This window comes from Serratia silvae, assembly GCF_023282985.1.
GTDB lineage: Bacteria > Pseudomonadota > Gammaproteobacteria > Enterobacterales > Enterobacteriaceae > Chania > Chania silvae.
Map to the genome: position 1 here is coordinate 1 of NZ_JAGQDC010000016.1, position 112,913 is coordinate 112,913.

Sequence of the window (112,913 nt, forward strand, 5' to 3'; positions counted from 1 at the left end):
CCCTACGGGTTCGAGCTTAGTACGCCCCTCCGGGGCGCCAAAGCAATGCCGCCTTCTATGAAGGCGGATTTTTACTACCCTCTTCGTGTGGGGGCTGATTGCTGCGTCCGTTTTTATCATCGTCAGCGGCTACCGATGCGTCAGTGCTGAATTTGATGATATTTTTGCAGACCGTATCTATTAAGCGTGTAAACTGATAGTTCATCAGCTGTCGCTCAAGACGTTGACCAGGCACCAGTGGCCGGTGGCAACGGATGCTTAAGAGATGGCAACGCTTTCTGATAAGCTTTTGCGTAATTCTCAACATCATATGGGGAACAAGATGCGGATTAAAGCCTTACTGGGTCTATCGGCAGCGCTGCTGCTGGCAGGGTGTAGCAGCACCAATGAACTGACCGCCGCAGGTCAACAGGTCAAATTTACCGACACCAAGCCTGCCGCAGAATGCCAGTTGGTAGGCGAAGTTACCGGCACTCAGAGCAACTGGCTGTCGGGGAGTGGTGGTGAAGGTAGCTCTATGCGCGGTGCGGCCAACGATCTGCGCAACAAAGCAGCGGCAATGGGCGGCAACGTGATTTACGGTGCTACTAGCCCAAGCCAGAACCTGCTTTCAAGTTTTGCACCGCTGGACAGCAAAATGATCGGTCAGGTGTATAAGTGCCCATAACGCTGGCATAAGCACCCGTATAGAACAAAAGAGGAATGCCCAGGCATTCCTCTTTTTGCATTCATGCGGCTACTCAGCTTTGCATCAGGCGCAGATCCAACGGCGTTTTGCTGGGTTCGCCGCCGACTTCACGGGTCAGGCGTGGTACCAGATAGCCGGAAACCTTGCTCAGCAAACTTTTCATGATCGCACGAGCCTCGTCGTCGCTGACCATAAAGTGGGCAGCGCCCTGCACCTTATCCAACACGTGGAGGTAGTAGGGCAGGATCCCAGCATCAAACAGAGCGTTACTCAGCGCAGCCAGCGTATCAGCGTTATCATTGATCCCCCTGAGCAGCACGCTCTGGTTCAACAGCGTCACTCCGGCGCTACGCAATTGTGCCATACTGGCGCGCAGTGGTGGGTCAATCTCGTTGGCATGATTGATATGGGTGACCATCAGCACCTGCAGGCGCGATGCCGAGAAGCGTTGGCACAGCGTGGTGGTGATACGGGCAGGGATCACCACTGGCAAGCGGGTATGAATACGCAGGCGTTTGAGGTGTGGGATGGCCTCCAGTTCCCCGATCAGCCAATCGAGTTCATGGTCTTTAGCCATCAGCGGATCGCCACCGGAGAAAATAATTTCATCCAGTTCCGGGTGTTGACGGATATACTCCAACGCTTGAAGCCAGTTTGCCTTGTTGCCCTGGTTCTCCTGATAGGGGAAATGACGGCGGAAACAGTAGCGGCAGTTAACCGCACAGCCGCCTTTTACCAATAGCAGGGCGCGGTTGCGATACTTGTGCAGCAACCCCGGCACCACGCTGCGTTGTTCATCCAGCGGATCGGTCGTGAAGCCTGGGGCATCGATGAATTCTGCGCTGGCGGTGAGTACCTGGCGCAGCAGCGGGTCATTGGCATCGCCGGGTTGCATACGCGCGGCAAAGGCTCGCGGCACGCGTAGCGCAAACAGGCGGCGTGCATCGCGCCCCTGTGGCAGTTCCGGGTGCGTATTTAGTGACAGAAGTTGCAGTAATTCATCGGGGTCGGTAATAACATCGGCGAGTTGATGCAACCAATCTTCTCTATGCGCCGTGTTTTGGGTTATAATGTGTGCCATTTTTTTGGCTAAGCTACCAGTTTAAATTTTCAGAGGGCCATCATGGCGACTTATTCTAGCAACGATTTCCGTCCGGGTCTTAAAATCATGTTCGAAGGCGAACCTTACGCTGTCGAATCCAGCGAGTTCGTCAAACCAGGTAAAGGCCAGGCTTTTGCGCGTGTAAAAATGCGTCGCCTGCTGACCGGCACCCGCGTTGAAAAAACCTTTAAGTCTACCGACTCTTGCGAAGGCGCGGATGTAGTAGATACCAACATGAACTACCTGTACAACGACGGCGAGTTCTACCATTTCATGCACCCTGAGACTTTTGAACAGCATCAGGTTGATGAGAAAACCGTTTCTGACGTGGCTAAATGGCTGCAGGACAACGCGGAGTGTATCGTCACCCTGTGGGATGGCCGTCCTATCGCTGTGTTGCCACCGAACTTCATCGAAGCAGAAATCACTGATACCGATCCAGGCCTGAAAGGCGACACCGCAGGTACCGGCGGCAAGCCAGCTACCCTGAGCACTGGCGCAGTGGTTAAAGTGCCATTGTTCGTGCAGATTGGCGAAGTGATCAAGGTTGACACCCGCTCTGGCGAATACGTCTCCCGCGTTAAATAAGTTTCAACAAAGGGGAACTCCAGTGGTTCCTCTTTGTTATCCCTTCCCGTCACACGTTGGCAGATCCGCATGATGAAAAAAACGCTGTTGGCCGTGGTCTCTCTGTTGTTGTTGGTGTCTCTTAGCGGCTGCAATACCTTCCGTGGTTTTGGTGAAGACGTTCAACACCTAGGCGGCGCGATTTCCCGTAGCACTGGCTGAAATCAATTAGCACCATTAATCGGATGATACAGAAAAGTCCGTTTATTCCTGCAACTCCCCTGATTTTTACTACGCTTAGAGAGCCACTAATAAAAAATAAGGGTAATCTTATGCTGAAGAAAAGTATTATCGCCATTTTCTCCTTGTTGATCCTGTCATCGCTGGTGGGTTGCAATACCACCGCTGGCGTGGGCAAAGATGTTGAGGCTGGCGGCAAGGCAATCCAGCGTAGCGCAGAGTAATTTCCTTTGGGTTCAACGGTATTCCACGGCAACGCTTAATTTTCCCTTCCGTGGAATGCCCATTTAGTCGTCTTGTTTATTGCCACTGTCGTTGGCTATAATCAATGCGTTCAATCAGCCAAGTGGGACGACCCGCCTGCGCTTCTGTTGTCTGGGGACGACCCCACCCGTTCTGGAGCCAGTTTCATGGCATGGATCATTTTACTTTTCGCCGGCCTGTTAGAGGTCGTCTGGGCTATTGGCCTGAAATATACCCACGGTTTTACCCGTTTGACCCCTAGTTTGATTACCGTCGCTGCGATGGTGGTGAGCATGGTGTTGCTGGCGCATGCCATGAAAACGCTGCCTGCTGGCACGGCTTACGCCGTGTGGACCGGGATTGGGGCGGTGGGCGCTGCGGTAATGGGCATGGTGCTGCTCGGTGAGTCGACCAACATCATGCGCATTCTCAGCCTGTGTCTGATTGTAGCCGGGATACTGGGGCTAAAATTCAGCAGTCAATGAGTGGGCTGTTGATTGACCCAGATGAGCGCTGCGGTATCAAAGCCGTAGCCCTTGGCAATTTGCACTAGTCTGTCGCGCGTGGCGGTTTCCAACGTCGGCGTGCGCGACAATATCCACAGATAGTCGCGGTTTGGGCCACAAACCAGCGCATAACGGTACTCAGGATCGAGTTCGATGACGTTATAGCCGCCATAGAAAGGGCCGAAGAATGAGACTTTCAGCGATGCCGTTTGCGGCGAACCGATAAAGTACGCCTTGCCTTCGCTCTCCTGCCACTGCTGTTTTTTACTATCGAAACCCCGGTTAATCACCTTCAGACCGCCGTCTGTGCGCGGGCTGTAATTAGCCGTAACCTGCTCCAAGCCTCGTTCAAAGCGGTGATCCAGACGCGCTATTTCGTACCAGGTGCCCAGATAGCGTTTGCTATCGAAGTTATCTATGACCTTGACGTCCTTCGGTGGTGTCACGCTGCAGGCAACGGAAACGAGGGCGGAAAATATGACACAAAGCTTTGACCAAAAACGCATGGATGACTCCTGTTCTTCAGTTACAGATAAACAGTGTAGTCGACAGAGTGGGCATAGCGGAATAGGCGGCCAACGGGAGTTGGCCGCCAGAGGTCTTACAGCGTCACGACCCCGATCAGGGTAACGACGCTCAGGATGGCAGCCAGGCCGTAGAATACCCATTTGCCTGCAGGCACGTGGATTTTCAGATCGTGCATGGCATGGTGGATACGGTGTAGCCCGCACCACAATGGCAAAATGATCATCAGCAGCAGGAACAGGCGGCCGATCCAGCTTTGGCAAAACGCCAGGACGCGTTCATAACCTAAAGCTTCGCCGGGAAACAGGCCGAGTGGCAGCAGGATGCCGATCAGCAGCACGATAGCCGGGGCAACGATCGCTCCCCACATACCGCCAGCGCCAAATAATCCCCAGAAAACCGGCTCGTCAGAGCGCTTAGGTGATTGATTTATCATGTTTCCTCCGGATTACAGTAACGCTACGGCGAGAATGATCACGGTGACGACGGTCGTCACTGCCCACAGCGCCTTAACGATCGGCTCCGGCCCCATTTTCTCGCTGTTGACGACGATATTGGCGGCTTTAGGTGCCAGATCGAACCAGGTTTTGGTATGCAGCGCGGCGGCCAGCAGGGCGATGATGTTAATCAACAGCACCAGCGGGTTTTGCAGGAAGCCGACAAACCCGGCCCAGCTCTCAGGGCCGCCCTTCAGGGCAAACACGCCGTAGATCAGCACGATGCTGAACCACACCGCCAGCACCGAAGTGCCTTCACGCAGCATGTAGAAACGGTAGAAACCTAGCTTTTGCCACCAGGTTGGCGTCATGGTACGCACATAGGGCTTGCGTTGTGTTGTCATTGCTGTCTCCCCTCCCTTATTGCGGTTTCAGCATTGCGATCATGAAGTCTTTGGCACTCTCTACCTTGCCCTGCTGGATCGCAGCGGCCGGATCGACGTGTTTTGGACAGACTTCAGAGCAGTAGCCAACAAACGTACAGGACCAGACACCGTTCTGGCCGTTAAGCAGCGGCATACGTTGTTTCTTGCCGTGGTCACGGTTATCCAGGTTATAACGGTGCGCCAGCGTAATCGCCGCCGGGCCGATGAACTCCTGATTCAGGCCGAACTGTGGGCAAGCGGCATAGCACAGGCCACAGTTGATGCAGCCGGAGAACTGGTGGTATTTCGCCATTTGCGCCGGGGTCTGCACGTTCGGGCCATCTTCCGGTTTGCGGTCGTTGCCGATGATGTAAGGCTTAATCGCTTCCAGGCTCTCGATAAAGTGGGTCATATCCACCACCAGATCGCGCTCGATCGGGAAGTTACCCAGCGCCTCGACCTTCATGCCGTCGGTATATTCACGCAGGAAGGTTTTACAGGCTAATTTAGGTACGCGGTTGACCATCATGCCGCAAGAGCCACAGATCGCCATACGGCACGACCAACGGTAGGACAGGTCTGGCGCCAGGTTATCTTTGATATAGCCCAGTGCGTCCAGCAGCGAAGTCTGCTCATCGTAAGGCACGCTAAAGGTCTCGAAATGCGGCTCGGCGTCGCGTTCCGGGTTATAGCGCATGACCTCGATTTTCAGGGTTTTCAGCTCAGCCATTCGCCTGCTCCTTATCCTTTCTCTCTTTGTCCTGCGCTTCGGCTGCTGCGCCATAAACACGCTTGGCCGGTGGCAGTTTGGTAATTTTCACGTCGCTGTACTCCAGGCGTGGTGCACCGTTCGGGTTATGGAACGCCAGCGTATGTTTCAGGAAGTTCACGTCGTCACGCTCGGTACAACCTTCATCCAGACGCTGGTGTGCGCCACGAGACTCTTTACGGTTGAAGGCCGAGTGCGCCATACATTCGGCAACGTCCAGGCCATAGCCCAGCTCGATGGTGTACAGCAGATCGGTGTTGAACACGCTGGAGTTGTCGGTGATTTTGACGCGCTTGAAGCGCTCTTTCAGCTCCGCCAGCTTATCGATGGTTTTTTGCATCAGCTCCGGCGTACGGTAGATACCACAGCCTTCTTCCATCGACAGACCCATTTCATCGCGGATCTTCGACCAGTTCTCGCTGCCTTCTTGCTTCATCAGGTTGCTGAGGCGGGTTTCCACGTCGCGGCCCTGCGCTTCAAGCGCGCTGCCGTTAGCGGGGCCGCTTTCCAGTGCGCGGCGGGCGGCGTGCTCACCTGCCACACGCCCAAACACCACCAGCTCAGCCAGTGAGTTGGAGCCCAGGCGGTTCGCGCCGTGCAGACCAACCGAGGAACATTCGCCGACGGCGAACAGACCTTTGATGCGGGTTTCACAGTTCTGATCGGTTTCGATACCGCCCATGGTGTAGTGCGCGGTTGGGCGTACCGGGATCGGATCCTTGACCGGATCGACACCCACGTAGGCTTTCGCCAGTTCACAGATGAACGGCAGACGCTCCAGCAGTTTCTTCTCGCCCAGGTGGCGCAGATCCAGATAGACCACGTCGCCGCGTGGAGTGGCGATGGTGCGGCCAGCACGCCATTCGTGCCAGAAAGCCTGCGACACTTTGTCACGCGGGCCCAGCTCCATATATTTGTTCTTCGGCTCGCCCAACGGGGTTTCCGGGCCCATCCCGTAGTCTTGCAGGTAGCGGTAGCCGTCTTTGTTAACCAGAATACCGCCTTCACCGCGGCAGCCTTCGGTCATCAGGATACCTGAGCCTGGCAGGCCGGTTGGGTGATACTGTACAAACTCCATGTCGCGCAGTGGTACGCCGTGGTGGAACGCCATCCCCATACCGTCGCCGGTGACGATGCCGCCGTTGGTGTTATAACGATAAACACGGCCAGCACCGCCGGTGGCCATGATGATCGCGTTGGCACGGATCTGCACGCGGGTGCCTTCCATCATGTTCATGGCCACCACGCCGCGCGCCTGGCCATCATCTACCAGCACGTCCAGCACGAAGTGCTCATCAAAACGTTGGATTTGCGGATACTTCAGCGAGGTCTGGAAGAGGGTATGCAGCATGTGGAAGCCGGTTTTATCGGCGGCAAACCAGGTACGCTCGATCTTCATGCCACCAAAGCGGCGCACGTTGATCGAACCGTCTGGCTTACGGCTCCACGGGCAGCCCCATTGCTCCAACTGCGCCATTTCGCGTGGGCAGCTGTGAACAAAGTGATCGACCACGTCTTGCTCACACAGCCAGTCGCCACCGGCTACGGTGTCCTGGAAGTGATAGTCGTAGCTGTCGTGATCCTGAGTGACTGCGGCGGAGCCCCCTTCGGCGGCTACCGTGTGGCTGCGCATCGGATAAACTTTAGATATCAGCGCGATTTTCAGTTGGGGATTGGCTTCTGCGGCGGCTATGGCTGCCCGTAAACCAGCTCCCCCAGCACCAATGATGGCTAGGTCGGCGTTAAAGGTTTGCACTGCACTCCTCCAATATTCTTGTTAAAACGACAAATTAATAATCTATGCTTAATATTTATAAAATTGCTTCGGGTGCTAAGTTTGTTCAGCGACTTTTTAGACTAAAAATTAAGGATAGATAACTGTTACCGAATATAGGGTTATCACTATACCTAAAGTTAAGTAGTAGAAATTTGATGTGATCGATTGTTTTGCCTTTTAACCGTTACGCAAGAGGCATTCCTGCAAAAATAAGGTGTTGCCTCGCCTTTGTCTTTGATTAACGCGATTGTTGGTGGTTTATATGGCTTATATGTTTTTTATGATTTTAATGTAGACCAGCGGGCACAATAGCCAAGAATTTGTTTGCATGAGAGGATGCGAGTAGACTGCATCCCCTGTTTGATTTCGGAGTAATTACCATGAGCGAAACGGCAAGCTGGCAGCCAAGTGCACCCATCGCCAATTTGTTGAAGCGCGCAGCGATACTGGCTGAGATCCGGCGTTTCTTTGCCGATCGTGGCGTATTGGAGGTTGAGACCCCGGCGATGAGCCAGGCGACAGTCACTGACATCCATCTGGTTCCGTTCCAGACGCGTTTCGTCGGCCCGGGCGCGGCAGATGGCCTGACGCTGTACATGATGACCAGCCCGGAATATCACATGAAGCGCCTGCTGGCGGCAGGTAGCGGCCCGATTTATCAGCTGGGGCGTAGCTTCCGTAATGAAGAAGCGGGGCGGCATCACAACCCTGAATTCACTATGCTGGAATGGTATCGTCCGCACTATGATATGTACCGCCTGATGAACGAGGTGGACGATCTGCTGCAACAGGTGCTGGATTGCGATAGTGCCGAAACCCTGTCCTATCAGCAGGCGTTCCTGCGCCATCTGGATCTCGATCCGCTGTCGGCGGAGAAGGCACAACTGCGTGAGGCTGCGGCCAAGCTCGATCTGAGCAATATTGCTGATACGGAAGAAGACCGCGATACCTTGCTGCAACTGCTGTTTACCGTGGGCGTTGAGCCTCATATCGGCCGTGATAAACCGGCATTCGTTTACCACTTCCCTGCCTCTCAGGCCTCTCTGGCAGAGATCAGTACCGAAGATCACCGTGTCGCAGAGCGGTTTGAGGTTTATTTTAAAGGCCTTGAGCTGGCGAATGGTTTCCGCGAGTTGACCGACGGCGATGAGCAACGCCAGCGCTTTACGCAGGACAATCGTAAACGCGTGGCACGTGGTTTGCCGGAGCACCCGATTGATAACAACCTACTGGATGCCTTGAAGCATGGTATGCCGGAGTGTGCTGGTGTAGCGCTGGGGGTTGATCGTTTAGTGATGTTGGCGCTGGGAGCCGAAAGCCTGAGCGAAGTGATTGCGTTTCCCGTTAGCCGAGCATAACGTTTTCGCATCAATGAAAAAGGGTTCGGCATGCCGAACCCTTTGCATTTATAGCCCGCCCGACTCGCGGCGCGTGGTGTGACGCGCTGGAGTTGAAGGCGGCGTACGGCCATTACTGGTCATGCGCGATAGTGTCTCGGTACGAACCTGGAACGGTGGGTATGGCAGCGTAATGCCGTGTTCACGGTAACCGGCCAGGATCAACTGGTGGATCTCGTGACGCAACGGCATACGGTGGCCCATTTCGGCGGCGTAGATACGCAGCTCGAAGATCTGAATACCCTGTTGCAGATCGACCAGATAGGCTTCCGGTGTTGGGTTATCCAGCACCAGTGAGCAACGTTCGGCCGAGTTGATCAGGATCTTGGTCACCTCTTCCGTATTCGCCTCTGCCGGCGCCGGTACGGTCAGCACCACACGGGTCAGCGTATCCGACAGCGACCAGTTGATAAACTGCTCGGTGATAAAGGCCTTGTTAGGCACGATAATCTCTTTGCGGTCCCAGTCTGAAATGGTGGTAGCGCGGGTATTGATCTTGGTAACCGTGCCCGTCAGGTTACGGATAGTCACCGTATCGCCGATGCGGATCGGTTTTTCAAACAGAATGATCAGGCCAGAAATAAAGTTGGAGAAGATCTCCTGCATACCAAAGCCCAAGCCCACGCTGAGCGCGGTGACCACCCATTGCAGCTTCGACCACTCGATACCGATCCAGGAAAAGCTGAGGATCGCCCCGAACAGCAGTAACAGGTATTTGGTGATGGTGGTAATGGCGTAGCCGGTGCCAGGTGTCAGATCCAGATGCTGCAACACCGCCAACTCCAGCAATGCTGGCAGGTTACGCACCAGCTGCATGGTGACGATTAACACCAGGATGGCGATCAGCACCGCTCCCATGGTGATCGGCTGAGCGATATCGATGCCATTCACCGTGGAGGTGACATCCCAGAGCTTGATATTTTCCAGGAAGCCGAAGGCTGAATGGATCTCGGACCACAGGAAGATCACCGAGACCAGGGCCACCATTGTTAGGATCGAACGCACCAGCCGCAACGATTGGGCGCTGATGGCATCCAGATCGATTTCCGTCTCATCCACCTCGATTGCACCTTCAATGCTGTTAGGGGTATGAGAAGACTCTTCTTCGCCTTTGGCACGCTGCGCCAGAATATCGGCACGGCGCTGTTTGGCACGGTCAAAGGCGATGCGGCGGCGTTGGATCAGCATCCAGCGGCGGATAATGTGGTAAATCACCAACAGCAGGAACCAGATGGCGACCGAGGTCTCCAGGCGCGCCAGCAGCTTCTGTGCGGTAGTCAGATAACCGACGGTGGAAGCCAGTGCGGCAATCAGCGGCGCGGAAAGCAACAACCCCCACAGCGCGGTGTTGATCAGGTTTTCGCCGGAACCTTTCTTATCCAGATACAGCGGAATACCGGCCCGCTTCAAGCTATTGGTGACCAGCGCCAGCGCCAGACAGAGCAGAATGAAGCACAGGCGGCCAAGGGTATTGGAGAATTCGCGATCGTTGAGATTGTCGAAGGTGATCAGCGCCATAATCAACGGCACGATCAGCCAGATCGACATCTGGTAATAACGCATGGCACGGGAAACCTGCTTCACTGGCCAGCGGAAATGCACGATGAACAACCCTTGCGGATGGGCGAAGGCGGCACTGATCATACAGATCCACAGCACGGGCAGCGTGGCAGTGACGCCCTCACCGATCGCGACGGCTACCGGATACGGCCAGGCATTCTGCAAGCCAAAACCCAGCGCTGCCCACAATACAGGTAGCGGCAAGGCCACCAGGATCGACCAGAATACGGTACGCAGCGTCAGCAGGAATTCATCTTGCGTGACCTTGCCTACTCTACTGCTGGCCCGCGCCAAAAACGCATGATAATGCTTGCGCGAACTGATGCTGAAGATCACCAACAGCACGGCACCAAACAGCGGGACCAAGGTTTCCCGGCTGGTGACCATCATCACGAAGGCGCCGCTGAACTGCGTCAGGGTATCCAGTGACAGCACACGGGTCAGATCCTGCGCGACATTCAGCGGATACGACAGGGTCATGGGGCTGACGTCTGGCACCCAGAACAGATAACGGTGCGCCGCATCCTGAATTTCGTTCAGCGCCTCGACCAACTGAGTGTTGGCCACCTTCAATTTGGTCAGTTCAAGGATCTGGGTATCGCAGCCGGAAAGCAGCGAATTCAACAGGTCACGCTGGGTGCGCAACTGGGCATCTACGATACGCTGCTGGGCACTGGTCAGGGGGGTACCGTCGTCTTGTTTAAACTCTTTGGCCCGCTGTGGCAGGCTTTCCAGTTGGCTTTCAAAGCGCAGGCGCTGTACCCGCAGGTCTGCCATGGCGCTGTCCAACTGCTGGGGCTTTGGCATCTCTGGCAGCGTAGCAACTTGGGCACGCAGGGTCTCCCCCAGCGCGGTAGAGGCGCTCAGCCATTGGGACTGCTCAATAATGGTGCTCAGTGCCTGACGAACCTGCAACGTTTGTGCGGCGGCCTGGCGCTGTTGGGAAGAGATCAGATCCATCTGCTGCGCCTGATCGTTCAGCGCGGTAGAAAGTTCACGGTTGATTTGTAGCTGCTTGCGCAGGCTGGCGGGCAAATCGCCATTCTGTTCGGCCAATTGCTCGGTTTTTTCCAGCGCCCGTTCCGCTTCACGTTGGCGTTGGCTGTTGAGGTTGTTACGCAGCGCCTGTAACTGGACATCAATTTTTTCATGGCGCGTCTTGTAGACTTCGGCCCGCATCCGCGCCAGTTCCTGGCGGTTATTGGCCGAGAGTTGTGCTAACTCCAGCTCATCTACTTTCGCTTTACGTGCCGCCTCCTCTGCCTGTAACAGGGCAAGCTGCGCCAAGGCCAATGGTGTGGTTTGGCTGTTACCCTGAGCTTGCAGGCGGCGCTGCACTTCCGTTAACGCGCGGCGGGCTTCGGTTTGTTGCTGTGGCAGTTGGCTGAGAGAGTCGCTGATCTCGCGTGTCCGGTCTTGCTCCTGTTGCAACAGGCGGGCCTGTTCCAGCAGTTGGCTGCTGGTTTGCAGAATTAACTGTTCCAGATCGCTGGCGGGCAGGTTTTCCCCGTTGGGCAGGATTTTAGCTTCTTCAATCGTGAGCTGGCGGCGCAGTTCCTGCGTCATCTTCGGGAAATCGTCGATCACCCTCTGATACTGCTGGGAATTGTTCTGCGACTCTTGGCGTTCGGTGAGCCAGTTGATGGCGCTTTGCAGCGCCTCAACCGTTTCCGCCTGATTAGGCGCGTTTTTATTGCCCTCGGCCAGCTTCAGTTCTTGCCGTAACTGGGACTCATTGGGGATCGGAGCGGCGAGAACCGACTGGATCAGTAGCAGGCTGAGCAATAAAGCGATAATCAGGCGCACAGCATCAATTTCCTTCGAAGGTTGCGTCTGGAGCGGCAGCGGTTTCTGCAAAAGCCTGGCCCATCCGGGTCACGGTACCGTTGTTCAGGTGGGGAGCGAACTGCACGCTGCCGGGTGTGAACAGGTTGATGACCGTGGAGCCGAGTTTAAAGCGACCCATCTCTTCACCCTTGACCAGTTGGATAGCGCCTTCCATGCCTTCGGCTGGGTAGGTCCAGCGGCGGATGATGCCTTCGCGGGGTGGCGTAACGGTACCGGCCCAGACGGTTTCGATGCTGCCCACAATAGTTGCACCGACCAGGATCTGCACCATAGGCCCAAAGGCGGTATCAAATACGCAGATCACACGCTCATTGCGTGCAAACAGGTTCGGCACGTTGGCGGCAGTCAGCGGGTTGACCGAGAACAGATCGCCTGGCACGTAGATCATTTCGCGCAGTACGCCGTCACAAGGCATATGGACGCGGTGATAGTCGCTTGGGGCCAGATAGGTGGTGGCGAACAGGCCGTTACGGAAAGGCTCCGCCAACAGATAGTTGCCGGCCAACAGGGCTTCCAGCGTGTAATTATGGCCTTTGGCCTGGAAAATCTGATCGTCGCGGATCGCACCGAGCTGGCTAATGGCACCATCTGCTGGCAGTGCCAGCACGTGAGGCTCCGCTACGATCGGGCGTGCGCCATCACGTAATGGACGAACGAAGAATTCATTGAACGTGGCATAGGAGGCTAAATCCGGGTTCTGTGCTTCCTGCATCTGAACGCGGTAATAGCGGGCGAACGCTTTTACCACCAGCTTCGTCAGCCAGCCGGCTTTTTTATCTGCGCCCCAGCCCGCCAGGCGGGTTAACGCCAGTTTTGGCAGCCAATACTGTAATTTAATTTTGATGCTATCCAGCACGTTAACCTCTTGAAAGGGGGATATAAGGGCGGGGGGCGATTAGCGCTACCCCGCACTATGGATCAGTTATCTGCGTCCGGGAAGTTTTTGCGGGTTTTAACCTGCGCCATGCTTTCCAGGATGCGGTGATAGTTGTCGAAACGCTCTTTGGCTATCGCGCCACTTTCCATCGCAGCGCGAATGGCGCAGCCCGGATCGGTGTCGTGGCGGCAGTCGCGGAATTTACAACCACCCAAATAGTCGCGGAATTCGACATAGGCCTGGGTGACCTGCTCTGGCTCCAGATGCCACAGACCAAATTCACGCACGCCAGGGGAGTCGATAACATCACCGCCATGTTGGAAGTGATACAAACGTGCCGCCGTGGTGGTATGTTGCCCCAGGCCGGAGACGTCGGAAACCTGATTTACCAGAATTTGCTTTTCTGTCTGCGGCAGCAGGGCATTCAACAAGCTGGATTTGCCCACGCCGGACTGCCCGGCAAAGATGCTGATGCGGTCGACCAGCGCCTGTTCAAAGGCTTCCATCCCTTCGCGGGTCTGGCTGGACACTTCCAGTACGCGGTAGCCGATATGGCGATAGATGTCCATCATCCCGTCGACCCCCTTACGCGCTTCGGCGTCCAGCAGGTCGATCTTGTTGAGTACGATCAGCGGCTCGACTTCCAGCGTTTCGCAGGCGACCAGGTAGCGATCGATCATGTTGAGTGAAAGTTCAGGCAAAATGGCCGAAACGATGACGATCTGATCGATATTGGCGGCGATCGGTTTAACGCCGTCGTAGAAATCAGGGCGGTTCAGCACCGAGGTTCGTTCATGCACCGCTTCTACGATGCCTTTGACCCCCGCATGAGTGCCTACGCCAGGGCGCCAGACCACGCGATCGCCGGTAACCAGCGAACGTAGGGTGCGGCGAATGTTGCAGCGATGCTGGACGCCGTCTGCGGCTTCCACGTCGGCATGCATGCCAAAGCGGCTGATGACGATCCCGTCTTGTGGTTCGCCCAATTGGGAATCATCCAGCTCCGGCTTGTTGTCAGTGCGCTTCAGGCGACGCTGATGGTTGGCCTGTACGCGGCGTTCTTGACCTTTCGACAGTTTGTTCTTACTCACTGAGCCTCACTTGAATCGGCATTTATCGCTCGGGGCGAGCAAAGAGGCTATGATACACGCTATTTTGTATTAAATAACCGTTGTATACCCGTCGTCTTTCAAGTCGCAGCGTTGTTACCTGCACTTGGTTACTAGGTCCATCCGTGGACCTAGCCCTGTTAGGGCCGCTGCAAGCAGCGTTCAAATCTGTTCCTGACAGATTTGTCACCCCAGTCACTTACAAAAGTAAGCTCCTGGGGATGAGTAAGTTTGTCGCCTGGCTGCGACTTGAAATCCATAGGGTATAGCCGCTATATACGCTGGCATTAGCCGCGGGTTTGCCCGTGGTTTGTTTATCTTTCGGCTTTTACGCAGGAAAAATCATGACAGGAAACGAAAACAACCTGATTTGGATCGATCTGGAGATGACCGGGTTGGACCCTGAACGCGATCGAATTATCGAGATCGCGACGTTGGTGACCGATGCCAATTTGAATATCCTTGCCGAAGGACCGGTGATCGCGGTGCATCAATCAGATGAGCAACTGGCGCTGATGGATGACTGGAATGTGCGCACGCACACCGGCAGCGGTCTGGTGGAGCGGGTTAAAGCCAGCCCGCATGACGATCGTGCTGCGGAGCTGGCGACGATTGCTTTCCTGAAAGCATGGGTACCTGCGGGTAAATCTCCTATCTGTGGCAACAGTGTTGGTCAGGATCGGCGCTTCCTGTTCCGCTATATGCCGCTGCTGGAAGCCTACTTCCATTATCGTTATCTGGATGTCAGCACCTTGAAAGAGTTGGCGCGCCGCTGGAAACCGGAGATCCTGCCAGGCTTTAAGAAGCAGGGCACCCACCAGGCGCTGGATGATATCCGCGAATCCGTTGCGGAACTGGCGTATTACCGCGAGCATTTTATTCAGCTTTAACGCACGTAGCGCCCCTGAACGTCTTACTGACGCTTAATTCACCACTTCGGTGCTTAAAGCAGCAATCAAACAAAATTCGCGTTTTTTTGCTTTCAGGGGCTTGCGGCAAAAAGGATTTCTCGTATAATGCGCACCCCGTACCGATGAAGAATTTCATAACATTCGCCATCGTTACGCCGGGCGGGAATAGCTCAGTTGGTAGAGCACGACCTTGCCAAGGTCGGGGTCGCGAGTTCGAGTCTCGTTTCCCGCTCCAAATTCAACAATGCTGCTGATGTAGCATGATGAAGAGAAAGTAGTTAAAGTAGTACCCATGCGACGCGGGAATAGCTCAGTTGGTAGAGCACGACCTTGCCAAGGTCGGGGTCGCGAGTTCGAGTCTCGTTTCCCGCTCCAAAAACTTCAAAGGCCATGTTGTTAATTGTTGGCCGGATGCACCAAGCATCTCAATGCGGGAATAGCTCAGTTGGTAGAGCACGACCTTGCCAAGGTCGGGGTCGCGAGTTCGAGTCTCGTTTCCCGCTCCAAAAACTTCAAAGGCCATGTTGTTAATTGTTGGCCGGATGCACCAAGCATCTCAATGCGGGAATAGCTCAGTTGGTAGAGCACGACCTTGCCAAGGTCGGGGTCGCGAGTTCGAGTCTCGTTTCCCGCTCCAATTTTATCTCCAGTTTAGATTCAATCCTACACCGTTTCCGGTGTGACTTTCGTTCAGTTATACAGACTCAGAAAATATGTTGTGAACAGAGTTATCCACAACTCCTGTACATAATACCTTCTGTGCAAAATTGCAACGCCGCACAAGTGAAATTTGTATATTATTGATAATAATCAATATTTATTTCTTATAAAACGTTATCTCGATCACTTGCTCTTTTTGTGACACTTGAAAGACAACACATTTTTATTTTTATGCACAAATCCACAGGGTGGTTGTGGTGGCTTTTTAAGCATCCCTCGGCAATCCTTTCTCGACCGCTCGAATTAAACGTTTTTTCTGCATAGTCTGCACCTCAACTGCCAAGGCTTCACGGCGTGCAAATTGTTGAGCCAACGCCCAACTGATGTGCTCGTCCAGCATCGGATCCTGACCTTGCCGAGTCTGCAAGCTGATGACGATCTGATCGAGATAAGGGGCATTGCCGAGTGCTACTGCGATATTGCGTAACCAGCGCAAATGGCCGATACGCCGGATGGCAGACCCTTCGGTAATACGTAGAAACTTCTCCTCGTTCCAACCAAACAGCTCGATCAGTTGCGGGGCATGTAGTGCTGCGCGGGGGCTGAAGTCGTCTTCATCCGTCAACTGCGAGAAGCGGTTCCACGGGCAAATGAGCTGGCAATCGTCGCAGCCGTAGATTCTATTGCCCATCAGAGGGCGGAATTCTTCTGGGATAGCGCCTTCTAACTCGATAGTCAGGTAGGAGATGCAGCGCCGGGCGTCGACGGTATAAGGCGCGACTATCGCACCGGTGGGGCAAGTGGTGATGCAGGCGACACAGCGGCCACACTGTTCTTCCTGCGGCTTATCCACCGGCAGGGGCAAATCGATTAACAACTCACCCAGGAAGAACCAGGAGCCAGCGTCGCGGTTGAGGATCAGTGAGTGTTTACCAACCCAGCCGATGCCGGCTTTCGAGGCCAAAGCTCGCTCCATAATGGGGGCCGAGTCCACAAAGGGCCGGAAATTCAGCTCACCGCAGTAAGCCTGGATTTGATCGCCGAGCTTTTTTAGCCGCTGGCGTAGCAGCTTGTGATAATCACGCCCTAGCGCATAACGGCTAACGTAGCCAAGCTCCGGGTTTTTTAACGTACTGGCGAACGCGGCTTTCGCGGGCAGATAGTTCATACGCACGCTGATCACCCGCAGTGTACCGGGCAATAATTCATGTGGTCTTGCGCGCATCATGCCGTGGCGTGCCATCCACTCCATCTCGCCGTGGTATTGCTTATCCAGCCACGCCTGCAATCTGGGCTCTTCCGCGCTGAGATCGGTATCGCAGATCCCCACCTGCTGGAATCCTAGCGATTGCCCCCATTGCTTGATATGTTGGGCGAGTTGATCGAAATCGAGGGGGTGTGTCATGACGGGCCATAGTGAGAAACAATACTGTTCCAGTTTACCACACTCTGTTTGGTCTGCAGACTGGATCCGCCAGGCAGAACCTACTGCTGCCGCAACGCTGGGCCTCTCTTTGTATTCGTTAATGCAGCGTGCCGGTGCGGCGGCTTATGAACTGGCGTGCGACCGCTATCCGGCCAGCAGGCATTGGCTGGTGCTGTGTGGGCATGGCAATAACGGTGGCGATGGTTATGTGGTTGCTCGTCTGGCCCGTACGGCGGGCATCAAGGTGACGCTCATTGCCTGCGAAGGTGTTCGTCCATTGCCGCCAGAGGTCGCCACCGCCCAGCAAGCCTGGTTGAAAAGCGGCGGAGAAGTCCTGCCCGCGACCAGCCGTTGGCCAGAGGATGTCGATCTCATCATTGATGGATTGTTAGGCACCGGGTTGGGGGCGGCCCCCAGAGCGCCCTATGATGCCCTGATCGAAGCGGCCAACCGGGCCGATGCGCCAGTGGTTGCTCTGGATATCCCTTCTGGCCTGCTGGCTGAAAGCGGATCCGTGCCGGGAGTCTCGATCCGTGCGGCCCATACGCTGACTTTTATTGCACTCAAACCAGGCTTGCTGACCGGGCAGGCTCGTGATTGGGTGGGGCAACTTCATTACAGTACGCTAGGATTGGTGGATTGGCTGGCAACACAGTCCCCGCAGATCGAGCGTCTTACGGCTGGCGATTTGGCCAGGTGGTTGAAGCCTCGCCGCCCTTGTTCTCATAAAGGGGAGCATGGTCGTTTACTGTTGGTGGGGGGCGATCACGGCTTTGGCGGGGCAATCCGCATGGCCGCGGAAGCGGCACTGCGTACCGGCGCTGGGCTAGTGCGAGTGCTTACTCACAGTGAGAACATTGGGCCGCTGCTGACCGCCCGGCCTGAGTTGATGGTGCAGCGCCTGAGTGATGATATCCTGCAACAGGCGCTGGACTGGGCCGATGTATTGGTGATTGGCCCAGGGCTTGGCCAGGGCGATTGGGGCCGCAATGCATTGCAACAGCTGCAAGCCAGTGATAAACCAACATTATGGGACGCGGATGCGCTTAACTTACTGGCATTACACCCCGAGAAGCGTCAGAATCGTATTATTACCCCGCATCCTGGTGAAGCCGCGCGATTATTGAGCTGCCGTACCGCTGATATTGAGAGTGATCGCTTACTTGCAACCCGCAGGTTGGTCGTGCAATACGGCGGCATTGTGGTGCTGAAAGGCGCAGGCACCTTGATCGCCGATGAGCATGGACAGATGGCGATCGCCGATGTTGGCAATGCTGGCATGGCATCCGGTGGCATGGGAGATGTGCTGTCGGGTATCATTGGCGGTTTGCTGACGCAAAAGCTACCGCTGTATGATGCTGCCTGCGCGGGCTGCGTAGTGCACGGTGCAGCGGCGGATCATGTTGCTGCAAAACAAGGAACAAGGGGATTACTGGCCACCGATCTGCTGCCGGTGATCCCTCATTACGTTAACCCTGAGTTGGCAAAGTAGACATTATCGAATGAAAGAACTCGTTTTACCGCTGCCGGATGAGGCAGCCACAGTCGCACTGGGGGCCGTCTTGGCCCAGGCGTGCGATCGTGCCAGCGTGATTTATCTTTATGGGGATTTGGGTGCCGGTAAAACCACCTTCAGCCGCGGCTTTCTGCAGGCGTTAGGCCATCAGGGCAATGTGAAAAGCCCAACCTATACGCTGGTGGAACCTTATGCGCTGCAACCGCTGGCGGTCTATCACTTTGATCTTTATCGCTTGGCCGACCCGGAAGAACTCGAATTTATGGGTATCCGCGACTATTTTGCCCAGGACTCGATTTGCCTGGTGGAGTGGCCGCAGCAGGGTACCGGCGTGCTGCCCGATCCCGATCTGGAACTGCATCTCAGTTACCAAGACGAAGGGCGTCAGGCGAAGCTCCAGGCCGTTTCCGCCTATGGCGAACAATTATTAGAAAGTATCCAGGAGCAATAAGGATGACGCAGCAATGATGTATGGGTTAAGAAGATTTGCTGTGATTGCCTTGCTTGCGTTGCTGGGGCCGTTCGGTGCCTGGGCGGCATCGTCCCTCTCCGACGTCAAAGTGACCAATGCTCAGCGTGAAGCCACGGTATCGGTGAGCTTTACCGGCCCTCCCTCGTATAGCTTCTCAACCATACATGGGCCAGAACGGGTGGTTCTGGACGTGAACCAAACGGGCAAAGTGGGCGGCCTGCCGTTGAACTTCAGCGGCCAAAACCTGGTAAAAAGCATTCGTTCCAGTAAGCCGAAAGATGCGCAAAGCGTTCGCTTGGTGTTTGATTTAACCCAACGTGCCAAAACCCGAGTGGCTACGCGTCAAGAGGGCAACAGTTATATCGTCGTCTTCACCATCACCTCAGACGTCAGAACGACGACAGCCAACACCGTCCGTAAGGCGCCGGTGCCTGTACCGGTTGTCAGTGAGCCAGTGCGTAAAACGCCGGTTACGTCGAGTAACGCCAATCCATTTACTCCGAAGTCGGCTGCGGTATCAGGCGCGGCAACCAGCATTACCCCACGTAGCAGCCGGGTGTCGGCCGGTTCTGGCGATCGGGTAGTGGTGGCGATCGACGCAGGCCATGGTGGACAAGATCCTGGTGCTATCGGGCCAAACGGCCTGAAAGAGAAAAACGTCACCATTGCTATCGCGCATCGTCTGCGTGCATTGTTGGATGCCGATCCGATGTTCAAAGCGGTGATGACGCGTAACGGGGATTACTTTATTTCGGTGATGGGCCGTTCTGACGTGGCGCGCAAGCAGGGGGCCAACGTGTTGGTGTCCATCCACGCGGATGCCGCGCCGAATCGCAGCGCCAAAGGGGCTTCGGTTTGGGTATTGTCCAATCGCCGCGCTAACAGTGAGATGGCCGGTTGGTTGGAACAGCACGAGAAACAGTCCGAACTGCTGGGCGGTGCGGGCGATCTGTTGGCCAACAGCCAGGCCGACCCTTATCTGAGTCAGGCGGTGCTGGATCTGCAGTTCGGTCATTCGCAGCGCGTCGGTTATGACGTGGCTGTTAAGGTCTTGCAACAGTTACAGGTCGTAGGTTCATTGCACAAACGCCGTCCGGAACACGCCAGCCTGGGAGTGCTGCGTTCACCGGATATTCCATCGCTGCTGGTGGAAACCGGGTTTATCAGTAATAGCACGGAGGAGCGACTGCTGGGCAGTAGCGCATATCAGGATAAAATTGCACGGGCGATCCACAACGGCCTGCGCAGTTATTTCCTGGCGCATCCGCTACAAGCCGACCCAAAGGTGGAAAACCGCCCGCTGGACGTCGCAGCGGCGGTTAACTCCACAACAGACGATCTCAGACAGCCTGAGCCGGTGACCAGCCCGGCAAGAAGTCGCGCCAGCGTAGGAAAAACGCAGATCCATGTGGTGAAGCGGGCGGAAACGCTTTCCGGCATTGCCGATAGCTATGGCACCAGCATGGCGGCGCTACGTGAGCTGAACAAGCTGAAAAAAGATGGCGTCTGGGTTGGCCAGCGTCTGAAGGTCCCCGCCGGGAAAACGGCGGCAGCACCTGTTCAGGCCAAGGCCAAGGCAAAAAGCGCTAAACCGAGCAAACATAAGGTGGCTCGCGGTGATACGCTGTCATCCATCGCCGCGCGATATGGCGTCAGCGTCAGCGATCTTAAACGGATTAACAAATTAAAGTCGGATGTTGCGCCGCTGGATCGGACGCTGATCATTCCGTAGGTTTGATGCCAACAACAGAGGGAGCCGCATGTCTATCCAGGTGTTACCACCACAGCTAGCCAACCAGATTGCCGCCGGAGAAGTGGTCGAGCGGCCTGCGTCGGTAGTCAAAGAGCTGGTAGAAAACAGCCTGGATGCCGGGGCAACGCGGATTGATATTGATATCGAACGCGGCGGGGCCAAACTGATCCGCATCCGTGATAACGGTTGTGGCATTGGCAAAGCCGATCTGGCCTTGGCTCTGGCGCGCCATGCTACCAGTAAAATCAGTACGCTTGACGATCTGGAGGCAATAGTCAGCCTGGGCTTCCGCGGTGAAGCGTTGGCCAGTATCAGCTCGGTGTCCCGTCTGATGTTGACCTCACGCACGGCGGAACAGAATGAAGCCTGGCAAGCCTACGCGGAAGGGCGCGATCAGGCGGTCACCGTCAAACCGGCCGCTCACCCGGTGGGTAGCACGCTCGAAGTGCTCGATCTGTTCTACAACACCCCCGCACGGCGCAAATTCATGCGCACCGAAAAAACCGAATTTGGCCATATCGACGAAGTGGTGCGGCGCATTGCGCTGGCGCGTTTCGATGTGGCGATCAACCTCAGCCATAACGGCAAGCTGATGCGCCAGTATCGTGCGGCAAAAGAAGAAAGCCAGCATGAGCGGCGTCTGGCCAGTATTTGTGGCCCCGCCTTCTTGCAGCATGCGTTGGCGATTTCCTGGCAGCATGGCGATCTCAGTATCCGCGGCTGGGTGGCCGATCCGCAAGGGGGGCGCCAGCTTGGCGAAATGCAGTATTGCTACGTCAACAGCCGGATGATGCGCGATCGGCTGATTAATCATGCCATTCGTCAGGCGTATCAGGATCAGCTGAAAGACGATCAACAGCCTGCCTATGTGCTGTATCTGGAAGTGGATCCGCATCAGGTGGATGTCAACGTCCATCCGGCCAAGCATGAGGTGCGTTTTCATCAGGCTCGGCTGGTACATGATTTTATCTACCAGGCGGTTACCACGGTGTTGCAGCAGGCGGGTAATGCCGCGCTGCCATTGGCTGAAGAATCCACTGCGCAGGAGGCTTCTGTCTGGCAGCCGGAGAACCGCGTTGCCGCCGGTGGCAATCACTTCTCCCAGCCAGCGCCACAACGTGAACGCCAGTCTGCTGAACCTGCCGCGGCCCGTGAACGCGCCCCACAGCCAGCCTATCAGACCGGTGCGGGTTACCAAAAGCGTGAAGGTGAGCTGTATGGCAAGCTGTTGCAGGCTACGCCGTCAGCAGATACGGTAAAGCAGCCGTTGTTCCCGCCGGTTAACGCCGTTCAGGAAACTCCGCTCGCCGGTAGTCAGCACAGTTTTGGCCGCGTCCTGATGATCTGCCCGCCAAGCTATGCGCTGGTGGAACAGCGCCAGCAGTTGGCGTTACTGAATCTGACTATGGCCGAACGTTGGCTGCGTCAGGCGCAGCTTTGCCCGCCGGAAGAGGGGTTACGGCCTCAGCCGCTGCTGATCCCGATTAAGCTGACGTTGAATAAAAATGAAGCGGCTGCCTGCGTGCAACATCAGGCGCTGCTGGCCAAAATGGGGTTGGAGCTGCAATCCGATCACGGGCGTGTGACCTTGCGCGCAGTGCCTTTACCATTACGCCAACAAAATTTACAAAAGTTGATACCCGAGCTGTTAGGCTATCTGGCCGAACATCAGGAGATGTCGCCAACGGTGCTATCCATCTGGATCGCCAGCCAATTAGGCAGCGAACACGAAGTGTGGAACAGCTCGCAAGCGATACAATTGTTGACAGAAGTTGAACGACTTTGCCCGCAGTTGGTCAAATCCCCTCCTGCCGCTCTTTTACAACCCGTTGATTTGCAGGCTGCATTGGCAGCGCTTAAGCATGACTGAAATTGAAATGACCCCTCGTCCCCCAGCCATTTTTATCATGGGGCCAACGGCCTCAGGCAAAACCGCCCTGGCGATGGCGCTGCGTGAGCGCTTGCCCGTCGAACTGATCAGTGTCGATTCCGCCCTGATTTATCGCGGTATGGATATCGGCACCGCCAAACCTTCGGCGGAAGAGTTGGCCCTGGCACCACACCGCTTGATTGATATCCGCGATCCTGCGCAAGCGTACTCGGCGGCCGATTTTCGTGCCGATGCGTTGCGGGAAATGGCTGATATTACTGCCGCCGGGCGTATTCCGCTGTTGGTGGGGGGCACAATGCTTTACTTTAAGGCGTTACTGGAAGGTTTGTCGCCGTTACCCTCTGCCGATCCCGCAGTGCGCGAGCAGATTGAGCAGCAAGCGGCGGAGCACGGTTGGGAGGCTTTGCACCGCCAATTGCAGGCGATAGACCCGGTTGCCGCGTTACGTATTCATCCGAATGATCCACAGAGACTGTCCAGAGCACTGGAAGTTTTTTTGATTTCGGGTAAAACTTTAACTGAACTGACTAAAATTTCAGGTGAATCGTTGCCGTATCATGTTCACCAATTTGCGATAGCGCCAGTCAGCCGGGAGTTGTTGCATCAACGTATCGAGCTGCGGTTCAATCAGATGTTGGCGGCGGGTTTTGAGGCGGAAGCGCGTGCACTTTTTGCACGGGGTGATTTGCATACGGATTTGCCTTCCATTCGCTGTGTCGGTTATCGCCAGATGTGGTCATATTTTTCTGGTGAGATTAGTTACGATGAGATGGTTTTTCGAGGTATTTGCGCAACACGTCAGTTGGCCAAACGCCAGATGACCTGGTTACGGGGTTGGGAGTCGGTTCGGTGGTTGGACAGTGAAAAGCCGGGAGAGGCTTTAGACTCGGTAACACAGGTTGTTAGTGCATAGGTTGAGTGATTGTGTACAATTGATGAGTATTCAGCGCGCAAATTTTTTAGGTCGTTTATTTTGAGCCGACAGGTTCTTGGTTAAAAACAACAAACAAATAAGGAAAAGATAGAATGGCTAAGGGGCAATCTTTGCAAGATCCGTTCCTGAACGCATTGCGTCGTGAACGTGTTCCGGTTTCTATTTATTTGGTGAATGGTATTAAGCTGCAAGGCCAGATTGAGTCTTTTGACCAGTTTGTCATCCTGTTGAAGAACACGGTGAGCCAGATGGTTTATAAGCACGCTATCTCTACCGTTGTTCCATCGCGCCCGGTATCGCACCACAGCAACACCCCGAGCAGCGGCGGCACCAGCAATTATCACCATGGTAACAACCCGTCTGCGCCGCAACAGCCGCAGCAGGAAAGCGATGACGCTGAATAAAGCGCGTTGCGAGTCAACCATGACGGGGAGCATAAGCAGCGCAGTGCTGTTTATGCCCCCCAAACTCGCGGTTTTGTTCCGTTTGAGAGGTTGCACGCTTGTTTGACCGTTATGAAGCCGGTGAGCAGGCCGTCCTGGTTCATATCTATTTCTCGCAAGACAAAGATACAGAAGATCTCAGTGAGTTCGAATCGCTGGTGTCCTCTGCGGGCGTTGAGGCTTTGCAAGTGGTTACTGGTAGCCGCAAAGCACCTCACCCAAAATACTTTGTCGGTGAAGGAAAGGCCGAAGAAATTGCAGATGCGGTGAAAGCCAGTGGCGCGTCTGTTGTCCTGTTTGATCACGCCCTTTCCGCAGCGCAGGAGAGAAATCTCGAACGCCTGTGTGAATGCCGCGTGATCGATCGCACCGGGTTGATTCTTGACATCTTTGCCCAGCGTGCCCGTACCCATGAAGGTAAGCTGCAGGTAGAGTTGGCGCAGTTGCGTCATATTGCCACTCGTCTGGTTCGTGGTTGGACTCACCTTGAACGTCAGAAAGGGGGGATTGGCCTGCGCGGGCCGGGGGAGACCCAGTTAGAGACTGACCGTCGTCTGCTACGCGATCGCATCAGCCTGATCCTGCGCCGCCTTGAGCGGGTAGAGAAGCAGCGCGATCAAGGGCGACGAGCGCGTACCCGTGCCGATGTGCCAACCGTATCGCTGGTGGGTTACACCAACGCCGGCAAATCAACCCTGTTTAACCGAATTACGTCTGCCGGAGTGTATGTGGCAGACCAGCTATTTGCCACCCTGGATCCTACCCTGCGGCGTATTGACGTGGCGGACGTAGGCGATACTGTGTTGGCGGATACCGTAGGCTTTATCCGGCACTTGCCGCACGATCTTGTTGCCGCGTTCAAAGCGACATTGCAAGAGACGCGCCAGGCCTCTCTGTTGTTACATGTGATCGACGCCGCGGATACCCGGGTGGATGAAAACATCGAAGCGGTGAACTCCGTGTTGGCAGAGATTGAGTCGGATGAGATCCCTACACTGTTAGTGATGAACAAAATAGATATGCTGGATGATTTTGTCCCGCGTATCGATCGCAACGAGGAAAATTTACCGATCCGAGTGTGGCTGTCCGCCGCCAGCGGCGAAGGTATCCCGTTGCTATTTCAGGCGTTGACGGAGCGCTTATCGGGGGAAATCGCGCATTATGAGCTGCGCTTACCGCCACAGGCAGGCCGTCTTCGTAGCCGTTTCTACCAGCTTCAAGCGATCGAAAAAGAGTGGAATGAAGAGGACGGCAGTATCGGTGTGGTGGTGCGTATGCCGATCGTGGAGTGGCGTCGCCTCTGCAAGCAGGAACAGGAACTGATTAACTTTATCGTATGATCATATCCTGTTACATTTGTGTGCTCACTCAACAGAGAGTGGGCTAAGCATTAGCCTGAAGTACCCAATCACAGAATAATGGAGCTAAAACATGGCGTGGAATCAGCCCGGTAATAACGGACAGGACCGCGACCCGTGGGGGAGCAGCAATAATAATGGCGGCAACTCTGGCGGTAACAATAAAGGCGGTCGCGATCAAGGGCCACCGGATTTAGACGATATCTTCCGCAAGCTGAGCAAGAAATTGAGCAGCCTGGGCGGCGGTGGCAAAGGCTCCAACGGCAATAACAGCGGTGGCACGGGTTCAATCAGGCCGGGCTTCAGTGGCAAAATTGTCGGCATCGCTGCGGTTGCGGTGGTGGTGATCTGGGCCGCTAGCGGTTTCTATACCATCAAAGAAGCCGAGCGCGGTGTGGTCACTCGCTTTGGTAAATTCAGCCATCTGGTGCAGCCAGGCCTGAACTGGAAACCGACGTTTATCGATCAGGTTCGCCCGGTTAACGTGGAGTCGGTCCGTGACCTGTCCGCATCCGGTGTGATGCTGACTTCCGATGAGAACGTGGTACGCGTCGAGATGAACGTGCAGTATCGCGTTTCCGATCCGGCAGCCTATCTGTTCAGCGTAACCGATGCCAACGACAGCCTGAGACAGGCGACAGACAGCGCATTGCGCGGTGTTATCGGTAAATACACCATGGACAAGATCCTGACCGAAGGCCGTACCATCGTACGTAGCGATACTCAGCGTGTACTGGAAGAGACCATTCGTCCGTACAAAATGGGTATCACTCTGCTGGACGTCAACTTCCAGGCTGCACGTCCGCCGGAAGAGGTGAAGGCCGCGTTTGATGATGCAATCGCCGCACGTGAGAACGAGCAGCAATCTATTCGTGAAGCAGAAGCTTACGCCAACGAGGTTCAGCCGCGTGCCAATGGTGATGCACAGCGTCTGCTGGAAAATGCGCGCGCCTACCAGGCCCAGACAGTTCTGGAAGCCCAGGGTGAGGTCGCTCGTTTCGCCAAGCTGTTGCCGGAGTACAAAGCCGCACCGGAAATTACCCGTGAGCGTCTGTACATCGAAACCATGGAAAGAGTGCTGAGCCACACCCGTAAGGTGTTGGTGGCAGACAATAAAGGCAATAACAATCTGATGGTGCTGCCACTGGATCAGATGCTGCGCGGTGCCGGTAAGTCGGCAATCGAAGGCAGCAAAGATGCCGGACAGAACCTTCTCGCCCCTGCGCCAGCTTCGACTTCTTCATCGGAGGCGAGCACCAGCAGTTCCAGCAGTGGTTCCATCATGGACCAACGCCGGGCTAATGCGCAGCGTAGCGACAACACACGCGTAGGGAGAGAATAATCAATGCGTAAGTCTTTCATAGTTATCCTCGCGGTGGTGTTGGTAGCCCTTTACGCTTCAATGTTTGTTGTTCAGGAAGGCGAGCGCGGCATCGTGCTGCGTTTCAGTAAAGTACTGCGCGACAGCGAAAACAAACCGCTGGTTTATGCACCGGGTCTGCACTTCAAGATCCCGTTTATTGAAACCGTGAAAATGCTGGATGCCCGTATCCAGACCATGGACAACCAGGCCGATCGCTTTGTTACCAGCGAGAAGAAAGACCTGATCGTCGATTCTTACTTGAAATGGCGTATCAGTGATTTCAGCCGCTACTACCTGGCTACCGGTGGTGGTGACGTTTCTCAGGCGGAACTGCTACTGAAACGCAAGTTCAACGACCGTCTGCGTTCCGAGATTGGCCGTTTGGACGTGCGTGACATCGTGACCGACTCCCGTGGCCGTCTGATGGCAGACGTGCGTGATGCACTGAACACCGGTACCGTGGGTGACGAAGAAGAAGTCGCTACCACCGAAGCCGATGACGCAATCGCTTCTGCCGCAGCCCGCGTTGAGCGTGAAACCACTGGCAAACAGCCAGCGGTTAACCCGAACAGCATGGCGGCACTGGGTATTGAAGTGGTAGACGTCCGTATCAAGCAGATCAACCTGCCTGCGGAAGTCTCCGATGCGATCTTCCAACGTATGCGTGCAGAACGTGAAGCGGTAGCCCGTCGTCACCGTTCACAAGGTAAGGAAGAGGCCGAGAAGCTCAAGGCGACCGCCGACTACGAAGTGACCCGTACCATCGCGGAAGCCGAGCGTCAGGCACGTATCACCCGCGGTGCGGGCGATGCGGAAGCAGCTAAACTGTTTGCCGATGCCTTCAGCCAGGATCCGGATTTCTACGCTTTCATCCGTAGCCTGCGTGCTTATGAAACCAGCTTCGGCCCTGGCAACCAAGACGTGTTGGTGCTGAGCCCGGACAGCGATTTCTTCCGCTACATGAAGTCACCGGTTGCTACGCGTAAGTAAGCGCCACTGCTGATCACCAAGGCCCGTTTAAACGCGGGCCTTTCTTTTTTTGGGGGAAGGGATGAATTCTACAATCTGGTTGGCGCTTGGGCTGGTTTTGGTGCTGGAAGGGTTGGGGCCGATGTTGTTTCCACAGGCTTGGCGTAAAATGGTCCAGACAATGTCGCAACTACCCGATGCTACGCTGCGGCGTTTTGGTGGGGGATTAGTGGTTGCAGGCTGTGTGATCTACTACATGTTGCGTGCACGCACGGGGGTTTAAAGTTTAGCCGAAAAAGTAGGCAATCGTATGCTAAAAGTGCTGAAACTGAAGAATTACGGTGGTAGAATCCATTTTTAAGCAACCTGGTGATTTTAAAATGGGTAAGAACGTCGTCGTACTGGGCACCCAATGGGGTGACGAAGGTAAGGGTAAGGTCGTAGACCTGCTGACTGAACGGGCTCAATATGTTGTGCGCTACCAAGGTGGCCATAACGCTGGCCACACTCTGGTTATCAACGGTGAAAAAACCGTTCTTCATTTAATTCCTTCAGGTATCCTGCGTGAAAACGTGACCAGCGTCATCGGCAACGGTGTGGTTCTGGCTCCAGACGCGTTGATGAAGGAAATGGGTGAACTCGAAGCGCGCGGCATCCCGGTACGCGAACGTCTGTTACTGTCTGAAGCTTGCCCGCTGATCCTGCCTTATCACGTCGCCTTGGATAGTGCGCGTGAGAAAGCGCGTGGCGCCAAAGCCATCGGCACTACCGGCCGTGGTATTGGCCCGGCTTACGAAGATAAAGTTGCCCGTCGTGGTCTGCGCGTTGGCGATCTGTTCGATAAAGCCACCTTCGCCACCAAGCTGAAAGACATCATCGATTACCACAACTTCCAGTTGGTTAACTACTACAAAGTAGAAGCCGTCGATTACCAGACCACCCTTGACTATGTGCTGTCGATTGCCGATATCCTGACCGGGATGGTAGTAGACGTTTCAGAACTGCTGGACGGTGCACGTAAGCGTGGCGATCTGATCATGTTCGAAGGCGCACAGGGTACATTGCTGGATATCGATCACGGTACCTATCCGTACGTGACCTCTTCCAACACCACCGCTGGTGGCGTGGCAACCGGTTCTGGTATTGGCCCACGTTACGTGGACTACGTGCTGGGCATCGTGAAAGCCTACTCTACCCGTGTAGGTGCAGGCCCGTTCCCAACCGAACTGTTCGACGAAACCGGCGAATACCTGTGCAAGCAGGGTAATGAGTTTGGCGCTACCACTGGCCGTCGCCGTCGTACCGGCTGGTTGGACGCTGTTGCTGTTCGCCGTGCCGTGCAGATCAACTCCCTGTCTGGCTTCTGCCTGACCAAGCTGGACGTGCTGGACGGCCTGAAAGAAGTGAAGATCTGTGTGGGTTATCGCATGCCGGACGGCCGCGAAATGACCACCACGCCGCTGGCAGCAGAAGGTTGGGAAGGTATCGAGCCTATCTACGAAAGCATGCCGGGCTGGAGCGAAACGACTTTTGGTGTGAAAGACTACAGCAAACTGCCACAGGCAGCGCTGAACTACATCAAACGTATCGAAGAGCTGACTGACGTACCTGTAGATATCATCTCTACTGGCCCAGACCGTAGCGAAACCATGATCCTGCGCGATCCGTTCGACGCATAATCTGTTTACCTACTGTCACCAAACAAACCGGGCCAAGTCCCGGTTTGTTTGCCTCATGTATCTTCCCCATGGCGTTTTCACCTCACAAAATCCCTTCGTTGCTCCGGTTGAGAGTCACCTATGCGCTAAATAATTAGCTGCGAACTCTCTGGCTGGTTTATCATCCAATAAGATAGTAAAGAAAATCGCCGAAAATTGGCAGATATCCAGAGGTAAACGTGCAGTTAACGAGTTTTACTGATTATGGCCTGCGGGCATTGATCTACATGGCGTCACTGCCGGCGGACAAAATGACCAGCATCTCTGAGGTTACGGAGGTGTACGGCGTTTCCCGTAACCATATGGTAAAAATTATCAATCAGCTAAGCCGAGAAGGCTTTGTGACCGCCGTGCGGGGTAAAAACGGTGGTATACGGTTGGGTAAACCGGCTGAGATCATCCGTATTGGTGACGTGGTGCGGGCACTGGAGCCGCTTTCGTTGGTTAACTGCAGCAGCGATTTTTGCCATATCACCCCAGCCTGCCGTTTGAAGCAAGTGCTCCAGCAGGCGGTAAAGAATTTCCTTGAGGAGCTGGATAGTCACACATTGGCCGACATGGTCGAAGACAATTCACCGCTCTACAAGCTTTTGCTTGTCGAATAAAGCGTTACTGAGAAGACAAGGCTCAGCGACACCCTGCTGATGACAACGGAGGAACCTCAATGTCACAAGATCCATTCCTGGAACGAGAAGCAGAAAAATATGAATCCCCAATTCCTAGCCGCGAATTTATCCTGGCCCATTTGGCGAAACGTGAAACGCCAGCCAGCCGCGAAGAGTTGGGCAATGAACTGAACTTATCTGGCGAAGAAGCGCTGGAAGCCCTGCGCCGTCGCCTGCGTGCGATGGAGCGTGATGGCCAATTGGTCTTTACTCGCCGCCAGTGCTATGCCCTGCCGGAGCGTCTGGACCTGCTGCGTGGCACGGTGATTGGCCACCGCGATGGCTTCGGCTTCCTGCGGGTTGAAGGGCGTAAGGACGACCTTTATCTCTCCGCCGAACAAATGAAAATGGCCATTCACGGCGATGTGGTGTTGGCTCAACCGCTGGGCGAAGACCGCAAGGGCCGCCGCGAAGCGCGTATCGTGCGCGTGTTGGTCCCTAAAACCAGCCAGATTGTTGGCCGTTACTTCACCGATGCCGGTACTGGCTTCGTGGTGCCGGATGACGGCCGCCTGAGCTTCGATATTCTGATCCCTGCTGACTCAGTCAGCGGAGCGCGGATGGGCTTTATGGTGGTGGTTGAGCTGACCCAGCGCCCAACGCGCCGCACTAAAGCCGTGGGCAAGATCGTCGAGATCCTGGGCGATAAAATGGGCACCAGCATGGCGGTAGATATCGCATTGCGTACCCACGAAATCCCGCATACCTGGCCACCTCAGGTGGAGAAACAGCTAGCCGATCTCAGCGAGCAGGTGCCGGAAGCCGCCAAGAAAGGGCGCGTGGATCTGCGTCACTTGCCGTTGGTCACCATTGATGGCGAAGATGCCCGCGATTTCGATGATGCCGTGTACTGCGAGAAAAAACGCGGCGGTGGTTGGCGTCTGTGGGTCGCGATTGCCGATGTCAGCTATTATGTGCGCCCGCGCACCGCGCTGGATGACGAAGCCCGTAGTCGCGGTACCTCGGTCTACTTCCCATCGGAAGTGGTGCCAATGTTGCCGGAAGTGCTTTCCAACGGCCTTTGTTCGCTCAACCCGCAGGTCGATCGCCTTTGTATGGTGTGTGAGATGACCATCTCCGCAGCGGGCCGTCTGTCTTCGTTTAAATTCTACGAAGCGGTAATGAGCTCCCATGCGCGCTTAACCTACACTAAGGTCTGGCATATTCTGCAGGGCGATCAGGAGCTGCGCGAGCAGTATCATCCGTTGGTCAAACACCTGCAGGAGCTGCATGCGCTGTATAAGGTGTTGGATCAGGCTCGTGCCGAGCGCGGTGGTATCGCCTTCGAAACCGAAGAAGCCAAGTTTATCTTCAATGCCGAGCGCCGCATCGAGCGCGTAGAGCCAACGGTACGTAATGACGCGCACAAACTGATCGAAGAGTGCATGATCATGGCGAACGTTGCGGCGGCACGCTTTGTTGAGAAGCATAACGAACCTGCGCTGTTCCGTGTACACGATCGCCCAAGCGACGATCACATCTCCGCTCTGCGCAGCGTGTTGAGCGAGCTGGGCCTGACTCTGGGCGGTGGCCTGAAGCCGCAGCCGAAAGATTACGCCACTTTGATGGACGAAGTGTCAGAACGTCCGGACCGTGAAATGCTGCAAACCATGCTGCTGCGTTCGATGAAACAGGCGATCTACGATCCGGAAAACCGTGGCCACTTCGGCCTGGCGTTAGCCTCTTATGGCCACTTTACTTCGCCTATCCGTCGTTACCCGGACCTGTCACTGCACCGCGCCATCAAGTACGTGTTGGCGAAGGAGCAAGGTGAACAGAAAGAGCGCTGGACGCCAACCGGAGGCTGGCACAGCGATCTGGAAGAGATGCTGCAACTGGGTATGCACTGCTCAATGACCGAGCGCCGTGCCGATGAAGCTACACGTAACGTGGCGGACTGGTTGAAGTGCGACTTTATGCAGGATCACGTTGGCGAAGTATTTAGCGGCGTCATTGCCAGCGTCACTGGCTTTGGTTTCTTCGTTCGCCTGAGCGATCTGTTTATCGATGGTCTGGTACACGTGTCCACGTTGGATAACGATTACTATCGCTACGATAATATCGGCCAGCGTTTGATCGGCGAATCCTCCGGCATGGTCTATCGCCTGGGGGATACGGTGGAGATCCGCGTTGAGGCCGTGCATATGGACGAACGCAAGATCGACTTCGCCCTGGTTTCCAGCACCCGCAAACCGCGTGGTGAAGGCAAAACCGAGCGCGAACGTGCCAAGAATGGCGGCCACCGCACGCTGCGCGACGGTGCCGGAGCGGGCCGTAGTCAGGCTCAACGCAAACGCCGAGGCGGCAAGACGCCTGCCAACTTTGAGCCAGACAGCGCCTTCCGTAAAAAAGAGGGGGCCAAGGCCAAACCCGCAGACAAGGTGAAGGCAGACCTGAAGGCGAAAGCTAAAACAGATCCAAAGGCGAAAGCCAAAAAAGCGTCTGATAAGACCAAAAAGATAGCGGCAGCGACCAAAGCCAAGCGTGCCAGCAAGAAGAAAGGTGCCGAGCAGGGTTAACCTGCCGCACGTTATTATCCCCGGCCGGGTCACCCCGGCCGCACAGTTAAAAGAGCATCATGAGCGAAATTATCTACGGTATTCACGCTGTCAAAGCCCTGCTAGACAACGATCCACAACGTTTCCTGGAAGTGTTTATTCTCAAGGGGCGTGATGATCGCCGTTTGCAGCCTTTGATTGCCGAGCTGGAAGCGACCGGTATTGTGATCCAGGTGGCCAACCGCCAATGGCTGGATGAGAAGGTCGAAGGGGCCGTCCACCAGGGCATTATTGCGCGAGTGCGTGAAGGGCGGAAGTATCAGGAGAACGATCTGCCAGGGCTGTTGGAAAGCGTCGAGACCCCCTTCCTGCTGGTGCTGGACGGCGTTACCGATCCCCATAACCTGGGGGCTTGCCTGCGTAGTGCCGATGCTGCCGGTGTCCATGCGGTGATCGTTCCACGCGATCGCTCTGCCCAACTGAACGCGACGGCGAAGAAAGTGGCCTGCGGTGCGGCCGAGAACGTCCCGTTGATCACCGTCACCAACCTGGCTCGAACCCTGCGTTTGCTGCAAGAGATGAACGTCTGGATCGTGGGCACGGCGGGTGAAGCCGACCACACGCTGTATCAAAGCAAAATGACCGGCCCGATGGCGCTGGTGATGGGGGCGGAAGGCGAAGGTATGCGTCGTTTAACCCGTGAACATTGCGATGAACTGATCAGCATTCCAATGGCCGGTACGGTTTCCTCGCTGAATGTCTCAGTAGCGACCGGTGTCTGTCTGTTTGAAGCGGTGCGTCAGCGCAGCTGATGTATGAATAGGGGTGAAAACTTTCGCCCCTACCCCTAATCCCCCATCCCGCCTGCGGCAGAAATCCAGCTAATGACCATAATTACCTCTGAAGCGTTAATCAGGGAGCAAGCTCATGGTCTGGACTACGCATACCGTATTTAACCAACCCAATCCTTTGGGGAACGGCAACCTTTTCCTGTCCGATATGCCGCCGCGCGGGCAGAATCGGTTGTTCGATCTAACCCAACAGTTATTCGATCTGTGCGATACGCTGCTTCAGCGAGCTATGGGGGTCTAAAACAGGAACTCATTGCTTATAGCCTGGAAGAAAATGCCACCAGATAATATGCTGATGGAACTGGCCGTTTAAACTCCTGTCTTATTTTAGTGTTAATTATAGAAGTATTTAGAATGGTATTAATTTCATGTGAACACCTGGGGTTTATTACATGCAATGATTGGGACAATTCTTGTTAATTGGGTGAATGCCCCCTATTTTTAGTTTTGATTAAATAATTGGCTGAGTGCCATGGCGGGTTATATGTTACATTTTTAATGTAATAGGAATTAAGCACGGTTCCTGAGTGCCACCTATGTTAATTATTTATTAAGGAAAGATTTTTTCTATCGCGGCTTGTTCTGGTCGACCCACTGGCTTTCCTATTTGTGTAAAAGGAATTAACAGCATGTCATGTAATAATCACTCGTCCACCACCGATTTATCGACACGTAAAGAAAAGAACTATTCATCTCTGCGGGTGAATATTTCACCACTCTACTTTGCCGGGCTGTTGGTTTTTGGCTGTGTCTCCGTGGCTAATGCGGCTATCGTTGCTGATGCCGGGCAGGCCTCTCGCCCTGCGGTTAATGCTGGGGCGAATGGTTCGACCGTGGTGAATATCAACGCTGCGGGCAAAGGGGGTGTTTCACACAATATCTTTAACCAGTTCAACGTTGATAAAAACGGTGTTGTGCTGAATAACAGCGTCGACGGGGCGAATAGTCAACTGGCGGGGAGTCTCGCGGGTAATGCGAATTTAAGCGGCGGGGCGGCCTCAGTGATCCTTAATGAGGTCAACTCCAATCAGGCTAGCGTGTTAAATGGCATGGTGGAAGTTGCAGGCCAGCAGGCTCAGGTAATTATTGCCAACCCGGCGGGCATTACCTGTAGCGGCTGTGGCTTTATTAATACCGGCAGAGCCACGCTGACCACCGGCACTGCCCAGTTTGCCGATGGCGCTATACAGGGATATAAAACGGAAAATGGTACCATTGTTATTAATGGAGATGGCCTGAAAAGCGGCGACAGTAATTATACCGATCTGATTGCACGCTCGGTGGTGATTAATGCCGGTGTCTGGGCCAAGGATTTGAAAGTGACCACTGGCCGTAATAGCGTCAATGCGGATAACACCCAGGCGACTGCGCTGGCATCGGCGTCGGGCAGACCTCGCGTTGGGATTGACGTTGCTGCTTTAGGGGGGATGTATGCTGACAAGATCACCTTGGTGGGAACAGAAAGCGGAGTGGGTGTTCGTAATGCCGGTACTATCGCGGCTTCCACCTCAGACCTGGTGATGGACGTGAATGGCGTGCTGGATAACCGTTCAGGGAGCATCACCGCCGCACGTGCCAACAAATTGAACACCGCAGGCGCAATTGATAATACCAGTGGGCTAATCAGAGGAGGGAGCGGTGGTGTCACCATCAATACCAACAAAAACCGCCTTACCAATATCAACGGCAACATTGCGGCCAGTGGTTCGGTGAACATCAATAGTGGACAACTGAACAATACCAATGGCCTGGTGCAAACCAGTTCACAGGTCACTATCGATACCAATGGCCAATTGCTGACCAACACTGGTCGCCATAGCGGCGCTGGCATTTACAGCTCATTGGGTATGACCCTGAAAACGGGGCAGTTGAACAACAATGGGGGGGTACTCACAACGGCGGGTAAGTCATCTATCACCAGTGGTACCCTGGATAACCGTGATGGTCAGATTTACGCCTTCGGCCTGCCGTTTGCCGATCTGGACATGAGCGTGGCTGGCAATTTCGATAATCGTAACGGGGAGATTGCCGCGCAACGTAAGATTAACCTGGCAACGACCGGTACGGTAAACAACACCCGTAACGGGAAAATGAGTGCGGGCAACACCTTCACGTTAACGACTAACCGCAGCGCACTAAATAACAGCAATGGTCTGATTGAGTCGGCCGGGTCGCTGAATATCAACAGTGGGGCGCTGACCAATAGCAACGGCACACTACAGGCTGCCAAGACGCTGAGCGTAGACACCAATGGTCGTAACCTGCTCAACGAGAGTGGGGCAATCTCTTCAAAAGGGGATATCAACCTCACCAATATCGACGCCATGAATAACCAAGATGGCCGTATTGGGGGTAATGGCAAGCTGTCGCTGCAATCTAACAGCTTGGACAACCGTATGGGTGGTTTCACTATGGTCAGGGGCAATGAGATCCGCGTCAGTAATACCCTGAATAACAACCATGGGGTGATCGGTAGCTCAATGGGGAGCACCGCGGTTTACGCTAGCACGATTAACAACGATGCGGGTGTGCTGGGTGGGCTGAATGTCTATGCGGAAACTACCACATTGCGTAACGATGCGGGCTTGATTTATGCGCAGAGAAGCGTAGATGTGCAGGCGGCGACTATCTATAACCGCGACAGTAAAGATTTTGGCAGAGAGATGGGGGTACACGTCGATCTGCCGGAAGACAGCGAGGGGGGGATTGTCAGCAAGGGCGATCTGAACATCAGCGGCGATCGGCTGTACAACAGGCGGGGCCTGATTGTTTCCACCAACGGCAATGTCAACATGAAGCATCGCAACGTGGATAACAGCCGTGGCACTGTCTCAGGCGTTGCTTCGCTGTCGCTGGTGGCTAACAACCTGGATAATGGTAATGGCACGATCTCTTCAAAAGGTATCAGTAGGGTAGAGGTTACCTCAGCTTTTACCAACAGTGGTTCAATCCGCGGTAACGAAGGGTTGGATGTTAACGTCCATGGGGCGTTAACTAACCGTGGTCAATTACTGTCCGATAAGGTCACGACGATTAACAGCCAGGGTTTCACAAACCGACGTGGCGCGGTGACTACTGGCCAGGAGGGCGTGAAGCTGAATCTGGCGGGCGGGAGATACACTAATAGCGGCACGGTAAATGGGCCAGTGACCAAAGAGTAATCGCGGGAAACCACTCTTCACGGGTGCCTGTTCGGGCACCCGTTTTACCTATTATTCAGAGTAAGCGCCAGCGCTACCGATAAAGTATCGCCTGCGAATACCACTGGCCCGGTACGATGGTTTCGCTGTTCATGATAATCATGTAATAGCGTGCGCCGCTGGCATTAGCTTTGCGCTGGATCTCGGCTTCCACGTTCATCGGACTGCCGCGTACCACAGCGCTGATCGTTGCCATTTTCTCCAACCCGAAGGTTTGTGCGCGGGTGATCTCCTGTGCCTGATCGGTAGGCGGTGGTGGGGGTTTGGGCGTGGTTTTAAATACGCTGCATCCAGACAGCAAGCTAAACAGTAATAGGGTGATCACCGTACGGGAAAGATTCATGTTGGCCTCATCACTCTTTTGCATAGAGTAGAATAGGTTGGACTAAGGTTTCGGGCCGATTTTTGCCATCATAGAGAACATTAGCCACAGGGGGAATACATGATCGAGATCCATGATGAGCGGGTGGGTGACGTTGCGGTGATCCATGCGGTGCCAGCTGGGCGCTATGAGCAGTCGTTGCCTACCATCTTCTTCTATCACGGTTATACCTCATCGAAAGAGGTGTACGCCTATTTTGCCTATTCGCTGGCCAAAGCGGGTTTCCGGGTGGTGCTGCCCGATTGTGCAATGCACGGTGAGCGTTTTGATGGTGATGAAGCGCGAAGGTTGGCGCATTTCTGGGAAATTCTCAAAAGTAACGTTGATGAGTTACCCGCGCTCAAAACATACTTTGAGCAGAGTGGGTTGATTGCCGGGGATCGCATTGGCGTGGCAGGTGCTTCGATGGGGGGAATGACCACCTTAGGAGCCTTTACCCGTTATCCTTGGGTGAAAGCGGCCGCCAGCCTGATGGGGTCGGGCTACTTCACTTCACTGGCGCAGACGCTATATCCGCCATTGGATGCACAGGGGAAACCGCTAGAGCAGCCCGCGTTCAAGGCACGTCTTGCTCTCTTGGCCGCCTATGAGGTTGAACATCATTGGGAGAGTTTTGCCGGGCGGCCACTGCTGCTATGGCATGGTGAAACCGATGATGTGGTGCCTGCGGTGGAGAGTGAGCGTTTGGCTGACGAGCTACGTCGGCGCGGCCTGGATCGGTGGCTGACCTACCTCACGGAAGCGGAAGTGCGTCATCGCATTACTCCTGGAGCGTTGAACGCTACCACCGCCTTTTTCCAGGATTCACTGTAAAAAGCCCCCGTGGGAGGGGGCAAGGCATTGTGGTTACTGATCGACCGCCTCTTGGTTCGGCTGGGTTCCCAGGTGCTGCATTTTGGGTTAGCGGTACAGCTCGGCGCTGACGTGGATAGACGCGGTGCTGCCTGGCTCATGCAAAGCGATAATCCGATAGGCGGAAGCGCCGCGTTGATCGGCAATCTGGCTGACTTGGGAACTGGCGTCATCCGGGGAAACCACATTCTGATCCAGGGTGATAAACCCGATGCTCTGGCGTTGATCGGCTTGGTGGGAAGTGATTTCAGTGGCGGCCATGGCGTTGGCGGAAAGTAGTAACGCCATGGCGATAGCGATACGCTTCATAGGTGCCTCTCTTAACTACGACTAATTAGCTTAAGTTATTTATCAATATTGAATGACTGCAACCCTTTATCGCTGCGTTTTCTGCGGCGGATAATTAAACTTTAGTCCGATAGTCAGGATTAAAAAGAGGGAGATTTTGATGGCCTTGTTCAAAAAAAATGATAATGATTTCCAGTGGGCTGATGATTTTGTTGAAGGATTTTTAAAACCTATGGATCGGTATACATCGCTTTTTCTGCCAGCAAATTGTGCTATTTCTCGTGGTCTTACGCATAAACCTCAATAAAACCCACTCAGTCCTTGAGTTCCCCCCCTTGCGCCGGTATGATTACGCGTCATTTTTCAGCCGCACACACATACACGTTCCTTGCTTCCATGGGCCGCGGTTGACCCTGACAGGAGGCTGAATAATCCGTAAGGAGCAATTCGATGCGTCATTACGAAATCGTTTTTATGGTCCATCCTGACCAAAGCGAACAGGTTCCGGGCATGATCGAGCGTTACAGTGCTACCATCACTAACGCGCAAGGTCAGATTCACCGTCTGGAAGACTGGGGCCGCCGTCAACTGGCTTACCCGATCAATAAACTGCACAAAGCCCACTACGTTCTGCTGAACGTTGAAGCTCCGCAGGAAGCGATCGATGAGCTGGAAACCAACTTCCGCTTCAACGACGCCGTTATCCGTAGCATGGTTATGCGCGTTAAGCACGCGGTAACTGAAGCATCTCCGATGGTTAAAGCGAAAGACGAACGTCGTGGCGATCGCCGCGAAGACTTCGCTAACGAAACCGCAGATGATGCAGATGCTGGGGATTCTGAAGAGTAATTGCTGTCGTGACGGCTAATCGTCTGGTGTTGTCTGGCACAGTGTGCAAGACGCCGGTGCGAAAAGTGAGTCCTTCCGGGATACCCCACTGCCAATTTGTGCTTGAGCACCGATCGTCGCAGATGGAAGCCGGATTCAGCAGGCAAGCATGGTGCCGAATGCCCGTGGTTGTCAGCGGACAACAGTCACAAGCTTTAACTCAAAGATTAACGGTCGGCAGTCAGGTTACCGTTCAAGGCTTCGTTAGCTGCCATCAAGGGCGCAACGGGCTGAACAAATTGGTCCTGCATGCCGAGCAGATTGAATTGATAGATTCTGGAGACTAGCCAAATGGCACGTTATTTCCGTCGTCGCAAGTTCTGCCGTTTCACCGCGGAAGGCGTTCAAGAGATTGACTATAAAGACATCGCTACGCTGAAAAACTACATCACTGAAAGTGGTAAAATTGTCCCGAGCCGTATCACCGGTACTCGTGCAAAATATCAGCGCCAGCTGGCCCGTGCTATCAAGCGCGCGCGCTACCTGTCTTTGTTGCCGTACACTGATCGTCATCAGTAATCGGCCACTGTCCATTAACGACTTTGAGAGGATAAGGTAATGCAAGTTATTCTGCTTGATAAAGTAGCAAACCTGGGCAGCCTGGGTGATCAAGTTAACGTTAAAGCGGGTTATGCCCGTAACTTCCTGGTACCACAGGGCAAAGCTGTTCCTGCTACCAAGAAAAACGTAGAGTTCTTCGAAGCACGCCGTGCTGAACTGGAAGCCAAACTGGCTGACGTTCTGGCTGCTGCTGAAGCTCGCGCAACCAAGATCAACGAACTGGCAACAGTGACCATCGCGTCTAAATCAGGCGACGAAGGTAAACTGTTCGGCTCTATCGGCACCCGCGACATCGCTGACGCAGTTACTGCGGCAGGCGTTGAAGTTGCCAAGAGCGAAGTTCGTCTGCCGAACGGCGTTCTGCGTACCACTGGTGAGCACGAAGTGCACTTCCAGGTACACAGCGACGTGTTCGCACAGCTGAATGTAGTTGTGGTTGCTGAAGCTTAATCGGCTTTAGTACACCAAGTTAAAACGCCAGCCTAGTGCTGGCGTTTTGCTTTTCAGCGCCGGGTAAAACACGTTACTCTGAGGCTATCTGTTGGCAAGGAGAGGCGAAAATGGCAGAAATCATCTTACAGCGAGTCTACGATTTCAGCGGCCCGGCACCGGAGCACTGCTATCTGACCGATCGGCTATGGCCGCGCGGTGTGAGTAAGGAAAGGTTACAGGGCGTCATCTGGCTTAAGCAGGTGGCACCGGATACGGCACTACGCCAGTGGTTTCATCAGCATACCGACCAGTGGGATGAGTTTGTTGCGCTTTATCGCCAACAGTTGGTCGCCAATGAGGCCTGGCAGCCGCTGGTGGCGTTATTAAAGCAAGGTGAGCCGTTGACCCTGCTGTATGGCAGCAAGGACACACAGCACAACCAGGGGGTTGTACTGCGTGATTTTTTGCTGGACCAGCTTAAAGATTAGCGAACGCGCAGGTAGCTGCCATCGCTCTGGCGGCGGAACAGCGCTTCGCTGTTATCCGCGCTGGTGACTGAGAGCGCGGTGATCACGCCGTTAGCATTACGTTCGACACGCACTTCTTGCCCGGCCTTCAGATTGCTGAGCGGCTTATCGTTCCCTTCAACCCGCGCCATGGCAAACACCTCGTTCACCGGCAGGTTGTTGTCACGGAACAACTGCGCCAAGGTTTGGCCAGCCTGGATCTGATAACGCTGCCAGTTATCGCTTTCACCTGCCGTTTGCTGGCCATTGTTTTGCAACTGAGCCTGCAAGGGTATCTGGTTTTCCTGGCTGGTGACCGGGAATGGACGCGCGTTATCGTCGGAATACGGCCAAAGCAGCGACAGGAGCAGGATAGCACCAAATATAATCACCCAACGGCGGTGAAAATAGGGCAGAGGTTCCATCCAGTGGAGGCTGTCCGGCAAGTGCCATATTTTCAGCAACAACGCTTTGAGCCTTTGCCCCTTGCCGCTCTGTTGTGGCGGTAGTGAGTCCGGCTCATCGGTGGTTGCTGACGTTTCCGGTGCTGGGCCAGGCTTCAGGCGTTGGCTCATGTTCAGCCAGGTGCGCAGCAGTGGCTGATAGACACGGATGGTTTTCCTTCTCCTGGGCGCGATTCTGCCCATGGTGACCTCTCTTCAACTGCGTAAAATTGTCACTTTACAAAAAGTGTACCGCTGACCCCAGTATACCCTATGGATTTCAAGCCGCAGTGCACTTGTGCACCATGAGGGGCGAATAGTCTCTGTACCGCGCGATTACGGTGCTGGCCTTGAGCCGTACCGGGTTTATATCGCTAACCGTTGGAAGTGATGGGGAGCAGAGAGAATCATGACACCAAAGGTTAACAGTTGGTTATTGTTTCTTTTTCTACGACAAAAGTCATCATTCTCCACACAAGATTTTACCCGGCTTTGCGGCGCTGTTATGCTGCGCTTTCGACTTTTTACAGACTAAAGGAAAACCCCATGACAACCCCTTCTTTTGATAGCGTTGAAGCGCAAGCAAGTTACGGGATTGGTTTACAGGTCGGTCAGCAATTGCAAGAGTCCGGCCTGCAAGGTTTACAACCAGAAGCTCTGCTGGCTGGCCTGCGTGACGCGCTGGAAGGGAATGCCCCGGCGGTTCCGGTAGATGTGGTCCATCGTGCGCTGCGCGAAATCCACGAACGTGCGGATGCTGTACGCCTTGAGCGCCAGCAGGCGATGGCCGTTGAAGGCCAGAAGTTCCTGGAAGATAACGCCAAGCGTGAAGAAGTGACGCTGACCGAGTCTGGCCTGCAGTTCTCCGTGCTGGAGCAGGGCAATGGCCCAATCCCATCACGTCAGGATCGCGTGCGTGTGCATTACACCGGCCGCCTGATCAACGGTGATGTGTTCGACAGCTCCGTTGAACGTGGTCAACCTGCCGAGTTCCCGGTCAGCGGCGTGATCCCTGGCTGGATCGAAGCTCTGACGCTGATGCCGGTTGGCTCCAAGTGGCAGCTGTATATCCCTCACAACCTGGCCTATGGCGAGCGTGGTGCAGGCGCATCCATCCCGCCATTCAGCGCGCTGGTGTTTGACGTTGAGTTGCTCGAAATTCTGTAATCGGCTCTCGTGTTACAGTAAGGGCGCCTCACGGCGCCCTGGTTTTATCTGCCACTCAGCGCGCGTGGGAACAGCAGGTTGTTCTCCAGATGGATATGCTCCATCAGATCGCTGATAAACGTATTGATACCGTTGTACAGCGCCTGCCAGGTATTGCAGGCCCCTTCCGGTGGCGTGACGGTGTTGGTGAGGAATTTCACCACTTCCAACTGTTCGCCAGCCTCATCATGTTCATGCTCCATCACCGAAATCGGCCCTGCCGCCTGTTGCCCCATGCCTTGTTTAATCAGCGGGAACAGGATCTGTTCTTCCTTCATCATGTGATTTTCCAGATCGAGCCGGATCAGGTTTAGCTGCTTGGCCAGCCCGCGTGGGCAGGTGGGCTTGTCGCCGTGAACGCGTTCAACCTTTTCCGCCATCAACACCAGTTCTGACAACTGTTCACGATGGCGTTGGTGGAAGCGTGGCAGGATGTAATCGATGATCTCAGCCAGCGGAGCCAGACGCCAATCGCGGGTGTCCACGGGTTCTGCCGCCAGCGCGGCCAGCTCACTTTCCAACTTATCCAGATCCAGTTCTTTGCGGCTGGCAGCACGCTCCAGGGTTTGTTTACCCCCGCAGCAGAAGTCCAAGTCATAGTCGCGGAACAGCTTGCTGGCACGTGGGATAGCAATGGCGAGTGCGCCTAGGGATTGGTTACGGTAATCCATGATGATGCCCCTTTAAAGGAAGAAACTTATAACATGCATTTTAAATGCAATTTAAAAGGTGCGCCATTGATAAAAAGGGGTAGAGGTGAAAAGGCGCGCCGTAACGCGCCCAACGGTCAATTATTTAGCTTGTAGGTCGATCTGATAGAGCTCAAAGCCGATGCTGTCGTTACCCACGGACTTCATCGGGTACTGTGCGTTAGCTTTAATAAACGCGGTAGCCTTCTCGCTAGGGGCGGTCTCAAAGCGGATATCCAGCGGCTGTGGGCTGTTGAAGCTGGCCAAACGCCAGTTGTTGTCCGCCTGCGGATGCACCGCGCCGTGCTTCTGGGTTTCTTCGCTGATGTAGGTCGCCAATACCGCGCGGTTTTCATCCGGTGAAGCAAAGGCGATATGCTTATCGCCCGTTCCGGCAAACTTGCCGCCGTAGGCACGATAGTTGTTGGTCGCAACCAGGAACTGGGCGTTAGGATCGATCGGCTTGCCCTTGAAGGTCAGCTGCTTGATACGCTCCGCCTGATCATTGATCAGTGTACACTCTCCGTCGTAACGTGCCGGTTGGCTGACGTCGATCTGATAATTGACGCCGTCGATCACGTCGAAATTATAGGTGCGGAAACCGTCCCAATTGATCAGCCCCTGCGGTTTTCTGCTGTTAACGTCAATTTGGTTGAACTGCCCGGCGGAGCACTCCAGCCACTCTTTCACTTCCTTACCGCTGGCTTTAACCACCACCAAGGTATTGGGGTAGAGATAGAGATCGGCGGCATTGCGGAAGGTAAGCTGGCCTTTTTCCACCTCGACAAAGCTGGCGGGATCGTTCTTGCGGCCACCCACTTTGAACGGTGCAGCAGCGGCCAATACCGGCAGATCGGCCAGATCCGGATCGCCTTGAATATAGTGCTCAACGTAGGCTCTTTGCGCATTGTTGACGATCTGCACGGTAGGATCGTCCTGGATCAGGGCCAGATAGCTGTACATATTGCCGTCGGACTTGCCGATAGGTTCGCTGACGAACTCACGCGTTCCCTTATGATCTTCCTCTAACACCTTGACCAGAGCTGGATCTTCCACTGCCAACGAACGCTTGTTCTCTTTGTCATAAACCGGTCTGGCTTGCGCTTTCGCCGCGGTAACCTTCCATTTTCCCCCATCGTTATTCAATTGCAGATCCACGATGCCGAGATGATCGCCCCATTGGCCCGGCATCACCGCAGGTACGCCGTTCAGCAAGCCTTTATCGATATCTGCGCCTTTGATATTGGCGAAATCCTTGCTGGGGAACACCGCATGCGCATGGCCGAACATGATGGCATCGATGCCTGGAACCTGGCTAAGGTAGTACACCGAGTTTTCCGCCATGGCCTTATAGGGATCACTGGAAAGGCCTGAATGGGGGATCGCGACGATCAGATCGGCCCCTTGTTTGCGCATTTCCGGTACATAGTGTTTAGCCGTTTCGGTGATGTCGTTTACGGTTACTTTTCCCTGCAGGTTTGCTTTGTCCCACACCAGGATCTGCGGCGGCACAAAACCGATATAGCCGATACGTAGAGTATGAGCTTTGCCATCACGGTCTTTTACCGGGGTATCGACAATAATGTAGGGAGTGAACAGCGGTTTTTGCGTGGTGGCATCAATGACGTTGGCGTTGATGTAGGGGAATTTGGCACCGGCCAGGGCATTCTTCAGGTAGTCTAGCCCGTAGTTGAACTCGTGATTACCGATATTGCCTACCACATAATCCAGGGTATTCATTGCCTTGTAGACCGGGTGGATATCACCGTGTTTCAATCCCTTGGCGGCCATATAGTCAGCCATTGGGCTACCCTGGATGATGTCACCATTATCGACCAGTACGCTGTTGGTTACCTGCTGGCGAGCGTGTTGGATCAGGCTGGCGGTTCGCACCAGGCCGAATTTATCGGTGGGCTTATCCTTGTAATAGTCGAAGTCCATCATATTGCCGTGCAAATCGCTGGTTTCCAGCACGCGCAGGTCAACCGTGGCTGCCTGTGTTGAGGCGCAAACCAGTAGGGCCAGTGCGGATAGTCCCAGAGGGCGCTTGATCATGGTTATCTCCATAGGGTTATTCTTAGAGGGGTATCGCAGAGGGGTATGTAAGTACCACTCCTTCTCTCAGCAAACTGTGAAGTCTGGCATAAACTGGCCGAATGTAACGTACAGATAAGCAAAGTTGTGACGGAGAAGACTTGAATAAATACCGCGGCTTAGTGAGTTGAGATGGATATTCCGCCCAAATAAAACTAGGCTGCAAGCTATAGCAAGGGGAAACGTCCCACGGAACTGAATGTCTGAGGTGTACTATGTTGGAGCAGATTTGCCAGCTGTCCCGCGAGGCGGGTACAGCGATCATGGCGGTATATCATGGTGAACAACCGCTTGATGTGGCACAGAAAAAAGATGATTCACCGGTGACCGCCGCGGATTTGGCCGCGCACCATATTATTAAACGCGGTCTGGCGGCACTGACTCCGGAGATCCCACTGCTGTCGGAGGAAGATCCTCCCGCCTGGGAAGTTCGCCGCAACTGGACGCGTTACTGGCTGGTCGATCCGCTGGACGGTACCAAAGAGTTTTTAAACCGTAACGGTGAATTCACGGTCAATATCGCGTTGATCGAAGAGGGTGAGGCGGTAATGGGCGTCGTCTACGCCCCGGCGATGGGTGTGCTGTATCTGGCTGAGCGCGGCAAGGCTTGGAAGGAAGAAGGGGGCCGACGCCGCGAGATTAGCGTCAGTAATGCCGAGCTGCCGTTGGTGGTTGTCAGCCGCTCCCATAGTGATGAGGAATTACAGGATTACCTGCAACAGTTGGGCGAACACCAAACCATCTCGGTAGGCTCATCGCTGAAGTTCTGCCTGGTGGCGGAAGGGAGGGCGCAGCTTTACCCAAGGTTTGGGCCAACCAATATCTGGGATACGGCGGCAGGGCACGCGGTAGCGGTAGCTGCCGGAGCACAAATCCACGATTGGCAAGGCAAGCCGCTGTTATACACCCCGCGTGAGTCTTTCCTGAACCCTGGCTTTAGGGTTTCGCTGTTTTAGGCTGTGTCCCGCCAATCACCGCGCGGGACGCCGTTTAAACGCTATTTCAGCAACTGGTGCAGCATCTCCATCACCTGCTGCACCTCTTGCGGCGTCAGTGCGCCATCTTTGGCAAACTGGATCTTGCCTTCTTTATCAAGCACTACAATTGCCGAGCCTTTTGGTTGCAGATCCCAGGCCTTTTTGACGTTGCCATTACTGTCGACAATGAACTGCGACCAAGGGAACTCTTTCTTGCTGTCTTCAATACTGTTACGCACAAAGATAGAGGTGCCGATGATGGCGTCGTCGGTATTGACGATAGTCGTCGTTTGGTAACGATCGTGCGGTAGCTTAGCGGCTTTGATTGCTTCAATCAGCGGATCGTTCAGCTCTTTGGCCGAAGTACGGCCAGCAATATGTTGCACCACTCGCACTTTTCCACCGAGCTGCGCGCTATTCCAACCTTTGTAGCTAAACTTATTATCAACATAGTCCAACTCGCCTTTATCGCTGACGCCGATCGGTGCCACGCGCTGGTGGAGCTGAAGGTTGTGAGCAGAGGCCAACATCGGGGCCAACAGCAGCATTATCATTAGCATGCTATTTTTCATGCATTCTCCTGCAGAGGGAAATAAGTCTCAATTTGACTCAGGGTGGTTAAAGCATAGGTGCTCATCCGAGGTCTGTCCTGTTAATCTGATCGCAGTTTTTCCTTCTGGGGGTAATTATGCGCTTTTTGAATGGATATACTGCAAAGATTATAAATAGGTATACACAATTCTGTCAGTAAGTGTAAATCCAGGATAGAAATCCAGGAAGAGTTGAACGAAATGGTCTTTACTCAGTCTACTAGAAAGCAATCAAGTTGCGCTCCGAATGTCGAGGTGGCCACTTTGGCCGCTCGCTGAGCGCATGGATCCAACGGGAGGAGAGTAACAACTATGAGAATCTTCCAGCGTTATAACCCACGGAAAGTGGCTACGTATGTAAAAACCCTGTTCCGGGGGCGGCTGTACATCAAGGATGTGGGGGCGTTCGAATTCGACAAGGGCAAAATCCTGTTGCCGAAGGTTCGTGACAAGCGCCACTTCAACGTGATGTCAGAAGTTAACCGGCAGGTGTTGTTGCTTCAGGCCGAAATGGGTTGATAACGCGATACCTGTCGCCTAGCTGTGCCGTACAGGGATGTACAAATGCCGCAAGCGCATGGATGCGCAAGAGCGGCTGACTTTAAATTCTTAGGGTATTTGTAGAGCCACCTGCAAAGCAAAATAACTGCGGCCCCCAAGGGGCCGCTAATGTTTATGCCGGAGTCGTTTCGTCTGGGGCTTTCGGTAGCACCGCGGTCGGTTTGTCGACCAGTCTGGTGACCAATAGCTGATCAATTTTGTAGCTGTCGATATCGACCACTTCAAACTTGTACCCGGCATATTTCACAAAGTCGGTGCGTTTCGGGATCTTGCGCAGCATGTACATCATAAAGCCGCCGATGGTTTCGTAGTTGCCAGCCTGTGGGAACTCATCGATATGCAGCACTCGCATCACGTCTTCGATTGGTGTCCCACCTTCAATCAGCCACGAGTTCTCATCACGCGCCACGATCTGCTCTTCCTGACCTTGGCCTACCAGGTCACCCATCAGCGTGGTCATCACGTCGTTCAGCGTAATAATCCCGACCACCAAAGCATATTCATTGAGGATCACCGCAAAGTCTTCACCGGCGGTTTTAAAGCTTTCCAGCGCTTCTGACAGGGTCAAGGTATCCGGCACGATGAGCGCCGAGCGGATCTGCACGCCGCTGCTCAGCACTAGGCTCTGATTGCCCAAAACACGGTTCAGCAGGTCTTTGGAGTCAACATAGCCAACGACCTGATCGATATGGCCGTCGCATACCAGGAACTTGGAGTGCGGATGGGTGGAGATCTTTTCTTTGATGCTGTCTTCGCTTTCGCGCAGATCGAAGTAAATCACGCTTTCACGGGAAGTCATCGAAGAGGGCACGGTACGCGATTCCAGCTCGAAGACGTTTTCAATCAGCTCATGTTCCTGTTTGCGCAGTACCCCGGCCAGCGCACCGGCTTCCACCACCGCGTAAATATCTTCGGAGGTGATGTCGTCTTTACGCATCATCGGCAGCTTGAACATGCGGAAGATCAGGTTAGCCATGCCGTTGAAGAACCAGACCAGCGGACGGAACAGCATGATCGAGAAACGCATCGGGTTGATGATCCGGACGGCAACCGTCTCCGGTGCAATCATACCGATGCGCTTCGGGGTTAAATCCGCGAACAGGATGAACAGGCTGGTCACCATCACAAATGAGCACATAAAGCTGATCTGCTCGGAGAGTTCGGGCGACAGGAAACGGTCGAAAAGCACTTTGAAGCTGGGGGAGAAGGCTGCATCACCGACGATACCGCCGAGGATGGCTACGGCGTTGAGGCCGATTTGCACCACGGTAAAGAAGATACCCGGGGTTTCCTGCAGCTTGAGGACTCTGGCGGCATTGATGTTACCTTCGTCAGCCATCAGTTTAAGTTTGATCTTGCGTGACGCAGCCAGAGAGATTTCTGAAAGCGAGAAAAACGCACTCACTGCGATCAGAAAAAGAATCAGTAAAATACTGTTTAACATAGTCTATCCATTCGTACCGACGGGATGTCGGCGCTCTTTCGGAGGGGTAATACCGTGTATAAAGTGAATCAAAGGGGCGTTGTATAACGCGCCCACAAAAGCGGGGCCGCAAACGCGACCCAACACAGTATAGCAGTTGCCCCGTGAAGGCCGCCAGTGGTTAAAAATTAACAGCTTAACCTTGTGGAAGCAGACACACCCCAATGCCGCCCAAGCCACAATAGCCGCCCGGATTCTTATGCAGGTATTGCTGGTGGTCATCCTCTGCATAGTAGAAAGGCAGTGCCGGTGCGATTTCGGTGGTGATGGTGCGTTGATCGCCCGCTTTCTCCATCGCCTGTTGGAAAACTTGCAGGCTTTGCTCTGCTTCGGTCTGTTGTTCTGAGTCCAGGTAGTAAATAGCAGAGCGGTATTGAGTACCGATATCTCCCCCTTGGCGCATGCCTTGCGCTGGATCGTGGTTTTCCCAGAATACCTGCAACAGCTGGCGATAGCTGATCACCTGCGGGTCAAAGACTACGCGTACCACTTCTGCATGCCCAGTCTGGCCGCTGCAAACCTCGCGATAGGTTGGATTTGGCGTAAAACCACCGCTATAGCCTGCGGCAGTGCTATAAATACCCGTTTGCTGCCAAAACAGGCGTTCAACGCCCCAAAAGCAGCCCATGCCGAAGATGGCCGTCGCCATTCCCTTGGGCACGAAGGTCATGGAATGGCCTGTCACCTCGTTAAGCGTAGCGACGGGCATCGGCGTAGTACGGCCAGGAAGCGCACTTGCCTTATCGATGTTTTTAGACTTATCAAAAGATTGCACCATGTTTGACTCCTGTTACCATAATAAGAATTCACCTAATAGGGACGCGTGTCAGTTGTAACTGGCCACTTCTTTGCCCACAATAAGCCCTATCTAAGGTTTATGTATCAGCTTAACGCAGTATTTTGAGCGTCAAAAGCTAAGAATACGTCTTGTTTTCGGTAACGGTCGATGTCGTATAGGCAACGTCTGGGATCTAAAGGTAAAGGGGGCAGTCTGATCGTACCGCCCCAGCACCAGAGCAAAGGTACTGACAGGACAGAAAAATTAATTAAGGAGCACCTGTGCCACGATATCGTGTCCTTTGCGTAATATGTGCGCTATTCGTTATGCCGTCGGTGTTTGCGGCGAATGTGCGGCTGCAGGTTGACGGCCTGAGTGGGGATTTGGAGCGCAACGTTCGTGTCCGTCTTTCCGCGATCACGCCGGAAGAGGTCAATGCCGAGGGGCGTTTTCGCGCTCGGGTGGATGCTGCCATCCGTCAGGGGCTACGGCCTCTTGGATATTATGAACCCACCATTGACTTCACCTTTGACGATAACCCAAAGCTCTCGCGTCCGGTGTTGCATGCTCACGTCACACCTGGTGAGCCGGTGCGCATTGCCGGGGCGAATATTACGCTGGAAGGTGGCGCAAGAACGGATGAGGATTACCTGCGTCTGGTCAGAACCGACCGGCCAACCGTGGGCGAGATCCTCAATCATGGCCAATACGATAGCTTTAAAAGTTCCCTGACCGGGATTGCGCTGCGTAAAGGTTATTTTGATGCCAACATGAAAAAGAGCCAACTTGGCGTAGCGCAAGAGCTGCATAAAGCGTTCTGGGATATCGATTTCGACAGTGGCGATCGTTATCACTTCGGCAAGGTGAATTTCAAAGGCTCGCAAATCCGCGAAGATTATCTGCAAAACCTGGTGCCCTTTCACCAGGGCGATTATTACAGCTCAAACGATCTGGCCGAACTGAACCGTCGCTTGTCTGCCACCAACTGGTTCAACTCGGTGGTGGTATCCCCGGATTTCACCGATGCCAAACAGAGCAAGATTTTGCCGTTGGATGCGATGGTAACTCCGCGTAGCAGTAATATTATGGAGCTGGGTGGCGGTTTCTCTACCGATATTGGCCCAAGGGTGCGTGGAACTTGGCGCAAGCCCTGGCTGAATGATCGGGGCCATAGTCTGACCACTACCGCCAGCATCTCTGCACCGGAGCAGCAGTTGGATCTGACCTATAAGATCCCGTTGCTGCGCAGCCCGCTTGAGCAGTATTACCTGTTGCAGGCCGGTTTCAAACGGACTGACCTGAACGATACCCAATCTGACAGTACCAAGGTCGTGGCTTCACGTAACTGGGATCTCTCCAGCGGCTGGCAGCGTGCGATCAATCTCAGTTGGCGTCTGGACCACTTTACTCAGGGCACCGTCACCAATACCACCATGCTGCTTTACCCTGGCGTGTCCATCAACCGTACGCGTTCACGTGGTGGCCTAATGCCAGTGTGGGGTGACAGCCAGCGCTATTCCATTGACGTGTCGGATACCACTTGGGGCTCTGGGGTCGATTTTGCGCTAATACAGGCGCAGAACGTCTGGATCCGCACCTTGGGGGAGAAAAACCGCTTTGTGGTGCGTGGCCAGGTAGGCTGGATAGAAACCAACGATTTTGACAAAGTGCCGCCGGATTTGCGCTTCTTCGCCGGTGGTGATCGCAGTATCCGTGGTTATAAATTCCAGGGCATTTCCCCGCGGGGTGGTGACGGTAAGCTGACCGGTGCCTCCAAAATGATGACTGGCTCGCTGGAGTACCAATATAACGTGACTGGCCGCTGGTGGGGGGCGGTGTTTGTCGATTCCGGGCAGGCGGTTAACGACATCAAAGATAGCGATTTCAAGACAGGGGCTGGCGTCGGCGTGCGCTGGCAGTCGCCGGTAGGGCCGGTGAAACTGGATATCGCCGCGCCGGTTGGGGATCAAGAAACCCACGGCCTACAGTTTTATATCGGTTTGGGGCCTGAACTATGAGCCTGATAAAAAAGATTTGTCTGGGATTTTTGATCCTGCTGTTGCTGCTGATCGGCACGTTGGCGTTTCTACTTGGCACCACTTCTGGCCTGCATATGGTGATCAACGGGGCTGCCCGCTGGGTACCCGGGTTGGAAATTGCGGCGGTCAGTGGCGGCTGGCGCGATCTGACCCTGAAAGGTGTGAAGTATCAGATGCCGGGCGTGGCGGTTAACGCCGGGCAGTTCCATCTCTCGCTCGATCTCTCCTGTTTTAAACGCAGTTCATTGTGCGTCAATGCGCTGACTGCACAGGATGTCGATGTGGTGGTGAAAACCGCCGAAATGCCGCCTTCTGCACCTGTTGAGGAAAGCAGCGAGCCGATCGGCGATCTCAGCACGCCTTATCCCATTACCCTGCGTAAGCTGGCGTTGAACAACGTTAAAGTTACCGTGGACGATACCGCGATCTCCCTGGGGGAATTCAGTACCGGCGTACAGTGGCAGGAACGTGCGTTGACGTTGATGCCAACTACGATCCGCGCTTTGCTCATTGCCTTGCCAAAAACACCTGCGAATCCTTTACCGGAAGTGCTGCAGCCCGCCGCAGAGAAACTGGCGGACAAGGTGGCAGAGAAAACGACGGTTGCGCCAGTGTTGGTACCACCGCCAGCGGAAGAGAAACCGTTGGGTGAAACCCTGAAAGCGCTGTTTGCCAAACCGCTGTTGCCGGATCTGCCAGAAATTCGTCTGCCGCTTGATATTACCGTTGAGGATATTAGCGGCGAGCAACTGTATCTGACTGGGGACACGGAGGTGTCGATCACCCGCTTGCAGCTGCAGGCAAGCACCAGAGATCAGCATATTCAGCTGGATCGCTTCGACGTGAGATCGCCGCAAGGTATGCTTTCCGCCAAAGGGCAGGCAACGCTGACCGGCAGCTGGCCCGTGGAGATGGTGGCCAACGGCACGTTGAATATCGATCCGTTGAAAGGCGAGAAGGTGAAGTTGAATGTGTCAGGTGGGCTGCGTGAAGAGCTGAAAGTGGCGCTTAACCTGTCTGGCCCCGTTGGTGCGCAGCTGGATGTGCAAACCCAGTTGGCAGAGGTGGGGTTGCCCTTGGCGCTGACGCTGCAAAGCAAACAGCTGAAATGGCCGCTGACCGGCGAGGCCCAGTATCAGGTTAATGACTTCCGCCTGCGCTTTAACGGCAAGGCCGCAGATTATGCGTTATCTACCCGCGCCAATTTCAAAGGCCAGGATTTGCCTCCGGCAGTGCTACAGCTTGATGGTAAAGGTAATCTTGAACAGTTCAGACTCGAGCGCCTGCGGTTGGCTGCACTGCAAGGGAATACCGACCTGACGGCACTGGTGGACTGGAGCAAGGCGATAAGTTGGACGTCACAGCTGACGCTGTCGGGCATTAATACCGCCAAACAATGGCCGGAATGGCCAGCGCGGTTGGACGGTAAAATCACCACCCGTGGCAGCCTGCATGGCGGCAGTTGGCAATTGCAGGTGCCGGTGCTGCAGCTCGACGGCAATGTGAAACAAAACAAGGTATCGGCACGTGGCTCTGTGCGTGGCAATGCGGCCGGGCAGTGGACGATCCCCGGTATCGATCTGGCATTAGGGCGCAATACGCTCAGCGTTAAAGGCCAGTTGGATGAGAAAAACTGGGTGCTGGATGCCAATGTCGATGCGGCACACCTCGATGGCGCTTTGCCGGGCCTTGCCGGCAATGCCCGCGGGCAGTTGAAGCTGCGTGGCAATTTGCAGGCACCGCAGCTGTTGGCAGACCTGACCGCGACAGGCTTGCAATGGCAGGCGCTGCACATCAATCGGGTGAAGATCGACGGCGATGTCCATTCCAGCGATCAAATCCAGGGGCAACTGGCGGTACGGGTTGAACAGCTCAAACAGGATGCGTTGCAGATCAATCTGTTGACGCTGGATGCCAGAGGCAGCGAGCGCCAACATCGGCTGCAAGTGAATATCGACGGCAAGCCGGTTTCTGGGCAGTTGGCCCTGGAGGGCAGTTTTGATCGTCAGCAACAGCGTTGGCGAGGCAACCTGAACAACACTCGCTTTGATACACCGGTGGGTGAATGGCGTCTTAGCCGTGCCATCGCGTTGGATTATCTGAATACGCAACAGAAGGTCAGCGTAGGGCCGCATTGCTGGGTGAACCCGAATGCCGAGCTGTGCGTACCTAGAACCATCGAGGCGGGGGCCAGTGGCCAGGCCAGCGTGGTACTCAACCGCTTCGACCTGGCGATGATCAAACCGTTCCTGGGGCCGGATACGGCCATGAACGGCGTCTTTAGTGGCCGGGCAGACGTCAGTTGGCAACCGGGGGGCGCATTGCCACAGGCGAAGGTTTCACTGGTGGGCAAAGGGGTGAAAGTGGTACAGCAGGTGCAGGGCGCCGCATTGCCGATCGCCTTTGACACGCTAAACCTCAATGCGGGCCTGAACAATGGCCGGGCACAGGCAGACTGGCTGATCAAGCTGACCAATAACGGCCAGTTTAACGGTAACGTTCAGATCACCGATCCGCAGGTACGTCGTACCATCAGCGGCAACGTCAATATCACCAATGTGTCGCTGGCGCTGCTTAACCCGATACTGACGCAGGGCGAGAAAGCCGCGGGGATGCTGAATGCCAACCTGCAATTAGGCGGCAATGCGCAGAACCCGCTGGTGTTTGGCCGTCTGGCGTTGGATAAGGTGGCGATTGTTGGCCACTGGATGCCGTTCGATATGACCGAAGGCCGCCTGGCGCTGAACTTCAACGGGATGACCTCGACCCTGGAAGGATTGCTGGCGACTACGCATGGGCAGCTCAATCTGTCCGGGGATGCCGACTGGCGGGATATCAATGCCTGGCGTGCACGTATTGCAGCCAAGGGCGATCGGCTGCGGGTGACCCTGCCGCCAATGGTACGAATTGATGTTTCACCGGATGTGGTGTTTGAAGCAACGCCGCAGCTGTTCTCTCTCAACGGTAACGTAGCTATCCCTTGGGCGCGTATTACGGTGCAGGAGCTGCCGGAAAGCGCGGTCGGGGTTTCTTCGGATGAAGTGATGCTGGATAACCAGCTCAAGCCGATACAACCGGCGACGGCAGGGATCCCCATCAACAGCAATCTGACGATCCGCGTGGGTAACGACGTTCGTCTGGATGCATTTGGCCTGAAAGCCAGACTGCGTGGCGATCTTCGTGTGGCGCAAGACCGGAATGGTCTGGGGGTGCATGGTCAGATTAATATTCCATCGGGGCGTTTCCATGCCTATGGTCAGGATCTGCTCGTGCGCAAAGGCCAACTGATATTCTCTGGACCGCCGGACCAACCGCTGTTGAATATTGAGGCGATCCGTAATCCGGATGCTACGGAAAATGACGTGACCGCCGGTGTCCGCGTGACCGGTATGGCCGATGCACCAAGGCTGGAAGTGTTCTCTGACCCGGCCATGTCTCAGCAAGAAGCGCTGTCTTACCTGCTGCGCGGCCAGGGATTAGGGGCTGGCGGCGCCGATGGCAACGCCATGACTTCAATGTTAATTGGTATGGGGGTTGCACATAGTGGTCAACTTGTGGGTAAAATCGGCGAGGCGTTTGGCGTAAGTAATCTGGCCCTTGATACCGAGGGAGTTGGCGACAGCTCTCAGGTGGTGGTGAGCGGCTATGTCCTCCCTGGCTTACAAGTAAAATATGGGGTGGGGATCTTCGACTCATTGGCCACGCTGACGTTGCGATACCGCCTGATGCCTAGGTTGTATCTGGAAGCGGTGTCTGGTCTAGACCAGGCATTGGATGTGCTCTATCAGTTTGAGTTTTAGCTATGCGAATCATTGTCTACGGCAGTTTACGACGTAAGCAGGGAAACAGCCATTGGATGACCAACGCCCAATGGTTGGGTGAACATGAGTTAGAAGGCTACCAGCTTTATAATCTGGGTCACTACCCGGCAGCGATCCCTGGAGAGGGCACGGTACACTGTGAAGTGTATCGTATTAACTCATCGATTCTGGCCGAGCTGGACGAGTTGAAAAGCAATACCAAGGACTACAAGCGCGAGCTGATCCGCACGCCTTATGGCAGTGCGTGGATCTACCTGTATCGACACAGCGTGGATGGTTTCCCGCGGATTGAAAGCGGTGACTGGCTAAAGCGTCTTGACGAAAAGCAGTAAAAAAAACACCGCTCATCTGGGCGGTGTTTTTTTATCAGTTCGGGCGAGAATTACTTCTTGGCGCGCTCGAAAGAGGCCACGATCTCAGCTTTGGCAGCGGCAGCGTCTGCCCAACCATCCACTTTTACCCACTTGCCTTTTTCCAGATCTTTGTAGTGTTCAAAGAAGTGAGTGATCTGCGCCTTCAGCAGTTCTGGCAGGTCGTTCACATCTTTAATGTGATCGTACTCTTTGGTCAGTTTGCTGTGCGGTACGGCAACCAGTTTCGCATCTTCACCGGCTTCGTCGGTCATTTTCAGCACGCCAACTGGGCGGCAGCGGATCACTGAGCCTGGTTGCAGTGGGTATGGGGTTGGCACCAACACGTCTACCGGATCACCATCCAGTGACAGGGTGTGGTTGATGTAACCGTAGTTGCACGGGTAGAACATCGCCGTGGACATGAAACGGTCAACGAACAGCGAGCCGGTTTCTTTGTCGATTTCGTATTTGATTGGATCGGCGTTAGCCGGGATTTCGATAACTACGTAGATGTCTTCTGGCAGGTCTTTGCCAGCAGGGACCAGGTTCAAGCTCATGTCGGTTTCCTTTAATCAAACCAGAAATGGAGTGGCGGCTATTATAGCGGAGTCTTTTGTGATTTCCCGCCCTTTTCGTCATCGAGCCGCTGCCTGGCCGATAACAGCAACTTTTCCAGATTAATCCCTTCTTGATTGAAGTTTACCCCCCGGCTGCCGATAACTTTCTCAAATAATAACGGTCCAGCTGCTAGCTGACCCTGCCTTCTTTCCTCCTCTACATCTGAAGCTACTTTTTTCTAAAGCCGGGAAACACTCATGTTAAAGAAGATCACCGTTAAGGCCGGGCTGATTGCCCTGTTGAGCCTGATGACGTTGTTGTTGATAGTTGTCAGCATCATCGGGGTTAAAGCGATTAACGAAGGAACACGTTCGCTACAGACTCTGAACCAGATCCTGGGGGAAGAACTTGGTTCGTTGGCCAACAGTTCCAATCTGGCGCTACGGGCCAGAACGGCTGCCTCGCTTGCAGTACGCCAGCGCGAGATTGGTCAGATTGAGGTTGCCGATGCCTCGGTGGGGCGTATCTATGGCTATCTGGAACAGTCAAGAAAGGAAATGGCGCGCTTTGTTGATGTGGGTACGGTGACCGAACGAGGCCGCCAATTCTCAATGCGGATGCAGGCGAGCTATCGCGCTTATCTGGAACAAGGCATTGCGCCCATGGCGGCGGCGATAAAGGCGGGGAAGTTGGATGACTATTATGCCATTCAAGAAAATCATATTTCTAAGCTGAGCATTGCGTTTGAAGCTGACCTTAGTGAGTTCCGTGCGTTTGCGATGGAGATTGGCCAGCAGCATGTGCATGAGGCGGAAAGTAATGCCAGCACCAAAATTATCCTGATCGTTGTGGCTGGGCTGCTCAGCGTGTTACTGGCGGTACTGGCCTGGTTTGCACTGCGTTTGATCTTATTGCGCCCGTTAGATGAGTCGATTGTCCAATTGGAGCATATCGCTGCCGGGGATCTGACCCACGAAATTAGCGGTGAGGGTGATACCGAAATAGGGCGTCTGGTGCGTGCCATGCAGCGTATGCAGCAATCGCTGGCGATGTCGGTCAGTAAGGTCCGCGATGCCAGCAGTCAGATCGATACCGGCTCCCGCGAGTTGGCTGCGGGTAACGTTCATCTGGCGCAGCGTACGGAAGAATCGGCTGCTTCCCTGGAGCAAACCGCCGCCAGCATGGAGCAGTTGACCTCTACGGTAAAAATGAATGCTGAAAACTGTGAACAGGCCAACCAGTTGGCACTGAGCGTCTCCGATATTGCCGAGCAGGGCAGTGACGTGGTCAGCCAGGTGATGAGCAAGATGCAGGCCATTACCGACAGTTCTCGGCGGATCGCCGACATTATCAGCGTGATGGACGGTATCTCCTTCCAGACCAATATCCTGGCGCTCAACGCGGCGGTAGAGGCAGCACGTGCCGGTGAGCAAGGGCGCGGTTTTGCCGTTGTGGCTGGAGAGGTACGCAGTCTGGCGCAGCGTAGTGCGCAATCGGCCAAAGAGATTAAAGGGCTGATCGAAGTTTCACAGCACCGCGTGCGGGAAGGTGAGCAGATGGCCGCTACGGCAGCGAAGACCATGAATGGAATAACCGGGGAAGTGGGGCGCGTCACGGCGCTGATGCGTGAAATCTCGGCGGCTACCCGCGAACAAAGCAGTGGTATCGAGCAGGTTAACCTGGCGGTAGTGCAAATGGATCAGGTGGCACAACAGAATGCGGCGTTGGTAGAAGAGTCTGCGGCGGCAACGCGCTCTCTGGAAGAACAGGCGCAGGCGCTGGCGCAGAGCATGGTGGTGTTCAAACTGTGATGAACAGGGGCAGTATACCGCCCCTGTTTTATACCTGTCGTCTTTCAAGCTGCAGCGTTGTTACCTGCGCTTGCCCACCCCAGTCACTTACAAAAGTAAGCTCCTGGGGATGGGCAAGCTTGTCGCCTAGCTGCAACTTGAAATTCATAGGGTAATATGGCTTATTCGTCTGGGAAATCAGCAATAAAACGCTCGGCGTCTTCTACCATTGATTTGGTTCCGACGAAGAATGGCGCGCGCTGGTGCAGTTGTTCCGGCACGATATCCAGAATGCGGTTTTTACCATCGCTGGCTTTACCCCCGGCCTGTTCTGCCAGGAACGCCATCGGGTTGCATTCATACAGCAGACGCAGCTTGCCCTGTGGGTGGCTGGCGGTGCTTGGGTAGATATAGATGCCGCCTTTGAGCAGGTTACGGTGGAAGTCGGCAACCAGTGAACCGATATAGCGTGAGGTATAAGGACGCTGGGTGGCTTCATCCTGCTCTTGGCAGTATTTGATGTATTTCTTCACCCCGAGAGGGAACTTGATGTAGTTACCTTCGTTGATGGAATACATATTGGCTTTTTCCGGGAAGCGCACTTTCTCATGAGAGAGGCAGAACACCCCTAGAGACGGATCGTAGGTAAAGGCATGCACGCCATAACCGGTGGTGTATACCAGCATGGTGGAAGAGCCATAAACCACATAACCGGCCGCTACCTGGGCGTGGCCAGGTTGCAGGAAATCTTCTTCGGTGACTGGCGTACCAATCGGAGTGATGCGGCGATAGATAGAGAAGATGGTCCCAACCGAGACGTTCACATCAATATTGGACGAACCGTCCAACGGATCCATCAGCACTACATACTTTCCATTCTCAGCTCGCTCGCCGTCGAAAATCACGATTTCGTCTTCTTCTTCCGAAGCGATGCCCGCAACTTCCCCACGAGCCTTCAACGCTGCTTTCAGCTTTTCGTTCGCGAACAGGTCCAGTTTCATCTGAACTTCGCCCTGAACGTTGGAAACGCCGTTAGTCCCCAAGATATCAACTAAACCCGCCTTGTTGATATCACGGTGAATGATTTTGGCCCCCAGTTTGATGGCAGAAAGTAATGAGGTCAGCTCACCGGTGGCGTGAGAGAAGTCGTGTTGTTTCTCGACGATAAATTCGCCTAACGTTTTCATGACACAATCCCTGAATCTACGGATGGATAGCGGCTTGTTAACATACCGCCAACGTTTTCGTCTGCAGTGTAGCCCAAAGCAACTTGCGATTCATAGGCAAATCCATTTCTTCTGAACGATTCTGAGCGCTAGAATAGGCAGTAAATCGATGCACTAAAATGAGAAACCTAATGCGCATACATATTCTTGGGATCTGCGGCACCTTTATGGGTGGGCTAGCCATGTTGGCTCGTTCACTGGGGCACGAGGTGACCGGTTCCGATGCCAACGTCTATCCTCCGATGAGCACCTTACTGGAAAAGCAGGGGATCGATCTGATCCAGGGTTACGATCCTGCCCAGTTGGATCCGGCTCCGGATCTGGTGATTATCGGCAATGCCATGAGCCGTGGTAATCCTTGCGTAGAAGCGGTGCTGGAACAGAGCATTCCTTACATGTCTGGCCCTCAGTGGCTGCATGATTATGTATTACGCGATCGTTGGGTGTTGGCGGTAGCGGGAACACACGGTAAAACCACCACCGCCGGGATGGCAACCTGGATCCTGGAAGCCTGCGGTTATCAGCCGGGCTTTGTGATCGGCGGCGTACCGGGCAATTTTGATGTCTCGGCCCGTCTTGGCGGCAGCCCGTTCTTTGTCATTGAAGCCGATGAGTATGATTGTGCCTTCTTCGACAAACGCTCCAAGTTCGTTCATTACTGCCCGCGCACGTTGATCATGAACAACCTCGAGTTCGATCATGCCGATATCTTTGACGATCTGAAAGCGATCCAGAAGCAGTTCCACCACCTGGTACGCCTGGTGCCGGGCCAAGGCAAGATTATCCTGCCGGAAAACGACACTTATCTGAAACAGGTGATGGCGATGGGATGCTGGAGCGAACAGGAATGGGTCGGGGAAGGAGGTGCGTGGCGTGCACACAAATTGACGACGGATGCCAGCCATTACGAAGTGTTCCTCAACGGCGAGAAGGTGGGCGAGGTTAACTGGGCGCTGGTGGGTGAACACAACATGCATAATGGCCTGATGGCGATCGCCGCCACCCGCCATGTTGGCGTACAACCAGCCGATGCCTGCCGTGCGCTGGGTGACTTTATCAATGCCCGCCGTCGTCTGGAATTACGCGGTGAAGCCAACGGTGTCACGGTTTATGACGACTTTGCTCATCATCCGACCGCCATTCTGGCTACCTTGGCGGCACTGCGTGGCAAAGTGGGCGGTACAGCGCGCATTCTGGCCGTGTTGGAGCCGCGCTCAAACACCATGAAAATGGGGATCAGCAAAAACGATCTGGCCCCGTCACTGGGTCGTGCCGATGAGGTATTCCTGTTCCAGCCTCACCACATCCCGTGGCAGGTTGCGGAAGTTGCCGAAGCTTGCGTCCAGCCTGCGCACTGGAGTGCCGATCTGGATACGCTGGTGGAGATGATCGTCAAAACCGCACAGCCGGGTGATCATATCCTGGTGATGAGCAATGGCGGGTTTGGCGGCATTCATGACAAACTGCTGGCGGGGCTGGCTAACAAGGCTGAACCGAAAGAAATCTACTAACGTTTAGTTAAACAGGCGTCGCGTGCGGCGCTTGTCCCAATACCAAGGCCGCTGATGCGGCCTTTTTTACGCCCATAAAAAAGCCCTCGCGAGCGAGGGCAATGGGGTTCGTCGGATAGGACGACGACAATTTCCGAGGATAATAGCGTTTACCTGAGAACTCGGCAGTGGCAGTGACGAGGGTAGTCAGTTCAGTAAGCGCGATCTCGGTTTTTTACTTGTAGATTTCAGCCGTTGCGTGCCAGTTGCCATTTTCATAGGCTTCGATCACACGGTAGGCTTTGGCCCCTTGCTGCTCCGCTTTATCAGACAGCGCCTGACGGATATCAGAAGGTGCGCCACCCACGCCGCTAGCGGTAATGGTGCCGACAGACTGCAGATCGCTAGCTTGGGCATCAGTAACCAGGTTAGCTGCAGAAGCACCGAAAGAAACGGCAGACAGCAGGCTAAATGCAACGAGGGTAGTTTTCATGTTCATGATATTGAGATCCTTAATCGTTCAGAGATAACGGCCTGGAAGGGCTTTACCGCGTTTTTTATACTTGAAGGCGGTTATCTACTTGGTTTTTTATCAGAGCGTTGTCGTGCAATGCGCACATAACATCTTGTACTTATTTGTAAATCTCAGCGGTAGCGTGGTAGTTACCTTCGTTACGAGCTTCGATGACACGGTAAGCTGTCGCGCCTTGGGCATCGGCTTTAGCAGACAGCGCCTGGCGGATATCAGAAGGTGCTGCACCCACGCCACTCACGGTGATGGTACCGGCAGACTGCAGTTTTTCAGTCTGTGAGGTATCAATGGATTGTGCTGCGAATGCACCAAAAGACAGCATGGATAGCAGGCTAATTGTCGCTACGGTAGTTTTAATTTTCATGATTTATCCTCTTCGTATTCTTTTATCAGTTCCAATGAACTGTGATTTACGTCACGAAAATGAGTATACATCTAGTAACGGTAAAAATTAATAGCTAGCTAACAGTTTCTAGTGAAACTTTATTGGGGTCAGCGTTTCTTTTAATAACCTAATGGAATAAAAAACGGCGATAAAATGCACTTTTGATGTTAAATTTTTGTAATTTCAATAAGCTAAGTGCTTTTGACTAAAAGTGCGGAAACTTCCAGTCACGATCACCAGTCACACAGAAATGTTATTGAAATGTGCTGTAGGTCGGCTTATTGGCAGTTTTAAACGTGGTAGGCAGTGCGGAAGAAGTAAATGAGGGGTTAATAAAGGTTGTACAGCCCGCGACGGAAAGCCGCAGGCTGCGTTGAATGCATCAAAGTTCCTGTTCAAACAAGGAGAGGATGGCTTCAAACAGTTGGCGCGCGGTAAAGGAGCTGGCCGGAGTGACAAAAATGGTATCGTCACCGGCAATGGTGCCCAGGATCCCTTCTGATTTACCCAGTGAGTCCAACAAGCGGGCAATCAGCTGCGCCGCACCAGGGCTGGTATGGATCACTACCACGGCATCGTTATGGTCCACGTCCAGCACCAGATTCTTGAGCGGGCTGGTGGTAGTAGGGACACCGAGTTCGGCCGGGAGGCAGTACACCATCTCCATCTTTGCATTACGCGTGCGCACTGCCCCGAACTTGGTCAGCATGCGTGATACCTTGGATTGGTTAATGTTCTCGAAGCCTTCTTCTTGTAGCGCCAAAACGATCTCGCCTTGAGAACTGAATTTTTCTTCTTTCAATAAGGCCTTAAATGCCTTGATCAGATCTTCCTGCTTTGCGGGATTACGCATTTTGCACCGTGGAATGTTGGTAATAGAGCTGATTATTATGCATATAAATGCATTTTTATGCAATATGGAGGCTGTCTGGAAAATCAAAAATGCCCAGATAGAAAGGCAAGAGAGCGATTTTAACAAAATCCGTTGCTCATGAATATGCCCTTTTGGCGCGGGAAGCGAGTCAGCTCTCCGGTAACGAAAATGTTATTAAAATGATGTTGTTCTGATGTTACATAAGGGTGTAATGTAACCGCCGGTTAACGCGATCGTGAAAAGCGCTGCACTATTTTCGATTAGTGTGCGCTATGCCCTTAATGCATAAGCTATTTACTTTAAAATGCTCGCAACATCGGCCATTTTATTGCGCCAGATCTAAAACCGACTGTTAAGAGGTTGTTTTTAAAGGCGTGATAAATTAAGGTCCGTGACCAAAGAATTCACGGCGCTTTTATATTTAAGACAATAAAGGAGTATAGGATGAAAGTTGCAGTTCTCGGTGCTGCTGGCGGTATTGGCCAGGCCCTCGCCCTTCTACTCAAGACCCAGCTTCCTTCAGGTTCTGAACTCTCCCTCTACGACATAGCCCCAGTTACCCCAGGCGTTGCCGTTGACTTAAGCCACATCCCAACCGCAGTTAACATCAAAGGCTTCAGCGGCGAAGATGCGACCCCTGCGCTGCACGGTGCAGACGTGGTGCTGATTTCTGCTGGCGTTGCGCGTAAACCAGGGATGGATCGTTCCGATCTGTTCAACGTTAACGCTGGCATTGTACGCAACCTGATTGAGCAAGTGGCTAAAACCTGCCCGAAAGCCTGCATCGGCATCATCACCAACCCGGTGAACACTACGGTGGCCATTGCGGCAGAAGTGTTGAAGAAAGCCGGCGTTTACGACAAGAACAAACTGTTTGGCATCACATCGCTGGATATCATCCGTTCCAACACCTTCGTTGCGGAACTGAAAGGCAAACAACCGGAAGAACTGAACGTACCGGTGATTGGCGGCCACTCAGGTGTGACCATCCTGCCTCTGCTGTCGCAAATCCCAGGCGTAAGCTTTAGCGATCAGGAAGTGGCTGATTTGACCAAACGTATCCAGAACGCGGGTACCGAAGTGGTTGAAGCCAAAGCCGGTGGCGGTTCTGCAACCCTGTCTATGGGCCAGGCTGCTGCACGTTTTGGCCTGTCTCTGGTGCGTGCGCTGAGCGGTGAGAAAGGCGTTGTTGAATGCGCCTATGTTGAAGGGGATGGCAAATATGCCCGCTTCTTTGCACAGCCGCTGCTACTGGGTAAAAACGGTATCGAAGAGCGTAAAGACATCGGTACCCTGAGCGCCTTTGAGAAAAAAGCGCTGAGCGAAATGCTGGACGTACTGCATAAAGATATCGAATTGGGCGAGAAGTTTATCAACAACTGATCCCTCAGTACGATGATGTTTTGATAAGCCGCCGGGCCGAATCCGGCGGCTTTCTTATGTTTATCATGATTTGATTCGACTTTTTCGATCTCGCAGATGATGTGTAAGCGGATCAAAATACCTGCTCGGCCAGATCTCTGCCGGGTGCACGTTCAGTGCATCAGCAATCAACCACTCTCCCTTTGGCCAAGGACGTGACAGCGCGTTGGCCAACGTCGATGAACTTAGCCCTGCCCCCCGTGAAACCGCAGCCAGAGTGGTACCTCTCTTCTTCAAAGCCGCGATGACGTCTGCTGGATGCCAATCTGGGTCCCGTGAATTCATATTTTCATTCCTTTTTTGATTAGAGAAAGTTCTGTTAGTGGTATAACTAACAGGTAAGTATTAATCGTTTGAACAACGTGACGCGTTTATTCAGAAACTAGGATACCACCAAGTTTCCCAAAAATAACTTATGGTTTCTGAAAAAATTTGTATTGCCACACTATTGTCCCGAGATCATGGCTATGAAAAACGAGTGGTTTGCTGCCAAGGAGCTGATAGGTATCGCTGGATTACCTTCCTCTACACAGGGAATCAACCTGATGGCCCGGCGCGAAAATTGGCTCAGCCGTCGCCGCAAAGGTGTGCAAGGCAAGGCGTTGGAATACCATTTTGACAGCTTGCCTACCGGCGTCAAAAACCTGCTGGTATTGCGGGAAGAGCCTGCGATCTATGAGGCCGGGCGTCAGGACCCGCTGGCGGTGTGGATCGAATACTATTACCACCTTTCAGAGAGTGAACGTGGCAAAGTAATGGCGTTTTTGATGCGCGAAGGTGTGGATAGCCTGCTGGCCTGGATTGCTGAAAAGAATAAATAGTGAGCCATTTCTCAACTGACAAACGCTAGGCGTTGCCTCTTCGTTTCCCTTTCCCTTTTCGGTAAGAATTTTTTGAGTGTTTTGCCAAGCTTTTTGAGATCGGCAATGACCCTGTTAATGTTATAACTAACTTATTAGCTTTAGTTGTTCATGCAACTGGAACTGCCGATAAGTCAGTCAGGGCAATGCTGCTATCAAGGAGGGGGAATGGACAAGGCGTGGTTTACCGCCGAAGAACTGAAAAATAAGGGAGAATTGGGTAGCTCCCCGCAAGGGATCAATAAGCGAGCACGTGAGAAAAACTGGCTATGGCAGCGGCGTTATGGCAAGCAGGGGGTGACTAAGGAGTATCATATTAGTAGCTTACCTCTCTCGACCCAAAACGAGTTGTATCCCCAGCAATATCCCCTTGCCGCAGAGGAACCGGCGGCTTATACCGTTTCCCATCATGACGATCCTATCAAACGTTTGCAGGGTTATCTGGCAGGCATGAAGCCAGACGAATACGCGGTTCTACTGGGTTTTCTGGCGGAGAAGGGGGCTGCGGGGCTACTGGATCTCATTAGCAAGGCAAATAGATAGGCCCGCACCGCAGGCCTATTTGAATATTTAGAAACTTAAATTTCTTAAAATTCTCGTTGAACCGCCAGATGCGCTAATCCTTCCAGCGCGGTTCGATAAGCAGAGGCGGGTAAAATCTGCAATGCGGCGATCGCCTTATCCGCTTCTTCTTCTGCGCGCTGACGTGTATAGGTGAGTGAACCACACTCCTGCATGGCAGCCAGAACCGGTTCAAGCAGATGGCGGCCATTCCCCTGTTCAATCGCGCCGCGGATCATCGCAGACTGCTCGGCATTGCCATTATGCATAGCATGCAACAACGGCAGCGTCGGCTTCCCTTCGTTCAAGTCATCGCCAGTATTTTTACCCAGGGTCACGCCGTCTGCACTATAGTCCAGCAGATCGTCGATCAGCTGGAATGCCGTACCAAGATAGCGTCCATAATCTTGCAATGCCTGCTCTTCGGCCGGGTTAGCCTCGGAGAGAATAGCTGAGGACTGGGCTGCCGCCTCAAACAGACGAGCGGTTTTGCTGTAGATGACCCGCATATAGTTTTCTTCACTGATATCCGGATCGTTGACGTTCATCAACTGCAGCACTTCACCTTCGGCGATCACGTTGACCGCTTCGGACATCACTGCCAGTACGCGCAGCGATTCCAGGCTGGTCATCATCTGGAAAGCACGCGTATAAATGAAATCACCCACCAACACGCTGGCAGCATTGCCAAATGCCGCGTTGGCGGTTGCCTTGCCACGGCGCATGTCGGACTCATCCACCACGTCATCATGCAACAGGGTGGCGGTATGGATGAACTCTATCAGGGCAGCGACGGCAATGTGTTTATCACCTTGATAGTGCAAGGCCCGTGCCGCCAGGACGGCTATCATCGGGCGAATGCGCTTACCGCCACCGCTGATAATGTAATAGCCAAGTTGATTGATGAGCGTGACATCGGAATTCAACTGTTCGAGAATTGTTGCGTTCACGGCCGCCATATCTTGCGCGGTTAACTCAGTAATTTGTTCTAGGTTCATTGTATTTTTTTCAGCTGTGTTTCTGTTGACCGCGATGAGAACGCTGCTCACATCGGTACATGGCGGTAACTGTCCTGTTGATTGTACTTGAAAATCGGCCCAGATAAACGTTGTGAGAGAAACTGTGTTTTTTTTCTTCTTTTTTCACCTTCTGGCCCTAATCTGCTCTTGTCATATGCAGGATTATTGCGTAGAATTCGCGCCCTATTGTGAATATTTATAGCGCGCTCTGTACTGAACAGTTGGGCACGCGGAAAGCGGAGTTTTATATGTACGCGGTTTTCCAAAGTGGTGGTAAACAACACCGAGTAAGCGAAGGTCAAACCGTTCGCTTGGAAAAGCTGGACATCGCAACTGGTGAAGCGGTTGAGTTTGACCAGATTCTGATGATCGCTAATGGCGAAGATATCAAAATCGGCGTTCCTTTCGTCGATGGCGGTAAGATCAAAGCTGAAGTGGTTGCTCACGGTCGTGGCGAAAAGATCAAGATTGTTAAGTTTCGTCGTCGTAAGCACTATCGTAAGCAGCAAGGTCACCGTCAGTGGTTCACTGATGTTAAAATCACCGGCATCAGCGCTTAAGTTAGGAGAGCGGATTAATGGCACACAAAAAGGCTGGCGGCTCGACTCGTAACGGTCGCGATTCAGAAGCTAAACGTCTGGGCGTAAAACGCTTTGGCGGCGAAGCAGTACTGGCAGGCAGCATCATCGTTCGTCAGCGCGGCACCAAATTCCACGCTGGTACCAACGTGGGTTGCGGCAAAGACCACACTCTGTTTGCTTTGAAAGACGGTAAAGTCAAATTCGAAGTTAAAGGCCCGAGCAATCGTAAATTTATCAGCATCGAAGCTGAATAATTTTCGAGCCTTACGAAATAGATGTTAAGCCCCGCAATTCGTTGCGGGGCTTTTTACATTTATAGATTGCTTGTGCTTAGCCGCACAACGCACAGACAGTGAGAAGATGGAAAAAAAACAGCAGGCTGGCGTTGGTATTTTTCTGGCGGTCACCACAGCGGTTTGCTGGGGCGCGTTGCCTATCGCAATGAAAGAAGTGCTGGAAGTGATGGAGCCGTTTACCATCGTCTGGTATCGCTTTACGATTGCCGCTATCGGCCTGGGGATGATCCTGGCGGTGCGCGGGCGTTTACCTCCGCTGAAAATGTTCCGTCAACCCCGCTGGTTGCTGTTGCTGGTGATCGCCACTGCCGGGTTGTTAGGCAACTTTGTCTTCTTCAGCTCCTCGCTGCAATATTTGAGTCCGACAGCCTCGCAGGTTATCGGCCAACTCTCGCCGGTGGGCATGATGTTCGCCAGCATATTGATCCTGAAAGAAAGGATGCGTATCACTCAGGTGATTGGCGCTCTGATGCTGATCTGCGGGCTGATGCTGTTTTTCAACGTCAGCCTGATCGAGATCTTCACTCAGTTCACAGACTACACGCTCGGTGTATTGTTGGGCGTGTGTGCGGCCATGGTTTGGGTGACCTATGGCGTGGCGCAGAAAGTATTATTGCGTCGATTGGCCTCACCGCAGATCCTGGTATTGTTGTACACTTTATGTGCGATCGCGTTATTCCCGCTTGCAATGCCAGCGGTGATTTTCCAGCTTAGCGGTTGGCAATTGGCCTGTCTGTTGTTCTGTGGTGCTAACACGCTGATTGGTTATGGTGCGCTGGCGGAAGCGATGGCGCGCTGGCAGGCGGCTCAGGTGAGTGCGTTAATCACGCTGACTCCTCTGTTTACCCTGCTATTTTCAGATTTATTGGCGCTGGCCTGGCCACAGGTATTTACCGCCCCGGCATTGAATGTCGTCGGCTATGTAGGTGCTTTTGTGGTGGTTGCAGGCGCCATGTTTTCCGCAATTGGTCACCGTTGGTGGCCGCGACGGGCAGAAACCAACCTGGTTGCTTCTTTGAAGCCGCCCGGTGAATGAGTTACGGAGACGGTAAATGAAGTTTGTAGATGAAGCAGCGATCCTGGTCGTTGCAGGTGATGGCGGTAATGGTTGCGTCAGCTTCCGCCGCGAAAAATACATCCCGAACGGTGGGCCAGATGGCGGCGACGGCGGTGACGGCGGTGACGTTTACCTGGTGGCAGACGAAAACCTGAATACCCTGATCGATTACCGCTTTGAAAAATCTTTCCGTGCCGAACGTGGCCAGAATGGTCAGAGCCGTGACTGTACCGGTAAACGCGGTAAAGACGTCGAAATCAAGGTGCCGGTTGGTACCCGCGTGCAGGATCAGGGCACCGGTGAGATCCTCGGCGATATGACCCGTCATCAGCAGCGCCTGATGGTGGCGAAGGGCGGTTGGCACGGCCTGGGCAACACCCGTTTCAAATCCTCGGTAAACCGTGCTCCGCGCCAAAAAACGCTGGGCACCAAAGGCGAGATGCGCGATATCCTGCTGGAGCTGCTGCTGCTGGCTGATGTGGGCATGTTGGGCCTGCCGAACGCCGGTAAGTCGACCTTCATTCGCGCGGTTTCTGCTGCCAAGCCAAAAGTGGCGGACTACCCGTTCACCACGCTGGTACCGAGCCTAGGCGTGGTACGTATGGACCATGAGCAAAGCTTCGTGGTGGCGGACATTCCTGGCCTAATCGAAGGCGCACATGAAGGTGCCGGCCTGGGGATCCGTTTCCTGAAACATCTGGAGCGCTGCCGCGTGTTGCTGCATCTGGTGGACATCGCTCCGATCGACGAGTCCGATCCGGTAGAGAATGCCAAGGTCATCATCAACGAGCTCAACCAGTACAGCGAAAATCTGTCGCAAAAGCCACGCTGGCTGGTGTTCAACAAAGTTGACCTGCTGGACGAGGAAGAGGCCGCCGAGCGCGCCAAGGCGATCGTAGAAGGCATGGGTTGGGAAGGTAAGTACTACATGATCTCCGCTGCGAACCGCGAAGGCGTTAACGCTCTGTGCTGGGACGTGATGAACTTCATCAATACGCAACCGAAAGCCATGGCGATCGAAGAAAGCGCGCCAGAAAAAGTCGAGTTCATGTGGGATGATTACCACCGTGAGCAGATCGCTGAAGTGGAAGCCGAAGCGGACGACGATTGGGATGATGACTGGGATGAAGATGACGACGAAGGCGTCGAAATCATCTACCAGAAGTAATTCTGCGTAATAAAGTAACGGCTCGGTTCGATGAACCGGGCCCTTACCCGTCGTCTTTCAAGCTGCAGCTTGAAATCCATAGGGTAAATATTTTATAGAGTCAAAATATTATCGGGTAACCAGCACAGTGCATCCAAGCCGTTGGCATCGGTACGGTTTTCCAGGCGTAGATAGCCACGGTGCAACTGAACGATACGGATCACGATATTCAATCCCAGCCCGCTGCCGCCATAACGCTGATCCATCCGGCGGAAGGCCTGAGTCAACTCTCCCGCCATCTCTTGTTTGATACCCGGCCCCTCGTCGAGCACCTGTAAGCGTTGCCCATTATTCTCTGAGGTGAGCTGAACACGAATGACGCTCTTCTCGGGGCCATAGCGGTGCGCATTTTCAACCAGATTACGCAGCATCAGGCGTAGCAATACCGGATCGCCGTGGGTCGGGGCACTGCCTGGCAGTTGCCAGACAATCTTTTGCCCGCGCAGAGCGGCTAGCTCCTTCAACTCCTCCTGCAATGGCTCGATAACGTTGGTCACCCAGTCAAACTGTTGGTAATGGCCACTGGCGAAATCCTGCCCGGTGCGCGACAGCATCAGCAATTGCTCAACCACGTGCATCAGTTGGTCAATGCGGGCGATCAACTGTTTACTGCCCGTAATTCCCTGTTGCTCCATCAGTTCCAGATGTAGCCGGATCCCCGCCAGCGGTGTGCGTAATTCGTGGGCAGCATCGGCAGTGAACAGACGCTCTTGCTGGATGGTATGGTCAAGGCGTGAAAATAGCTGATTCAATGCCTTGGTGACCGCTACCATCTCCAGACTGTCGTTGGATACCGGCAAAGGCGTCAGATTATCTGCCGAACGTTTCTCCAGCTTTTCCTGCAGTTGATTCAGCGGCCGGATAATCCAACTGATGGCCCAGAAGGAGACCAACAGGGTCACCACCATCATGATCAGCGAAGGGGCAAGCAGTGAAGCGATCGCTTCGGCAATCTCGGTATCGACCCGCTCGTTGCGGACTTTGGCCGACAGGGTTTCATCCACCAGGAAACTGATCTGCTCCTGGCTTTCATGCCATAGCCAAAACGCGCTGATAAGCTGAGTGACCAGCAGGATCAGGGCCAACATCAGCAGCAAACGACGGCGCATGCTGATCAAGATGCGGACTCCAGACGGTAACCAATGCCACGTACGGTGCGGATACGATCTTTGCCCAATTTACGGCGCAAATTGTGCATATGCACTTCGAGGGTATTCGAACCCAGATCGTCGTTCCAGGTATAGAGATCCTGTTGCAACAGCTCGCGGTTGACGGTTTGCCCGGCCCGCATCATCAGACGCGACAGAATGGCAAACTCTTTCGGCGTAACGTCTATCGCTTGCTGTTGCAGAAACACCTGCTGACTGGACAGGTTGAGCGTCAGATCGTCCTGTTGCAGTAGGTTATCGCTGTGGCCCTGATAGCGGCGGATGAGTGCCCGCACCCGGGCTTGCAGCTCAATCAGCGCAAAGGGTTTGACCAGATAGTCATCGGCACCGGCATCCAGCCCATCGACACGGTCTTGCAACGCGTCGCGTGCGGTGAGGATCAACACTGGGATGCTGATCTGTTGACGACGCCACTGCCGCAGCAGGGTGGCACCGTCAACATCTGGCAAGCCGAGGTCGAGGATCACCATACTGTATTGGCTGGTGACTATCAGGCTATTGGCCTGCGCGGCGTTGGCTGCACAATCACAGGCGTAGCCTTCGTTGGACATTGCCAACGCCACGCCTTGCTGCAATAACTCATCGTCCTCAACAATCAGTAGCTTCATGCCCTTGGGCCTCAATTGTTCTGATAGATATCCCGATACAACCGGCTTTCGAAACGCACCAGCGGCGCTCGGCGCTGTTTCTGATCTTCTGGCGGCACTGCGTAACCTGATAGATATTGCACAAAGGCAAGGCGCTGACCACTGGCAGTGGTGATAAAGCCAGCCAGATTATAGACCCCTTGCAGCGCTCCGGTTTTGGCAGAAACCTTACCGTCGACCCCGGCTTCGTGCAGTCCACCGCGATAGCGCAGCGTGCCATCATAACCGGACAGCGGCAGCATCGAGATAAAGTTTAGCTCGCTGTCGTGTTGAGCAATGTATTGCAACGCCTGCATCATGGTGGCGGGTGCCAGCAGGTTGTGGCGCGACAGGCCAGAGCCGTCCACCACGATGCTGTTACCCAGATCTACCCCGGCTTTCTGGCGTAGAACCTGGCGTACTGCATCTGCCCCTGCACGCCAAGTGCCCGGTACGCCGAAGCGTTCATGGCCAATGGTGCGAAAGACGGTATCGGCAATCATGTTGTCCGACTTCTTCAGCATGATTTTCAGTAGGTCATGCAGCGGTGCAGACTGCGTCTGAGCGATCACCGTTCCCGTCATGCCTGGCTGGGTTTGGCGCTTCAAATGGCCGTTAATCTGGATCCCCGACTTGACCAGCTCATCTTTCAGGATGGCACCGGCATAGCTGGCTCCATCTTGAATGGCGAATGCCAACGGTAGTGGTTCACTGCGTTGGGTCAGGCATCCGGTCAGCGTAAAGCGGTTCAATTCGCCCGGCACCACATCCAGTTCACAATATTGTGCATCCGCAGAGCCTTTCGCCAGCGTTCTTACCTGGCTGAACATATTGACCGGGTAGAATGAAGCCACGCGAATAAACGCCATCTCACCGGGGTTAGGGGCGCTGTAAAGAGAAACCGAGAAACAGTTGCGATCGACAATCGCCGCTGCTGGCGGGGCGCTGAAACATTGGGTCATATCGTTCCAGGGCCAGCCGGGTGCTTTGTCATGGCTGGCAAACACCGAGGTATCGACCAGCACATCGCCGCTGATTTCGCGAACTCCCTGTTTTTTCAGTTCCGCCACCATATTGCGCAGATTTTGCCGCTTGAAGGTGGGATCTCCGCTGAAACGGGCGATAAGGTTGCCACGCAACACGCCATCCTTGATGTCGCCCTGACTTTCCAGTGTCGTGGTGAAGCGATAATCCGGCCCGAGCTGCAACAAAGCCGCCAGCGCGGTGAGCACCTTCTGGGTGCTGGCCGGGAGTGCCATTTGCTGTGAGTGATAATCGATGGTTGGCGTGGTTGCGCCAATCTTCTGAACTATCAGGGCCAGGTTCGCCCCATCAGGCAAATATTGTGTGTAATCTTCAACCGGGGCCGCATGGGCATTAACAGCAAATGCGCAGGCCAATACACTGACAATTCGTGAAAAACGCATAATCTCGGGGTAACAGCTGGATAACGTGCTGTCATACTACGGTGCATCAAGGGATAAAGTAAACGATGACCCTTAAGGAACTCTAGGCTAAAATGCGTATCAAAATGCAAAATCGACGCTGGCTTGGAGCAAATCTCCGAGCTCGGTTTCTTTTGTTTATCGCCTGGAGACGGAAGGCGCAATGCCTGCCGTAATTTCATACGAACACGTCAGGATGACGCTAATGCCCTATGGATGTTGAGCCGCAGTTAGCTTGAAAGACCACGGGTATATTTGAACAGGATAGATTTAGAGGTATTTAACGATGAAACAGATCCCGATGACCTTGTTTGGCGCAGAACAGCTGCGTGAAGAACTAGAATACTTGAAAGGTGTGCGTCGCCCGAAAATCATTGCCGATATCGCCACCGCACGCGAACACGGTGACTTGAAAGAAAACGCCGAGTATCATGCCGCTCGTGAACAGCAGGGTTTCTGTGAAGGACGTATCCAGGAAATCGAGGCTAAGCTGTCCAATGCGCAGGTGATTGACATCACCAAAATGCCTCAGACTGGCCGCGTGATTTTTGGTGCTACCGTCTCGGTGATGAATCTTGATACTGAAGATCAGGTGACTTACCGCATCGTGGGTGATGATGAAGCCGATTTTAAGAAAAATCTCATTTCCGTCAACTCACCGATGGCTCGCGGCCTGATCGGCAAAGAGCAGGATGATGTTGTTGTCATCAAAACCCCCGGTGGCGATGTAGAATACGAAATTCTGAAAGTGGAATATCTTTAATTTCACCCGGGTTGGTTAAAAGTTCGGCAGGGTTTTGTAAAGAAAGGAAAAAGGCCGCAAGCGGCCTTTTATCTGAACCCGGCGCATGGCACCGTTTCGGTACACAGAGAGCGGATTAGCGCGGTAAAGTGATCTTGCGCTCTTTCGACGGGCGGTAAAGAATAAGCGTACTGCCGATCACTTGCACATTGCAGGCACCCGTTTCACGCACAATAGCGTCGGCGATCAGGGCTTTGGTTTCGCGATCTTCGGCAGCAATTTTTACCTTGATCAGCTCGTGATGCTCCAGAGCCTGCTCAATTTCAGCCAGCACCCCTTCGGTGAGACCGTTATTACCCAGCATGACCACCGGTTTTAACGGATGTGCCAGGCCTTTCAGGTGTTGTTTTTGTTTATTATTCAGATTCATTGTCTTTTTTGCTTAAGTTGGGATTGAAAACGGTACATTCTACCGCCATCTCATGTGTATCACCAAATCGGTCTGCACCGAATTGAGTTTACGTGAGAAGCGAACCTGGCATGAGACTCTTTTTAGGATAGTTGGAATACTCGATGGCAAATAAAAAGCGTTCGGCCAGTTCCAGTCGCTGGCTCCAAGAACACTTTAGCGATAAATATGTGCTGCAGGCGCAGAAAAAAGGGCTGCGCTCGCGCGCCTGGTTTAAACTTGATGAAATACAGCAAAGTGACAAACTGTTCAAGCCGGGTATGACGGTCGTTGATTTGGGGGCTGCACCGGGCGGCTGGTCGCAATATGTAGTAACCCAGATTGGTGGTAACGGGCGTATCATTGCCTGTGATATTTTGCCAATGGATCCCATCGTTGGCGTCGATTTCCTTCAGGGCGATTTTCGTGATGAACTGGTTCTCAAGGCGCTGTTGGAACGTGTAGGTGATAGTAAGGTTCAGGTAGTCATGTCTGACATGGCCCCGAATATGAGCGGCACCCCGGCGGTCGATATCCCAAGATCGATGTATCTGGTGGAATTAGCACTGGAAATGTGTCGTGATGTTCTCGCACCAGGCGGTAGTTTCCTGGTGAAGGTGTTCCAGGGAGATGGCTTTGACGAGTACCTACGGGAAATTCGCTCCCTGTTTACGAAGGTTAAGATTCGTAAGCCAGACGCTTCTCGCGCACGTTCGCGTGAAGTGTACATTGTAGCGACAGGGCGGAAACTGTAGTACCCTAACGCTGTTTGTTAACACAGTTGTAATATGAGGTTAATCCCTTGAGTGACATGGCGAAAAACCTAATTCTCTGGCTAGTCATCGCGGTCGTGTTGATGTCGGTATTCCAGAGCTTTGGGCCCAGCGAGTCTAATGGCCGTAGGGTAGATTACTCTACCTTCATGACCGAACTGACCCAAGATCAGATCCGTGAAGCGCGCATTAATGGGCGTGAAATAAACGTTGTCCGTAAAGACAGCAACAAGTACACCACTTACATTCCGGTCAACGATCCGAAGTTGCTGGATACGTTGTTAACCAAAAACGTTAAAGTTGTTGGTGAGCCGCCGGAAGAACCAAGTTTGCTGGCTTCCATCTTTATTTCCTGGTTCCCGATGCTGTTGCTGATTGGGGTCTGGATCTTCTTTATGCGGCAAATGCAGGGCGGCGGCGGCAAGGGCGCGATGTCCTTCGGCAAGAGCAAGGCCCGTATGCTGACGGAAGACCAGATTAAAACCACTTTTGCCGACGTTGCAGGCTGTGACGAAGCAAAAGAAGAGGTAAGTGAACTGGTCGACTACCTGCGCGAACCGAGCCGTTTCCAGAAACTGGGCGGTAAGATCCCGAAAGGCGTGCTGATGGTTGGCCCTCCGGGTACCGGTAAAACCCTGCTGGCGAAAGCCATTGCCGGCGAGGCGAAAGTCCCGTTCTTCACCATTTCCGGTTCTGACTTCGTCGAAATGTTCGTCGGTGTGGGTGCATCCCGCGTCCGTGACATGTTCGAACAGGCCAAGAAAGCGGCACCGTGCATCATCTTTATCGATGAAATCGACGCCGTAGGTCGCCAACGTGGCGCAGGTCTGGGCGGTGGTCACGATGAACGTGAGCAAACGCTGAACCAGATGCTGGTTGAGATGGACGGCTTTGAAGGCAACGAAGGTATTATCGTCATCGCGGCAACCAACCGTCCTGACGTCCTGGACCCGGCATTACTGCGTCCAGGCCGTTTCGACCGCCAAGTGGTGGTTGGGCTGCCAGACGTGCGTGGCCGTGAGCAAATCCTGAAGGTGCACTCACGTCGTGTACCGTTGGCGCCAGATGTTGATGCTTCTGTGCTTGCACGTGGTACTCCAGGCTTCTCCGGTGCGGATTTGGCCAACCTGGTCAACGAAGCGGCCCTGTTCGCAGCACGTGGCAGCAAGCGTGTGGTGTCGATGGTGGAATTCGAAAAAGCCAAAGACAAGATCATGATGGGTGCGGAACGTCGCTCCATGGTGATGACGGAAGCACAGAAAGAATCGACCGCCTATCACGAAGCGGGCCACGCCATCATTGGCCGCCTGGTTCCTGAGCATGACCCGGTGCATAAAGTCACGATTATTCCTCGTGGCCGTGCGCTCGGCGTGACCTTCTTCCTGCCGGAAGGGGATGCGATCAGCGCCAGCCGTCAGAAGCTGGAAAGCCAAATCTCCACCCTGTACGGTGGCCGTCTGGCAGAAGAAATTATTTACGGGCCGGAAAAAGTCTCTACCGGTGCATCGAACGACATTAAAGTCGCTACTTCGATCGCCCGCAACATGGTGACCCAATGGGGCTTCTCTGAGAAGCTGGGGCCATTGCTGTATGCGGAAGAAGAGGGCGAGGTGTTCTTGGGCCGTTCCGTAGCCAAGGCGAAACACATGTCGGACGAAACCGCACGTATCATCGACCAGGAAGTCAAATCCCTGATTGAGCGCAACTACATCCGCGCACGTGCGTTGCTGATGGAAAACATGGACATCCTGCATTCGATGAAAGATGCACTGATGAAATATGAAACCATCGATGCACCGCAGATCGACGACCTGATGAACCGTAAAGATGTGCGTCCGCCAGCTGGTTGGGACGACGTGGCGAAAAGCAACAACTCCGACAACGGTGGCACACCAAAAGCGCCAACGCCGGTAGATGAGCCGCGTACGCCAAACCCAGGCAACACCATGTCTGAACAGCTCGACAAGTAACATCGGCTGTAGCGTAAAATAAAACCCCGGCCAGCCGGGGTTTTTTGTTTGCTGGCGGAAAATTGCGACCTCTCCTGGGTGAGAGGGGCGGGATCCACTCCAGGCAACAGAGTAGTATTGACTCCAAGGTAGATTAATCATGCAGTTAACCGTGCGCGACCAAATCCTCGATCTCAACCACCCTCGGGTGATGGGGATCCTCAACGTTACCCCAGACTCCTTTTCTGACGGCGGACGGCATAATTCGCTGAATGATGCCCTGCTACACGCGCACGCGCTGATTTCGGCGGGTGCTACGATGATTGATGTGGGGGGCGAATCCACGCGTCCGGGCGCTGCCGAGGTCAGTGAAGAGGAAGAGATTGAGCGCGTCGTGCCGGTTGTAGAAGCCTTGGCGCAGCGGTTTGAGATTTTTATCTCGGTGGATACCTCAAAAGCGGGCGTGATCCGCGAATCCGCCAAAGCCGGCGCGCATCTGATCAACGACGTTCGCTCATTGCAGGAGCCTGGTGCGCTGCAGGCCGCCGCCGAAAGCGGTCTACCGGTCTGCCTGATGCACATGCAAGGTGAGCCGCGTACCATGCAGCAAGCACCGCATTACGATGACCTGATGGCGGACGTTAATGTGTTTTTCCAGCAGCATATCGACCGCTGTATTGCAGGCGGCATAGCAAAACAGAAATTGTTACTCGACCCAGGCTTCGGTTTCGGTAAGAATTTAGCGCATAATTATCAGCTTCTGGCCCGATTGGCGGAATTTCATCACTTTGGTTTACCACTGTTGGTGGGGATGTCGCGTAAGTCGATGATTGGGCAACTATTGAATGTTCCACCTGAACAGCGGGTTATCGGCAGCGTTGCCTGTGCGGTGATTGCCGCGATGCAGGGGGCGCAGATAGTCAGAGTGCATGATGTCAAAGAAACCGTCGAGGCGATGCGTGTCGTCGAGGCAACACTTTCAGCTAAGGGATAGTAGAGACATGAGCGAACGCAAATACTTTGGTACCGACGGCATTCGTGGCAAGGTGGGTGACAGCCCGATAACCCCAGAGTTCGTCCTCAAACTAGGTTGGGCGGCCGGCAAGGTATTGGCGCGTCATGGTTCCCGCAAAATCATCATCGGTAAAGATACCCGTATCTCTGGCTATATGCTGGAGTCAGCGCTGGAGGCCGGTTTAGCGGCTGCGGGGCTGTCCGCTTCGTTTACCGGCCCGATGCCAACCCCTGCGGTGGCTTATCTGACCCGAACTTTCCGTGCGGAAGCTGGGATCGTGATTTCTGCCTCGCATAACCCGTTTTACGATAACGGCATCAAATTCTTCTCCATTGACGGTGCCAAACTGCCAGATGACGTTGAAGAAGCGATTGAAGCAGAAATGGAAAAACCGCTGACCTGCGTCGAATCTGCCGAGCTGGGTAAAGCCAGCCGTATTGTCGATGCCGCCGGGCGCTATATCGAATTCTGTAAAGGCACCTTCCCGAGCGAACTGAGCTTGAACGGGCTGAAGATTGTGGTGGACTGCGCCAACGGTGCTACCTATCACATTGCCCCAAGCGTTTTGCGTGAGCTGGGTGCTACGGTGATCGCTATCGGCTGTGAGCCGGATGGCATGAACATCAACGAAGAGTGTGGCGCTACCGATGTACGTCAACTGCAGGCGCGCGTGCTGGAAGAGCAGGCACACGTTGGCCTGGCCTTTGATGGCGATGGCGACCGCGTGATGATGGTGGATCACCTGGGTAACAAGGTCGACGGCGATCAGATCCTCTACATCATCGCTCGTGAAGGCCTGCGCCAGGGGCAACTGCGCGGCGGTGCCGTAGGTACCCTGATGAGCAACATGGGCTTGGAGCTGGCACTGAAGCAGCTCGGTATCCCGTTTGCCCGTGCCAAGGTGGGAGACCGTTACGTACTGGAAAAACTGCAAGAGCTGGGCTGGCGCATTGGGGCGGAAAACTCCGGCCATGTGATCCTGCTGGACAAAACCACCACCGGGGACGGTATCGTCGCTGGCCTGCAAGTGTTGACGGCAATCGTGCGGAATAACATGAGCCTGCACGACCTGTGCAGCGGCATGAAGTTACTGCCACAGATCCTGGTCAACGTGCGCTTTGTCGGTGAGCATAACCCGCTGGAGTCAGAGGCGGTGTTGAAGGTCGCTGAGCAGGTCGAAGCCGAATTGGCCGGTCGTGGCCGCGTACTGCTGCGTAAATCGGGCACTGAACCGCTGATCCGCGTGATGGTGGAAGGCGAAGATGAACAGCAGGTTATCGCGTTGGCGCATCGTATCGCCGATGCGGTCAAGCTGGCAGGTTAACACGCTGTTTTTACGCAGGTACGCTGTCAGTGCCTGCGTAATTTCCCGATTAGCCCTGCTTTTGCTGTTTTTTTCCGCAAACGCATCGGTGGTTGCAAATTGCCCTTGCGCGCTTTGATGGCTTTGGTTAGTATTCACACCCGCTTCAGTGGGCTGTTTTAGTGACACGCCACGCCTTCTTTAGTTTGGAAGCATCTGGGGTGAGAAGCATTTGGCACGCGGTGAACCCGCAAGGATACAGGTACCACTATGTACGAAGCTCTTCTGGTAATTTTCTTGCTGATATCGATCGGGCTAGTCGCTCTGATTATGCTACAGCAAGGTAAAGGCGCTGATATGGGAGCCTCATTCGGAGCAGGTGCTTCTGGCACGTTCTTCGGATCGACCGGTTCAGGCAACTTTATGACCCGCATGACGGCTGTTCTGGCGACGCTGTTTTTCGTCATCAGTCTGATCCTGGGCAACCTGAGCACCAATCAGGGCAAGAAAGGCAGCGAGTGGGAAAACCTGGGTCAGCCAGCGCAAACTGAGCAGACTAGCACTCCGGCAGCACCAGCTAAACCGGTCAGTGACATCCCGCAGTAAGCCGCTGAAAAGTTTTAAAACGGTTGTTTTTGACCTCAATAGAAACAGCCGTGAGCAGTAAAAATCAGTACCGAGGTGGTGGAATTGGTAGACACGCTACCTTGAGGTGGTAGTGCCCTAACGGGCTTGTGGGTTCGAGTCCCATCCTCGGTACCAAATCCCAGAGATAACTTGTGTTTTAGCAATTATCGGCGTAATATTTGCCACGTTTTCGGACGCGGGGTGGAGCAGCCTGGTAGCTCGTCGGGCTCATAACCCGAAGGTCGTCGGTTCAAATCCGGCCCCCGCAACCACTTTCCTTTAAGTGTTTATTTTCAAATACACTTTCGATTGAATTCCGCTTTTCTCGATCAACATTTGAAAATGGCACTTGCTAGAAAGTTGCACCGAAGCCGCTTTGCGGCAAACAGGGTCCAGTTGCATAAAGCCCCGAATTTTCGGGGTTTTTTGTTATTTGGCAACAGAATCACTGGGCTATTAGGCCCTTTTTTTATGTCTTGGGGGTGGGCTTGTCCACATTAGAGCAAAAATTAACAGAGATGCTTTCCGCACCGGTAGAGGCGTTGGGCTTTGAGCTCGTAGGCATCGAATTTATTCGGGCGCGCCAATCGACACTACGCATCTATATTGATAGTGACAACGGAATCAATGTTGATGATTGCGCTGATGTCAGCCACCAGGTCAGCGCTGTACTGGACGTCGAAGATCCGATCACGGTCGCTTATAACCTGGAAGTCTCCTCTCCTGGCCTTGAGCGCCCTATGTTCACCGCGGAACACTATCAACGTTTTCTCGGTGAAGAAGTCAGCGTTGTTCTGCGTATGGCGATACAAAACCGCCGCAAATGGCAGGGCATCATCAAGTCTGTAGAAGGCGAGATGATCACGGTTACTGTGGATGGGAAAGATGAAGTGTTCGCGCTGAGTAATATTCAGAAAGCGAACCTGGTACCCCACTTTTAAAGTTTGGATGAGGCAACTAGGATGAACAAAGAGATTCTGGCTGTTGTTGAAGCAGTTTCCAATGAAAAATCCCTACCACGTGAGAAGATTTTCGAAGCCCTGGAAACCGCTTTAGCTACCGCCACCAAGAAGAAATATGAGCAGGAAATCGAGGTCCGTGTCAGCATTGACCGTAAGACTGGCGATTTCGACACCTTCCGCCGTTGGGTCGCCGTTGATGAAGTGACCCAGCCAACGCGTGAAATCACGCTGGAAGCTGCACAGTATGAAGATCCGTCTATAGAATTGGGCGGTTATATCGAAGATCAGATCGAATCTGTGACCTTTGACCGCATCACCACTCAGACGGCGAAGCAGGTTATCGTACAGAAAGTGCGTGAAGCCGAGCGCGCGATGGTGGTTGACGCCTTCCGTCAACACGAGGGTGAAATTGTCACCGGCGTGGTGAAAAAAGTTAACCGTGACAGCATTGCGCTGGATCTGGGTAGCAACGCCGAAGCGGTCATTGGCCGTGAAGACATGCTGCCACGTGAAAACTTCCGCCCAGGTGATCGTATCCGTGGCGTACTATACGCGGTGCGTCCAGAAGCGCGCGGTGCGCAACTGTTCGTCAGCCGTTCCAGCCCGGATATGCTTAAAGAGCTGTTCCGCATTGAAGTGCCGGAAATTGGCGAAGAAGTGATTGAGATTAAAGCGGCAGCCCGCGATCCTGGCTCCCGTGCGAAAATTGCCGTGAAAACCAACGACAAACGTATCGACCCGGTCGGTGCTTGTGTTGGTATGCGTGGTGCCCGCGTCCAGGCCGTTTCGAGCGAGCTTGGCGGGGAACGTATTGATATCATCCTGTGGGATGATAACCCTGCACAGTTCGTCATTAACGCCATGGCCCCGGCAGATGTTGCCTCGATCGTGGTGGATGAAGACCGGTGCACGATGGACATCGCCGTTGAAGCCAGCAACCTGGCACAGGCGATCGGCCGTAATGGCCAAAACGTGCGTTTAGCTTCCCAACTGTTGAAACAGCATCGTGATGATGATCGCTGGGAACTGAACGTGATGACGGCGGACGATCTGCAGGCCAAGCATCAGGCCGAGGCTCATGCCGCCATTGATACCTTCACCAAGTATCTTGATATCGACGAAGATTTCGCCACCGTTCTGGTCGAAGAAGGCTTCTCTACTCTGGAAGAACTGGCTTACGTGCCAATCAAAGAGCTGCTGGAAATCGACGGTCTGGATGAAGATATGGTTGAAGCGTTGCGCGATCGCGCCAAAGCTGCATTGACCACGCTGGCCCTGGCACAGGAAGAAAGCCTGGGCGACCAAAAACCTGCTGATGATTTGCTCAACCTCCCGGGTCTTGAGCGCAGCATGGCCTTTAAACTGGCCGCGCGTGGGGTTTGTACGCTGGAAGATCTTGCCGAGCAGGGTGTTGACGATCTGGCTGATATTGAAGGGCTTAGCGATGAGCAAGCCGGCGAGCTGATTATGGCCGCACGTAATATCTGTTGGTTTGGCGACAACGCGTAATAACTGTAGCAGGAAGGAACAGCATGACGACAGATGTAACCGTAAAATCGCTGGCAGCAGAGATACAGACACCGGTTGATCGCCTGGTACAGCAGTTTGCTGATGCAGGGATCAACAAGTCTGAGACCGACTCTGTGACACAGCACGAGAAAGAAACCTTACTGGCGCACCTGAACCGTGAACACGGTAGTGCGCCAGGCAAACTCACGTTGCAGCGCAAAACGCGCAGCACCTTGAATATTCCGAGCACCGGCGGTAAGAGTAAATCGGTGCAAATTGAGGTCCGCAAGAAACGCACTTATGTAAATCGCGATCCGCAGGAAGCCCAGCAGGCTGAAGCGGCTGAGCAGGCACAGCGTGAAGCGGAAGAGCAGGCAAGGCGCGAAGCGGAAGAGCTAGCGAAACGCGAAGCAGAAGCCAAGCGCGTTGCCGTTGAGCAAGCCAAACGTGAGGCCGCGGAGATTGCTAAGCGTAATTCAGCGGAAAAAGAAAAAGTGACCAATCAACATACCGACGAAATGACCAAGCCAGCTCAGGCAGAAAAAGCACGCCGTGAAGCCGAAGCCGCCGAACTGAAACGTAAAGCGGAAGAAGAAGTACGCCGTAAGGTTGAAGAAGACGCCAAACGCGTAGCGGAAGAAGCGCGCCGTATGGCCGAAGAAAACGGTGAGAAGTGGGCTGAAGCCGAAGCAGCAAGCGCTGCGGTTGAAACAGCTGACTACCACGTAACCACCTCCGAGCACGCTCGTGCTGCCGAAGACGAAAACGACGCCAAAGTTGAAGGTGAGCGCCGTAGCCGTACTCGCGGTGGCAAAGCGACCAAACAGAAGAAAGGCAACAAGCTCTCCGAGTCTAAAGCAGACCGCGAAGAAGCTCGCACCATGACCCGTGGCGGTAAAGGCAAGCGTAAGCCAAGCACCCTGCAGCAGGGCTTTAACAAGCCAGCTCAGGTGGTGAACCGTGACGTGGTGATCGGCGAGACCATCACCGTTGCCGAACTGGCTAACAAGATGGCGGTAAAAGGTTCTCAGGTCATCAAAGCGATGATGAAGCTGGGCGCCATGGCCACCATCAACCAGGTCATCGACCAGGAAACCGCACAGCTGGTTGCTGAAGAGATGGGCCACAAAGTTATCCTGCGTCGTGAGAACGAGCTGGAAGAAGCGCTGATGAGCGACCGTGACACTGGCGCTGGCGCCGAGTCTCGTGCGCCAGTCGTGACCATCATGGGTCACGTTGACCACGGTAAAACCTCTCTGCTCGACTACATCCGCTCCACCAAGGTGGCAGTAGGCGAAGCTGGTGGTATTACTCAGCACATCGGTGCTTACCACGTAGAAACCGAAAACGGCATGATCACCTTCCTGGATACCCCAGGCCACGCAGCGTTTACTTCAATGCGTGCACGTGGTGCTCAGGCGACTGACATCGTGGTTCTGGTGGTAGCAGCAGACGACGGCGTGATGCCACAAACCATCGAGGCCATTCAGCATGCTCAGGCGGCTAAAGTGCCATTGGTGGTTGCGGTTAACAAAATTGACAAGCCAGAAGCCGATCCAGACCGCGTTAAGCAAGAGCTGTCCCAGTATGGCGTTATGCCAGAAGAGTGGGGCGGTGAAGCTCAGTTTGTCCACGTATCCGCGAAAGCCGGTACCGGTATCGACGAACTGTTGAACGCTATCCTGCTGCAGGCCGAAGTTCTCGAACTGAAAGCGGTTCGTAGCGGTATGGCGAGCGGTGTGGTTATCGAATCCTTCCTGGATAAAGGCCGTGGCCCAGTGGCTACCGTGCTGGTACAGGAAGGGACGCTGAACAAGGGCGATATCGTCCTGTGTGGCTTCGAGTATGGCCGTGTTCGTGCGATGCGTGACGAATTGGGCCGTGAAGTGACCTCTGCGGGTCCTTCTATCCCGGTTGAGATCCTGGGCCTGTCCAGCGTTCCTGCTGCGGGTGACGAAGCGACCGTAGTGCGTGACGAGAAGAAAGCACGTGAAGTTGCGCTGTACCGTCAAGGCAAGTTCCGCGAAGTTAAACTGGCTCGCCAGCAGAAATCTAAACTGGAGAACATGTTCGCGAACATGACCGAAGGTGAAGTTTCTGAGCTGAACATCGTACTGAAAACCGACGTACAGGGTACCTGTGAAGCGATTTCCGATTCACTGCAGAAACTCTCTACCGACGAAGTGAAGGTGAAGATTGTGGGTTCTGGCGTAGGTGGTATCACCGAAACCGACGCCACCCTGGCTGCGGCATCCAACGCCATCATTCTGGGCTTCAACGTGCGTGCGGATGCTTCAGCACGCCGCGTGATTGAAGCAGAAAGCCTGGATCTGCGTTATTACTCCGTGATCTATAACCTGATCGACGAAGTGAAGCAGGCGATGAGCGGTATGTTGGCGCCTGAGTACAAACAGCAGATCATCGGTCTGGCTGAAGTACGTGATGTGTTCAAATCACCTAAGTTTGGCGCTGTTGCCGGCTGTATGGTGACCGAAGGCAACATCAAGCGTCACAACCCAATCCGCGTGCTGCGTGACAACGTGGTTATCTATGAAGGCGAGCTGGAATCCCTGCGCCGCTTCAAAGATGACGTTAACGAAGTTCGTAACGGTATGGAATGTGGTATCGGCGTTAAGAACTACAACGACGTGCGCGTTGGCGACATGATCGAAGTGTTCGAAATCATCGAGATCCAGCGTACCATCGCTTAAGCCTCGATAAACGCTTAAATCTGTTTTAGGGGGGCCTTGTGCCCCCCGATTTGTCTGGAGGATTTCCAAATGGCAAAAGAATTCAGCCGCGGTCAACGCGTGGCACAAGAAATGCAAAAAGAGATTGCGATGATCTTGCAGCGTGAAGTCAAAGATCCGCGTGTCGGCATGGCTACCGTTTCAGGTGTTGAAGTGTCTCGCGATCTGGCTTACGCCAAAGTTTACGTCACCTTCCTGAACGTGCTGACCGAAAACCACGATCCGGATCTGGTGACCAACGGCATTAAAGCGTTGCAGGATGCCTCTGGCTATATCCGTACGCTGCTGGGCAAAGCGATGCGCCTGCGCGTAGTGCCGGAACTGACCTTTTCCTACGATAACTCACTGGTTGAAGGCATGCGCATGTCCAACCTGGTGACCAACGTAGTGAAGAACGATGCCGACCGTCGCAATGCATCAGGCGATGAAGAGGAGGCTTAATGAGTCGCCCTCGCCGTCGCGGCCGTGACATTCACGGCGTACTGCTGTTGGACAAACCGCAGGGCTTGTCGTCCAACGACGCCCTGCAAAAAGTAAAACGTATCTACAATGCCAACCGCGCGGGCCACACCGGCGCGCTCGATCCACTGGCGACCGGTATGCTGCCAATCTGCCTGGGTGAGGCCACCAAGTTCTCCCAGTATCTGCTCGATTCCGATAAGCGTTACCGCGTGATTGCCCGTTTGGGCCAGCGCACGGATACCTCGGATGCCGATGGCCAGATCGTGCAGGAGCGGCCGGTAAACTTCACCCAGGCGCAGCTCGATACCGCGTTGGACACCTTCAGGGGTAACATCCAGCAGGTGCCTTCGATGTATTCCGCACTGAAATACCAAGGCAAAAAGCTGTACGAATATGCTCGCCAGGGTATCGAAGTCCCGCGTGAAGCTCGTAGCATCACCGTGTATGAGTTGCAGTTTATCCGCTGGGAAGGGGATGAGCTTGAGCTGGAAATTCACTGCTCGAAAGGCACTTACATCCGCACTATTACGGATGACCTCGGTGAACTGCTGGGCTGTGGAGCACACGTGATTTATCTGCGTCGCCTGCAGGTGGCGAAGTATCCGATTGCCCGCATGATCACGTTGGAACAACTGAATGCGTTATTGGAACAGGCACAGGAACAGAGCATTGCGCCAAGCGAGCTGCTCGATCCATTGCTGATGCCGATGGACAGCCCGGCCGAAGACTTCCCTGAAGTGAACTTACTGCCAGCGGTAGCGGGTTACGTCAAACAAGGGCAGCCGGTGCAGGCCGCAGGGGCTCCAGCCTCGGGTCTGGTGCGCATTACCGAAGGCGAAGAACGTAAATTTATCGGCATTGGCGAGATTGCCGATGATGGCCGAGTCGCGCCGCGCCGCCTGGTTGTCGAATATTTCGACTGACCTGCCCGCCTTGCGATCGCCCTGCGCTAAGAGTAGAATGGCGCAGCTTATGCATTGGGTTGCTGAATTAGAGATCGGCGCCTGTATTTATTATCTATAATTTTGGAGTATGACAATGTCTCTAAGTGTTGAAGCTAAAGCTAAAATCGTAGCTGACTTCGGTCGTGGTACTAACGACAGCGGTTCTACCGAAGTTCAGGTTGCCCTGTTGACTGCGCAGATCAACCATCTGCAAGGCCACTTCTCAGAGCACAAAAAAGATCACCACAGCCGTCGTGGTCTGCTGCGTATGGTTTCTCAGCGTCGTAAGCTGCTGGACTACCTGAAGCGTAAAGATGTAGCACGTTACACCAGCCTGATCGAGCGTCTGGGTCTGCGTCGCTAATCGAGCAAGTTTCAGTAGAAAGGGGCCAAATTTGGCCCCTTTCTTCTAGGAAGCATAAGCAAATCAGGTTAATGTATTACTGAGGATCTTCCGTTACAGAGGTTCGCGCGGCTAATGAGAGGCTTTATCTCATGAGAGATAAGGATTGTCATTAGTCGCGAGGATGTAGTGAGAAGGTCAGTGAACCACAGGCGTGTCGAGTCGAAGAACGATTGCGCGCCACCAATTAAGGATTAAATTTTGCTGACTCCGATTATTCGCAAATTCCAGTATGGCCAACACACCGTGACGCTTGAGACCGGTATGATGGCACGTCAAGCCACCGCCGCCGTGATGGTGAGCATGGATGACACCGCAGTATTCGTCACCGTTGTAGGCCAGAAGAAAGCCAAACCAGGCCAGAGCTTCTTCCCTCTGACCGTGAACTATCAGGAGCGTACTTACGCTGCTGGCCGTATCCCGGGTAGCTTCTTCCGTCGTGAAGGCCGTCCTAGCGAAGGCGAAACCCTGACTTCCCGTCTGATTGACCGTCCGATCCGCCCACTGTTCCCAGATAGCTTCCTGAACGAAGTGCAAGTGATCGCCACCGTGGTTTCCGTGAACCCACAGGTAAACCCAGACATCGTAGCGATGATCGGTGCCTCTGCTGCCCTGAGCCTGTCCGGTATTCCGTTCAATGGGCCAATCGGTTCTGCGCGCGTGGGTTACATCAACAATCAGTACGTACTGAACCCAACCACCGACGAGCTGAAAGAAAGCAGCCTGGACTTGGTGGTTGCTGGTACCGCAGGCGCGGTGCTGATGGTGGAATCCGAAGCAGACGTGCTGAGCGAAGATCAGATGCTGGGCGCAGTAGTGTTTGGCCACGATCAACAGCAAATCGTTATCGAAAACATTAACGCTCTGGTTGCCGAAGCTGGCAAGCCGAAGTGGGATTGGCAGGCACCAGCAGTTAACGAAGCGCTGCATGCGCGCGTAGCTGAGCTGGCCGAAAGCCGTCTGGGCGATGCTTACCACATCACCGAAAAACAAGAGCGTTACGCTCAGGTTGATGCGATCAAAGACAGCGTAGTGGAAACTCTGCTGGCGCAAGACGAGACTCTGGACGCGTCTGAAATTCAGGATATCCTGGGCACCGTTGAGAAAAACGTCGTACGTAGCCGTGTGCTGCGTGGCGAGCCGCGTATCGATGGCCGCGAGAAAGACATGATCCGTGGTCTGGACGTGCGCACTGGCGTCCTGCCACGTACCCACGGTTCTGCACTGTTCACCCGTGGTGAAACTCAGGCGCTGGTTACTGCCACTCTGGGTACCGCTCGTGACGCACAGAACATTGATGAGCTGATGGGTGAGAAAACCGACAGCTTCCTGTTCCACTACAACTTCCCTCCGTACTCTGTTGGCGAAACCGGCATGGTAGGTTCACCGAAGCGTCGTGAAATCGGTCATGGTCGTCTGGCAAAACGTGGTGTTTTAGCTATGATGCCTAAACCAGAAGATTTCCCGTACACCGTGCGTGTGGTGTCTGAAATCACCGAATCCAACGGTTCTTCTTCAATGGCTTCCGTTTGTGGTGCTTCTCTGGCACTGATGGACGCAGGCGTGCCAATCAAGGCAGCTGTTGCGGGTATCGCAATGGGCCTGGTGAAAGAAGACGAAAACTTTGTTGTACTGTCTGACATTCTGGGTGACGAAGATCACCTGGGCGACATGGACTTCAAAGTGGCCGGTAGCCGCGATGGTATCACCGCGCTGCAGATGGACATTAAAATTGAAGGTATCACCCGCGAAATCATGCAGGTGGCTCTGAATCAGGCCAAAGGTGCTCGTCTGCACATTCTGGGCGTGATGGAACAGGCTATCAGCACGCCGCGTGGCGATATCTCTGAGTTCGCACCACGTATTCACACCATCAAGATCAATCCAGACAAGATCAAAGATGTGATCGGTAAAGGCGGCTCAGTCATCCGTGCGTTGACCGAAGAGACTGGCACCACGATCGAAATTGAAGACGACGGTACAGTGAAGATTGCTGCAACCGACGGCGACAAAGCGAAGTTCGCTATCCGCCGCATCGAAGAGATCACCGCAGAGATCGAAGTTGGCCGTGTGTATCAGGGTAAAGTGACCCGTATCGTTGATTTTGGTGCCTTCGTGGCCATCGGCGGCGGTAAAGAAGGCCTGGTGCACATCTCTCAAATCGCCGACAAGCGCGTTGAGAAAGTGACCGACTATCTGCAAATGGGTCAGGAAGTACCGGTTAAGGTACTGGAAGTTGATCGCCAGGGCCGTGTGCGTCTGAGCATCAAAGAAGCTACAGCGCCAGAATCCGCTGCGGCTCCTGCACCAGAAGCAGAATAACTGTATCAACAGTTTTACAGCTCCCTGCCGTTAGGGTTGGGGGCTGTCCTTATCGCGTGGGTAGGATACTCGCGTATTAGCAAGCGGAGGACAGGACGTTCATCCAATGTTTGTCTTCGGGAGTAGGAAATGAAGCCTTTCTTGCGCTGGTGTTACGTTGCGACAGCACTATTGCTGGCAGGATGCAGCAACCATGATTGGCGTAAAGACGAAGTTCTGGCTATTCCGTTGCAGCCCACGCTGCAGCAGGAAGTAATCCTGGCGCGCATGGAACAAATACTTGCCAGCCGGGCATTAACGGACGATGAGCGAGCACAGCTTTTATATGAGCGCGGTGTGCTGTATGATAGTCTTGGTTTACGTGCTCTAGCGCGCAATGACTTTTCACAAGCGCTAGCGATACGTCCTGATATGCCAGAAGTTTTCAACTACCTGGGCATTTACTTAACGCAGGCAGGCAATTTTGATGCTGCCTATGAAGCGTTTGATTCTGTACTAGAGCTTGATCCAACTTACAATTACGCGCGTTTAAACCGGGGCATCGCACTGTATTATGGCGGCCGCTTCCCGTTGGCGCAGGATGATCTGCAGGCGTTTTATCAAGACGACCCAAACGATCCCTTCCGTTCGCTGTGGCTTTATCTGGTGGAGAGAGAAATCGATCCCAAGATGGCTACCGTATCGCTCCAGCAGCGTTATGACAAATCGGACAGAGGGCAATGGGGATGGAATATTGTCGAATTCTACCTGGGCAAAATCAGCGAAAAAACGCTGATGGAACGCCTCAAGGCAGATGCAACGGATAACACTTCGCTCGCTGAGCATCTCAGTGAAACTGACTTCTATTTAGGTAAGCACTACCTAAGTCTGGGGGACAAGGACACCGCTTCGGCGCTGTTCAAACTGACGGTGGCTAACAACGTTCATAACTTTGTTGAGCACCGCTATGCATTGTTGGAATTGGCGCTGTTGGGCCAAGAACAAGACGACCTATCGGAATCGGACCAGCAATAGCTGACGGACACTTATCAGCCTGATTTACATTGGTTTTTTTGCCAAAGTAATCGCCTTAACGGGCGAGGGCTTTTTTGTCTGTTTTATAATCTAATTTGAGCCGGTTCACACTTTTCAATGAAAATGACTGAAAATTTTCTCGACGAGTTATGTAGACTGGCCGCCATTATTAATGAGGCACGTGTACATGACTACTGAGCTTGAAACCTCTTTTGCTGACCTGGGGCTGTCTGCTCCGATCATTGCTGCCCTGACCGATCTGGGCTACGAAAAACCATCACCGATCCAGGCTGAGTGTATTCCTCACCTGTTGAACGGTCGCGACGTGCTGGGCATGGCGCAGACCGGTAGTGGTAAAACCGCGGCGTTCTCGCTGCCCCTGCTGCACAACCTCGATGCAGCCCTGAAAGCACCACAAATCCTGGTACTGGCTCCGACCCGCGAACTGGCGGTTCAGGTAGCTGAAGCCATGACCGATTTCTCCAAGCACATGCATGGCGTTAACGTGGTGGCCCTGTACGGTGGCCAACGTTATGACGTGCAGCTGCGCGCTCTGCGTCAGGGCCCGCAAATCGTAGTAGGGACCCCGGGCCGTCTGCTGGATCACCTGAAACGTGGCACCCTGAACCTTTCTGCCCTGAAAGGCCTGGTTCTGGACGAAGCCGACGAAATGCTGCGCATGGGCTTTATCGAAGACGTAGAAACCATCATGGCGGAGATCCCGGCTGAACATCAGACCGCGCTGTTCTCTGCGACCATGCCGGAAGCGATCCGTCGTATTACCCGTCGTTTCATGAAAGATCCACAGGAAGTGCGCATTCAGTCCAGCATCACCACACGTCCGGACATCAGCCAGAGCTACTGGACCGTGCAGGGTATGCGTAAAAACGAAGCGCTGGTGCGTTTCCTGGAAGCTGAAGATTTTGACGCGGCGATCATCTTCGTGCGTACCAAAAATGCGACCCTGGAAGTGGCCGAAGCGCTGGAGCGCAGCGGTTACAACAGCGCCGCACTGAACGGTGACATGAACCAGGCGCTGCGTGAGCAGACCTTGGAGCGTCTGAAAAGTGGCCGTCTGGATATTCTGATCGCCACCGACGTTGCCGCTCGTGGTCTGGACGTTGAGCGTATCAGCCTGGTGGTAAACTATGACATCCCTATGGATTCAGAGTCTTACGTTCACCGTATCGGCCGTACCGGTCGTGCTGGCCGTGCTGGCCGCGCGCTGCTGTTTGTAGAAAACCGCGAACGCCGCCTGCTGCGCAACATCGAACGCACCATGAAGCTGACCATCCCTGAAGTAGAGCTGCCAAACGCAGATCTGCTGGGTGAGCGCCGCCTGGCCAAGTTTGCCGCTAAAGTTCAGCAGCAGCTGGAAAGCAGCGATCTGGATATGTACCGTGCGCTGCTGGCTAAGCTGCAGCCGGGTGAAGATCTGGATATGGAAACGCTGGCCGCTGCACTGCTGAAAATGGCGCAGGGCGAACGTCCTCTGATCCTGCCACCAGATCCGGTATTCAAACCGCGTCAACGTCGTGAGTTCAACGATCGTGACGAACGTGGGAGCGACCGTCGTCGTGACGCACGTCCAGACAGCCGTGACGGTGGTGCTGAGCGTCCACGTCGCGAACGCCGTGACGTTGGTGAAATGCAGTTGTACCGCATTGAAGTGGGCCGTGATGACGGCGTGGAAGTTCGTCATATCGTTGGCGCTATCGCTAACGAAGGTGACATCAGCAGCCGTTACATTGGTAACATCAAGCTGTTCGCTTCCCACTCTACCATCGAGCTGCCAAAAGGCATGCCGGGCGAGATCCTGAATCACTTCACTCGCACCCGCATTCTGAACAAGCCGATGAACATGCAACTGCTGGGCGATGCACAGCCGCATGAACGTCGTGAGCGTCCTGCTGGTGGTAACGGTGGTGAGCGCCGTGGCGGTGCCCGTCCATTCAACGGCGAGCGTCGCGAAGGTGGGCCTGCACCACGCCGTTCTTTCGGTGAGCGTCGTGAAGGCGGTAATGCTGCCGGTGGCGAACGCCGTGGCGGTAACTTCAACCGTGACAAGCCAGCACCACGCCGTGACGATGCAGCAGCTCCTGCCGCACCACGTCGCCGTTTCGGTGATGCATAAGCGTTGATTTGACCGTATACGGTTAATCAGCTTAAGAAACCAGTCTTCGGACTGGTTTTTTTTTGCCTGGCATCTCAGTTAATACCGCTAAAGGGCGTATCATTCGTAAGATTTATCTTACGGATGCACAGGAGCTGCCGTGAACTGGCAACAATTCAAATCTCAATACCTGGTGCGCTTTTGGGCGCCCTTACCGGCGGTAATCGCAGCCGGGATCCTCTCGACCTACTATTTCGGCATGACCGGCACCTTCTGGGCGGTAACCGGCGAATTTACCCGCTGGGGCGGCCATATTTTGCAGTGGTTTGGTTTTCACCCCGAGCAGTGGGGCTACTTTAAGGTGATCGGCCTGCAGGGCACACCGCTCGATCGTATCGATGGGCGCATGATTATCGGCATGTTTGCGGGTTGCATCGCTGCCGCGCTGTGGGCCAACAACATCAAACTACGTCTGCCGCAGCACCGCATCCGCATTGCACAGGCGTTGCTGGGCGGCATTATTGCCGGTTTTGGTGCGCGTTTGGCGATGGGATGTAACCTGGCGGCCTTCTTTACCGGTATTCCACAGTTCTCTTTGCATGCCTGGTTTTTTGCGCTGGCCACGGCGGTGGGATCTTACTTCGGTGCCAAATTCACCTTGCTGCCGATGTTCCGTATCCCGGTCAAGCTGCAAAGAGTGAAAGCGGCCTCACCGTTGACGCAAAAGCCTGAGCAGGCACGCCGTCGTTTCCGTTTGGGGATGGTGGTTTTTTGCCTCACGGTGGCCTGGTCATTATGGACGCTGTTTGATGCGCCGAAGCTCGGCATCGCCATGCTGTTTGGTATCGGTTTTGGCCTGCTGATTGAACGGGCGCAGATCTGCTTTACCTCGGCGTTCCGCGATCTGTGGATCACTGGCCGTACGCATATGGCCAAAGCCATTATTATCGGCATGGCGGTCAGCGCCATCGGCATCTTCAGCTATGTGCAGCTGGGCGTCTCGCCGAAGATTATGTGGGCCGGGCCCAACGCGGTACTGGGCGGCCTGCTGTTTGGCTTCGGTATTGTGCTGGCTGGCGGCTGTGAAACCGGCTGGATGTATCGTGCGGTGGAAGGGCAAGTCCATTACTGGTGGGTGGGATTGGGCAACATTATCGGTGCCACGCTGCTAGCCTACTACTGGGACGATCTGGCACCAGCCTTGGCGACCAACTACGACAAGATTAACCTGCTGGACACCTTCGGACCGATCGGCGGTCTGCTGGTGACCTATCTGCTGCTGGCCATCGCCTTTGCCGCGATGCTGTGGTGGGAGAAACGGTTTTTCCGCACCAAGCCAGATGCACAGGTGGTGAACTTAAGGAGTGAAGCATGAAACAGACAGAGATCGTGCCGGATTACCGGTTGGATATGGTGGGAGAGCCTTGTCCGTATCCGGCGGTGGCCACGTTAGAGGCGATGCCGCAGCTGAAACCGGGCGAAATATTGGAAGTGATCAGCGACTGTCCGCAGTCGATCAATAATATCCCGCTCGATGCCCGTAACCACGGCTACAAGGTGCTGGATATCCAGCAGGATGGGCCAACCATTCGCTACCTGATCCAGCGTTGATAGAACAAGGGCACCATTACGGTGCCCTTATCATTTATTCCTTCACTAAATCGCCTTTCACCCCGGCAACAATCTCAAACGACCGTAAACGCGCCTGATGATCGAAAATCTGGCCGTTAACCATGATCTCGTCCGCGCCGGTTTCGCGCAGCAGGCTTTGCAGGCCATGGCGGATGGTGCTTTCGCTACCGACGATCGACATACGTAGCGCCTGATCGACGCCATACTGCTCACCTGCGGTCCACAGCGCATGGATATTATCGACCGGCGGCGGCAGTGGGCCTGGTGAGCCACGGCGCAGGTTGATAAACTGCTGCTGCATGGAGGTGAACAGGAAGCGGGCGTTTTGGTCACTGTCTGCGGCGACCACGTTGACGCACACCATCGCGTGCGGCTGCTGGCATTGCTCAGACGGCTTAAAGTTCTCACGGTACACATTCAGTGCCTGGAACAGCATATCTGGCGCAAAGTGCGAGGCGAAGGCAAACGGCAGGCCGAGCTGTGCTGCCAACTGCGCACTGTACAGGCTAGAACCCAACAGCCAGATTGGCACCTGTAAACCTTGGCCCGGCACGGCCTGTACCGCTTGCCCTGGCTGCACTTCGCCAAAGTAATGTTGCAGTTCTTGCACGTCACGCGGGAAGTTGTCTACCTCGCCAGAGAGGTGGCGACGCAGCGCCATCATGGTGCGTTGGTCAGTACCCGGTGCGCGGCCAAGCCCCAGATCGATACGCCCCGGATAGAGTGATTCCAAGGTGCCGAACTGTTCGGCGATCACCAGCGGCGCATGGTTTGGCAGCATCACGCCGCCTGAGCCGAGGCGAATGCTCTGGGTGCCGGATGCTAAATAACCTAGTAATACCGACGTCGCTGCACTGCCGATGCCGGTCATATTGTGGTGTTCTGCTAGCCAGTAGCGCTGATAGCCCCACTTTTCAGCATGTTGCGCCAAATCCAGCGAGCCGTGAAACGCGTCGCGCGCCTTGGCTCCCTGAGGGATCGGGGATAAATCCAGTACCGAAAGCGGCACCCGTGTATTATCTGTCATTTTCATCGTCCATTGTGCTGATATCCGTGTTTTTTTAACCGGATATCGGATTGATCGCTTAAAGGGCGATTGCAGGGATCTGCAACTGAAAAAGCAATTATACTTTTTGTGTTAAAAGCATAATCGAAAATACGGTTATAAAAGGGGATATATGTGCTCGTAATATCCTTATGAGAATAATGGCTTTTTAGGGTTATGATGACTTTTGTTTGCACGCTGATGTTCAAGGGGCTGAAGTAATGAAGAAGAAGACGCTGTTTACCCTGCTGCTGATGGGGATAGTTATCGCCATGGCGGTGCTATTCCGCGCGCATAATCAGGATTTGTTGTTGCAGGGCGAAGTGGATGCCCCCGAAGTGATCGTCGCCTCCAAAGCCAAGGGCCGGGTGATAGAGCGCCTGGTTGAACGTGGTGACGATGTGAAAGCCGGGCAACTGTTGCTGCGGTTGGAAAGCCCGGAACTGATGGCCCAGCTACGTTCGGCGCAGGCTTCGCGGGATGAGGCCCAAGCGCAATTGGACGAATCGTTGCACGGCACTCGTGAAGAAAGCATCCGTAACCTGCGCGCCAACCTGGCACAGGCCGAGGCGCAGTACCAGAATGCCCAACACGATTACGACCGTAACCTGAGCGTTGCCAGCAAAGGCTACGTATCCAAATCTGAATTGGACAACTCACGCCGTGCGCGTGATACCGCCTATCAACAAGTGCAGGCCGCCAAAGCCAATCTGGACGAAGGCATCAATGGCGATCGCATCGAACTACGGCAAAAATATGCAGCTGCCCTGCGGGCTACCGAGCAAGACCTGTTAGAGATCCAGGCCCAAACCGACGACCTACTCGTTAAAGCTCCGGTTGATGGCGAGGTAGGGCCAATCCCGGCAGAGGTGGGTGAGTTGCTCAACGCCTCCAGCCCGTTGATGACGCTGATCCGCGTACCGGACGCCTATTTCGTGTTTAACCTGCGGGAAGATATTCTGGCTCATGTCCGCAAGGGCGATAAAATTCAACTGCGTGTACCGGCACTGAAAGACCAAACGATCGAGGCTGAAGTGCGCTATATCGCGCCGTTGGGGGATTACGCCACCAAGCGTGCCACGCGAGCCACCGGTGACTTTGATCTGAAAACCTTTGAAGTTCGTTTGTATCCGTCGCAGCCGATAGATGGCCTGCGCCCAGGGATGAGCACCTTATGGCAATGGAAAGAGTAAGGGCGGGCTGGCGCTGCTTCAGCCACGCGTTCAGCAACGAGTGCCGCATCGCTTTTCGCCGGCCGGTGGTGCACTGGTTGGGGTGGATCTTCCCGTTGATCCTGTTTGGCCTGATCAGCAGTAACTTCTCGGAAGGGACCTTGCTCGATCTGCCGGTCTCGGTGGTGGATAACGATCACAGCCCGCTGTCAAAAAGCCTGATCCGCAGGCTGGATGCGGGTTCTCATGCCCATGTACAAACCTATGACGGCGGTCTTGATGAGTCGTTGCGCCGTCTGCGTAGCGCGCAGGATTATGCTTTGCTATCTATCCCTGCCGATTTTGAGGCGGACGCGCTGGCCGGTAATCAGCCGAGCGTGGTGTTGTATTACAACGCGCTGTTTTACGGTGCTGGCCTGTATTCTACTCAGGATTTCAGCGGCCTGATGACCGAGGTCAACGCCAATTACCGCTCGATCATTGCCGGGGCCATGGGCAAATCGCTGCCGCCGCTGGCGGATGTCACCCTCAACTACGGCAGCCTGTTCAATGCCAGCGGCAGCTATATCTATTATCAGCAGTTTGCCGCCACCATTCATATGCTGCAGCTGTTTGTGGTTACCTGCATGATTTACGTGATGGCGCGCAGTAAATCTTTGCTGAAGGCTAAGCCCTTTAGCCTGGCACTGCTGGGGAAATTGGCCCCCTACACCCTGTGTTTTACCACCTTGCTGATGGTTGAGATTGCCGCGCTGGTGGGGGTTTTTGACGCTCGCGTTAGCGGCAACCCACTGTTTATGCTGATGATTGGCTTTTTCTACGTGATGGCGGCACAAAGCATCGGCCTGTTGCTGTATACCTTTACCGGCAGCGCCATCACCGCCTATACCTTGATTGGTATGTTGGTGAGCATTGCACTGACTTTCTCTGGTATGGCAGTGCCTGAGCTTTCCATGCCGCTACCGGCGCGCATTATTTCCAATATTGAGCCTCTTACCCACGCGCTGTATGCCATGTTTGACGTCTTCCTGCGGCAGGTGCCAGCCAGCGCCATCCTCAGCGTGTGTGCGCTGTTGGTGGTCTACCCGTTGGTGACCGCACTGTTGGTGCGTAACCGGCTGCTGAAGCGGCTGGCAAAAGAGGAGACGGTGGGATGAAAAGCTATTGGCTCACTTTCCGAAAAGTGTTGACGAGCATGTTGGAACGGCCGATGTGGCTGTTGCTGATCCTGTCGCTGTGCATCATGAGTATGGTTTATGCCAACCGCACAGTGTGGGATCTGCCGGTGGGGGTGATCGATCAGGATCACAGCACCGCCAGCCGCCAGCTTATCCGCCAGTTGGATGCCACCCCGAAGATCGCCATTCAAACCTACGACAGCCTGGATGAGGCGAAACGCGATCTGGGTTGGCGCAAATTGTTTGCAGTGATCATCATGCCGGTGGATCTGGAGAAGAAGATCCTCAACGGCAAAAACATCGAGATCCCGGTGTTCGGTGACGCGACCAACCGGCTGGCAAACGGCCAGATCCAGCTGGGCGTAGTGGCGGCCTACCAGCAGTTGCTGGGCCTGTACAATACCTCACTGCTAATGCGCAGTGGTTTCAGTGAACGGCAAGCCCGGGTGATACTGACGCCGATCCAGGGCCAAACGCTGGACGTATTCAACCCCGGCATCAGCTTTGCGGCGATTATCTTCCCTGGTTTGTTAGTGATGTTATTGCAGCACTCGCTGCTGATTGCCTGCGTGCGTGTCAGCATTGTGTTGAAAGGAACGCCGGGCGGCAAGCCGTCGCTTCCTGTTTATCTGGGGGGATTGTCGGCTCTGCTGCCGATCTGGCTGTTCTTATCGATTGTGTTATTTGTACTGTGGCCCTGGGTCTTGGGCTATCGCCAGACTGCGACAATCCCCGAGATCTTGTTGCTGACCTTCCCGTTCCTGCTTGCGGTGCTTGGGCTAGGCAAGCTGGTGACCGAATGCTTGCGCAGTGTGGAGATGATTTACCTGACGTTGTCGTTTATCACCACCCCGGTATTTTACCTTTCTGGCACCATCTGGCCGCTGCAAGCGATGCCGCAGTGGGTCAGGGCGATATCCTCGATGATCCCCTCAACCTGGGCAACCAAAGCCATTGCTGACGTGAATCAGATGGGGCTATCGCTGCGTGATGTCGGCGGGGACGTTGCCATGCTGCTGCTATTGGGCGCGATTTATACGTTGATTGGTATTGGCGTCGGAGCTGTGCGCAATCGCGTGGGGCTACGTAATCTATTTCGTAAACGTCGGACTCCCTGATAACCATGGGGCCAGAATGCTGGCCCCTTCTGTTATTACTGCACCAGTTCCAGCCCGGCTACGCGCCGCCAGTAGCCGTTGCATTCTGCGTTATCGGTTAACGTCAGCGGCAGTGTACCTTGCTCATTAGCACGGAAGCTGTCGAGCATCGCCAGTGTTTCTACGCCCTGTGGCGATAGACGTACAATATCTACCACTCCCTGCATGCTAGCCAGTTCGTTGCCCAGGTTGTAACAGTAACCGCTCATGGTCTGGATACCGTTGAGCACAAACACCTGTTGGTTCTCTTGAGAGTTGACGATGCGCCCCTGTGGATATTTGATGCAGCAGGTTTCGCATTCATCCTTGCCCCGGTTTTCTGAGCGTGCAGTAAAGCAGCGCGCGGAATAGGCCAGTGGCAAATGGCCGTAACTCAACACTTCCACTTCAAACCCTTGGCGGAACCCCAGTTCATCACATTGCTGTAGTAAGTTCACCAGCCAGTCGCGCGAAAGCTCCACCGGCATGCACCAGCGCATCATGCCCTGCTTGTGCAGCAGGCGCAGAGTGTAGGCGTTGTAGCAATTGAGGGCATGCCCGGCGACAAACGGCAAACTGCGATCCGCTGCCATATTCACCGTACCAAGATCGTTGGCTTCGATCAGGAATTCCCCGTTCTCCACATAACGCTTCAGTTCATTCAGTTCTGAAGGTGCCTGTAGCAGGGCCAGGGTTGAGATCACCACCTGCTTGCCAGACTTGGCGATCTCCTGCGCCAGTGCCAGCCAGTCTGCCACTTTCATTTCACGCCGCTTGGTACACACGCTCTCGCCAAGATAGATGATATCGGCGCTACTGCTCATCGCCTGCTGATAAAAGGCTTCTATCTCGCTGTTTGGCCAGTAGTAAAGCACCGGGCCTAATGCATATTTCATGGGTTCTCCTACTGCCATTTACGGTGGTATGCGCCAAGCGTGGTCTGGGTACCTTCGGACATGGCGCCGAGCGTTTCCATCCAGGCGGCGTCGGCTTGATAGCCAGCCGGGTTGGCCATACAGCGATCGATCGCCTGGCGCCAGACGCGCGCAACCTGGCTGACATAGGCAGGGCTGCGTTGGCGGCCTTCGATCTTCACGGAGGCAATATTGGCGGCCAGTAACTCTGGCAACAATTCCAGCGTATTCAGGCTGGTGGGTTCTTCCAGCGGGTGATAGAGCACGTTATCTACCAGATAGCGGCCTTTACACAGCGTTGGGTAACCGGCGTTCTCGCCGTCCTGATAGCGATCGATCAGCACGTCATTCAGGCGCGATTCCATCCCCTGTGGCGTTTGTTGCCATCGTACAAAACGGGCCGGTGAGCAGGCGCCTACGGTATTGGGCGATTCTCCTGTCAGATAGGAGGAAAGATAACAGCGCCCTTCGGCCATGATGCACAGGCTGCCAAAGGCGAACACTTCCAACGGCACCGGGCTGGTGCGTGATAGTTGCTTCACCTGGTGCATCGACAGCACTCGCGGCAGCACCACGCGGGCAACATCAAAGTGGCGCTGATAAAAACGGATGGCTTCTTCATTGGTCGCAGAGGCTTGCACCGAAACATGGCGCTCCACCTGCGGATAACGTTCCGCTGCGTACTCCAGCATCGCCAAATCTGCCAGGATCAGCGCGTCGGCCCCCAACTGTGCGGCCATATCCACGGCGCGCTGCCAGCGGGCGTAACCATCGGGGTGAGCAAAGGTGTTGATGGCGATATGCAACTTGCGGCCATGCCGGTGCACATAGTCAGCCGCTTCCTGCAGCTTCTTCTCGGTAAAGTTCAGCCCGGCAAAGTGGCGCGCATTGGTATCGTCTTTCAGGCCGATGTAAACGGCATCTGCGCCATTATCTACCGCGGCTTTCAAGGCTGGCAGGTTGCCAGCGGGGCAAAGCAGCTCCATAGATCTATCCTGATTCAGCCGTACACCTGGCCAGGTATACGCTGTGATAAACGTTGCCGGGTGATTGATTCGCCTGGCAATGATGTAAACGGGGAGACAATTTTAGTGAACCCAAGGTTAACAAGCTTTGATTTGAGGCAGATTCTGGCGTATTGATATTGATGCGCTTACTTGAAATGTGCAGGGAAAGATGAGCGTTAATTGCACCATTTTTTGATATAGACCGGTTACGCGTAGCCGCAATGTGGCAAAATAACCTCAGACTGAGTAGAAAGGAGTGAATAACAGTGTTGGAAAAACTACGAGCACGCATTGTGCGTCAAGGGCCGTCGCTGTTGCGCGTACCGTTAAAATTCACGCCGTTTGCTCTGCAGCGTCAGATTTTGCAACAGGTACTGAGCTGGCAGTTTCGTCAGGCGCTGGCTGAGGGGGATTTGGAATTTCTTGAATCGCGCTGGCTAAAGATCGAAGTGCGCGATCTGGCTCTGCAATGGTTTATGACGGTAGAAAACGATAGGCTGGTGGTGAGCCAACAGGCTGAGGCGGACGTCAGCTTCAGCGGCGAAGCCAACGATCTGATCTTGATTGCGGCACGTAAGCAAGATCCCGATACGCTGTTTTTCCAGCGTCGGTTGCAGATTGAAGGAGATACCGAATTGGGCCTGTATGTAAAAAATCTGATGGACGCTATCGATCTGGATGCGATGCCTACGCCGTTACGCGTTGGGCTGCTGCGGTTAGCGGACTTTGTGGAAGCAGGTTTGCAGGAGGGCACGGTGCAAACTTCCCGTGTGCCGCAACCATGCTGATCCGCGTTGAAATTCCGGTAGATGCCGCAGGTATTGATGCGCTGTTGCGTAACGCTTTTGGCCGGGATGACGAAGCCGATCTGGTGCAACAACTGCGTGAAGACGGGTTGCTGACGTTGGGCATCGTTGCTACCGACGAAGAGGGTGGCGTGGTCGGTTATGCCGCTTTCAGCCCGGTTGACGTGGCTGGTGAGGATCGTCAGTGGGTTGGTCTTGCGCCGCTGGCGGTAGAAGAAAGCCTGCGTCGCCAAGGTTTGGCCGAAAAGCTGGTTTACGAAGGCCTAGATGCGTTGAATGAGTTCGGCTATGCCGCCGTAGTGGTGCTGGGCGAACCGGCTTACTACGGGCGTTTCGGCTTTAAAACGGCTGCCCAGTTCGATCTGCATTGCCGCTGGCCAGGAACGGAAGCCGCATTCCAGGTTTATCCGCTGGCGGAAGACGCGCTGAGCGGTGTGAATGGGCTGGTGGAGTATTCAGAGCCTTTTAATCGGTTTTAACTAACCACTGGCAGTAGATATTCCAATGAGAGGGGCGGATTAACTATCAGCTCCTCTTTTTGCTTTTTGCTCAACTGCTTCACCCGATACTCCAGCCGCAAAGCCATCGAGCGATCCCCCACCTGGCAGTGAAAAACCAGTTCCAGCTCACCTTTGCCGCGCAAGGCTTTGGCTCCTTTACCGGCTTGATGCTGCGCCGTTCGTCGGGTGACGTCTGTCGTGATGCCGGTATACAGCATCCCGCTGGTCATTCGGAGCATATAGAGATGCCAGATTGTTTCGTTCATAACGGCCTGCGTAAATTTTCGGTGATTATTCTGGCGAGAGGACGTGCTATTTTTCAGCGTTACTCGCTAGAGTTCAACTAATAAATCTTTCAGTCCGCCGCAGACCCTATTTTTTGGGGGTTAGCTAAGTCATTGATTTTAAGTGAAGGATAATGGTGGGCAAGAAAAAGGGTTTTTCTTCTTTTAATCGGGTTATACTTTTCAGATCAGACGATTAGCGTTAGTCTGTAACAGTTCACTGCCGTACAGGCAGCTTAGAAATCTACAATGACGCGCGGAATCTGGAACTTGGTGTTCACTGCCGTACAGGCAGCTTAGAAATATCAAGTTACCGCAGAGGAAAGAAGCAATTGGTTCACTGCCGTACAGGCAGCTTAGAAAAGCATAAGTACGCATAGCGCCACCGTTAAGCCGTTCACTGCCGTACAGGCAGCTTAGAAATGACAGAAAAAATCACCGAGCTCGAAAAGACCGTTCACTGCCGTACAGGCAGCTTAGAAAAGGCGAACGGAGCGAGACAGCGGCATCAGGTCGTTCACTGCCGTACAGGCAGCTTAGAAAAGAAATGAACAGGCTCAATCTAACGCCCATCTTGTTCACTGCCGTACAGGCAGCTTAGAAATGCATGAGCAAACCAGACTGGGGGGCGCTGCAGTTCACTGCCGTACAGGCAGCTTAGAAATATCTGGCCGATGCCATTGTGTTGAACGCACAGTTCACTGCCGTACAGGCAGCTTAGAAATAGATTCTAAGCTGTGAAGTAGTCGAAGCCCGGTTCACTGCCGTACAGGCAGCTTAGAAAACTACGCGGGCTTAGTTCCTACGTATTGGCGAGTTCACTGCCGTACAGGCAGCTTAGAAAGATATTCCGCCTGATCGGTTGTTTGCGCCGACGTTCACTGCCGTACAGGCAGCTTAGAAAATCAAATGTGTATGACCTGGCATCCAGTTTCGGTTCACTGCCGTACAGGCAGCTTAGAAACCACTTCGGTGGGGTTTTTGCTTTCTGCATTATGTTCACTGCCGTACAGGCAGCTTAGAAAGGATCGCACTCAGCGTAGATAGCTGCGAAAGTGTTCACTGCCGTACAGGCAGCTTAGAAATATTGTCCACGAACTAAGGCGTGTACTAAGGGGTTCACTGCCGTACAGGCAGCTTAGAAATGCTCCCTGACGCTACAGAACCCGCTGAATAAGTTCACTGCCGTACAGGCAGCTTAGAAACGGTGAAGCGCGGAACAGTTGACCAAGTTAAGTTCACTGCCGTACAGGCAGCTTAGAAACATCTGAACGAAAGCATTAATCAAGCTGTTTGGTTCACTGCCGTACAGGCAGCTTAGAAAATAGTCATTTCCTCATTATTTTGCGTTATCTCGTTCACTGCCGTACAGGCAGCAAAGTAACAAGAAAGGGCGCCGAAACGCCCGTTTCTTTCACCCAACCAATAAACTCAACCGTGCTTTTCAGCCATCTCAAAGCGAGGTGAAACCAACCCATACAAAGTCCAGCCGAAGAATGTAGCAATAGCGCCCCACATCATCGCCTCCTCGCCGGAGCTGTACAGCGCATAGAAGCTATATAACGCCCCAATCACGGCAATCACGTTGGCAATACGCGCCTTATTCTCTGGTACTTTGGCCACTTTCTGGATAATGATCAGCGCGGCCATCGACAGAATGTACGGAATAATATTGGTCACTACGGCCAGGTTAACCAGCACGTTAAACTGCTTATTCAGCGACGGGCTGATGGTCATCAGCGACATCACGCTCTGAATAATCACGATGGTCAGCATGCCTTTCACTGGCGCGTCAGATTTACTGACTTTAGAGAAGATTTTCGGGAAGAAACCACTGTCGGCAGAAGATTTGAATACCTGGGCGATAGTGAACTGCCAGCCCAGCAGTGACCCAACGCAGGACATGATCATCAACGCCATGATGATTTTACCCACGGTTGGGTTGAACATATGCGAGAACGCCAGGCCAAACGGAGCCGTTGAGTTAGCCAGTTCCATGTTCGGCACGATACCTGCGATCACGTTGGTGGAAACAATGTAGATCACTGCGGCACCCAGCGTGCCCCCAAGCACGGCGATAGGCACGTTACGTTCCGGGTTTTCCACCACGTCGGTATTGGCGCAGGCAGACTCCAGACCCAGGAAGGCCCACAAGGTCATCGAGATAGAAGACCCGATGGCTTCAAAGGTAGGCACCGCATGCGGATTCCAGGCGGCTATATAGGCGGTGCCACTGAACCAGTACCAACCGATAATCGAGATGCCGACTACCGGGATAATCACTCCCCAGACGGTGATCCCGCTGATCTGCCCGGTGATGCGTGCGCCACCGAAGTTGGCAACCGTAGCCAGCCACAGTACGGCGATAGTGGCAATACAGATGCCGAGCGGTGTCAATGCCACACCGAACAGCTCGGTGCCATAACCCACGGCGGAAATGGCGATGGCGATGTTAGCGATCAACAGCGAAACACCGTAGGTGTAGTTGGCCATAAAATTGCCGGATTTCCCGAAGGCGTACTCGGCATAGCCGCCCATCCCGCCGGATTTACGGCTGAACATGCCGCATTTGGCAAACGCATAGGCCAAGGCCATCGAGCCTACGGCGGTCACCAGCCAGGAAACGATGGAGATCGTCCCCACTTCGGCCAGCTTGGTAGGCAGCATAATTATGCCGGATCCCATCATATTGACCGCTGTCAGGATCGTTAATTGCACAACCCCCATTTTATTATTGGATTTGCTCATGATCGTTCTCGCTCTTATATTCCTCAAATTATACCCGTCGTCTTTCAAGCTGCAGCGTTGTTACCTGCGCTATCTCACCCTAGTCACTTACAAAAACGTAAGCTCCTGGGGATGAGATAGCTTGTCGCCTAGCTGCAACTTGAAATCCATAGGGTATGGATTCTTTTTGAAATCTGAGGAATATCTAAATATGTCTGGCGGCATGGAAATATGCCGCCTCCGGTAAAGTTAATTATGCTTTCATGACATAACCGTAAGCCCGGTTCCAGCCATCTTCATCCTGCTGGATATAAACGCCTTGTAATTCAGGAGCGAATCCAGGTAATAAATTAATCCCTTCCTCCAACGCCAGGAAATAGCGTTGAGCAGAGCCTCCCCAGATTTCGCCCGGGACTACGCACAGCACGCCCGGTGGGTAAGGTAATGCCCCTTCAGCGGCAATGCGGCCTTCGGCTTTAGCAAGAGAAACCAGTTCCACCTTGCCACGGACGAATTCGGTATTGGCGGTTTGTGGGTCCATGGCAACGCGTGGGAAATGGCTCTTACGGAACATTTCCTTCTGCAATTCTTTCACATTGTAGCTGACGTACAGATCGTGCATCTCTTGGCACAGCTGGCGCAGGGTGTAGTTCTGGTAACGTTTTTCGTTGTTCTTATATACGGTTGGCAGGACTTCACTCAGCAAGGCGTCTTGTTCGACGTGTTTTTCGAAGCGGGCAATCAGTGCCACCAGATGCTGCATTTTGGCGATATCTTCCGCCGGGGTGAGCAGGAACAGGATGGAGTTCAGGTCGCATTTCTCCGGCACAATACCGTTTTCGCGCAGGTAGTTAGCCAGAATGGTGGCCGGGATACCAAAGCTGCTGTACTCGCCGCTGGCGGTATCGATGCCCGGCGTGGTCAACAGCAGTTTGCAGGGATCTACAAAGTATTGTGACTCCTCATAACCTTCGAAGGCATGCCATTTTTCGCCAGGGACAAAGTTGAAGAAGCGCAGATCGTTGGCCATGGCTTCGGTGCTGTAAGATTGCCAAGGTTTACCGTCGATTTGCTCAGGTACGAAAGGTTTGATCATGGTGCAGGTGTCCAACAGCATTTTGCGTGACTCAATGCCGATGCGCACACACTCTTTCCAAAGACGCTGGCCGCTCCTGCCTTCATGCATTTTGGCGTTCACATCCAGTGCGGCAAACAGCGGGTAGAACGGGCTGGTGGACGCGTGCAGCATAAAGGCATTGTTGAAACGCTTATGGTTACAGTAACGATCTTGCCCTTTGATGTGTTTATCTTTTTTATGGATCTGCGAGGTCTGTGAGAAACCGGCCTGCTGTTTGTGTACCGATTGGGTAACGATGATCCCCGGATCGTTTTCGTTCAGCTCCAGCAGCAGCGGTGAGCAGTCTTTCATCATTGGGATAAACTGCTCATAGCCGACCCAGGCGGAGTCAAACAGGATGTAATCACACAGGTGGCCAATCTTGTCGACGACCTGGCGAGCGTTATAGATTGTGCCGTCGTAGGTGCCCAGTTGGATAATCGCCAGGCGGAATGGGCGAGCGTCGTTGGCGCGTTCCGGTGCGGTTTCACGGATTTGCTGGCGAAGATAACTCTCTTCAAAGCAGTGGGCGTCAATACCGCCGATAAAGCCGAACGGGTTACGTGCCGTTTCTAGATATACCGGCGTTGCCCCGGCCTGGATCAGCGCGCCATGATGGTTGGACTTATGGTTGTTACGGTCGAACAGCACCAGATCACCACGGCTCAGCAGCGCGTTGGTTACCACTTTATTGGATGCCGAGGTACCGTTCAGCACGAAATAGGTTTTATCGGCGTTGAACACCTTGGCCGCGTGCTTTTGCGCATCGCAAGGGGCACCTTCGTGGATCAGCAGATCGCCCAGCTTAACGTCGGCGTTGCACATATCGGAGCGGAACAGAGTTTCGCCATAAAAATCAAAGAACTGGCGGCCTGTGGGGTGCTTGCGGAAGAACTCCCCACCTTGGTGGCCTGGGCAGGCGAAGGTGGCATTTCCCATCTCTACATATTGGGTCAGGGTATTAAAGAACGGCGGTAGCAGCTCGCTTTCATATTTTACCGCTGCGGCTTCCAACTGTTTACCGTAGAACTGAGTATTCTTGCCACAGAGTTCAAATACGCCGTTCAGCGCCGGTAATACGGCGTTATCCAGCTCTTCTTCACAGCAGACGGCGACAAAGATCGGAATGTTTAAACCGGTTTCTTCCAGCTGTGCCACCAGGCCTTGCTGCACGTCTTCTACGGAAAGAACGATGGCGGCTACGTCATTAAAGTCGCTGTGGTGCACATCGCTAATTCCACGTGTGGTTTCAAAGCAAGAAAGAGTCTTTTGGTTCGCTGCAATTTTTAATTTGTTCATTTTTATCATTCTTCAGGCGAAAATATCCCGTCAGCAAATAATGTCTTTGCCGAAAAATATTTTCGTTAAAATAAAGGTATGCGTGAGCGTAATCATGTTAATCAAACATAATTAGGTTACGAGTTTATTTTTACGAAATTTTTTGGTTCTTAAACGAGGTTGCAATTATGCCGGATCCACTCTGTTTTTAATTAAAACAAAGCGATACCGTCGCTATCTGGCGCAGGGAATGATCTTTGGCATAGGTCTATCTGCAAGACGTAATAAGAACGCAGAGGAGGGAGTTTATCTGAAGTTAAAAAAGGCAAAGCTAAAGCAGCTGCGGTGAGCCATCATCATAATATGTGTAGTTCGTCGAATGTGAGCCATCTTTCTGTTGTTGTTTTCCATTTTCCATCTACCTATGGGTTTCGGACTTGGCGCTATTTTATCCCCTAAATGCGGAAATAAAGTGATGTAGATCACGTTATTTATGCGATTCCTACTTAACTATTCATTTTCTATGCACAGAAGTGAATGGCTATGAACTTTACAGCGATGGTATATGTGAAGTAATTGCTACAAAGTGAACCAGCGGACTGGATAAATTTGACTTAGGCTAACCTAACCCCTGCAAGCCGCCCTCAATATAAGCGGGTAACAGCAGAAATAGAGCTAGGATGTTTTTTATTTGTTATTACTGCGGCCAGGCTTACCTTGCATAAAAATGCAGAGATTGATAATTAATATGCTGGTTTGACGTTGGCATAATTTGTCGCTAATTGTGACTGCCTTCAAATCTGCGGGTAAGATAGTGGAGGTGAAAAGGAGAACTTACGTTGATCCAGACTTCGTGGCATAGACTAGGTTGAAAAGTAATCGACGTTGTCTATCTTTCGGGAGGAGTTCTTCGCTGACAGCAGGGCTGAGACGGAGGTAGTATAGAGCGTGGTTTCAACCTACCATGAGTCTGGTAATGATACTTTGCGTGATGGTCTCATAGCTGAGAAATCATAGTATTATTGATTGTTGCATGGCAAGATGAATGGGTGGTATTAACTGTCTCCCCATGCTGATACATTGCCAATGATGCTTTTTATGACATTGTAAGCATGGGGAGTTGTAAAGCTTATTACCGTCACGAATAAACCGTGTACGAAACTAACCTTTACTTGTTAGTTGGGCCGCAGCCACCAATGATTTTTGAGATTGAAATAGCAGGGTGTAGCAGATAATCGTAACTACAATCTTTTGTTTTGTTCTCAATACGCCCAGTACAAGCAGTTAATGTAGACAGTGCTGCAGCGACAAGTACTAACTTAGCTAATTTATTCAATTTTACTCTTCCCTTATATTGATGTAATCCTGAATGCAATGTTACACACTGTATTAACTTGAAACAATGATTTTTAATTGTTCATGCCACTAATGACATAACATTATGATACATAATGAATTTTGTTTTATTTTGAATGAATACTACTGTGATGTATCATATTTTTTAATTGAATTTCCATTGTCAATAATTTGTTTTTTGTATGTTTTTAGCAATTCATTATCAATTGAGTGAATAGTGATGGTGTTATTTAATGCTGAATTCAAACTGGGACATCCTGAATTTTAGGCTTGGCTAAACGTTCTAATCACTAATATAGCCTTTTAGTTGCGGGATCGGGAGTGGGGTCAGTACAGCAGGACTATTGCAGGAATCACTGATTAATAGGCTGGTTTGATGTTGAGCATAATTTGTCGCTAATTGTGACTGCCTTCAAATCTGCGGGTAAGATAGCAGAGGTGAAAAGGAGAACTTACGTTGAACCAGACCGAAGACTCGCTGCACATTATCCGTTTTCTCGGCAAGCAACATGTGCTCACGCTCTGCGCCGGTGATGGCCTGGATATGTGGTGCGCCAACTGTTTTTACGTTTTCGATGCTGAGCGTATGGCGCTATGGCTGATGACCGAGCCGCACACCCGCCACGGTGAGCTGATGCAACAGAACAACCGGGTGGCTGGCACTATTGCGCCGCAGCCCAAGACCATTGCGCTGATCAAAGGGGTGCAGTACGCGGGAGAAATCACGCTGTTGGCGGGGGACGAGGCTGAACTGGCCCGTGCGCGTTACTGCAAACGTTTCCCGGTGGCCAAGGTGATGAAAGCTCCCATCTGGCAGATCGCGTTGCGGGAAGTGAAGATGACCGATAACACCCTGGGCTTTGGCAAAAAGCTGCATTGGGCACGTTGATAATCGAGCTGAATATTAAGGGTAGATGGCATGAAAAACACCGAGATAGCCGCATTATCGCTACTGGTGGCATTGGTTTCCCCGGCGATGGCGCAAGACAGCGGCATTTCCTTTGGCCATAAAAATTGGGAGCTGGCGTGCGATAACACCAATACCTGTCGCGCTGCGGGCTACGCTAATGAAGATGAGCCAAGCGCTTCGAACGGTTCGGTGCTGCTCACGCGAATTGCTGGCCCTGGCACCGTCCCTACGGGGAAAGTGACCTTGGCGGATTACGAAGGTAGTGACTCAGCCCCGGTGGCAAAACTGACGCTGTGGATCAACGGCAAGGCGGCTGGTGCGCTCAAACCGACCAAGTATGGAAACTGGAACTTGTCAGCAAGCCAGACTCTGGCACTGATCGGCGCAATCAAAGGCAGTGGCACGGTTGAATTTAAGGGCGGCCCCGCACCTTTCGTACTGTCAGGAGAGGGGGCTTCGGCCACCTTATTGAAGATGGATGATGTGCAGGGGCGTATTGGTACGCCAGGCGCCTTGACTAAAAAAGGCGACAAGCCGGAAAGTAGCGTGCCAGTAGCTATTCCTGCCCCGGTGATCCAGGCGGTGAAGGTGGTTAAGGCGGAAGAACGCCCGCTGATGGCACCCGAGATCGCCGCGCTGACCCCCAAACTGCTGGCAACGCTGCAACCGGATGATTGCGACCGCATGCAGTCCCCACAGGATAACGACGGCGCAAGCGAGGATGGCATCACGCTGACCCCGCTAGGAAATGGTCATGCCCTGATTACCGCCGTGTGTTGGCGGGCAGCCTATAACGAAGGTTACGGTTACTGGGTGATCGACAGCGCCTTGAAACAGGCTCCGGTATTGGTCACCAATTCCGGCTCTGGCTATGATGAAGGGATAATCTCAATGGGGCAAAAGGGGCGTGGATTGGGCGATTGTTGGGCTACGGCCAGTTGGGTATGGGATGGCACTGCGTTCCGTCAAAGCAACGAGGCCACCACCGGCCTGTGCCGTTTAATCCATGCGGGCGGAACCTGGGATTTACCGACGTACGTCGCCGAGGTGAAAGCGGCGCCGTAAAGGAGCGCAGAGAGTCCCCACAGGCGGTTCAGAGGTGAGGAGGAAAACATATGGCACGGGTACTGATCACAGGCGCCAGCGGGCTGGTAGGGAGTGAATTGCTGCGCCTGCTGTTGGCAGATAGACAGGTCACTTCGGTAATTGCTCCCACGCGTAAGGCGTTGCCGTCACACGCCAAATTGCACAACCCGGTCGGGGGCGATCTGCACGAGTTGTTGACGCAGCTGGCACAGCCGGTGGATGCGGTATTCTGCTGCCTAGGCACCACGCGCAGTCAGGCTGGGAGCGCAGAGGCATTCCGCCATGTCGACTATCAGTTGGTGGTTGAAACGGCCCTTACCGGGCAGCGCCTTGGGGCGCAGCATTGTCTGGTGGTGAGCGCCATAGGGGCTAACTCGAAATCCTTATTTCTGTATAACCGCACCAAAGGACAGATGGAGCAGGTGCTGCGTGAGCAGAACTGGCCGCGTCTGACGTTGGTACGTCCTTCAATGTTGTTCGGTTCCCGCACTGAGCCGCGTTTGCTGGAGCGACTCAGTCAACCGCTGTTCGGCCTGCTGCCTGGCAAATGGAAGGGCGTTGCCGCCAAAGACGTGGCGCAAACGCTGCTGACACAGGCCTTCAGCTCAGGTAGCGGGGTCAAGATTTTAGAATCTGACCAGTTGCACTGTTCGCATCACTTATAACTCAACGCTGAGGTTATCGAATGCCAGCTCCATGCCGGGCGGCAGTTCGTTGGCCATCAACCATAAATCGAGGTGATGGCTGATATGCGTCAGCAGCGTACGCCGTGGCTGCAAGCGTTGTTGGATCTCCTGCGCACGGGGCAGATCGTTGTGATTGCGCGGCGTCTGAGGCTGTGGTGGCAGGCTGCAATCCAGTACCAGTAAATCGAGGGGGATCTGTTGCAGATAACGTGCGGTTTCCGGGGGCAGGCCGACGGTGTCGGTCAGATAGGCCAGGGCTTTGCCTGCCGTCTGGATCAGATAGCCGTGGGTAAGTTTGGAATGGATCAACGGCAACGGCGTGACGTGCAGCCCGCCCAACTCCACCGTTTCAAAGGGGGTTAGCGGGGGTTGGAACGCCAGAATACCGGGGTGTTTGAACAGGTCGTCGCAGCCCTGTTCATCCGCTGGGCCATAGACTGGGATCACATTTCCACACCCCCAACGCAAAGGAAATAGCCCCTGAACGTGATCCATGTGGTAGTGTGTCAGTAAAAAACGTTGAATTTCCCCCGCCACAAAACGCCTTTCCAACGAGTTTAATCCCGCATCCAACAACGTCGTTTCCCCCTGAAATTTGATCATTGCACTGCACGCCCGCCGCCGGAACGCCGGTTCACGCCGCGCCCGCTGGCACACCAGGCAGTCGCAGCCAAAGGCTGGCACCTGTTGGGCGCCGCCGGTACCAAGAAAGGTCAGTTGCATGTTGGTTTCCTCATTTCTTACTGCATAGCAGTCTGTCCTGTGGTTAAGGTCAGCAGTACGTCGAGGGTATGCCCAAGATCGCCGTTGTTATCCAACAGGCGGCAACCCGCTGGCAGGGTCTGCTGATAGTCGGCCGCCCGCGCCAGCCGTTGCTCAATCTGTGCCGCCGTTTCCCGCCCGCGTTGTTCCAGCCTTTGGCGCAGCACCGCTGGGGAAACCTGCAAACAGACCGGCAACAGTTGGGTACCGTAGCGTTGCAGCGCCTGTGGCAAATGAGCACGGGATCCGTTGACCACCACGTCGATCCCTTGCAATAACCACAGATCGACCTCGATACCAAAGGCGTAATGGTGTTCGTGCGCCTGCCAGTCCAGGGCGAATAACCCTTTGGCACGGCGGCGCAGAAACTCCTGTTCGCTCAGGGCGATATGGTTCTCGCAGCCAGCATTGGCCGGGCGGGTGATGTAACGGTGCGCCACCAGCGGCCCGGCACCGGTGGCTGCCCGTAGCCGTTCGAGCAGGCTGTCCTTGCCTGCCCCGGATGGGCCCATCAGGTAGATGAGATAGGCCATCAGAATACCTGCTTGCCCTGACGCCAGACGTTTTGCACGTAGATATGTTCGCCGTGCGGCCTGGTCAGTACCAGATCTGCGCGCATCCCCTCGGCAATCAGCCCACGATCCTGCAAGCCCAACGCTCGTGCCGGGTTACGGGTGATCAGTTGTACCGCCTGCGGCAGGCTGAAAGCGTTGCGATCGTCGTTTGCCAGACGAAACGCCGCGTCCAACAGACTGGCAGGGTAATAATCGGAAGAGAGGATATCCAGCACGCCAAGGGCCGCCAGATGATGTGCCGCCACGTTGCCGGAGTGTGACCCCCCGCGCACGATATTCGGCGCGCCCATCAGCACCTGCAAACCTTGCTGATGCGAGGCCCGGGCTGCCGCTTCGGTGGTCGGGAATTCGGCAATCACGCTGCCCAGTGCACCGGATTCACTGACATGTTCGGCGGTGGCATCGTCGTGGCTGGCCAGGGCGATATTACGCGCTCGGCAGTGGGCGGCGATCGCCTCGCGGTTCGGTGTGGCCCAGCGTTCGGACAGGCTCATTTGCTCCACCTCAAACTCGCTCATCTGCTGGTCATTAAGGTGATATTTACCCTGGTAATATTCACGGTATTTCTCACGTGAGGCGAACTGGCGCTGGCCCGGCGAATGGTCCATCAGCGACACCAAAGACACGCCCGGTTTATCCATCAGCTGTTCGAACAGCGGCAGGGTGC

At 54.0% G+C, this 112,913-nt stretch carries 111 protein-coding genes, 6 tRNA genes and 1 CRISPR repeat array (1 of these 118 running past the window's edge); of the genes, 77 read left to right on the forward strand and 40 right to left on the reverse strand.

Features of this window, described 5'->3' with window-relative positions; all coding sequences use genetic code 11:
• Window positions 1–322: 322 nt before the first annotated feature.
• Entirely contained in the window at window positions 323–667 is a 345-nt protein-coding gene (locus KAJ71_RS17540; RefSeq protein ID WP_024484770.1) for a DUF4156 domain-containing protein, read from the forward strand.
• 73 nt (window positions 668–740) lie between these two features.
• Here the strand turns inward: KAJ71_RS17540 and epmB are convergent, their stop codons facing one another.
• Window positions 741–1,769, reverse strand: a complete 1,029-nt coding sequence (gene epmB / locus KAJ71_RS17545) for an EF-P beta-lysylation protein EpmB (protein WP_248946900.1) — start codon at window positions 1,767–1,769, stop codon at window positions 741–743.
• A 42-nt stretch (window positions 1,770–1,811) separates the two neighbouring features.
• On the opposite strand from epmB, the gene efp reads away from it, so the two are divergent.
• From efp to sugE, 4 genes are all read left to right on the forward strand, one after another.
• Window positions 1,812–2,378 carry an elongation factor P gene (efp, locus tag KAJ71_RS17550; protein WP_248946901.1) on the forward strand — a complete coding sequence of 189 codons (567 nt, stop codon included), beginning with the start codon at window positions 1,812–1,814 and terminating at the stop codon, window positions 2,376–2,378.
• A gap of 69 nt (window positions 2,379–2,447) precedes the next feature.
• Window positions 2,448–2,579, forward strand: coding sequence for an entericidin A/B family lipoprotein (locus KAJ71_RS17555; protein WP_248946902.1), 132 nt, complete (start codon window positions 2,448–2,450; stop codon window positions 2,577–2,579).
• Between the two features lie 110 nt (window positions 2,580–2,689).
• Window positions 2,690–2,821: an entericidin A/B family lipoprotein gene (locus KAJ71_RS17560; protein ID WP_248946903.1), complete on the forward strand. Its 132-nt coding sequence runs from the start codon at window positions 2,690–2,692 to the stop codon at window positions 2,819–2,821.
• A 186-nt stretch (window positions 2,822–3,007) separates the two neighbouring features.
• A complete protein-coding gene (sugE, locus tag KAJ71_RS17565) occupies window positions 3,008–3,325 on the forward strand; it encodes a quaternary ammonium compound efflux SMR transporter SugE (protein ID WP_021182101.1) in 318 nt (105 codons plus the stop codon).
• On the opposite strand, the gene blc is transcribed toward sugE, so the two are convergent.
• From blc to frdA, 5 genes are all read right to left on the reverse strand, one after another.
• Window positions 3,319–3,852, reverse strand: a complete 534-nt coding sequence (gene blc, locus KAJ71_RS17570) for an outer membrane lipoprotein Blc (RefSeq protein ID WP_248946904.1) — start codon at window positions 3,850–3,852, stop codon at window positions 3,319–3,321. The two genes, sugE and blc, sit on opposite strands and share 7 nt — an antisense overlap.
• 95 nt (window positions 3,853–3,947) lie before the next feature.
• Window positions 3,948–4,307, reverse strand: a complete 360-nt coding sequence (frdD, locus tag KAJ71_RS17575) for a fumarate reductase subunit FrdD (RefSeq protein ID WP_248946905.1) — start codon at window positions 4,305–4,307, stop codon at window positions 3,948–3,950.
• 12 nt (window positions 4,308–4,319) lie between these two features.
• On the reverse strand, window positions 4,320–4,712 hold the full coding sequence (frdC, locus tag KAJ71_RS17580) for a fumarate reductase subunit FrdC (protein WP_248946906.1): 393 nt from the start codon (window positions 4,710–4,712) through the stop codon (window positions 4,320–4,322).
• A 16-nt stretch (window positions 4,713–4,728) separates the two neighbouring features.
• Window positions 4,729–5,463, reverse strand: a complete 735-nt coding sequence (locus KAJ71_RS17585) for a succinate dehydrogenase/fumarate reductase iron-sulfur subunit (RefSeq protein ID WP_024484774.1) — start codon at window positions 5,461–5,463, stop codon at window positions 4,729–4,731.
• Window positions 5,456–7,258: a fumarate reductase (quinol) flavoprotein subunit gene (gene frdA / locus KAJ71_RS17590; protein WP_248946907.1), complete on the reverse strand. Its 1,803-nt coding sequence runs from the start codon at window positions 7,256–7,258 to the stop codon at window positions 5,456–5,458. The genes KAJ71_RS17585 and frdA overlap by 8 nt, the downstream gene beginning before the upstream one ends.
• Window positions 7,259–7,659: 401 nt before the next feature.
• Between frdA and epmA the strand changes: the two genes are divergently transcribed.
• Window positions 7,660–8,637, forward strand: a complete 978-nt coding sequence (gene epmA / locus KAJ71_RS17595) for an elongation factor P--(R)-beta-lysine ligase (protein WP_021807574.1) — start codon at window positions 7,660–7,662, stop codon at window positions 8,635–8,637.
• 48 nt (window positions 8,638–8,685) lie between these two features.
• Here the strand turns inward: epmA and mscM are convergent, their stop codons facing one another.
• The 3 genes from mscM to rsgA all read right to left on the reverse strand — a co-directional run bounded on the left by mscM (window position 8,686) and on the right by rsgA (window position 14,052).
• Complete coding sequence (mscM, locus tag KAJ71_RS17600) at window positions 8,686–12,042, reverse strand: miniconductance mechanosensitive channel MscM (protein ID WP_248946908.1); 3,357 nt, start codon at window positions 12,040–12,042, stop codon at window positions 8,686–8,688.
• Window positions 12,043–12,046: 4 nt separating this feature from the next.
• Complete coding sequence (asd, locus tag KAJ71_RS17605) at window positions 12,047–12,940, reverse strand: archaetidylserine decarboxylase (protein ID WP_248946909.1); 894 nt, start codon at window positions 12,938–12,940, stop codon at window positions 12,047–12,049.
• 62 nt (window positions 12,941–13,002) lie between these two features.
• Complete coding sequence (gene rsgA, locus KAJ71_RS17610; protein ID WP_248946910.1) at window positions 13,003–14,052, reverse strand: small ribosomal subunit biogenesis GTPase RsgA; 1,050 nt, start codon at window positions 14,050–14,052, stop codon at window positions 13,003–13,005.
• Between the two features lie 362 nt (window positions 14,053–14,414).
• Between rsgA and orn the strand changes: the two genes are divergently transcribed.
• From orn to KAJ71_RS17635, 5 genes are all read left to right on the forward strand, one after another.
• On the forward strand, window positions 14,415–14,960 hold the full coding sequence (gene orn / locus KAJ71_RS17615) for an oligoribonuclease (RefSeq protein ID WP_248946911.1): 546 nt from the start codon (window positions 14,415–14,417) through the stop codon (window positions 14,958–14,960).
• Window positions 14,961–15,140: 180 nt separating this feature from the next.
• Window positions 15,141–15,216, forward strand: a tRNA-Gly gene (locus tag KAJ71_RS17620).
• 64 nt (window positions 15,217–15,280) lie between these two features.
• Window positions 15,281–15,356: transfer RNA gene (locus KAJ71_RS17625), tRNA-Gly, on the forward strand.
• A 55-nt stretch (window positions 15,357–15,411) separates the two neighbouring features.
• Window positions 15,412–15,487, forward strand: a tRNA-Gly gene (locus tag KAJ71_RS17630).
• A gap of 55 nt (window positions 15,488–15,542) precedes the next feature.
• Window positions 15,543–15,618 (forward strand) — tRNA-Gly (locus KAJ71_RS17635).
• Between the two features lie 288 nt (window positions 15,619–15,906).
• Here the strand turns inward: KAJ71_RS17635 and queG are convergent.
• The gene (gene queG / locus KAJ71_RS17640; RefSeq protein ID WP_248946912.1) at window positions 15,907–17,046 is read right to left on the reverse strand and encodes a tRNA epoxyqueuosine(34) reductase QueG; all 1,140 of its coding nucleotides are present in this window, start codon (window positions 17,044–17,046) and stop codon (window positions 15,907–15,909) included.
• On the opposite strand from queG, the gene nnr reads away from it, so the two are divergent.
• From nnr to KAJ71_RS17720, 16 genes are all read left to right on the forward strand, one after another.
• Window positions 17,045–18,559 (forward strand): bifunctional ADP-dependent NAD(P)H-hydrate dehydratase/NAD(P)H-hydrate epimerase, encoded by a 1,515-nt coding sequence (gene nnr / locus KAJ71_RS17645; RefSeq protein ID WP_248946913.1) that lies wholly within the window; start codon window positions 17,045–17,047, stop codon window positions 18,557–18,559. The genes queG and nnr overlap by 2 nt on opposite strands.
• Before the next feature lie 10 nt (window positions 18,560–18,569).
• Complete coding sequence (gene tsaE, locus KAJ71_RS17650) at window positions 18,570–19,034, forward strand: tRNA (adenosine(37)-N6)-threonylcarbamoyltransferase complex ATPase subunit type 1 TsaE (RefSeq protein ID WP_248946914.1); 465 nt, start codon at window positions 18,570–18,572, stop codon at window positions 19,032–19,034.
• A 13-nt stretch (window positions 19,035–19,047) separates the two neighbouring features.
• On the forward strand, window positions 19,048–20,787 hold the full coding sequence (gene amiB / locus KAJ71_RS17655; protein WP_248946915.1) for an N-acetylmuramoyl-L-alanine amidase AmiB: 1,740 nt from the start codon (window positions 19,048–19,050) through the stop codon (window positions 20,785–20,787).
• A 28-nt stretch (window positions 20,788–20,815) separates the two neighbouring features.
• On the forward strand, window positions 20,816–22,678 hold the full coding sequence (mutL, locus tag KAJ71_RS17660; protein ID WP_248946916.1) for a DNA mismatch repair endonuclease MutL: 1,863 nt from the start codon (window positions 20,816–20,818) through the stop codon (window positions 22,676–22,678).
• Complete coding sequence (gene miaA / locus KAJ71_RS17665; RefSeq protein WP_248946917.1) at window positions 22,671–23,612, forward strand: tRNA (adenosine(37)-N6)-dimethylallyltransferase MiaA; 942 nt, start codon at window positions 22,671–22,673, stop codon at window positions 23,610–23,612. Before mutL ends, miaA begins: the two co-directional genes overlap by 8 nt.
• Before the next feature lie 113 nt (window positions 23,613–23,725).
• Window positions 23,726–24,037, forward strand: coding sequence for an RNA chaperone Hfq (hfq, locus tag KAJ71_RS17670; RefSeq protein ID WP_021179001.1), 312 nt, complete (start codon window positions 23,726–23,728; stop codon window positions 24,035–24,037).
• 98 nt (window positions 24,038–24,135) lie between these two features.
• Window positions 24,136–25,416, forward strand: coding sequence for a ribosome rescue GTPase HflX (gene hflX / locus KAJ71_RS17675; RefSeq protein WP_024483336.1), 1,281 nt, complete (start codon window positions 24,136–24,138; stop codon window positions 25,414–25,416).
• Window positions 25,417–25,507: 91 nt separating this feature from the next.
• Window positions 25,508–26,776 (forward strand): FtsH protease activity modulator HflK, encoded by a 1,269-nt coding sequence (gene hflK, locus KAJ71_RS17680; RefSeq protein WP_248946918.1) that lies wholly within the window; start codon window positions 25,508–25,510, stop codon window positions 26,774–26,776.
• Between the two features lie 3 nt (window positions 26,777–26,779).
• Window positions 26,780–27,787, forward strand: coding sequence for a protease modulator HflC (gene hflC / locus KAJ71_RS17685; RefSeq protein WP_025122306.1), 1,008 nt, complete (start codon window positions 26,780–26,782; stop codon window positions 27,785–27,787).
• Between the two features lie 61 nt (window positions 27,788–27,848).
• Window positions 27,849–28,049 (forward strand): DUF2065 domain-containing protein, encoded by a 201-nt coding sequence (locus KAJ71_RS17690; protein ID WP_074032085.1) that lies wholly within the window; start codon window positions 27,849–27,851, stop codon window positions 28,047–28,049.
• Window positions 28,050–28,146: 97 nt separating this feature from the next.
• Complete coding sequence (locus KAJ71_RS17695; protein ID WP_248946919.1) at window positions 28,147–29,445, forward strand: adenylosuccinate synthase; 1,299 nt, start codon at window positions 28,147–28,149, stop codon at window positions 29,443–29,445.
• 218 nt (window positions 29,446–29,663) lie between these two features.
• Window positions 29,664–30,089 carry a nitric oxide-sensing transcriptional repressor NsrR gene (gene nsrR / locus KAJ71_RS17700; RefSeq protein ID WP_248946920.1) on the forward strand — a complete coding sequence of 142 codons (426 nt, stop codon included), beginning with the start codon at window positions 29,664–29,666 and terminating at the stop codon, window positions 30,087–30,089.
• A gap of 59 nt (window positions 30,090–30,148) precedes the next feature.
• Entirely contained in the window at window positions 30,149–32,668 is a 2,520-nt protein-coding gene (gene rnr / locus KAJ71_RS17705) for a ribonuclease R (protein ID WP_248946921.1), read from the forward strand.
• Between the two features lie 59 nt (window positions 32,669–32,727).
• Entirely contained in the window at window positions 32,728–33,459 is a 732-nt protein-coding gene (gene rlmB / locus KAJ71_RS17710; protein WP_025122301.1) for a 23S rRNA (guanosine(2251)-2'-O)-methyltransferase RlmB, read from the forward strand.
• A gap of 115 nt (window positions 33,460–33,574) precedes the next feature.
• Complete coding sequence (locus KAJ71_RS17715; RefSeq protein WP_248946922.1) at window positions 33,575–33,739, forward strand: hypothetical protein; 165 nt, start codon at window positions 33,575–33,577, stop codon at window positions 33,737–33,739.
• Between the two features lie 388 nt (window positions 33,740–34,127).
• On the forward strand, window positions 34,128–36,659 hold the full coding sequence (locus KAJ71_RS17720) for a two-partner secretion domain-containing protein (protein ID WP_248946923.1): 2,532 nt from the start codon (window positions 34,128–34,130) through the stop codon (window positions 36,657–36,659).
• A gap of 73 nt (window positions 36,660–36,732) precedes the next feature.
• On the opposite strand, the gene bsmA is transcribed toward KAJ71_RS17720, so the two are convergent.
• Window positions 36,733–37,041, reverse strand: coding sequence for a biofilm peroxide resistance protein BsmA (gene bsmA / locus KAJ71_RS17725; protein WP_248946924.1), 309 nt, complete (start codon window positions 37,039–37,041; stop codon window positions 36,733–36,735).
• Between the two features lie 99 nt (window positions 37,042–37,140).
• On the opposite strand from bsmA, the gene yjfP reads away from it, so the two are divergent.
• Window positions 37,141–37,893, forward strand: coding sequence for an esterase (gene yjfP, locus KAJ71_RS17730; protein WP_248946925.1), 753 nt, complete (start codon window positions 37,141–37,143; stop codon window positions 37,891–37,893).
• Between the two features lie 87 nt (window positions 37,894–37,980).
• Here yjfP and KAJ71_RS17735 read toward each other — a convergent pair whose 3' ends face one another.
• On the reverse strand, window positions 37,981–38,241 hold the full coding sequence (locus KAJ71_RS17735; protein ID WP_248946926.1) for a YdgH/BhsA/McbA family protein: 261 nt from the start codon (window positions 38,239–38,241) through the stop codon (window positions 37,981–37,983).
• 139 nt (window positions 38,242–38,380) lie between these two features.
• On the opposite strand from KAJ71_RS17735, the gene KAJ71_RS17740 reads away from it, so the two are divergent.
• From KAJ71_RS17740 to KAJ71_RS17765, 6 genes are all read left to right on the forward strand, one after another.
• Window positions 38,381–38,527, forward strand: a complete 147-nt coding sequence (locus tag KAJ71_RS17740; protein WP_248946927.1) for a hypothetical protein — start codon at window positions 38,381–38,383, stop codon at window positions 38,525–38,527.
• A 143-nt stretch (window positions 38,528–38,670) separates the two neighbouring features.
• The gene (rpsF, locus tag KAJ71_RS17745) at window positions 38,671–39,069 is read left to right on the forward strand and encodes a 30S ribosomal protein S6 (RefSeq protein ID WP_004933634.1); all 399 of its coding nucleotides are present in this window, start codon (window positions 38,671–38,673) and stop codon (window positions 39,067–39,069) included.
• Between the two features lie 8 nt (window positions 39,070–39,077).
• The gene (priB, locus tag KAJ71_RS17750; protein WP_065684090.1) at window positions 39,078–39,395 is read left to right on the forward strand and encodes a primosomal replication protein N; all 318 of its coding nucleotides are present in this window, start codon (window positions 39,078–39,080) and stop codon (window positions 39,393–39,395) included.
• Between the two features lie 4 nt (window positions 39,396–39,399).
• Window positions 39,400–39,627 carry a 30S ribosomal protein S18 gene (rpsR, locus tag KAJ71_RS17755; RefSeq protein WP_000135199.1) on the forward strand — a complete coding sequence of 76 codons (228 nt, stop codon included), beginning with the start codon at window positions 39,400–39,402 and terminating at the stop codon, window positions 39,625–39,627.
• A gap of 39 nt (window positions 39,628–39,666) precedes the next feature.
• Window positions 39,667–40,119 (forward strand): 50S ribosomal protein L9, encoded by a 453-nt coding sequence (rplI, locus tag KAJ71_RS17760; protein ID WP_248946928.1) that lies wholly within the window; start codon window positions 39,667–39,669, stop codon window positions 40,117–40,119.
• A gap of 110 nt (window positions 40,120–40,229) precedes the next feature.
• Complete coding sequence (locus tag KAJ71_RS17765) at window positions 40,230–40,589, forward strand: DUF488 domain-containing protein (protein WP_021807544.1); 360 nt, start codon at window positions 40,230–40,232, stop codon at window positions 40,587–40,589.
• Here the strand turns inward: KAJ71_RS17765 and KAJ71_RS17770 are convergent.
• Window positions 40,586–41,254 carry an OapA family protein gene (locus KAJ71_RS17770; RefSeq protein WP_248946929.1) on the reverse strand — a complete coding sequence of 223 codons (669 nt, stop codon included), beginning with the start codon at window positions 41,252–41,254 and terminating at the stop codon, window positions 40,586–40,588. The genes KAJ71_RS17765 and KAJ71_RS17770 overlap by 4 nt on opposite strands.
• Before the next feature lie 342 nt (window positions 41,255–41,596).
• Between KAJ71_RS17770 and bamJ the strand changes: the two genes are divergently transcribed.
• A complete protein-coding gene (gene bamJ / locus KAJ71_RS17775) occupies window positions 41,597–42,217 on the forward strand; it encodes a BamJ family beta-barrel-assembly machinery protein (RefSeq protein WP_248946930.1) in 621 nt (206 codons plus the stop codon).
• A gap of 44 nt (window positions 42,218–42,261) precedes the next feature.
• Here bamJ and ytfE read toward each other — a convergent pair whose 3' ends face one another.
• Together ytfE and KAJ71_RS17785 are read right to left on the reverse strand one after the other, a co-directional pair.
• Window positions 42,262–42,927: an iron-sulfur cluster repair protein YtfE gene (gene ytfE, locus KAJ71_RS17780; RefSeq protein ID WP_248946931.1), complete on the reverse strand. Its 666-nt coding sequence runs from the start codon at window positions 42,925–42,927 to the stop codon at window positions 42,262–42,264.
• A gap of 120 nt (window positions 42,928–43,047) precedes the next feature.
• Window positions 43,048–45,000 (reverse strand): bifunctional 2',3'-cyclic-nucleotide 2'-phosphodiesterase/3'-nucleotidase, encoded by a 1,953-nt coding sequence (locus KAJ71_RS17785; protein WP_248946932.1) that lies wholly within the window; start codon window positions 44,998–45,000, stop codon window positions 43,048–43,050.
• A 254-nt stretch (window positions 45,001–45,254) separates the two neighbouring features.
• On the opposite strand from KAJ71_RS17785, the gene cysQ reads away from it, so the two are divergent.
• On the forward strand, window positions 45,255–45,995 hold the full coding sequence (gene cysQ, locus KAJ71_RS17790; protein ID WP_248946933.1) for a 3'(2'),5'-bisphosphate nucleotidase CysQ: 741 nt from the start codon (window positions 45,255–45,257) through the stop codon (window positions 45,993–45,995).
• A gap of 41 nt (window positions 45,996–46,036) precedes the next feature.
• Here cysQ and KAJ71_RS17795 read toward each other — a convergent pair whose 3' ends face one another.
• Window positions 46,037–46,588 carry a YtfJ family protein gene (locus KAJ71_RS17795; RefSeq protein ID WP_248946934.1) on the reverse strand — a complete coding sequence of 184 codons (552 nt, stop codon included), beginning with the start codon at window positions 46,586–46,588 and terminating at the stop codon, window positions 46,037–46,039.
• A gap of 330 nt (window positions 46,589–46,918) precedes the next feature.
• Between KAJ71_RS17795 and KAJ71_RS17800 the strand changes: the two genes are divergently transcribed.
• Window positions 46,919–47,125 carry a stringent response modulator YtfK gene (locus KAJ71_RS17800; RefSeq protein ID WP_248946935.1) on the forward strand — a complete coding sequence of 69 codons (207 nt, stop codon included), beginning with the start codon at window positions 46,919–46,921 and terminating at the stop codon, window positions 47,123–47,125.
• 154 nt (window positions 47,126–47,279) lie between these two features.
• Here the strand turns inward: KAJ71_RS17800 and paeA are convergent, their stop codons facing one another.
• Both paeA and msrA read right to left on the reverse strand, forming a co-directional pair.
• Window positions 47,280–48,611, reverse strand: a complete 1,332-nt coding sequence (paeA, locus tag KAJ71_RS17805) for a polyamine export protein PaeA (RefSeq protein ID WP_248946936.1) — start codon at window positions 48,609–48,611, stop codon at window positions 47,280–47,282.
• A 175-nt stretch (window positions 48,612–48,786) separates the two neighbouring features.
• On the reverse strand, window positions 48,787–49,428 hold the full coding sequence (msrA, locus tag KAJ71_RS17810; RefSeq protein ID WP_248946937.1) for a peptide-methionine (S)-S-oxide reductase MsrA: 642 nt from the start codon (window positions 49,426–49,428) through the stop codon (window positions 48,787–48,789).
• Between the two features lie 281 nt (window positions 49,429–49,709).
• Between msrA and tamA the strand changes: the two genes are divergently transcribed.
• The 3 genes from tamA to KAJ71_RS17825 are packed head-to-tail and all read left to right on the forward strand — an operon-like array spanning window position 49,710 to window position 55,620.
• Window positions 49,710–51,446, forward strand: coding sequence for an autotransporter assembly complex protein TamA (tamA, locus tag KAJ71_RS17815; RefSeq protein WP_311295057.1), 1,737 nt, complete (start codon window positions 49,710–49,712; stop codon window positions 51,444–51,446).
• Window positions 51,443–55,267 carry an autotransporter assembly complex protein TamB gene (gene tamB / locus KAJ71_RS17820; RefSeq protein WP_248946938.1) on the forward strand — a complete coding sequence of 1,275 codons (3,825 nt, stop codon included), beginning with the start codon at window positions 51,443–51,445 and terminating at the stop codon, window positions 55,265–55,267. Before tamA ends, tamB begins: the two co-directional genes overlap by 4 nt.
• 2 nt (window positions 55,268–55,269) lie before the next feature.
• Window positions 55,270–55,620: a gamma-glutamylcyclotransferase family protein gene (locus KAJ71_RS17825; protein ID WP_024483355.1), complete on the forward strand. Its 351-nt coding sequence runs from the start codon at window positions 55,270–55,272 to the stop codon at window positions 55,618–55,620.
• A gap of 50 nt (window positions 55,621–55,670) precedes the next feature.
• On the opposite strand, the gene ppa is transcribed toward KAJ71_RS17825, so the two are convergent.
• A complete protein-coding gene (ppa, locus tag KAJ71_RS17830) occupies window positions 55,671–56,198 on the reverse strand; it encodes an inorganic diphosphatase (RefSeq protein ID WP_024483356.1) in 528 nt (175 codons plus the stop codon).
• Window positions 56,199–56,456: 258 nt separating this feature from the next.
• On the opposite strand from ppa, the gene KAJ71_RS17835 reads away from it, so the two are divergent.
• Complete coding sequence (locus tag KAJ71_RS17835) at window positions 56,457–58,010, forward strand: methyl-accepting chemotaxis protein (RefSeq protein WP_248946939.1); 1,554 nt, start codon at window positions 56,457–56,459, stop codon at window positions 58,008–58,010.
• Between the two features lie 161 nt (window positions 58,011–58,171).
• Here the strand turns inward: KAJ71_RS17835 and fbp are convergent, their stop codons facing one another.
• Complete coding sequence (gene fbp, locus KAJ71_RS17840) at window positions 58,172–59,176, reverse strand: class 1 fructose-bisphosphatase (RefSeq protein WP_248946940.1); 1,005 nt, start codon at window positions 59,174–59,176, stop codon at window positions 58,172–58,174.
• A 170-nt stretch (window positions 59,177–59,346) separates the two neighbouring features.
• Between fbp and mpl the strand changes: the two genes are divergently transcribed.
• Window positions 59,347–60,726: a UDP-N-acetylmuramate:L-alanyl-gamma-D-glutamyl-meso-diaminopimelate ligase gene (gene mpl / locus KAJ71_RS17845; RefSeq protein WP_248946941.1), complete on the forward strand. Its 1,380-nt coding sequence runs from the start codon at window positions 59,347–59,349 to the stop codon at window positions 60,724–60,726.
• A 214-nt stretch (window positions 60,727–60,940) separates the two neighbouring features.
• Here mpl and yhcN (KAJ71_RS17850) read toward each other — a convergent pair whose 3' ends face one another.
• The 3 genes from yhcN (KAJ71_RS17850) to argR all read right to left on the reverse strand — a co-directional run bounded on the left by yhcN (KAJ71_RS17850) (window position 60,941) and on the right by argR (window position 62,475).
• Complete coding sequence (gene yhcN, locus KAJ71_RS17850) at window positions 60,941–61,204, reverse strand: peroxide/acid stress response protein YhcN (RefSeq protein WP_248946942.1); 264 nt, start codon at window positions 61,202–61,204, stop codon at window positions 60,941–60,943.
• A gap of 133 nt (window positions 61,205–61,337) precedes the next feature.
• The gene (yhcN, locus tag KAJ71_RS17855) at window positions 61,338–61,601 is read right to left on the reverse strand and encodes a peroxide/acid stress response protein YhcN (RefSeq protein WP_248946943.1); all 264 of its coding nucleotides are present in this window, start codon (window positions 61,599–61,601) and stop codon (window positions 61,338–61,340) included.
• Between the two features lie 403 nt (window positions 61,602–62,004).
• The gene (gene argR, locus KAJ71_RS17860) at window positions 62,005–62,475 is read right to left on the reverse strand and encodes a transcriptional regulator ArgR (RefSeq protein WP_021179033.1); all 471 of its coding nucleotides are present in this window, start codon (window positions 62,473–62,475) and stop codon (window positions 62,005–62,007) included.
• A gap of 465 nt (window positions 62,476–62,940) precedes the next feature.
• On the opposite strand from argR, the gene mdh reads away from it, so the two are divergent.
• Complete coding sequence (gene mdh / locus KAJ71_RS17865; protein ID WP_248946944.1) at window positions 62,941–63,879, forward strand: malate dehydrogenase; 939 nt, start codon at window positions 62,941–62,943, stop codon at window positions 63,877–63,879.
• 63 nt (window positions 63,880–63,942) lie between these two features.
• Here mdh and KAJ71_RS17870 read toward each other — a convergent pair whose 3' ends face one another.
• Window positions 63,943–64,203 (reverse strand): helix-turn-helix domain-containing protein, encoded by a 261-nt coding sequence (locus KAJ71_RS17870; RefSeq protein ID WP_071783710.1) that lies wholly within the window; start codon window positions 64,201–64,203, stop codon window positions 63,943–63,945.
• Window positions 64,204–64,385: 182 nt separating this feature from the next.
• Between KAJ71_RS17870 and KAJ71_RS17875 the strand changes: the two genes are divergently transcribed.
• Both KAJ71_RS17875 and KAJ71_RS17880 read left to right on the forward strand, forming a co-directional pair.
• Window positions 64,386–64,739, forward strand: coding sequence for a DNA-binding protein (locus KAJ71_RS17875; protein ID WP_248946995.1), 354 nt, complete (start codon window positions 64,386–64,388; stop codon window positions 64,737–64,739).
• Window positions 64,740–64,946: 207 nt separating this feature from the next.
• Window positions 64,947–65,321: a DNA-binding protein gene (locus KAJ71_RS17880; protein WP_248946945.1), complete on the forward strand. Its 375-nt coding sequence runs from the start codon at window positions 64,947–64,949 to the stop codon at window positions 65,319–65,321.
• 44 nt (window positions 65,322–65,365) lie between these two features.
• Here the strand turns inward: KAJ71_RS17880 and ispB are convergent, their stop codons facing one another.
• Window positions 65,366–66,337: an octaprenyl diphosphate synthase gene (gene ispB / locus KAJ71_RS17885; protein WP_248946946.1), complete on the reverse strand. Its 972-nt coding sequence runs from the start codon at window positions 66,335–66,337 to the stop codon at window positions 65,366–65,368.
• Between the two features lie 269 nt (window positions 66,338–66,606).
• Here ispB and rplU point away from each other — a divergent pair, with 269 nt between their 5' ends.
• The 4 genes from rplU to cgtA all read left to right on the forward strand — a co-directional run bounded on the left by rplU (window position 66,607) and on the right by cgtA (window position 69,460).
• Window positions 66,607–66,918, forward strand: coding sequence for a 50S ribosomal protein L21 (gene rplU, locus KAJ71_RS17890; protein ID WP_004955927.1), 312 nt, complete (start codon window positions 66,607–66,609; stop codon window positions 66,916–66,918).
• Window positions 66,919–66,935: 17 nt separating this feature from the next.
• Window positions 66,936–67,193: a 50S ribosomal protein L27 gene (gene rpmA / locus KAJ71_RS17895; RefSeq protein WP_004933559.1), complete on the forward strand. Its 258-nt coding sequence runs from the start codon at window positions 66,936–66,938 to the stop codon at window positions 67,191–67,193.
• 106 nt (window positions 67,194–67,299) lie between these two features.
• On the forward strand, window positions 67,300–68,271 hold the full coding sequence (locus tag KAJ71_RS17900; protein WP_248946947.1) for a DMT family transporter: 972 nt from the start codon (window positions 67,300–67,302) through the stop codon (window positions 68,269–68,271).
• 16 nt (window positions 68,272–68,287) lie between these two features.
• Window positions 68,288–69,460 carry an Obg family GTPase CgtA gene (cgtA, locus tag KAJ71_RS17905; RefSeq protein WP_248946948.1) on the forward strand — a complete coding sequence of 391 codons (1,173 nt, stop codon included), beginning with the start codon at window positions 68,288–68,290 and terminating at the stop codon, window positions 69,458–69,460.
• Window positions 69,461–69,552: 92 nt separating this feature from the next.
• Here the strand turns inward: cgtA and pmrB are convergent, their stop codons facing one another.
• From pmrB to dacB, 3 genes are read right to left on the reverse strand one after another with little or no spacing between them, the layout of a single operon-like run.
• Window positions 69,553–70,617, reverse strand: a complete 1,065-nt coding sequence (gene pmrB / locus KAJ71_RS17910) for a two-component system sensor histidine kinase PmrB (RefSeq protein ID WP_248946949.1) — start codon at window positions 70,615–70,617, stop codon at window positions 69,553–69,555.
• Window positions 70,614–71,276, reverse strand: a complete 663-nt coding sequence (gene pmrA / locus KAJ71_RS17915) for a two-component system response regulator PmrA (protein ID WP_248946950.1) — start codon at window positions 71,274–71,276, stop codon at window positions 70,614–70,616. Before pmrA ends, pmrB begins: the two co-directional genes overlap by 4 nt.
• An 11-nt stretch (window positions 71,277–71,287) precedes the next feature.
• Window positions 71,288–72,721, reverse strand: coding sequence for a serine-type D-Ala-D-Ala carboxypeptidase (gene dacB, locus KAJ71_RS17920; RefSeq protein ID WP_248946951.1), 1,434 nt, complete (start codon window positions 72,719–72,721; stop codon window positions 71,288–71,290).
• Window positions 72,722–73,025: 304 nt separating this feature from the next.
• Between dacB and greA the strand changes: the two genes are divergently transcribed.
• Complete coding sequence (greA, locus tag KAJ71_RS17925; protein ID WP_021807521.1) at window positions 73,026–73,502, forward strand: transcription elongation factor GreA; 477 nt, start codon at window positions 73,026–73,028, stop codon at window positions 73,500–73,502.
• A gap of 115 nt (window positions 73,503–73,617) precedes the next feature.
• Here the strand turns inward: greA and yhbY are convergent, their stop codons facing one another.
• Window positions 73,618–73,911 (reverse strand): ribosome assembly RNA-binding protein YhbY, encoded by a 294-nt coding sequence (gene yhbY / locus KAJ71_RS17930; protein WP_248946952.1) that lies wholly within the window; start codon window positions 73,909–73,911, stop codon window positions 73,618–73,620.
• Between the two features lie 143 nt (window positions 73,912–74,054).
• Between yhbY and rlmE the strand changes: the two genes are divergently transcribed.
• From rlmE to yedF, 19 genes are all read left to right on the forward strand, one after another.
• Window positions 74,055–74,684 (forward strand): 23S rRNA (uridine(2552)-2'-O)-methyltransferase RlmE, encoded by a 630-nt coding sequence (rlmE, locus tag KAJ71_RS17935; RefSeq protein WP_248946953.1) that lies wholly within the window; start codon window positions 74,055–74,057, stop codon window positions 74,682–74,684.
• A 56-nt stretch (window positions 74,685–74,740) separates the two neighbouring features.
• Window positions 74,741–76,672 carry an ATP-dependent zinc metalloprotease FtsH gene (ftsH, locus tag KAJ71_RS17940; RefSeq protein WP_248946954.1) on the forward strand — a complete coding sequence of 644 codons (1,932 nt, stop codon included), beginning with the start codon at window positions 74,741–74,743 and terminating at the stop codon, window positions 76,670–76,672.
• 139 nt (window positions 76,673–76,811) lie between these two features.
• Window positions 76,812–77,645, forward strand: a complete 834-nt coding sequence (gene folP / locus KAJ71_RS17945) for a dihydropteroate synthase (protein WP_248946955.1) — start codon at window positions 76,812–76,814, stop codon at window positions 77,643–77,645.
• Between the two features lie 7 nt (window positions 77,646–77,652).
• Complete coding sequence (glmM, locus tag KAJ71_RS17950; RefSeq protein WP_024483368.1) at window positions 77,653–78,990, forward strand: phosphoglucosamine mutase; 1,338 nt, start codon at window positions 77,653–77,655, stop codon at window positions 78,988–78,990.
• Window positions 78,991–79,239: 249 nt separating this feature from the next.
• Entirely contained in the window at window positions 79,240–79,575 is a 336-nt protein-coding gene (secG, locus tag KAJ71_RS17955; protein ID WP_024483369.1) for a preprotein translocase subunit SecG, read from the forward strand.
• 69 nt (window positions 79,576–79,644) lie between these two features.
• Window positions 79,645–79,731 (forward strand) — tRNA-Leu (locus KAJ71_RS17960).
• 60 nt (window positions 79,732–79,791) lie between these two features.
• Window positions 79,792–79,868, forward strand: a tRNA-Met gene (locus KAJ71_RS17965).
• A gap of 216 nt (window positions 79,869–80,084) precedes the next feature.
• Window positions 80,085–80,537, forward strand: coding sequence for a ribosome maturation factor RimP (gene rimP, locus KAJ71_RS17970; protein ID WP_024529072.1), 453 nt, complete (start codon window positions 80,085–80,087; stop codon window positions 80,535–80,537).
• 21 nt (window positions 80,538–80,558) lie between these two features.
• Window positions 80,559–82,067 (forward strand): transcription termination factor NusA, encoded by a 1,509-nt coding sequence (gene nusA, locus KAJ71_RS17975; RefSeq protein ID WP_021179051.1) that lies wholly within the window; start codon window positions 80,559–80,561, stop codon window positions 82,065–82,067.
• 23 nt (window positions 82,068–82,090) lie between these two features.
• Window positions 82,091–84,778 (forward strand): translation initiation factor IF-2, encoded by a 2,688-nt coding sequence (gene infB / locus KAJ71_RS17980; protein WP_248946956.1) that lies wholly within the window; start codon window positions 82,091–82,093, stop codon window positions 84,776–84,778.
• Window positions 84,779–84,847: 69 nt separating this feature from the next.
• Window positions 84,848–85,258 carry a 30S ribosome-binding factor RbfA gene (gene rbfA, locus KAJ71_RS17985; protein WP_248946957.1) on the forward strand — a complete coding sequence of 137 codons (411 nt, stop codon included), beginning with the start codon at window positions 84,848–84,850 and terminating at the stop codon, window positions 85,256–85,258.
• Window positions 85,258–86,202 carry a tRNA pseudouridine(55) synthase TruB gene (truB, locus tag KAJ71_RS17990; RefSeq protein WP_248946958.1) on the forward strand — a complete coding sequence of 315 codons (945 nt, stop codon included), beginning with the start codon at window positions 85,258–85,260 and terminating at the stop codon, window positions 86,200–86,202. Before rbfA ends, truB begins: the two co-directional genes overlap by 1 nt.
• 115 nt (window positions 86,203–86,317) lie before the next feature.
• Window positions 86,318–86,587, forward strand: a complete 270-nt coding sequence (rpsO, locus tag KAJ71_RS17995; RefSeq protein ID WP_010279698.1) for a 30S ribosomal protein S15 — start codon at window positions 86,318–86,320, stop codon at window positions 86,585–86,587.
• A gap of 240 nt (window positions 86,588–86,827) precedes the next feature.
• A complete protein-coding gene (gene pnp, locus KAJ71_RS18000) occupies window positions 86,828–88,948 on the forward strand; it encodes a polyribonucleotide nucleotidyltransferase (protein WP_141131012.1) in 2,121 nt (706 codons plus the stop codon).
• Between the two features lie 129 nt (window positions 88,949–89,077).
• On the forward strand, window positions 89,078–89,962 hold the full coding sequence (gene nlpI, locus KAJ71_RS18005; protein WP_021179056.1) for a lipoprotein NlpI: 885 nt from the start codon (window positions 89,078–89,080) through the stop codon (window positions 89,960–89,962).
• A 123-nt stretch (window positions 89,963–90,085) separates the two neighbouring features.
• Window positions 90,086–90,160 (forward strand): protein YrbN, encoded by a 75-nt coding sequence (gene yrbN / locus KAJ71_RS23680; RefSeq protein WP_223499600.1) that lies wholly within the window; start codon window positions 90,086–90,088, stop codon window positions 90,158–90,160.
• Window positions 90,150–92,096: a DEAD/DEAH family ATP-dependent RNA helicase gene (locus tag KAJ71_RS18010; RefSeq protein ID WP_248946959.1), complete on the forward strand. Its 1,947-nt coding sequence runs from the start codon at window positions 90,150–90,152 to the stop codon at window positions 92,094–92,096. Before yrbN ends, KAJ71_RS18010 begins: the two co-directional genes overlap by 11 nt.
• Window positions 92,097–92,235: 139 nt before the next feature.
• Window positions 92,236–93,450 carry a selenium metabolism membrane protein YedE/FdhT gene (yedE, locus tag KAJ71_RS18015; RefSeq protein WP_248946960.1) on the forward strand — a complete coding sequence of 405 codons (1,215 nt, stop codon included), beginning with the start codon at window positions 92,236–92,238 and terminating at the stop codon, window positions 93,448–93,450.
• On the forward strand, window positions 93,447–93,686 hold the full coding sequence (gene yedF / locus KAJ71_RS18020; RefSeq protein ID WP_021179059.1) for a sulfurtransferase-like selenium metabolism protein YedF: 240 nt from the start codon (window positions 93,447–93,449) through the stop codon (window positions 93,684–93,686). Before yedE ends, yedF begins: the two co-directional genes overlap by 4 nt.
• Window positions 93,687–93,720: 34 nt before the next feature.
• Here yedF and KAJ71_RS18025 read toward each other — a convergent pair whose 3' ends face one another.
• Window positions 93,721–94,734, reverse strand: a complete 1,014-nt coding sequence (locus KAJ71_RS18025) for a luciferase-like monooxygenase (RefSeq protein ID WP_248946961.1) — start codon at window positions 94,732–94,734, stop codon at window positions 93,721–93,723.
• A gap of 239 nt (window positions 94,735–94,973) precedes the next feature.
• On the opposite strand from KAJ71_RS18025, the gene KAJ71_RS18030 reads away from it, so the two are divergent.
• From KAJ71_RS18030 to KAJ71_RS18040, 3 genes are read left to right on the forward strand one after another with little or no spacing between them, the layout of a single operon-like run.
• Complete coding sequence (locus tag KAJ71_RS18030) at window positions 94,974–95,945, forward strand: HlyD family secretion protein (protein WP_248946962.1); 972 nt, start codon at window positions 94,974–94,976, stop codon at window positions 95,943–95,945.
• Window positions 95,927–97,081, forward strand: coding sequence for an ABC transporter permease (locus KAJ71_RS18035; protein WP_248946963.1), 1,155 nt, complete (start codon window positions 95,927–95,929; stop codon window positions 97,079–97,081). The genes KAJ71_RS18030 and KAJ71_RS18035 overlap by 19 nt, the downstream gene beginning before the upstream one ends.
• Window positions 97,078–98,220: an ABC transporter permease gene (locus tag KAJ71_RS18040; protein WP_248946964.1), complete on the forward strand. Its 1,143-nt coding sequence runs from the start codon at window positions 97,078–97,080 to the stop codon at window positions 98,218–98,220. The genes KAJ71_RS18035 and KAJ71_RS18040 overlap by 4 nt, the downstream gene beginning before the upstream one ends.
• 35 nt (window positions 98,221–98,255) lie before the next feature.
• Here the strand turns inward: KAJ71_RS18040 and KAJ71_RS18045 are convergent, their stop codons facing one another.
• Both KAJ71_RS18045 and ubiU read right to left on the reverse strand, forming a co-directional pair.
• Window positions 98,256–99,134, reverse strand: a complete 879-nt coding sequence (locus KAJ71_RS18045; RefSeq protein ID WP_248946965.1) for a U32 family peptidase — start codon at window positions 99,132–99,134, stop codon at window positions 98,256–98,258.
• Between the two features lie 8 nt (window positions 99,135–99,142).
• Entirely contained in the window at window positions 99,143–100,138 is a 996-nt protein-coding gene (ubiU, locus tag KAJ71_RS18050) for a ubiquinone anaerobic biosynthesis protein UbiU (protein ID WP_021179065.1), read from the reverse strand.
• Window positions 100,139–100,425: 287 nt separating this feature from the next.
• On the opposite strand from ubiU, the gene ubiT reads away from it, so the two are divergent.
• Together ubiT and KAJ71_RS18060 are read left to right on the forward strand one after the other, a co-directional pair.
• Window positions 100,426–100,947: a ubiquinone anaerobic biosynthesis accessory factor UbiT gene (gene ubiT / locus KAJ71_RS18055; RefSeq protein ID WP_248946966.1), complete on the forward strand. Its 522-nt coding sequence runs from the start codon at window positions 100,426–100,428 to the stop codon at window positions 100,945–100,947.
• Window positions 100,941–101,444: a GNAT family N-acetyltransferase gene (locus KAJ71_RS18060; RefSeq protein WP_248946967.1), complete on the forward strand. Its 504-nt coding sequence runs from the start codon at window positions 100,941–100,943 to the stop codon at window positions 101,442–101,444. The genes ubiT and KAJ71_RS18060 overlap by 7 nt, the downstream gene beginning before the upstream one ends.
• Here the strand turns inward: KAJ71_RS18060 and KAJ71_RS18065 are convergent.
• From KAJ71_RS18065 to KAJ71_RS18085, 5 genes are all read right to left on the reverse strand, one after another.
• Window positions 101,441–101,731, reverse strand: a complete 291-nt coding sequence (locus KAJ71_RS18065) for a GIY-YIG nuclease family protein (RefSeq protein ID WP_248946968.1) — start codon at window positions 101,729–101,731, stop codon at window positions 101,441–101,443. The two genes, KAJ71_RS18060 and KAJ71_RS18065, sit on opposite strands and share 4 nt — an antisense overlap.
• 233 nt (window positions 101,732–101,964) lie before the next feature.
• Window positions 101,965–103,133: direct repeats of the CRISPR family, unit length 28 nt; unit sequence GTTCACTGCCGTACAGGCAGCTTAGAAA.
• 47 nt (window positions 103,134–103,180) lie between these two features.
• Complete coding sequence (gene potE / locus KAJ71_RS18070) at window positions 103,181–104,497, reverse strand: putrescine-ornithine antiporter (RefSeq protein WP_248946969.1); 1,317 nt, start codon at window positions 104,495–104,497, stop codon at window positions 103,181–103,183.
• A gap of 232 nt (window positions 104,498–104,729) precedes the next feature.
• Window positions 104,730–106,892, reverse strand: a complete 2,163-nt coding sequence (gene speF, locus KAJ71_RS18075; protein ID WP_248946970.1) for an ornithine decarboxylase SpeF — start codon at window positions 106,890–106,892, stop codon at window positions 104,730–104,732.
• 285 nt (window positions 106,893–107,177) lie between these two features.
• A complete protein-coding gene (gene speFL, locus KAJ71_RS18080; RefSeq protein ID WP_112363015.1) occupies window positions 107,178–107,282 on the reverse strand; it encodes a leader peptide SpeFL in 105 nt (34 codons plus the stop codon).
• 757 nt (window positions 107,283–108,039) lie between these two features.
• On the reverse strand, window positions 108,040–108,207 hold the full coding sequence (locus tag KAJ71_RS18085) for a YhfL family protein (RefSeq protein WP_248946971.1): 168 nt from the start codon (window positions 108,205–108,207) through the stop codon (window positions 108,040–108,042).
• A gap of 477 nt (window positions 108,208–108,684) precedes the next feature.
• Between KAJ71_RS18085 and KAJ71_RS18090 the strand changes: the two genes are divergently transcribed.
• Genes KAJ71_RS18090 through KAJ71_RS18100 form a run of 3 tightly spaced genes read left to right on the forward strand, consistent with a single transcriptional unit; the run spans window position 108,685 to window position 110,888 of the window.
• Window positions 108,685–109,116 carry a YhbP family protein gene (locus tag KAJ71_RS18090; RefSeq protein ID WP_248946972.1) on the forward strand — a complete coding sequence of 144 codons (432 nt, stop codon included), beginning with the start codon at window positions 108,685–108,687 and terminating at the stop codon, window positions 109,114–109,116.
• Between the two features lie 30 nt (window positions 109,117–109,146).
• Window positions 109,147–110,202 carry a DUF1176 domain-containing protein gene (locus KAJ71_RS18095; RefSeq protein ID WP_248946973.1) on the forward strand — a complete coding sequence of 352 codons (1,056 nt, stop codon included), beginning with the start codon at window positions 109,147–109,149 and terminating at the stop codon, window positions 110,200–110,202.
• Window positions 110,203–110,252: 50 nt separating this feature from the next.
• The gene (locus tag KAJ71_RS18100) at window positions 110,253–110,888 is read left to right on the forward strand and encodes an NAD(P)H-binding protein (RefSeq protein ID WP_248946974.1); all 636 of its coding nucleotides are present in this window, start codon (window positions 110,253–110,255) and stop codon (window positions 110,886–110,888) included.
• On the opposite strand, the gene phnP is transcribed toward KAJ71_RS18100, so the two are convergent.
• The 3 genes in view from phnP to phnM are tightly spaced (at most 17 nt apart) and all read right to left on the reverse strand, a layout consistent with a single transcriptional unit that may run on beyond the window.
• Window positions 110,883–111,632 carry a phosphonate metabolism protein PhnP gene (phnP, locus tag KAJ71_RS18105; protein WP_248946975.1) on the reverse strand — a complete coding sequence of 250 codons (750 nt, stop codon included), beginning with the start codon at window positions 111,630–111,632 and terminating at the stop codon, window positions 110,883–110,885. The genes KAJ71_RS18100 and phnP overlap by 6 nt on opposite strands.
• A gap of 17 nt (window positions 111,633–111,649) precedes the next feature.
• The gene (phnN, locus tag KAJ71_RS18110; protein ID WP_248946976.1) at window positions 111,650–112,204 is read right to left on the reverse strand and encodes a ribose 1,5-bisphosphokinase; all 555 of its coding nucleotides are present in this window, start codon (window positions 112,202–112,204) and stop codon (window positions 111,650–111,652) included.
• On the reverse strand, window positions 112,204–112,913 hold the 3' portion of the coding sequence (gene phnM, locus KAJ71_RS18115; RefSeq protein WP_248946977.1) for an alpha-D-ribose 1-methylphosphonate 5-triphosphate diphosphatase. It continues 427 nt past the right edge of the window; only the last 710 of its 1,137 coding nucleotides appear in the window; its start codon lies off the right edge, out of view; it ends in the stop codon at window positions 112,204–112,206. Before phnM ends, phnN begins: the two co-directional genes overlap by 1 nt.

What these genes read in the sequence shown, in the direction of transcription:
- KAJ71_RS17540 (WP_024484770.1), top strand. Translation starts at nt 323, where the DNA reads ATGCGGATTAAAGCCTTACTGGGTCTATCGGCAGCGCTGCTGCTGGCA.
- epmB (WP_248946900.1), bottom strand. Translation starts at nt 1,769, where the DNA reads ATGGCACACATTATAACCCAAAACACGGCGCATAGAGAAGATTGGTTG.
- efp (WP_248946901.1), top strand. Translation starts at nt 1,812, where the DNA reads ATGGCGACTTATTCTAGCAACGATTTCCGTCCGGGTCTTAAAATCATG.
- KAJ71_RS17555 (WP_248946902.1), top strand. Translation starts at nt 2,448, where the DNA reads ATGATGAAAAAAACGCTGTTGGCCGTGGTCTCTCTGTTGTTGTTGGTG.
- KAJ71_RS17560 (WP_248946903.1), top strand. Translation starts at nt 2,690, where the DNA reads ATGCTGAAGAAAAGTATTATCGCCATTTTCTCCTTGTTGATCCTGTCA.
- sugE (WP_021182101.1), top strand. Translation starts at nt 3,008, where the DNA reads ATGGCATGGATCATTTTACTTTTCGCCGGCCTGTTAGAGGTCGTCTGG.
- blc (WP_248946904.1), bottom strand. Translation starts at nt 3,852, where the DNA reads ATGCGTTTTTGGTCAAAGCTTTGTGTCATATTTTCCGCCCTCGTTTCC.
- frdD (WP_248946905.1), bottom strand. Translation starts at nt 4,307, where the DNA reads ATGATAAATCAATCACCTAAGCGCTCTGACGAGCCGGTTTTCTGGGGA.
- frdC (WP_248946906.1), bottom strand. Translation starts at nt 4,712, where the DNA reads ATGACAACACAACGCAAGCCCTATGTGCGTACCATGACGCCAACCTGG.
- KAJ71_RS17585 (WP_024484774.1), bottom strand. Translation starts at nt 5,463, where the DNA reads ATGGCTGAGCTGAAAACCCTGAAAATCGAGGTCATGCGCTATAACCCG.
- epmA (WP_021807574.1), top strand. Translation starts at nt 7,660, where the DNA reads ATGAGCGAAACGGCAAGCTGGCAGCCAAGTGCACCCATCGCCAATTTG.
- orn (WP_248946911.1), top strand. Translation starts at nt 14,415, where the DNA reads ATGACAGGAAACGAAAACAACCTGATTTGGATCGATCTGGAGATGACC.
- nnr (WP_248946913.1), top strand. Translation starts at nt 17,045, where the DNA reads ATGACGGGCCATAGTGAGAAACAATACTGTTCCAGTTTACCACACTCT.
- queG (WP_248946912.1), bottom strand. Translation starts at nt 17,046, where the DNA reads ATGACACACCCCCTCGATTTCGATCAACTCGCCCAACATATCAAGCAA.
- tsaE (WP_248946914.1), top strand. Translation starts at nt 18,570, where the DNA reads ATGAAAGAACTCGTTTTACCGCTGCCGGATGAGGCAGCCACAGTCGCA.
- amiB (WP_248946915.1), top strand. Translation starts at nt 19,048, where the DNA reads ATGATGTATGGGTTAAGAAGATTTGCTGTGATTGCCTTGCTTGCGTTG.
- mutL (WP_248946916.1), top strand. Translation starts at nt 20,816, where the DNA reads ATGTCTATCCAGGTGTTACCACCACAGCTAGCCAACCAGATTGCCGCC.
- miaA (WP_248946917.1), top strand. Translation starts at nt 22,671, where the DNA reads ATGACTGAAATTGAAATGACCCCTCGTCCCCCAGCCATTTTTATCATG.
- hfq (WP_021179001.1), top strand. Translation starts at nt 23,726, where the DNA reads ATGGCTAAGGGGCAATCTTTGCAAGATCCGTTCCTGAACGCATTGCGT.
- hflK (WP_248946918.1), top strand. Translation starts at nt 25,508, where the DNA reads ATGGCGTGGAATCAGCCCGGTAATAACGGACAGGACCGCGACCCGTGG.
- hflC (WP_025122306.1), top strand. Translation starts at nt 26,780, where the DNA reads ATGCGTAAGTCTTTCATAGTTATCCTCGCGGTGGTGTTGGTAGCCCTT.
- KAJ71_RS17690 (WP_074032085.1), top strand. Translation starts at nt 27,849, where the DNA reads ATGAATTCTACAATCTGGTTGGCGCTTGGGCTGGTTTTGGTGCTGGAA.
- KAJ71_RS17695 (WP_248946919.1), top strand. Translation starts at nt 28,147, where the DNA reads ATGGGTAAGAACGTCGTCGTACTGGGCACCCAATGGGGTGACGAAGGT.
- rnr (WP_248946921.1), top strand. Translation starts at nt 30,149, where the DNA reads ATGTCACAAGATCCATTCCTGGAACGAGAAGCAGAAAAATATGAATCC.
- rlmB (WP_025122301.1), top strand. Translation starts at nt 32,728, where the DNA reads ATGAGCGAAATTATCTACGGTATTCACGCTGTCAAAGCCCTGCTAGAC.
- KAJ71_RS17715 (WP_248946922.1), top strand. Translation starts at nt 33,575, where the DNA reads ATGGTCTGGACTACGCATACCGTATTTAACCAACCCAATCCTTTGGGG.
- KAJ71_RS17720 (WP_248946923.1), top strand. Translation starts at nt 34,128, where the DNA reads ATGTCATGTAATAATCACTCGTCCACCACCGATTTATCGACACGTAAA.
- bsmA (WP_248946924.1), bottom strand. Translation starts at nt 37,041, where the DNA reads ATGAATCTTTCCCGTACGGTGATCACCCTATTACTGTTTAGCTTGCTG.
- yjfP (WP_248946925.1), top strand. Translation starts at nt 37,141, where the DNA reads ATGATCGAGATCCATGATGAGCGGGTGGGTGACGTTGCGGTGATCCAT.
- KAJ71_RS17735 (WP_248946926.1), bottom strand. Translation starts at nt 38,241, where the DNA reads ATGAAGCGTATCGCTATCGCCATGGCGTTACTACTTTCCGCCAACGCC.
- KAJ71_RS17740 (WP_248946927.1), top strand. Translation starts at nt 38,381, where the DNA reads ATGGCCTTGTTCAAAAAAAATGATAATGATTTCCAGTGGGCTGATGAT.
- rpsF (WP_004933634.1), top strand. Translation starts at nt 38,671, where the DNA reads ATGCGTCATTACGAAATCGTTTTTATGGTCCATCCTGACCAAAGCGAA.
- rpsR (WP_000135199.1), top strand. Translation starts at nt 39,400, where the DNA reads ATGGCACGTTATTTCCGTCGTCGCAAGTTCTGCCGTTTCACCGCGGAA.
- rplI (WP_248946928.1), top strand. Translation starts at nt 39,667, where the DNA reads ATGCAAGTTATTCTGCTTGATAAAGTAGCAAACCTGGGCAGCCTGGGT.
- KAJ71_RS17765 (WP_021807544.1), top strand. Translation starts at nt 40,230, where the DNA reads ATGGCAGAAATCATCTTACAGCGAGTCTACGATTTCAGCGGCCCGGCA.
- KAJ71_RS17770 (WP_248946929.1), bottom strand. Translation starts at nt 41,254, where the DNA reads ATGGGCAGAATCGCGCCCAGGAGAAGGAAAACCATCCGTGTCTATCAG.
- bamJ (WP_248946930.1), top strand. Translation starts at nt 41,597, where the DNA reads ATGACAACCCCTTCTTTTGATAGCGTTGAAGCGCAAGCAAGTTACGGG.
- ytfE (WP_248946931.1), bottom strand. Translation starts at nt 42,927, where the DNA reads ATGGATTACCGTAACCAATCCCTAGGCGCACTCGCCATTGCTATCCCA.
- KAJ71_RS17785 (WP_248946932.1), bottom strand. Translation starts at nt 45,000, where the DNA reads ATGATCAAGCGCCCTCTGGGACTATCCGCACTGGCCCTACTGGTTTGC.
- cysQ (WP_248946933.1), top strand. Translation starts at nt 45,255, where the DNA reads ATGTTGGAGCAGATTTGCCAGCTGTCCCGCGAGGCGGGTACAGCGATC.
- KAJ71_RS17795 (WP_248946934.1), bottom strand. Translation starts at nt 46,588, where the DNA reads ATGAAAAATAGCATGCTAATGATAATGCTGCTGTTGGCCCCGATGTTG.
- KAJ71_RS17800 (WP_248946935.1), top strand. Translation starts at nt 46,919, where the DNA reads ATGAGAATCTTCCAGCGTTATAACCCACGGAAAGTGGCTACGTATGTA.
- paeA (WP_248946936.1), bottom strand. Translation starts at nt 48,611, where the DNA reads ATGTTAAACAGTATTTTACTGATTCTTTTTCTGATCGCAGTGAGTGCG.
- msrA (WP_248946937.1), bottom strand. Translation starts at nt 49,428, where the DNA reads ATGGTGCAATCTTTTGATAAGTCTAAAAACATCGATAAGGCAAGTGCG.
- tamB (WP_248946938.1), top strand. Translation starts at nt 51,443, where the DNA reads ATGAGCCTGATAAAAAAGATTTGTCTGGGATTTTTGATCCTGCTGTTG.
- KAJ71_RS17825 (WP_024483355.1), top strand. Translation starts at nt 55,270, where the DNA reads ATGCGAATCATTGTCTACGGCAGTTTACGACGTAAGCAGGGAAACAGC.
- ppa (WP_024483356.1), bottom strand. Translation starts at nt 56,198, where the DNA reads ATGAGCTTGAACCTGGTCCCTGCTGGCAAAGACCTGCCAGAAGACATC.
- KAJ71_RS17835 (WP_248946939.1), top strand. Translation starts at nt 56,457, where the DNA reads ATGTTAAAGAAGATCACCGTTAAGGCCGGGCTGATTGCCCTGTTGAGC.
- fbp (WP_248946940.1), bottom strand. Translation starts at nt 59,176, where the DNA reads ATGAAAACGTTAGGCGAATTTATCGTCGAGAAACAACACGACTTCTCT.
- mpl (WP_248946941.1), top strand. Translation starts at nt 59,347, where the DNA reads ATGCGCATACATATTCTTGGGATCTGCGGCACCTTTATGGGTGGGCTA.
- yhcN (WP_248946942.1), bottom strand. Translation starts at nt 61,204, where the DNA reads ATGAACATGAAAACTACCCTCGTTGCATTTAGCCTGCTGTCTGCCGTT.
- yhcN (WP_248946943.1), bottom strand. Translation starts at nt 61,601, where the DNA reads ATGAAAATTAAAACTACCGTAGCGACAATTAGCCTGCTATCCATGCTG.
- argR (WP_021179033.1), bottom strand. Translation starts at nt 62,475, where the DNA reads ATGCGTAATCCCGCAAAGCAGGAAGATCTGATCAAGGCATTTAAGGCC.
- mdh (WP_248946944.1), top strand. Translation starts at nt 62,941, where the DNA reads ATGAAAGTTGCAGTTCTCGGTGCTGCTGGCGGTATTGGCCAGGCCCTC.
- KAJ71_RS17870 (WP_071783710.1), bottom strand. Translation starts at nt 64,203, where the DNA reads ATGAATTCACGGGACCCAGATTGGCATCCAGCAGACGTCATCGCGGCT.
- KAJ71_RS17875 (WP_248946995.1), top strand. Translation starts at nt 64,386, where the DNA reads ATGAAAAACGAGTGGTTTGCTGCCAAGGAGCTGATAGGTATCGCTGGA.
- KAJ71_RS17880 (WP_248946945.1), top strand. Translation starts at nt 64,947, where the DNA reads ATGGACAAGGCGTGGTTTACCGCCGAAGAACTGAAAAATAAGGGAGAA.
- ispB (WP_248946946.1), bottom strand. Translation starts at nt 66,337, where the DNA reads ATGAACCTAGAACAAATTACTGAGTTAACCGCGCAAGATATGGCGGCC.
- rplU (WP_004955927.1), top strand. Translation starts at nt 66,607, where the DNA reads ATGTACGCGGTTTTCCAAAGTGGTGGTAAACAACACCGAGTAAGCGAA.
- rpmA (WP_004933559.1), top strand. Translation starts at nt 66,936, where the DNA reads ATGGCACACAAAAAGGCTGGCGGCTCGACTCGTAACGGTCGCGATTCA.
- KAJ71_RS17900 (WP_248946947.1), top strand. Translation starts at nt 67,300, where the DNA reads ATGGAAAAAAAACAGCAGGCTGGCGTTGGTATTTTTCTGGCGGTCACC.
- cgtA (WP_248946948.1), top strand. Translation starts at nt 68,288, where the DNA reads ATGAAGTTTGTAGATGAAGCAGCGATCCTGGTCGTTGCAGGTGATGGC.
- pmrA (WP_248946950.1), bottom strand. Translation starts at nt 71,276, where the DNA reads ATGAAGCTACTGATTGTTGAGGACGATGAGTTATTGCAGCAAGGCGTG.
- dacB (WP_248946951.1), bottom strand. Translation starts at nt 72,721, where the DNA reads ATGCGTTTTTCACGAATTGTCAGTGTATTGGCCTGCGCATTTGCTGTT.
- greA (WP_021807521.1), top strand. Translation starts at nt 73,026, where the DNA reads ATGAAACAGATCCCGATGACCTTGTTTGGCGCAGAACAGCTGCGTGAA.
- yhbY (WP_248946952.1), bottom strand. Translation starts at nt 73,911, where the DNA reads ATGAATCTGAATAATAAACAAAAACAACACCTGAAAGGCCTGGCACAT.
- rlmE (WP_248946953.1), top strand. Translation starts at nt 74,055, where the DNA reads ATGGCAAATAAAAAGCGTTCGGCCAGTTCCAGTCGCTGGCTCCAAGAA.
- ftsH (WP_248946954.1), top strand. Translation starts at nt 74,741, where the DNA reads ATGGCGAAAAACCTAATTCTCTGGCTAGTCATCGCGGTCGTGTTGATG.
- folP (WP_248946955.1), top strand. Translation starts at nt 76,812, where the DNA reads ATGCAGTTAACCGTGCGCGACCAAATCCTCGATCTCAACCACCCTCGG.
- glmM (WP_024483368.1), top strand. Translation starts at nt 77,653, where the DNA reads ATGAGCGAACGCAAATACTTTGGTACCGACGGCATTCGTGGCAAGGTG.
- secG (WP_024483369.1), top strand. Translation starts at nt 79,240, where the DNA reads ATGTACGAAGCTCTTCTGGTAATTTTCTTGCTGATATCGATCGGGCTA.
- nusA (WP_021179051.1), top strand. Translation starts at nt 80,559, where the DNA reads ATGAACAAAGAGATTCTGGCTGTTGTTGAAGCAGTTTCCAATGAAAAA.
- infB (WP_248946956.1), top strand. Translation starts at nt 82,091, where the DNA reads ATGACGACAGATGTAACCGTAAAATCGCTGGCAGCAGAGATACAGACA.
- rbfA (WP_248946957.1), top strand. Translation starts at nt 84,848, where the DNA reads ATGGCAAAAGAATTCAGCCGCGGTCAACGCGTGGCACAAGAAATGCAA.
- truB (WP_248946958.1), top strand. Translation starts at nt 85,258, where the DNA reads ATGAGTCGCCCTCGCCGTCGCGGCCGTGACATTCACGGCGTACTGCTG.
- rpsO (WP_010279698.1), top strand. Translation starts at nt 86,318, where the DNA reads ATGTCTCTAAGTGTTGAAGCTAAAGCTAAAATCGTAGCTGACTTCGGT.
- nlpI (WP_021179056.1), top strand. Translation starts at nt 89,078, where the DNA reads ATGAAGCCTTTCTTGCGCTGGTGTTACGTTGCGACAGCACTATTGCTG.
- KAJ71_RS18010 (WP_248946959.1), top strand. Translation starts at nt 90,150, where the DNA reads ATGACTACTGAGCTTGAAACCTCTTTTGCTGACCTGGGGCTGTCTGCT.
- yedF (WP_021179059.1), top strand. Translation starts at nt 93,447, where the DNA reads ATGAAACAGACAGAGATCGTGCCGGATTACCGGTTGGATATGGTGGGA.
- KAJ71_RS18025 (WP_248946961.1), bottom strand. Translation starts at nt 94,734, where the DNA reads ATGACAGATAATACACGGGTGCCGCTTTCGGTACTGGATTTATCCCCG.
- KAJ71_RS18030 (WP_248946962.1), top strand. Translation starts at nt 94,974, where the DNA reads ATGAAGAAGAAGACGCTGTTTACCCTGCTGCTGATGGGGATAGTTATC.
- KAJ71_RS18035 (WP_248946963.1), top strand. Translation starts at nt 95,927, where the DNA reads ATGGCAATGGAAAGAGTAAGGGCGGGCTGGCGCTGCTTCAGCCACGCG.
- KAJ71_RS18040 (WP_248946964.1), top strand. Translation starts at nt 97,078, where the DNA reads ATGAAAAGCTATTGGCTCACTTTCCGAAAAGTGTTGACGAGCATGTTG.
- KAJ71_RS18045 (WP_248946965.1), bottom strand. Translation starts at nt 99,134, where the DNA reads ATGAAATATGCATTAGGCCCGGTGCTTTACTACTGGCCAAACAGCGAG.
- ubiU (WP_021179065.1), bottom strand. Translation starts at nt 100,138, where the DNA reads ATGGAGCTGCTTTGCCCCGCTGGCAACCTGCCAGCCTTGAAAGCCGCG.
- KAJ71_RS18060 (WP_248946967.1), top strand. Translation starts at nt 100,941, where the DNA reads ATGCTGATCCGCGTTGAAATTCCGGTAGATGCCGCAGGTATTGATGCG.
- KAJ71_RS18065 (WP_248946968.1), bottom strand. Translation starts at nt 101,731, where the DNA reads ATGAACGAAACAATCTGGCATCTCTATATGCTCCGAATGACCAGCGGG.
- potE (WP_248946969.1), bottom strand. Translation starts at nt 104,497, where the DNA reads ATGAGCAAATCCAATAATAAAATGGGGGTTGTGCAATTAACGATCCTG.
- speF (WP_248946970.1), bottom strand. Translation starts at nt 106,892, where the DNA reads ATGAACAAATTAAAAATTGCAGCGAACCAAAAGACTCTTTCTTGCTTT.
- speFL (WP_112363015.1), bottom strand. Translation starts at nt 107,282, where the DNA reads ATGGAAAACAACAACAGAAAGATGGCTCACATTCGACGAACTACACAT.
- KAJ71_RS18095 (WP_248946973.1), top strand. Translation starts at nt 109,147, where the DNA reads ATGAAAAACACCGAGATAGCCGCATTATCGCTACTGGTGGCATTGGTT.
- KAJ71_RS18100 (WP_248946974.1), top strand. Translation starts at nt 110,253, where the DNA reads ATGGCACGGGTACTGATCACAGGCGCCAGCGGGCTGGTAGGGAGTGAA.
- phnP (WP_248946975.1), bottom strand. Translation starts at nt 111,632, where the DNA reads ATGCAACTGACCTTTCTTGGTACCGGCGGCGCCCAACAGGTGCCAGCC.
- phnN (WP_248946976.1), bottom strand. Translation starts at nt 112,204, where the DNA reads ATGGCCTATCTCATCTACCTGATGGGCCCATCCGGGGCAGGCAAGGAC.